Genomic DNA, 81958 nt, shown 5'->3' on the forward strand with positions numbered 1-81958 from the left:
TTATATCTGCTTCTAAGGGAGAGTAAATCATGATTGAGGTTCAAGAGGTATCCAAATCCTACGCCGGCAAGCCGGTAGTCGAGAAAGTATCGCTCAAGATCAGGCAAGGGAGCGTCACGTCCTTTATCGGTCCGAACGGAGCGGGGAAGAGCACGCTGCTCTCGATGATCAGCCGCCTGCTTCAGAAGGATAGCGGGAAGGTGCTTATTGACGGGAAGGACATCTCGGAGTGGAAAAGCACCGAGCTTGCCAAAAAAATCTCTATCCTCAAACAATCCAATACGGTGAATTTGCGTCTGACGGTAAGAGAACTGGTCAGCTTCGGCCGTTTCCCCTATTCGCAAGGGAAGCTGAAGAAGGAAGATTGGGAGAAGGTTGATGAAGCGATCGCATATATGGATCTGACGGAGCTGCAATACAGGTATTTGGACCAGCTTAGCGGCGGTCAAAACCAGCGTGCGTTCATCGCGATGGTCATCGCGCAGAATACCGAATACATTCTGCTTGACGAACCGCTTAACAATCTGGATATGAAGCATTCGGTCCAAATTATGAAAGTGCTGCGCAGGCTGGCCGAAGAGCTTGGCAAGACGGTGATCATCGTTATTCACGATATCAACTTTGCGTCCTGCTATTCCGATTACATCGTCGCTTTGAAGGACGGCAAGGTTGTGAAGGAAGGTCCTACGGAATCGATTATCGACAACGCCGTACTAGAAGATATTTATGATATGGACATTCCGATCGAGCTGGTCAACGGCAACCGAATCGGCGTCTATTTCAAATAAAGATAAATAAATAGGAGTGAACATGATGAAAAAAAGGTTTGGTCTAATCGCAATTCTGCTTGTATTCGCTATGGCTCTTGCTGCATGCGGAGGCAATAACGGCGGCAAAAACACAGGAGGCAATGCTTCCAGCTCGCCGTCGCCATCCCCGTCGGCAGAAGCTCCGGCTTCTGATATTGTCGTCAAACATCAATTGGGTGAAACAACGGTGAAGGCGAGTCCGTCGAAAGTGGTTGTATTCGACTACGGTACATTGGATACGCTGGATAAGCTGGGCGTTGAAGTTGCTTCGCTTCCGCAAGCAGGCGTTCCTTCCTACCTGGAAAAATATAAAGACTCGAAATATGTAAATGCCGGTTCGCTGAAAGAACCTGACTTCGAGACGATTCATGGCATTTCCCCTGACCTGATCATTATTTCCGGTCGTCAATCCGACGCTTATGAAGAGCTGAGCGATTTTGCTCCTACGATCTACATGGGCGTAGACACGTCGAACTATATGGAATCGTTCAAGTCCAACGTACACACGCTGGCTGAAATCTTCGGCAAGCAAGCCGAGGCTGAAGCGGCTCTGGCTGACATTGATGCTACAGTGAAAGCTGTAAACGACAAAGCAACGGCTGCAGGCAAAAACGGCCTGATCATCTTGTCGAACGAAGGCAAGATCAGCGCGTATGGCCCGGGCTCGCGCTTCGGCATCATCCATGACGTCTTTGGCGTAGCCGCAGTTGATCCATCCATTAAAGTAAGCACACATGGCGATGAAATCTCCTTCGAGTTCATCTCCGAGAAAAATCCGGATTACCTGTTCGTCGTAGACCGTAATGCAGCAATTGCCGGCGAAGCTGGCGCGAAAGAAACGGTTGAAAATGATTTGGTGAAAAACACGACAGCTTTCAAAGAAGGCAACATCGTGTATCTGGACCCTGAGTTCTGGTACCTGTCCGGCGGCGGTCTGATCTCCGTAGCCGAGATGGCGAACGAAATCAATGCAGCGATTAAATAACAATAGTTGAACATATGAGGGCTGCTTCAATAGGTTTCGTACCTAATGGAGCAGCCCTTGTTGTATCGTGCGAAATCAAATCTGTGAAGAACCAAGCAGGATAAGCTGTGTCGCTTATGATCGAATGGAGGTAATCACTTCAGGGAACACTGACATGGACATTATAACGGGAGGTTATTGGGGTCATGTCCAACCGAGGATTGACGACGGCTCTCGCAGCCGTCGGAGCGGCGCAATTATTGAAGCTGCCTTGGCATTACAGCAAAACGGGGAAATGGGATGTACGTAAGATCGTCGGCTCCGGCGGAATGCCGAGCTCTCACTCTAGCGGCGTAGCCGCACTGGCAGCCTATACCGCATCCAAGCACGGCATTCGAACACCCGAGTTCGCCATTGCTTCTATGTTAGGCATTATCGTGATGTATGATGCGATGAATATCCGCCGTCATGCGGGTGAAATCGCGATTCAAGTTAATGATCTGGATGCCGATGTAGAGAAGCTGGCGGGCCATCATCCCGGCATCTATCATAAGCGGCGCAAAGAACAGTTGAAGGAGACGCTGGGCCATCAGCCGGGAGAAGTAGCGGCCGGTGCGGTATTGGGCGTGCTGATCGGACTTGCCGGAGCGGCATTCGGTCGACAGTAATAAACGGTTAAAATAATAGTAAATCCCGACAGGACTGTCGGGATTTTTTGGTGCGCTGGCGGAAAAGATTGACGGCGGCCAATAAATTGGATACAATTTAATTAAATCATCGATATTCGGTTAGGGAGGAATAGGATATGTCCATTTACGATTTTGAAGTGAAGTCGATTCGAGGCGAGCAGCAGACGTTAGCGCCTTATGAGGGCAAAGTCATGCTTATTGTGAATACAGCGACAGGATGCGGATTTGCACCTCAGTTCAAAGGCCTGCAGAAGCTGCATGATGATTATAAGGATCAAGGCTTCGCTGTTCTTGGTTTCCCTAGCTCGCAATTCGGCAATCAGGAGAAGGGGACCGACAGCGAAGTCGCGCAAACCTGTGAATTGAACTTTGGCGTCAACTTCCCGCTCTATTCCAAGATCAATGTGAATGGCGGCGATGCGCATCCTTTATTCAAGCATCTGACCAATGAGGCTCGCGGCGTATTCGGATCAAAGGCGATCAAGTGGAATTTCACGAAGTTTTTGGTCGATCGGGATGGAAGAGTTGTGAAGCGGTACGGTTCTGCGGATGAGCCGGCCAAGATTGAAAAGGATATCGTAAACCTGCTCTCCTAGTGCTGGAAGCCCTCTGTAGTCGATAAGACGCAGAGGGCTTTCTCTGTCCGCGGGCCCGTATTCGGGCAGATTCGATATGCAATAATCGAAAGTCCGTTATGGAGACTATGAAATTCGGTCATGATATGGAGGGTGCGCAATAGGCCTTTTCGGGTGTATAATAATAAAATGGTTAAGTAGTAAGAGGATTCTGATAGGAGAGGGTGGACATGAGCGAACAGGTGAATGAGAAGGAATTGATTGCCTATATAGCGGAACGCATCAAGGTTGAGCGGAAATATATTGAACTTGTACTGCGTTACGAAAAGGCCTTTATCGGGAATGCCAAAGCGGATAAGAACGGCGAGGTAGATATCGATATCGATGATATGACGGATTATATTGTAAGCAAGCGTGATGTACAGCTAGAAGAACCTCAGGTAGAAGAAATTTTAGAATGCGAGATGGACTTTTTTATGGAGAAGGGCTTAGCCGGATACATCGATTAATCTGCCGACCAGGCATCGCAATATCGAATGGGATCGACCGGGCCGCAAGGATATGGAGGTGCGCCACCATTGGCGAGTATAAAAGAGCATAAAAAGTTATCCATGGCGGAGATTGTAAAACGATTTATTTTCATAACCATTGGCTCCGTTATGATGGGTGTAGCGTTAGAATTGTTTCTGGTTCCATTCGATATTATTGACGGGGGCATTGCGGGCGTGTCGATCATGCTGTCCGCTCTTACGCCTCTGCCGCTGAGCTTGTATTTGTTTATAATCAACGTGCCTTTTCTAATCTTGGGTTATAAGCAGCTGGGCAAAACATTCGCCATCTCGACGCTGTACGGCATTACGATTATGTCGCTGACGACGGCGATGCTGCATCATGTGGAAGCCTTCCCGGATGACAAGCTGCTTGCCGTATTGTTCGGCGGGATGATCCTGGGTGCCGGTGTAGGTCTCGTTATCCGTTATGGAGGCGCGCTGGACGGAATTGAGGTCGTCTCCATCCTGATTTCGAAGAAGCTTCGGATGGCCGTAGGTCAAGTCATTATGTTATTCAATGTCATTATCTTTCTTGTTGCGGGATTTGTATTCGAGTGGTCATCCGCCATGTATTCCATGGTCACCTACTACATAGCGATCAAAGTTATTGATATCGTCGTAGAAGGTCTTGAGGAGTCGAAGTCGGTGACGATCATTTCGAAGGAATACGAGGAAATCTCCCAATCCATCGTCGATCGCCTTGGCCGCAGCACGACGCTGCTGCAAGCGACAGGCGGATATTCCGGCGAGGATACGAAGGTTATCTATTGCGTCGTATCTCGTCTGGAGCTGGCCAAGCTGAAGGGAATCGTGCAATCCGTTGACGAAAATGCGTTTATCGCGGTTGAGCATGTATCCGATGTAATGGGCGGCAACTTCAGTAAAAACAGCATTCACTAATGATTAAGGGTTGTCTTGATCGGTCTTTCATGACCGTTCAAGGCAACCCTTATTTGTTCGTATAGGTTAGACTGCGTTAGCTGTTGTCTCTGACGGAGGCGACTTGGCTATGCCATCATCCTTCACACCGAGCAGGAACAGCAGGGCAAAGACCATGCCGCCGGCTGCGATATAGAACAGTGCGGAGTAACTGAACCAATCGATAAGCGATCCCATTAGCGGCGGAGAGGAAACGGCTGCAAGAGAGGTAGCGAGGTAATAGATGCCTGTGCGGGTCCCGATGCTGCTTTCTTTGCCAAGCGCCACAATGAAAGGATAGGCATTAATGTTGATGCAAGCCCAGAAGATACCCCCGAAGATCAGCAAAATGCGCAAAGCCAGCACGGAATCAATCAGTGTAATGAACCCGAATGTAGCGATGAGCCCAATAATTCCGACCATAATGACAAGTTTATTGCCGAATCTCTTGCCGAGCAGCCCTGCAGGGATAGCTGCTATAACGAAGGAGAGCGAGAAGAAGGCAAGCGAGAGAACTGCTTCGTCCTTGGTCATGCCGAGATGATTTTTCCCATAGAGAGAGAAGAGTGCTTCCACTCCTTGGTAGGAGAAATACCAGAAGAAGATGGCGAAAAACAGCATAACAGTTGGCCGGTTCCACTCGCCCCGGAACGAGGTTTTTTCCGACGGCTCCGCAGGCTGATAGGAAAGGGCGTCTCTCTTCTCCCGAATTACCCAGAGCAGGATAACCAGACAAAGCAAGGACAAAAGAGAAGAAGAGAGGAACGGCAGCGAGCTATGCTGCTTGTACAGATAAGCCCCGCCCGCGAAAGCGAGCACCGACCCTACTCCGCCCATAAAGTTGATAATGCCGCTTGCTTGCGACCGCTTATACGGTGGGGTAATATCCGGCATAAGCGCTACCGTAGGCGAGCGGTACAAGCTCATGGACAGATTCATCAGCATCATAAAGGCGACCAGCATGACCAGGCTGTTGTGCCATGGAATAAGCGCGCCGAATACGGCAGCGAGCGGGATGCCGATGATAAGGAACGGCATTCGCTTGCCGAACCGCGTGTCGGTGCTGTCGCTCTTGCGGCCGATAATCGGTTGCAAGAAGATGGCAAAATAATTGTCCAGCGTCATCATGAAGCCGATCAAGGCTAGACTTGAGATATACTCTTCCAGGAAAAACGGGACAAAAGCGTTGTACAACGCCCATGTAATGCTAATGCTGAAAATACCTAAGCCAAGCAGCCAAGTTTTTTTCATTCTGCGCTAGCTCCTCTCGCTTCGTCTCATCATGGCATCCAGCCGATCTGGGTAATCCGTAATGATACCAGACACTCCGCAGGCAAGCAGGCGCTCCAATTCATTCTCATCGTTAACGGTGAACGGATGATAAGCGATGCCATGCTCGGCGGCTTCCTGCACCCATTCGGGCAGGACTGCGAATTTGTAGGCATGAAGAGCGTTCGCCTGAATCGACTTGGCGTATTCCCATGGCTGATAAAGTCCTTCCATATAGAGAATACCCGTTTTGATATCCGATGCTATCTTCTTGCATAACACAAGTGAATAGTGATTGAAGCTTGATAGAATGATGCGATCGCCCAGGCCATGCTCCTGAACCATAGCGATGACTTCTGCTTCGATCCCTTTATAAGGGACAACACCGTTTTTGAGCTCCAGATTAATAACCAGTCCTGTATTCTTCACCAGCTCCAGCAGCTCGTCCAGCAGAGGGACTCGCTCGCCCGCATAAGAATCAGAGAACCAGCTGCCGGCATCTAGACCGGCCAGTTCGTTATAATCGACATCCTTGACCAGCCGGCCGTCTCCTGTTGTGCGCTTCAATGATTCGTCATGAATCAGTACGAGTCGTCCATCCTTCGTGCGCTGGACGTCTGTTTCAATACCGGTTGCGCCCAGCTCGATAGCATGGCGGAATGCGGCCATCGTATTTTCCGGGCAATAAGCGCTAGCTCCCCGATGGGCAAAGTTGATGGTGTGTTGGATAAGAGCACTTCCTCTCTGTTAGAAAGTTGGTTCCTTAAGAACCTGTAATGAATATAGCTTGCAAGTTGTTATGCCCGTGTCATCATAAGGCTAAGCGACTGCAGAGCAGCCTAATTGTACATACTAGAGGAATGCGTCTCCATTATCTGGATCGTAGCATAATCGGAACCTTTGTCATAGTACCATTTTCTGTGCGAAAAAAAAGATTTGCATACCCTATAGGGGTATGATAAGATAAAGGTGTAAGAAAAATACCCTATGGAGGTATCGTGGATGGAAGAAATCGATGAGGCTATTGCAATAGAAGGCTGTGGCCACTCCCATGGGGAAGAGCGTAAGAGCCATCATTCCGATAAAATGAAGCAAGGTTTAAACGCCAGACTCAATCGGATCGAAGGACAGATTCGCGGCATTAAGGGCATGATCGAAAAGGACACCTATTGCGACGATGTCCTGACGCAGATCGCTGCTGCACAGTCCGCTTTGGGAAGCGTGGCCAAGCTGCTGCTTGAAGGCCATATGAAGAGCTGCGTTGTCGAACGGGTTCAAGCGGGCGAACAGGAAGTGCTTGAAGAACTGCTTGTTACAATTAATAAACTAATGAAATAAGAAAGAGGGTATCCTATAATGGCAAACACAGTATTGAAAGTAGAAGGCATGAGCTGCGGACATTGCGTGAGCGCGATTGAGAAGGCGTTATCTCTTAAAGGCGCAAGCGGCAAAGTGGATTTGGCTAGCAAGAACGTTACAGTTGAATACGATGAGTCGAAGTTGAGCCTGGATGCAATTAAAGAAGCCATCGAAGACCAGGGCTACGACGTCGTCTAACTAGAGGGAGCATGCAGCATCTATGACAATAAAGAAGATGATAAGGGATCGCCAATCTTATGTGGCGGTCCTCGCTTTTATTTTGGCGGGAACGCTCGGAGCCTTCAGTGCCGATCGCGTTCAAGGAGCAGCTTATAGCAGTCACAATCAGGCGATTATTGCGTCAGATCAAGGACATGAGCATCATCACGGTACAATCGAGAAGAGCAAACAGCCCGGGCCAGATCAGGCTGAGCATCACCCTGGTCATCATAGCGACGAAGCGGAAGATCGCCAGCTATATGCGGAGTGGAGCTTTCAGCCTGGCGAAGCAGCGGCTGGACAAGCCATCGGAATTGACCTGCAGATTGCCGATGCAGAGGGAGAGCCGCTCCAGAAGTTCGAAGACAACCATGAGCGAAAGCTGCATTTGATTATCGTTAGCGAAGACCTCGGCTACTTCGATCATGTGCATCCCGAATACGCGGGCAATGGCTTATTCAGACAATATATCGTTCTTCCAGCAGGAGGAAAGTATAAGCTGTTTGCTGACTTCCAGCCTGCCGGTTATGCCCATACAACGGTGTCCACCACACTCCATGTTAGCGGGGAGTATACGCTTGAACGGTTGATTGCGGATCAGGAGCGGATCAAGTCAACGGATAAAGCTGTTGTCGAACTTGCAATAACTGAACTTGCGGCTGGACAAGAAACGGAGCTGGTCTTTGATCTTCGGCACCCAAAGACTGGCGTTCCTTTGACTGATCTTCAGCCTTATCTGGGTGCAATCGGCCACGTGGTCATCATTAGCGAGGATCTGGAGCAGTATTTGCATGTGCATCCTGTGAATGAGCGCGGAAGCGGACCGGAAGCCAGATTTGTCACCAGCTTTCCGGCTGAAGGACTGTACCGGATATGGGGGCAGTTCCAACGGGAGGGTGAAACCTTTATCGTTCCATTCACTGTCAAAGTACAATAAAGTGCATGAAATTGGACAGGGCTGTCCTGCCGGCAACGATAAGCGTCGCTGGCTGGACAGCCCTTATAATTTATATTTAACCAGTCCGCTTCCTAATAAAGCAGCACGTGACATCCCCTTGCAAATTGCAAACAACATGTAAGCCAAGCTGTGTTAGTTGTATCCCAAAACAACGGAAGCCCTACCTCTCTTCCATCCTTACGGCTCCAATGACCGCGCCAGTGTGAATCAGAATTACGTCTTTGTGAAACATGAGTCCGGAATTGTAGTCAAGAAATCAAAATTCAGAGGGTAAAATTGAATCTTACTGGGGATATATAGGGGTTAAATATAACATTCTTACTATCATATCATAATGATTTGATAATTGCAACAAGCGCATTACTTTCCTGCTATTGGTTAACCTATAGGAGGAAAAGGGGGATATGCGATATGCCAGACTGGCTGCAGATTATATTACGCACATTGGCGTCCATCGTCATTTTATTCATCCTAACGAAGGTGCTGGGCAAACGCCAAATTTCCGAGTTGTCTTTGTTCGAATATATTACGGGGATCTCTATCGGCAACATTGCCGCGTATATCTCACTGGATCTCGACAACCTCTGGTATTTGGGCATCGTGTCGTTAGTCGTATGGGTAAGCTTCTCGGTTGGCATTGAGCTTTGGACCTTGAAGAGCAGGAGGCTTCGCAATGTTGTGGACGGCAAAGGAACGGTACTGATCCATAATGGCCAGCTCTCCAAGAAAAAACTGCGAAAAGAGCGTATCACGCTGGATGAACTACTGGAGCAGCTACGGCAGAAAGATGTGTATCGCGTCGCGGATGTTGAATTTGCGGTGATGGAGCCAAGTGGAGAGTTGAATGTTCAGTTGAAGAAGGAGCATCAGCCGCTCACGCCTGCCATGCTGGGGTGGACAATGAGCAAGGAAAGCCAGCCGCTGTCTATCATTATGGACGGCCATATCCTGAAGGAAGAGCTGAAGCAATCGGGACATTCTGAGGATTGGATGAAGCATGAGCTGAAGCGCTACAAGCTGAAGCTTGAAGATGTGTTTCTTGGCCAACTGGACAGCGACGGCCAGATGACGTTCCAGACGCCTGATGGCAAGACCTACCCGGAGCCATCGCCATCTACGCCGAAAGACCGAGTCATGTCACTTACCGGGCAGCTTCAGGAAGAGATTAGACGATTAGAGCAGCTATCCCAAAGCGACAAGGATCGCAGAACGTACGAATCGGCGTTGTATCATTTGAATCAGGGCATTGATGCTATGCGGCTCAAGAAAGGTACCGAGAACTAAAGAGCGAGGGCAGGCATCCGGTTGCAAATCCGATTGCCTGCCCCTACATTCAAACAAAACGCATATATTATAGAAGAAAAAAATTATCTGCGCACTTGATTGGAGTCTGGCAGGAACTGCTGCTGCCCTGGATTGGTAATCGGCTCCGGCATCACCTTGCCGCCAGCAAAGTGGTATTTCACAACCGTATTGAAGGAATCAATCCAAGGCGTAAGCGAACGTCCGCCCCATGCTTCCTTGGCGTATTCATTGAAATAGTTCACGAATTCCATATTGGCCGAGATATGAACTTCCTGAACGCTAGGCACGTAGCCGCGTACGAGCTTAGCTATGGTTTGTTTCAGTTCTGGAGACAAGTCATGATGGTCATTGACGGAGAAATAGGAATTATACGGCGAGACTAAGACACGGCCATTGCCATAAGGACTGCCGTTGTCGGCATTGTATACGCCAGTATTGGTACCCGTGTTGTTCTGTTCCTCTGTACCGCTTGACCCCTTTGTTCCTACAGCCGTCCAGTCCAGCATCAGGGCGACGTAGGCGTTTTTGTCAGTAAGCATCACGATAGATGATGCAACCCCGTTTAACGAGCTAATCTTATTGGATAGAATGGAACTGTATTCGAAGAAGGCATTGTCATGCTGATGGGTGTTGCCCGTCATGCCACCGTAAGCCTTGGCGCCAATCATCTTGGGATCGCCAGGCTTCCGGCTGCCGTAGTCATAATCACTTTGCTGCACAAGCTGCTCGTAGTTGCAGCCCGACATCGCGGCTATGACCGCTACGGACAGAAGGATAAAGGCCATTCGTTTCATCATCGATCGCGGACCCCATTTCAGGTGAAGTTGACTTGTCTATAGTGTAGGTTCGGACGAAGTAAATATACGTTATGCGGGACATACATAATTGACCATGGGTTTGGTGCACAATGTAGGAGAGAAGGGCAAGCTGTTAATAGGCGATTCGACAGGATAAGAAGTCTTCAAACAGCAAACGCAAGAGCCCGAAAACGGCGAAAATATGCGTTTTTGACAGCTTTGAGAACAATTTGTGAACTCTCTGTGGAACATTGACAAATAGGGTTCCCAACTTTATATTTAATAAAGTGATTTAAGTTGCAGGAGTTGTCAAAACATCTGTGAAACACGCAGCAAAGCCGCTTGCCACGTGAAAATTAGGCAGCTGCGAAAACGTCAAAAGTGGGGTTGATTAATGATGAAACGGTGGCAATTTGTAAAACGGCTTGCGCCACTAATGGCCATGATGGTATTAGTGCTAGCCGCTTGCGGACGGGAAGACTTGTCCACGCTGAATCCTCAGGGTCCAGTAGCGGAAGAGCAATTCGGGCTGATGAAGACAGCAATTATCATCATGGGTCTCGTAGTTGTTGTCGTATTTGCAATTTCTTTGTACGTAATTATCCGTTTCCGCAGACGTCCTGGAGACAAGACGATTCCGAAGCAAGTGGAAGGAAGTCATAAGCTGGAGATTATTTGGACAGTCATTCCAATTATCCTGCTTATTATTCTTGGCGTGCCAACGGTGCAATCGGTCTTTAATCTAGCCAAGGACTACCGCGATGATCCAGATGCGGTTAAAGTTATCGTGACCTCGCATCAGTACTGGTGGGAATTCGAGTATCCTGAGCTTGGAATCAAGACGGCTCAAGAGCTGGTTATTCCAACAGGCAAGACGATTTCCATCGAAGCGAAGACGGCTGACGTGCTTCACTCGTTCTGGATTCCGTCTCTTGCAGGCAAAATCGATACAAACCCGGGCGGTAACGTAAACTTCATGTACTTCTCCGCGCCGAAAGAAGGCGTTTACTTGGGCAAATGCGCCGAGTTGTGCGGACCTTCCCATGGCCTAATGGACTTTAAAGTAAAATCAGTTAACCCAGATTCCTTCGATCGTTGGGCTGCTGCATTGCAAGAGCCTGTAGCGCTTCCAAGCGACCCGGCTATTGCGGCTGCATTCGAAAGCAAATGTCTGACTTGCCACGCAGTGGGCGACATGGGTGGACCTGCATTCCCTAACCTTACAGGCATCGGCAGCCGCGAGAGCGTTGGCGGCATCCTGGTGAATGTAGACGCTGATGATCAGAAGTACGATCATGAAGATACGGTATACAACAATCTCCACAAATGGATCAAGGACCCAGAAGCCGTGAAACCAGGTAATCTGATGTCCAATCAATACGATCTGACAGAAGAAGAGATTGAAGGTATTGCGAAGTATCTTTCTGAATTAACGCTTGATTACGAATAATACCATCATCAGTGATTGAAGGAGGTACCTACCTTGGCTCATGCACACGCGCATGCGGTCAAACGTTACAGCGGCATTATGGACTGGCTGACAACGGTTGACCATAAAAAAATCGGTATTTTGTATTTGATTGCAGGGGGCTTTTTCTTCCTTGTAGGCGGTCTGGAAGCCATTCTGATCCGGATTCAGCTCTGGAAGCCGCAAAACTTGTTCGTCGGAGCAGATACATACAACGAACTGCTTACCATGCACGGTACAACCATGATCTTCTTGGCAGCGATGCCATTGATATTTGCGTTAATGAATGCGGTCATTCCGCTTCAAATCGGCGCACGCGACGTTGCCTTTCCTTTCTTGAACTCGCTTGGTTTCTGGACGTTCCTCTTCGGCGGACTCCTGCTGAACGTGAGCTGGATTGTAGGCGATGTGCCTGACGCAGGCTGGACATCCTACGCTCCTCTTGCAGGAACGACTTACAGCGGTGACCATGGCGTCGATTATTATGTTCTAGGCTTGCAGATTGCAGGTATCGGTACGCTAGTCGGCGGTATCAACTTCCTTGTTACCATCATTAACATGCGTGCACCAGGCATGACGTTCATGCGTATGCCAATGTTCACATGGGCAGTCTTCATTACTTCGGCTTTGATTCTGTTCGCTTTCCCTGCTCTTACAGTAGGTCTGGCGGCACTCATGTTCGACCGACTGTTCGATGCGAATTTCTTTGATCCATCCGCAGGCGGCAACGCTGTTCTGTGGGAACATATTTTCTGGATTTTCGGGCATCCTGAGGTTTATATCCTCATCCTGCCGGCCTTCGGTATTATCTCCGAAGTTATCAGTACGTTCTCGCGTAAGCGCTTGTTCGGATACAGCTCCATGGTATTCGCTACCATCCTGATCGGCTTCCTGGGCTTCATGGTATGGGCGCATCACATGTTCACAGCGGGCCTTGGTCCGGTAGCGAACGCGCTGTTCTCCATCGCAACGATGCTGATCGCGGTGCCGACAGGTATTAAAATCTTCAACTGGCTGTTCACAATGTGGGGCGGCTCCATCAAATTTACATCGGCGAACTTGTTCGCAGTCGGCTTTATTCCGACATTCGTCATGGGCGGCGTAACAGGCGTCATGCTTGCTGCAGCGCCGGCTGACTTCCAGTACCATGACTCGTACTTTGTCGTTGCGCATTTCCACTACGTTATCGTAGGCGGCTTGGTACTTGGCTTATTCTCAGGTCTTCATTACTGGTGGCCGAAAATGTTCGGTCGCATTCTGAATGAAACGCTTGGCAAATGGACGTTCTGGATGTTCTATATCGGCTTCCACCTGACGTTCTTCGTACAGCATTTCCTTGGTCTCTTGGGTATGCCGCGACGTATTTGGCAGTACCTGGACGGCCTTGGCTTCAACGAGATGAACATGATCAGTACCATTGGCGCACTTATGATGGGTATTGGTACAGTTATGTTCTTGATCAACATCGTAGTAACTGCCGTTAAACCTAAAGGCGTAGCTAACGATCCTTGGGAAGACGGACGTACGCTGGAGTGGACGATTGCATCGCCGCCGCCAGAGTACAACTTTGCACAAACGCCGCTTGTACGCGGATATGACGCATACTGGAAAGAAAAGCAAGACGGCCATAGCGGCATGACGCCTGCTGAACCGATTGGTCCGATTCATATGCCATCACCATCGATCCTGCCGTTCTTTATGGGTCTTGGCTTGTTCATCGCAGGCTTCGGCTTCATGTATTCGCCGGATTGGGGACACTTCCTCGGAACAAGCTTGACGATGGGTCACTTTATTGGAATCGTGGGCCTTGGCATTACACTGATCTGTATGATGCTTCGTTCGGTGATTGAGGATCATGGCTTCCATATCGAGGAAGAAGAAATTCTGAAGGATCTAGGGGGGAAAGCATGAGCGCGCACACGCATGTAGAAGGCCAACTGCCTCATGAGCCGGAAAAGGCGACCCTTGAGGGACGCAATAAAGTCCTTGGCTTCTGGCTGTTCCTAGGCGGCGAGACGGTATTGTTCGGCACGCTGTTCGCAGCGTTCCTTGCCCTCCGTCATCAGGTGCTTGACGGACCGTCCGCCAATCATTTGTTCGACTTGAAGCTGGTAGCTTACGCTACCGCAATCCTGCTGACATCCAGCTTGACGAGCGTATTCGCGATTCAAGCGATGCATCAGCAGAAGGTAAAAAGCTTGATTAACTGGCTAATCGTTACCGTATTGCTCGGCGCAGGTTTCCTTGGCCTTGAAATTTACGAGTTCGTACATTATGTACATGAAGGCCATGGTTTCACAACGAGCGCATTCAGCTCCTCCTTCTATACGCTGGTTGGCTTCCACGGAGCGCACGTATTGTTCGGTATTCTGTGGATTACGCTGCTGATTATCCAGCTGTCGAGAAAAGGACTGACTGTCGTTACCGCACCGAAAGTATATGTAGCCGGTATGTATTGGCACTTTATCGACGTTGTATGGGTATTCATCTTTACGGTTGTATACCTGATGGGAAAGGTGGTTTAACGTATGGCAAGCAATCATTCCGCCACGGAGCAAAACACCAAACGTCACAAGGTAGAAGGTCCAAAGAAACATATTGTCGCTTTTATCTTCTCCATTCTGCTTACGTTCATCGCGTTTGCAACGGTAATTAGCGGCGAGATCAACAAAGACTTTATCTATATCATTCTTCTCGGAACGGCTGTTCTTCAAGTATTCGTACAGATGGCGTTCTGGATGCACATGAAAGATCGCGGTCATAAGTTCGCTTTAATCGGTATTCTGTCTGGTGTATTCGTAGTATTTACCTGCGTGATCATGGCTGAATATTGGGTTTGGTGGTAATCGAATACCGCCATATGTAACTGAACAGAGGAGGGTCCCGGTTTGGGTCCCTCTTCTTTCGTAACAAATGCTTAAGTGCATGAGAAAGGAGCCTCCTCTAGTGTTAGACTTAAACAAGTATTTCTCCTTCACTGAGTTGTGGACGCCTATGTTTCTATTTGCGATGACCGCGGTGGTCATCCTCTATTTCTATCTGATCGGGCCATGGAGGGAAAAGCGTCATCCGGGGGCAGCTCCGGCTACTGTTATGCAAAAAACGCTTTTTGTATCGGCCATCGTGCTGGTATACCTCTGCCATGGCGGTCCTTTGAATTTGCTTGGTCACTTGATGTTTACGTTCCATATGGTGAATATGTCGGTCTCTTATCTCATCGTCCCACCGATGATATTGCTAGGGATTCCAGCGTTTATCTGGCGCGCAGCGTTTTCGGCTAGCTTCTGGAGGAAGCTTCGATTTCTTATGCATCCTATCGTTACGTTAGTAGCGTTTAATATGTTGTTCTCGATCTATCATGTACCGATGGTTCATGATTATGTCATGACCAACTTCACGGTGCATCGTCTATATTATGTGATCCTCTTCATTACCGCATTCATGATGTGGTGGCAGATTGCCAGTCCCGTTGCGGAATGGAATAAGCTGACCCATGTGAAGAAGATGGCTTATGTATTCGCGAATGGTGTGTTGCTTACGCCAGCATGTGCGCTTATTATCTTCTCTCCCGCTGGTATTTTTGCGACGTACAACGATCCGCAAGTATGGGCGACGGCTATGGGCTATTGTATGCCAGGCAGCGATACCAGTCTTCTGATCGCGCAGTTCGGCGGCCCTCAATTCTTCAATACACTTGGGGTTGTAGATGATCAGCAGCTGGGCGGTATTATTATGAAGCTGGTACAGGAGCTTATGTACGGCATTATTCTCGCTTACATCTTCAAGCAATGGTTTAAGCGGGAGCATCATGCTGATGACGAATTGCCGAATCCGGGCACGCCAGGGACCAATCCCGGTACAGCCTAACGGCTAGACGGACCCACGCTTAAATTATTGAAGTTGGAGAGGATTAAAATGGACTTGAATATTCTTATGCCTACAGTCAGCACGTTCTTCATCGTGCTTAGCGCCATTCTGGTTGCGTTCGGATGGCGCCTCGCGATACAGCGGAAGCTGGAGCAGCATCAGAAGGTGATGGTGTACGCGGCTGTTGCAGCAATTTTGTTCTTTATTATTTATGCGTCCAGAACGTTCATCATCGGCAGCACGCCTTATAATGGTCCGGATGGACTGAAGCCGTATTATCTTGTATTCTTATTGTTCCATATTGTGCTTGCTACGGTTGCGGCTGTGTTCGGCATTACGACGATCACGCTGGGTTATAAGAAGAAGTTCAAGAAGCATCGCAAGTTTGGCAGATTCACCTCGATTATTTGGTTTATTACAGCTATAACCGGTGTAGCGGTATATTCGATCCTGTACGTATTGTATCCGGCAGCTGATGCCAAGCCATTATTTGAAGCTATATTCGGGTAACCGATTGAAGAAAGTCATCCTGGGAAGGGTGGCTTTTTTCTATTAAGCGCATTATTGCGGCATTTGCCTTGTTTGAGAAAGTGGGGCGTTTGAAAGCCAGAGTGAGAGGAACGCTTGTAAACGGTGTATATGTCCGAATCGTATATTTGATAGCTAGTGCTTGATGAGACAGTTTTCCAGATGGAGGGCTGTTTTTTTGCATGGAAGGGACTTTGGAAAAAGTTGTTGAAAAAATGATGCAGATGTATTGACAACAATCCGAGGTGTGCATATACTGTGTATATAGATATATACAGTATATAAACACAGCACAGTATACACAGTGATTAGCAAGTATATACGGTTGCCGAAGGGAGGCTGCCAGATGAACACATGGCAAGGAGCTTGGTGTCTGGCGAAGGAAGAATTAAGACGAATCAGGTGGAAGCACATCGTTACCCTCATCTTTATCGGATACTTGCTCATATTTCTTGTACCGATGTTCGCTGATTCGAGAGAGGATAATAGTACATTCGCATTCTGGGCCATGGATTTCATTACGGTCTCGCTGCTCCCGATGCTGGGATTAATGTCTACACAAAATTCAGGGATTTATTGGAAGATGGATTCCTTTACGAGAAAGCTGGCGGCATGGCGCACGATGCCCATAACGATTAAGCAAATCGCACTGGGACGGATCGTATTATACCTAACTAATGGCCTAATAGCTAAGATCGTATTTTTCACAAGTTACTACTTATTCGCCAGATCGCTGGGAGCAAATATGAGACTGATGGATTTTGTCTTGTACGCGTTGTTCTGGATCAGCCTATCGGTTGCAATCGGCATTATTTATCTCTACTTCGAGACAGGGTATTCGGGAATAAAGTACTTCTGGGTTTGCATGGTAATTTCGCTGCTATTGCTCGCGGGGATGGTGTTTTACTCTTACACAACTAGAGACAGTCTGGTGATTCTGAGCTATGAGATCATTCAACAAGGCGGCTGGTGGCTGCCGCTGATCGGGGTTCTGCTAGGCGCAGCATCATTCATGATCGTACGGAGAGCCATGGAGAAGAAACTGAGAACAAGGAGCTATACCAGTTAAAGGAGAAAGCGGGTGAAGCGATGCGGCTGCCTATACAGATTAATGAACAAAGTGCAGAGCCGCTCTATCATCAGATCGAAGTCCAGCTAAGGGCATTGATTGTAAGCGGCCAGCTGGAGGAAGGCACGCTGCTGCCTTCGATCCGCGAGCTGGCTCAGACGGTCAAATGCAGTGTCATTACGGTAAAACGAGTATATAGCGATCTTGAGAGCGAGGGACTGCTCCGAACAAGGCAAGGCACCGGAACTTACGTGGCGAAAGTCGGAGAACAAGAACGTGATCGGCACCGTCTCTCGGCGGTGATCGAAGCCCTTGATCAAGCCGTAACGGCGGGCAAGCGAATGCAATGTTCGGAAGAAGAATTGATAGAGCTCTTCAACGAAGTGATTCATAGACACTACGGGCAAGGAGGGGATACATCATGAGCGACTGGCAAGAGGAGCAGGCGATTCAGTTCAAGGATATTGCGCAGCGCAAGCCGAATTTCAAGATGGGGCCTATTACGCTGGATATTCCCAAGGGATTTATTACAGCTATTGTCGGTCCGAACGGCAGCGGAAAGAGTACGCTGTTCCGCATGATTCTGGATCTGGAGAAGCCGCAGGATGGAACGGTGACAGTGCTGGACCATATCATCGGCACTGGAGATGATGCTTCGATCAAGCAGCAAATTGGTTATTTGCCGGAGGAGTCGCTGCAGCATGACGACAAGCTTAAGGCATTCGAGAAAGCTAGATTCAACAGCTACTGGTATAAGAATTGGGATGTGAACCGCTATCAGGAGCTGCTGCTCGCCTTGCAGGTCAACGATAATCTGCCACTTGGGAAGATGTCGAAGGGGATGAGGCGCAAGTGCGAATTCGCGATTGCCTTGGCCCACGCGCCAGATCTGCTGCTCCTCGATGAACCATCCTCTGGGCTTGATCCACTGGCCTGGAAGTCCATGATCGAGATTCTCCACCGGTATATGGAGCCTGGCGATCGTACGATTCTCATGACCTCTCACATCGTAGAGGAAGTGAAACGGCTGGCGGATTACATCGTATTTATGGCACAGGGCCGGGTGCTTGGGGTCTATGAGAAAGATGAATTGTTCAGCAGTTGGTTTACCTTCTTCGTCTCAGGCGAAGGATTGACTAGCCAGATTGCTTCTCAGATGCCGGGTCAATGCGGAATGGAATCGGTCGGTGGCCAATCATTCCGAATTACGACCAGCGAAGCCTATCAAGCGGAGCAGTGGTGCGAGACGAAAGGCATTACAATTTTAAGCAAGCAAGCGCTGGAGCTTGATGAAATTATGAGCACATTGCTGCTGCAAGATGGAATAAGCAAACGAGTACATGAAGCGAGGGGAAAAGCGAGATGAAACCATTAGTAGTAGAACAAGTCATGAAGCAATATGGCGAGAAGACGGCGGTCAACAACATCAGCTTTGAAGTGGGCGAAGGTGAAATTTACGGTTTGCTGGGCGCGAACGGCGCAGGCAAAACAACGACCATGCGTATGGTGCTGGGCCTGATCTATCCGGATGGCGGATCGATCAAGTACAACGGCAAGCCTTACAGCAATGAGCAGCTAAGCCGCCTCGGCTATTTGCCGGAGGAGAGAGGCCTGTATCCGAAAATCCGCGTCAGCGATCAGATCATCTACTTATCCCAGCTGCGCGGCATGTCCCGCAAGGATGCCGATCAGAACTTGAAGTACTGGCTCGAGAGATTCGAGGTTCCGGAATACTACAACAAGCGCGTCGAGGAGCTGTCGAAGGGCAATCAGCAAAAAATCCAGTTCATCGCTGCTGTTAATCACCGTCCGAGCATCATCATCATGGATGAAGCGTTCAGCGGACTTGATCCGGTCAATGTCGAGCTTCTGAAGTCGACAGTGAAGGAGCTGAGAGACTCCGGTACGAGCATTCTGTTCTCGACACACCGCATGGAGCATGTCGAGGAGCTATGCCGCAACATTACAATCCTGCATCGTTCGAACACGGTGCTGAAGGGCGGCATCAAGGACATCAAGAAGCAGTATCCGCGTGAGCGTGTCATCTTGAGCACAGAGAATGACGTTACAGGTTTGGAGAACATTAGCGGCGTGACAGGCGTGAAGCTGCAGGAATACGGCTATGAGATCGGCATCCAGAATGAAGCGGTAGGCGGCGAGATTTTGCGCCATGCGATGGCCCAATCGACTGTCACCAGATTCGAGATTAAGGAACCAACTTTGAACGAAATCTTTATAAAAACGGTAGGTGATCGCCATGAATAGTTTTTGGACAGTAGTAGGGTTTACAGCGCGCAACAAATTTAAAGGCAAGGCGTTCCTTGTAACGACGCTTATTATCGGAGTCATTTTAAGTATCGGAGTTAATCTTCCTTATATCATTTCCCAGTTCGATAAGGGTGGAGATAAAACGACGAATATCGGTTACATTCAGTCTGCGAATACGGAAGCGGCTGAAGGAACGGCAACCGGCGACAGCCTGAAGGCTTTCTACGAGCAGCAAGAGAATGCGAAGCTTCAACTCATAGCTTACCCTGACAAAGGCAGCGCCGAAGAGAATGAGAAGCAGCTGAAGCAAGCGATTAAAGACAATGATATTAAAGGTTACCTGGAGTTTGGCGCGATGACGCCAAGCGGATACCCGGAGATGAGCTACAAATCCGAGAAGATGATGGAGTTCTCGCTGACTGAGAATTTGACAGGCGCACTTCAATTGATTCGCCAGGCAACGATTCTCCAAGATGCCGGACTGACGGATGAGCAAGTCGCGCAGTTGAATGCGCCGATCAAGATCGAAGCAGTGCAAATCTCCTCTGCGGAGGGCGCTGGCGGCAGAACGCCGGCAGAGCAAGGCGTGAACATGGGTCTGATCTACTTCATCATCATCTTCCTGTTCATGGCGATTATCACTTCCGGCCAGCTGATTGCGGCGGAAATTACGGCAGAGAAAAGCTCCCGCGTTATGGAGATTCTGATTACGAGCGTATCGCCGCTGAAAGGCATGTTCGGCAAAATCTTCGGTATGTTCACGGTAGTACTGAGCCAGGTATCGTTCTTCGTTATCGTTATCCTGCTCAACGTATCGCTGCCGCACAACAAAGGCGCGTTGGCAGGTCTCGACATTGATCTGACGAAGATTGATCCGCTTCTGCTTGCGTATGCGATTATCTTCTTCCTGACTGGCTTCTTCTTGTTCGCGACGCTGTATGCAGCTGTCGGCTCGATCGTAAGCCGCACAGAGGATCTGGGTCAAGCGACTATGCCAATGACGATTATCTCGCTTGCAGGCTTCTACATTGCAATCTTCAGCCTGAGCGCACCGGACAGCATGCTGGTCAAAGTAACATCGTTTATCCCGCTGTTCTCGCCATTCGTGATGATTCTGCGTCTCGGCCTGACGGATGTTCCATTCTGGGAAGCAGCCCTGTCGATCGGCTTGCTGCTGGTGACGATCTACATCGCAGTCTACGTATCGGCTAAGATTTACCGCACAGGCGTCCTGATGTACGGGAAGCGCCCAAGCTGGAAAGAGATTCGTAAGGCGATGAAAGCTTATAAAATTTAATGATGGATAAGGCTTTTTGTGAGTAACGGTTATAAATGAGATAGCTATAATTAATAAATGAGACAAATTACACTACATGTTTGAGACAAAAAACCTTGATACATCAGGAATTGTTGATGTATCAAGGTTTTCGTGTTCGTGAATATCGGGTGCCTGATTAATAAGATGTTGAGATTAGGGGTTCAATTGATGAGAGAATTGAAAAATTATAAATGAGATTTTTCGTCAAGTAGCTGAAATTGTTCTACAGCAAAGAGTTGCCAGTGTATATATTATTCCGCTTATTTGACTAGATGGGATAAAATCAGGCACAGAGAAGCCGCGACGAACCTTGATAGTCGTAAGTTTAAAATCATGAGTGACTTTGGGAAGCTGCGAGAAGAAAAATTTTTTAAGCATGCTAGCTTATGTGGCCGAACAGGAATGAATTAATATACGAGGCAGGCTGAAGGTTCAAGTAGCCAAGGGGAACAGAGTGAAATTCGGGCGATCAAAACAAAAAAATGATGATCACTTTATTCAAGTCTATACCGAATGGATGGTTAGCAATATAACCGCTGTTATGGCTATGAAGCAATTAGCGCTCCTGAATACATTGGCTATGTGAAGGTGCGTAATGGTGAGGTAATGTTCTTTAACCCAAAGGATCAAATAGTGGAGATAAGCCGAGTGAAATTTAAATACTCTGCTTTTACTCGCTCAAGCTCAGAGGAGTGCTTCGGCCCTTTCCCATAGCTGTATTGCTTTCCGTCAGGTTGCTCCAAACGATTGAGTTCACCATTGCAGTACCACTTTAGCAACGTTTTCAATTGCGTCTTATTTCGTACACCTAGCTCGTCCATGACGATCTTTACCGCGGCTCCTGCCAGCTTCATTTCGGTAGATTTCATCTTCGTTTCCACAGGGTAGCTTACTCTAGTTGCCAATGCAAAAACACCTCCAAGGTTATCTCAACATCTTACGACATGATCGATTTCACTTGAATGTGTTTTGGTTTGTCTCACGTCAGGGGGCAGTCCCGAAACTAACATACGGCTTTTAATTATTGGTTCTTGTACATCCCCGTCTATTTAGGTTTCCACGGTAGGAGGCCCTCATTCAATAGCATAAGTTCTAATATTCCCACAAATTTCACTAACTTACTCAACATTGAGCACATTCTTCCGAAAATATTAAAATTAGCAGGGATTGTACCGGAATGCATTACCATACACTTAATGTAAACCTTGTTTTAATAACATTATGATTAAGCTATCAAGGAACGTCAGCTCAATAAAATAGCGACAGTCTAGGACTATATTTTGTGTCAGTGGCTGTCGCTGTTTCATCTTCTGGGCTCAGTCTTTACGCTGGGAAGTTATCCGCCATTAAAATGAATGACAAGAATAAAGGTTATTACTTATAAATTAATATACTGGTAATTCTAACTCAACAGGTATGGTATCTCCTTTTTTGTCATATACTTTGATTTTTTTTGCTTTTCCATCAATCTGATACTCTAGGAAACCTTCAGAATTATCTTCAATTAATTTAAGGTTTGGGAATGGATCAGTTATAACATATTTATCTTTTACTTTTGAATAATGAACAATTAGCACTAATTCAGCGCCCCAATAACCGTGTATGATCAAATGATTTGGCCGTAGATTAATTTTATTGATACTTTTTGAATGATGAATAAATTGTAAAGCTAGAGTATTCATAAAGGATTTTGCATATCCATCGACAGGAGCATCTGGGTTACCTTCTACATATGTATCCATTTTCTTTGACACAAGTTCTGGTACTAACTTTATATTTAATAACATTGTTTTATTATTATCGGTATAAGTAATAAGGGGGCTTGAAAGATCTAAGACTTTAGGTTGTGAGAGTTCAAAGGTTTGAAAATAAGTTCGTATGATAGAATCAGTAGGTTTTTTATATAGTTTAAGCCTTTCGTTGACGTTAGGGGCTACTATAGTTAACAAGAACGGGATCAGTAATAGTAAGGAAAAAAGTCTTTCAATTGACAACCATTTTCTTGAAAAGAAAAACATAATAACGGATAATATTAAGCCAAACCATGGTATTATGACGAAAAATGGGTAACTTGTAACTAATATTAAACCTGAGTAGAAGTGTAGAGATATAAAATAGGCTGCAAACCATATTATTAATCCTACGAATAAAATAATTAGACACATCCGTCTATAATTCATTTGTGCGGCCTCCTATAATATTTACTTTGACTTTACTTTTTTATCGACATTCTCCCATATTATATTAATAATAGTATAAATATGATTGTTGATATTGTTTTGGGAATAACAATACTTCCGAATAACGGTAATTGTCTCGTTGTTTTTTCTTAGTATTACAAACTACATTAGAAGATGTTTCCGCTCAGGCCGTTGACGGAGATAGAATATCATGATGGCAAGGCTCGCGGATAGAAAAACAAATTGCATCAGAGTGCGGGGAATTAATGCATCTTCCGGTTTAGTCGCTAGTCCAGAAAGAGCGTGCGATATATTTGCAGGGAACATGAGGATCAGTAGAAGCGACAGCCCTCCAGCCGCCCAAGCGACAGTAGGACGCCATAGCAAACCTATAGCTCCTGCCAACTCAAGCAGACCGGTGAGCGTCACAATGAAACTAGGATATGGAAGAATAGATGGTACCATGCTAATAAGCTCTTCCCTCATCCAAACGAAATGAACCGTGCCAGTTAAAATAAACATCGCTGCAACACCGCCTCGAAGGGCAATCGGCCATGATCGCAGACGCTTCACTCCCACTTTTCCCGCAACGAGAATAGCAATAGTAACACTAATAAGAACGATTAGCGGTTCCATAAAATTACCTCCGATATTTATTCTTAGAATCATATAAACTATTTAGAAACCTTTCATCACCATTAAGTAAAGAATGACAAGCGGCAAGAAAGTAGCGGCGACGCCGTAGAAAGCCCATTGGCGGGAAGCTCGTTGATATGCCGCAGAAATCGCGCCTGCCTGTACACTATCCGCACTGAATCGGATCATTCTGAGTTGCAGCGGAAGGAGTATGGCTATCCAAATAAAACCGGAAATCGCGAATAAGAGAAGGGAAAGCGTAAGCCAGTTTAGTCCCAACAGCGAGACGCCGGAATGTCCAGCCATCATAGCGCCTGAGATAATGATGAGGATAAGGCCGGGTATTGTAAAAGAGTAATCAGCGATCATGACATTCTTGGCAGCTTGATGAATGATGGACGGATTATTGGTCAGATCGGCCCGAATTTTCCAAAAGGCTGCTGTGATGATATTTCCAACCATCAACAAAACACCGACCAGATGCAAAGTTAACCACAAATTCACGGCTCCTCACCCTTTCTCCGTTCGCCGCCATTTAGAATATCACGAATAAATTCGGATAAATCTTGGGCTTTAAAAACCGCCTGTGCTTGTGGAATGCTTGAGCGAATTCTTAATCCGAATGTCATCAGCGTGAACATGTCACCAGTTTTCTCTGCATCAACCGTTTCAGGAATGACTCCGTATTTCTGGCCCGTTTCAATCCACAACTTGGCTAAATATATGGACCGATCGTAGTAATGATTCAGTGCTTCTGCGACCATGGGGTCCTCTTCTTTTCCGAGCAAGTACAGCAACACTTTGTTCGCTATGTCATGCGGATTTTCGTAAGCAAGGATGCTTTTCTTGATTTCCTGCATCGGCTCGTCGAAATTTCGGAGGCCATGTTCAACTTCTTTCATAAAGCTTCCGTTTGTTTCCTCTAGACGTTCCTGCAGCACCCAGATAAAAATTTCATTTTTACTCTTTACATAGTGAAAGATCGCGCCCTTGGACAAACCGGACTTGATCATAATGTCCTGCATAGTGATGGAATGGCATCCTTTTTCCGCAATTAATTCCTTGGTCGTGTCCATCAGCCGTCTAATCGTCTGTTGCCTGCGCTCCTCTTGCTTCAAGGTCACCCCTCCATTGGCATGATAATAAATGTATACACAAATTATAAATACAGACCGTCGGTTTGTAAATGGACAATGTGAAAAGAAGCTACGATGGCCCACCTATAATGTATTGAACCCCAAAAGCTAGACTTTAACAGAGAGGAGAAATCATTATTTTTCGATTTGTAGGTCTGAAATACCAAGAAGCAGCAATTAAAATAAGAAATAATAAAGCATAGACAATTGAATCGCCTACCGCGCTGAGTATTAATTATATTACAATACACAATAGATCAGTACTATGTCTATTTAGAACTGCATGGGCATACTTTTGGTGGTGGGAATTTCACTTTTTACCAAGTTACAAAGGCGTGGTAAAATGGCAGTACTTAGAGGCGAATATTGTTTGATTTTAAATTTATTAAAAGGTTGGGTTAAATATAAAAGTAAATTTCCCGTCGAGTATGCAAAAGTTTATATAAAGTCGTTATTATGAGTTATGAAGGATTTTTCAAACTTAAAAACCATTTTTTATTTGAACCTTAATAAGGCCTTGTGATTATAATTTTGGATTCTGGAGGGGAATAATGATATTTTTTATTCTTCAGGGTATTATTGTTGCTACACTTTTTTTCGGAATTTTTGAAACCATCAAAAGAAAAATATGGAACTTAACTTGGGTATTTTCTTTGTTCCAAATTGGTTTTTTGATTAGTGCTGCTACCCCATTTTTACTACAACAGAAGGGATTTTCAGAAAACATAAATTATGTGAAGTCATTACCATATGTATACTCGTTTCAATATTTTCTATACTTAATTTCATTTTTGATTTTAATAAATATGGTTATAAAGAAGAAAGGTCACTAATAATTGAGGACTGACCTCCTTAACATGAGACAAATCAAAACACCTTCAAGAAAATAAAACCATGTCGTAAGATATGGAGATAACCTTGGGGGTGTTTTTGCGTTGGCAACTAGAGTGATATAATGAGATTAGCAGGGATACCCGTAAAGGAGGGTGCGGAACGAAATAATACATAAATGGATAATTAATTAAAACATTCCATTTTTAGTTTCTTTGTCCTAATGTTAATTATTATTTGCTTCACAATACTCACCGCATTTCAAACTCCAGAACTAATAAAATTTATTATTTCAATTGAGTCCATGGCCGCAATTTCCGCATTGCTAAATAAATCTGGCAACAGTGGCTTGATAACGTATTTAATATTGGCTATCTTAATGGTTGCACTTGAGCACGATTATCGGAATGGTTTGCCGAACATTACATCCTGTATACTCTGTGAAATGAGTGAAAGACCGGGAATAGGCTTGAATACAAACCTTAAAAGGTGTGAGTATCCGTCATGAAAAGTCCGGCATGGTTAAAGGGTTTTGGATATGGAATTCTTCTATCTGGTGTATTTCCGTTAATCTTCATGTTGATCGCTCAGGCTCTGGCAGGGGGGATATCTTCTCTTTGGGGAGAAAGCTGGTTTTATTTTGCAGTGCTAATTCCGTTCGTAGTAACGTCATCCATACTTGGCCATGTACTTCATAAGAAAGAAATCTCCAACAAAAATAAATGGCTTATTAGTCTTATCACTGCAATGTTCATTTCACTTTTTACTGGAACAATAGGAGCAATATTGGGTGAATATATAGTTAGAGGGAATATGGAAACGATTAATATGAAAGATACTTTATTGTGGGGTACGATCTATAGCTTTTTGTTCTTGCCCTTATCAGTCCCACTTATGAGGGTAAATATTGAACTACTAAAATATGTAGTCAAAAAGTGATGTAACTTAACCTGAATCTTGGAAAACGCGAAGAGACAAGATGAGCTTCAATCCCAAGTAGAGAGCAGCGGATCAATATCCGTTGCTCCTTTTTATTGATATTTAATGCGAGAAAACGAAAAATCTTTCTATGTCAAAAAAATGCACATCCGGGTCAAAAATATGTCCTGTCAAAGGCCGCTCTATACTGCATAGTAATAGGAAACGAAAAGAAGGAGCGGAAACAATGGAAAATAGATATGCAGTACACCCACACGATGCGCGTCGTTATGGAACAGAAGAGCTGAGAGCGAACTATTTGGTTGAAGGCTTGATGGTGGAAGGAAGCCTGCGTATGTGTTATTCCCATGAAGATCGCATGATTATGGGAGGCGCGGTGCCTACGGTGGAAGGGCTGAAGCTGGAAGCGGGCGATATGCTGAAAACAGAATATTTCCTGGAGCGCCGGGAGATCGGCATCATTAACGTTGGAGCGCCTGGCTATGTCATCGTAGACGGAGACACATATACGCTTGAGGCCAAGGATTGCCTGTACATCGGCTTGGGCCATCAAGAGGTGACCTTCCACAGCAATGATGCGAAGCAGCCTGCGCGTTATTATCTCGTATCGACGCTTGCGCACCGGTCTTGTCCGACGCGGAAGGTGGCAATTGCGGAAGCGACACCTGCCCATCTGGGATCGATTGAGCAATCCAATGAACGCACCATCTACAAATACGTTCATGCGGATGGCGTGGAAAGCTGCCAGCTCATGCTGGGCATGACGCTGCTGGAGCCGAGGAACATGTGGAATACGATGCCTGCGCATATTCATGACCGCCGCAGCGAGCTGTATTTCTACTTCGATATGCCCAAGGACGGCCTTGTATTTCATTTTATGGGAGAACCGGCAGAAACCCGCCATCTAGTTGTGCGCAATGAGCAAGCAGTCATCTCTCCGGCCTGGTCGATTCACTCCGGCGTCGGGACTAGCAGCTATACGTTCATCTGGGCGATGGCGGGGGAAAACTATACGTTCACGGACATGGATAGCGTCCCAATGGACACCTTGAAATAAGGAGGTTGCAGCTATGAGTGTAGGGAAGCAGCCATTTTCGTTAGCGGGGAAAAAAGCGATCGTCACAGGCGCGGCATCGGGGATCGGACAAGCGATCGCAATCGGTCTTGCGGAAGCGGGAGCAGAGCTGCTGCTGCTCGGACATCGCAGTAATATGGAAGATACATCGGATCGAATTGCTGAAGTTGGCGGTTCCTCGCGGGAAGTGCTAATTGACCTGAGCGATCTCGATAACTTGGATCGCAAATATCAGGAACTGGTGGGTGATGAGCCTATCGACATTCTGGTGAATAATGCCGGCATCATCTGGCGGGAGCCTGCTGCAGAGTATGACACAATTAAGTGGCATGAAGTGATTAACGTTAATTTGCATGCGGTCTTCCAGCTTAGCCAGTTGGTCGGCAAGGGCATGTTGGAGAGGGAGCAAGGCAAGATCATCAACATCGCTTCCTTGCTGTCCTTCCAGGGCGGCATTCTCGTTCCGGCCTATACGGCAAGCAAGCACGCGGTAGCCGGGCTGACGAAGGCGCTGGCCAATGAGTGGGCAAGCCGCAATGTGCAGGTGAACGCGATTGCGCCGGGCTACATTGCTACAGCTAATACGAAAGCGATTCGTGAAGATGCAGCGCGCAATCAATCAATTGTCAGCCGCATTCCGGCAGCGCGCTGGGGCGAAGCGTCTGACCTTGCAGGAGCGGCGGTATTCCTCGCTTCGAGCGCTTCGGATTACGTGAACGGGCATGTCCTCGCTGTCGATGGAGGCTGGCTGGCCCGTTAACACTGCAACAGGTTTAAACTAGAATTCCGTCTATATTTGCACATCCAGGCAGCTAAGAGAGAAACGCATAAGAGAGTAGAAGAGCAAGTTTTCAGCGATGGCTGCGGGCTTGCTCTTCTTTTGCCAATACCATTAGATACAGGGGGATGGATTCATGGAAAAGCAAGAGCGGAACGTGAGCGGCAAGCCGCAATTTTTCTGGTCGCCGGGGGATCGTGCTTTCATTGTGAAGGCGTGTCTGGAGCTGTGGCCGGAGGAAGCGGGCAGGGCCATCCGCCGGGCGGCGCTGGCTGCGGAAGGCACCTTCATCTATAACTCCCGCTGGGATATGGAGCCTTGCCAGGAGCCGGTAACGTTCCAGGGGGACATCCAGTGGGATTATGTCCGCGAAGGCGACGTGGAGTGGACGTATATGCTCAATCGGATGAGCTATATGCGTGATTTGGGACAAGCTTATTGGCTAACAGGCGAAGAGCGCTTCGCCAAGGCTTACATTCGTCTGCTCAAGGATTGGTGCGCGAACAATGGTATCAGTCGGGAAGAGATGGCGGACAGCGTGCATCGTGGCTACAATGTGAATTCGCGCTGGCGCCGTATTGACGCTTCGATTCGATTCACCAACTGGCTGAAAGGATATGCGTGTATCGCCTCTTCGTCGGAGTGGCATGCGGAGCGGATCGTGCTGGAGGGCCTGTTGAAGTCGCAGGCAGAGCTGCATGGCGAGTTTCTGCATCTGGCCTATACTGCCTTTGATGTGCAGAGCAATTGGGGATTTATTGCGGCTAACGGCTTGTACCAGATCGCCGTCATGTATCCCGAGCTGGAGAATGCCGCGAAATGGAAGAGAGCTGCGCTGGACCGAATGGAAGAGATGTCGGCTGCTCAGTTTTTGGCTGACGGCTTCCACGGCGAGCAATCGCCGCAATACCATCATGAGGTGCTGGATCATCTCTTCGAGACGGTATGGCTTGGCGAACTGAACATCGAGCCCCCTCGCCAGCGATTATACGCCGTTCTTCATGCCATGCTGGATGCTTCTATTGCGATTGCGAAGCCGAATCGCCGCCAGCCGATGCTAAGCGACAGCGATGATGTCGATGTGCGGGACAAATGGTGTCAAGGCGCGCTGTTGCTCGGGCGGCAGGACCTAAGGGCGCTCGCTTATCCGTCCCCGGACTACGACAGCCTGTGGTACTTTGGCGCCCAAGGGATCGCAGCCTATGACCGGCTGGCCGGGAAGCTGCCTGACTATACATCCACAGCCTTACAGCCTGCTGGACTGATGGTCATGCGCTCAGGCTGGGGCAGGCAGGATGATTATCTGCTCATGGACGGCGGTCATCTGGCGATGTCCGGCCATGGACATGATGATCTGCTCCATGTGGAGCTACATGCGAGGGGCAGGGATTTTCTAATCGATACCGGCCGCTATACGTACAAGGAGGGCAAGGAGCGGCAGTACTTTAAGCCATCACTTCAGCATAATACGCTGTCGGTGGACGGGCTTCCCTCAACCGAATATATCGACACATGGAGCTGGGAGAAGCCTGCTCTGCCAGTTAATGCGTTCTTCAAGGCGAGCGAGCGTTACGATTATACCGAGGCGGGCCATGACGGCTATTGGAGGTTAAGCTCTCCGGTCGCCGTACACCGACAAATTCTCTACATCAAGCCGGAGTATTGGATCATCGTCGATACGTTCCGTTCCTCTGGCAAGCATAGATACGGCGTTCATTTCCACTTTGCGGAGGATACGCCTCTTCAGGTGGACCATCAACGGGGCAGAATCGTTACCGCGCATCAGAAAGGCGGCAATCTGCTCATGCAGACCGCAGGAGCGGGAGTCCGAATCCAGCAGGAGGCTTGCTGGATTGCGCGGCACTACAACGAAAAAAATAGATCCGCCAAGATTGTGCTGGAGACGGATGAATCGGGGCCGTATACGACAGTCGTGACCCTTCTCCGTCCGTTCGACCGCCTGGAAGAAGCCGAGCTAACGATTGCACCCATTGACATTCGCGGCAAAAGCGAGCAAGTGCTGAGCGAGGCGCAGGCCATCGGATTCGAGATACGAAGCGGCAGCGGAGGGATCTCGGATTATGTGATTATTTCGCGGCAAGGACCGCAAAGCTATCGCTTCGCCGAGGTTCAATTAACCGGCGAGGTATTATGGCTCCGCCGTCAACTTGGGCATGCGGATCAACCCTTTATCGTCAAATAATGGCCAGGGATGCCATGCCGGCAGCAGGTCAAAAAAATGCACGTTTCAGTCAGAATTCTTGCCTGTGGTCAGGTTTCAGTCGGCGTAAGATGAAAACACTACTACAGATGGCAGAGGTGAACCCTGATGGAATTGAGCAAGCCAGCGGGAGCGGAAGCTCCTGCGCCAAAACGCCGCTTCTGGAACAACAGTCGCAAAGAAGCCTTATTCGGCTGGCTGTTTCTTGGCCCGGAAGCAATCGGCATTATATTGCTGTATGTGTTTCCCGTATTTTTTTCCCTGTATTTAAGCTTTAGCGAATGGAATCTGATGGGCGGATTGTCTTCGGTGAAGTTGATTGGCTTCGACAACTTTAAAGAGATGCTGTCGGATGTGAAGGTGCATAAAGCCTTGAGCAACAATCTCATCTACACGTTGATGACTGTGCCCGTCAGTATGATCCTATCGCTTATTCTGGCGGTCATCATCCATAATCGCGTCCATTTTCAGAGCTATTTTAAAGTAGCGTTTTTCATTCCTTATATCTCTTCCATCATTGCGATCGGGGCGGTATGGAGCGCGCTCTATCATCCGTCAGAAGGCCCGATTAACCGGATGCTCTTCTCCATTGGCATCGAGAATCCTCCGAAGTGGCTTGCCGACCCCGACTTTGCCTTACTGTCGATTGCCATTATCGCGGTATGGGCGATTGTCGGCTATATTATCATCATCTATCTCGCCGGCATGACGAACATACCGGAGGAGATGTATGAGGCCGCAAGCATAGACGGTGCTACGAGCTTTCAGAAGTTCTACAAAATTACACTGCCGCTGCTCGCGCCGACGACGACCTTCCTGTTCATTACGCTGCTGATCGGGTCATTCAAAGTATTCGATATCGTGGCGTTTCTCACATCGGGAGGACCCTTCAACTCATCTACGGTGCTTGTCTATCGCATCTACGAGGAGGGCTTCCAGAACTTCCGCATGGGCTACGCATCCGCCCTGTCATGGCTCCTCTTCTTGATCGTCGGGCTGTTGACGATGCTGACGTGGGTGCTGCAGAAGCGATTTGCACAAGATTAGAGAGGAGCCTGACCGATGCATACAACTAAAAGCAAACTAACCAAAATCATTACGACGGTACTTATGGGCGCCTTCTCGCTGATCTTTCTTGTGCCGCTGCTATGGATGATCTCCGCTGCCTTCAAATACGAGAAGGATGTTATGGCCTTCCCAATACAGTGGATACCGCAAGCGTGGAATGCGGTCGGCAACTTCAAGGCGGTATGGATGGGCAATGTTCCCTTCCATTTGTTCTACTTCAATTCATTGAAGCTAGCGGTTCTGATGACAGCCATTACGATGATCATCAGTTCAATGGCGGCCTTTGCCTTCACGAAGATGCAATTCCGGGGGCGCGGATTCATCTTTGCGCTGCTGCTTTCGTTCATGATTATCCCGGAGCAGGCGACGCTGGTACCTCGCTTCCTGTTGATGAAGTGGCTGGGACTGTATAATACACATACCGGACTTATTATGATGGGCATGTTCTCCATCTACTTCACCTTCCTGATGCGCCAGTTTATGGCCAGCATCCACAATGATTTTCTGGAAGCGGCCAAGATGGACGGAGCGGGTTACTTCAGAATTTTCTGGCAAATTATATTGCCGCTGTGCAAGCCGATCCTGGCGACCGTCGGCATTATCAAGTTCATCTGGACCTGGAACGACTACCAGAATCCGCTGATCTTCCTGCTGGACAAGAAGCTGTATCCCATTACGCTTGGCATTCAGCTGTTCCGCGACGACTATGCGGACAACTTCGCCGTGCTGATGATGGCTTCCTTGTCTGCGATTATACCGCTGGTCATTATCTTTATCCTGCTGCAAAAGCATGTCATTAAAGGCATCTCGCTTGGCGGCGTAAAGGGATAACGCGTCACCGGGTGATAAAGTCAAATCTTTGCACGAATAGAATCAAATTGTACACACCCCGGCAAGATCGGCGGCTATATAATCAGTCATGTAATCGCGGTAGCGCTAACAAATTTATGTTCAGGGGGAAATAACATGAAGAAGCACGCGACTTTGCTTTTAAGCATCATCCTGCTTGCCGTAACGGTGTTGGCAGGCTGCTCGTCCTCGAATGGCGGGAATAGCGGGAATACCGGCAGTGCAACTCCGAAGCCAAGCTCGGAGCCGGCGGCGCAAGAGAAGGTAACCATTCGGTATTTCAACTGGGACAATGATGTACAAGCCCAGACGACAGCCGAGTATATCAAGCAGTTTGAAGCAGAAAATCCGAATATTCGTGTCGAGTCGGTAGCGCTGGTGCCGGGGAACTCGCTGGAGACGATGAAGAAGCTCGACTTCCTGGTCGCTTCCGAGGAGCAAGTGGATCTGATCGCATTCCCGAATTCATCCGAATTGTTCGCACGTGCGCAGAACGGCGTACTCGCTCCGCTTAATGAATTTTATGCGGCAGAAGGCATGAAGCCGGAAGAAGAATATATGGTTAATCCCAAGATGAACGACAATTACTATGGTATTCAGACCAATGCAACAACAAACTTCATTGTGCTGAACAAAGATGCGCTGGATGAAGCGGGGCTTGAGGTGCCGAAGGCAGGCTGGACATGGGACGACTTCCGTGACTATGCCAAAAAGCTGACAAAGGACAACAACGGCACGAAGCAGTTCGGAGCTTACTTCCATAGCTGGCCGCTGTATATGAATCCGGCAGCGCAAGTGAATATGCGCCATCCGTTCCTGACGGAGGAAGGCGAGACAAACTTCAGCGATCCTACCTTCAAGTACTTCTTCGAGCTTCGCCGCGCGATGGAAGCGGAAGATAAGTCGGCCAAGCCGTATTCCGATGTTATTGGTGCGAAGCTGGCTTACCGCACAGAGTTCTTCGACGGCAAAGCAGCGATGATGCTGACAGGCAGCTGGATGATCTCGGAGATCGGCGATACGGAGAAATATCCGCATACGTTCAAGACGGCTATTGCGCCTGTGCCGCTGCCTTCCAAAGGAGCAGATCCATCCGTCTTTATCGGCGGCAACTTTGTATCGGTAGGCGCAAGCTCGAAGCATAAAGAAGAGTCCTACAAGTTCGCTCGTTTCATCTCTACCAATTTGGGCGAAGCGCGTATCGAGCTGCCGGGCTGGATCAAGGGAGACGCGAAGCCAATCGTGGAGCGCCTGATCGGAGAGAACAAGGAGCTGTACGATCTGGATTCGCTGATGTACACGCTGTTCACAGATGAGATCAAGCCGCTTCCTGCCTCTAATGTGGTTGTCTCATACGACAAGGAGCTGGATCAAATTTTGACCGACGGCTTCAGCAAATTCATTCTTAGCAAGCAGTCAGCAGATGAAGCGCAGCAGTGGATGGTTGACGAAGCCAATAAAGTCATTCAGAAGAACAGCAAATAACAAGGCGGCTACGCTAGCGCCCGGGAACATCCCTATCGGATGTTCCCTTTTCCCTTTCCTCTCTCTGTTCATGTCAGAGGGCGGCCAGTATAATGGATAGGCGGAAGGAGGATGGACATGTTCCAATTTTCATACTATAGACGTATCCAGCTTTCGTTCCTGATCCTGGTGCTGCTGCCGCTCATTGCGGTATCGCTGTTGTCCTATCATACGACGAAGGCCAATATTGTCGATAAGATTCACGCCTCTAATCAGGGGACGCTGAACGTTATGGCGCGCGATATTGCCAAGACGGTGGATGATCTCGTATTTGCGTCCGATTTTATGATTCAGGATGCGAATCTGCGTCCCCGGCTGAAGCATTTTATGACGATGAAGGGAATTGAGCAGTTTACGGACTATGAGCAATATATTGCGCTTAAGGACAGCTTCGGCCCCATTTCGATGAAGGCGCTGAACTCGGAGCTGCATATGTTCCTTGTCAATCCGGAAGGGTTTATCATTCCGTCTGCGGAGAGTCCCGGTGGCATGGACTATCTGGAGAGACACTGGAATCAGGTGAAAGGCAGTCTTGATATGACGTTGTCGGGACGGGTCCAGTGGCTCGGCATGGCGCATGGCGAGCGGCAAGGCGAAAATGAATATTATTATGCGGCAAGAGCGATGCGCGACTATCGCGCCGATGAATATATGGCCTCGATCGTGATCGGCATCTCCAAAGGCTACTTTGAGAAGCTGTTCAGTCAGACCAGCTCGGGCTCCTACGCCCTGCTGGACAGCGAAGGCTCGTTGATCGCAGGAGATGCTTCCCTGCTGGAAGAAGATCAAATCAGCTCCGTCCGCAGCGAGGTTGCGATATCAAGAACGAATTGGCGGCTCATTTATGATCTGCCGGAAGAAAATGTGCTCGGCCAAATTTCCAAAACCTATTTTGCCAGCGCGATGCTGATCGTGGCGTTCGTCGCTTGTTTCTATCTGCTGTCGCTGCTGATGGCCAGAGGTTTGCACCGTCCAATTCGCAAGTTGGAAGCGGTTGCACGTCAATTCGGCGAAGGCAACTATACGGTGCGCTTTCCAGTCAGGGGCAAGGACGAAATCAATGCCCTTGGCGGTACGCTGAACGATATGCTGGATCGCATCAATCAGTTAATTGCCGATATTGAGCAGGAGCAGGAGCAGAAGCGGGTGATGGAGATGCAGGCGATTTTCTCCAAGATCCGTCCGCATTTTTTGCTGAACACGCTTAATTCGATCAAATGCAGCCTAGCCGTTCACAACGACCGCGAGCACAGCATGAAGATCGATGCTCTGATGAGTCTGCTGCGTGCCTATATGAAGGTGAACGAACCTTCGTCGGTGAAGAAAGAATGCCAATTGCTGCAGCATTATATCGAGATTATGGAGATGCGCAACGACAGGCATATCGCATTCGTGACCGATATTCCTGCGGAGCTGGAGGATGTGATGCTTCCGAAGCTGCTGCTCCAGCCTTTGGCGGAAAATGCGATTGTTCACGGTTTTGCGGAGCTGGAGGAGGAAGCCTGTATCGGGGTCAAGGTTCGCCGTGATGAGGCGTCAGATTTGGTTATCATTACGTTGACCGATAACGGCGGGGGCATGCCGGACGATAAGCTTGAGATGCTGAACAGGCTGTTCGACCCGAGGGAAGCGTCCGAGCATGCATCCTATGAGCGTGTTGGCCTTATTAGCGTCTATCAGGGCTTGCAGCTCGCTTACGGCTCCCGCGCGGAGCTTAGGCTTGCCCGAAAGCAGGAGAGAGGCATGATGGCCGAAATTCGAATACCGGCGGACGGTTCAGCGATGGAAAGGGGGGTGTGACTTAAGATGTACAAAGTGATGCTCATAGACGATGATGTGCCGATGCTCAAATATTTGCGCCAGCTGATTGATTGGAAGGGGCTTGGGTTGCAGGTCTGCGGTGATACGTACTCCAGCGTCAAGGCGCTTCAGCTCTTCCAGGAGCTGCAGCCGGATATCGTCATCACCGATATCGGCCTGCCCAAGATGAACGGGCTGGAGCTGGCGGCGGAATTCAAGCGGCAAAGTCCCGAGACGCGCATAATCTTTCTGACCTGCCACGAGGATTTCTATTACGCGAAGAAGGCGCTGACGCTGAACGCTAATGATTATCTCATCAAGGATGAATTGACGTCGGAGCAGTTGGAGGCGAGTCTGCTGGGCTGTGTGCAGAGCCTCCGCTCCGCCGCCCATCTGCCAGATGAAATCTCCTATCGCGATGATCTGCTTCGCAATGCGGATGTGCTGAAGCTGTCCCTGTTCCGGCAGCTGGTGAAGGGCGGAGACACGGGAGCGCATATTGCAGCGGCGAAGCGGCTTGGCATTGCATGGCATTACCCGTCCTACATGCTGGCCCTCGGCATGCTGGAGTACGCCTCGCTGCTTCCGCGTTATGAAGCGAAGGATATCCATCTCATTCGATATTCGGTCTATAACATAGCAAGCGAAGTAGCCAAGGGCTACGAGGGTATTACGGTATTCGACGAGGAACGCGGACTGATCGCGCTGCAAAATTATAAGCCGTCCCTCACCGTCAATTATGAGCAGCGGATGCAGGCATACCTGAGAGAAGTGCAAGAGCGGTGCAGCCAATATCTCAAGGTGCAAGTACGGATGCTGTGCGGCCCGGGCAAGCTGGAAGCGTCCGCCATAGGCGCTGCCTACAAGCGGCTGCTGCGTCTGAAGGAGAGAAGCTATTATGCGCCGGGCGCGCTGCTGGCTTGGACGGGGAATAAAGAGGAGCCTTTCTTTTATCCGCTCGGCCATTTCCTGGAGCAGCAGAAGCGGGAGATCGCCGATGCCGTTCGGGAGAAGAATCGGGACAAGCTTCTGCAAAGCCTGGAGAGCGTAGCCGGGACGGCGCGCAGCCGCGGGATCGATTCCGCAGAGCTGATTCAATTCGCCGTGCAGCTGCTGCGGCTCCTGGAGCTGCAATACGCGCCGCATACGGTCAGCGAGCAATATTACGCCTGTCTGCAAGGAACAGGGACGCTGGAGGATACGCTTGGCATGCTCCGCTGGAGGCTGGAGCGGCTGCTTGACATGCGCGCGGCAGAGGATGAAGGCGTGAACAAGGAGCCGAAGCTGCAAGAAATCGATCATTACATTGCGGACCACTTGTTCGACAATATTACGTCTATCGATGCAGCCAATCATCTGTGCCTGAATTCCAGTTACTTCTCCCGCTATTTCAAGCGGCTGACGGGAGAAAACTTTACCGACTATTTGCATCGCCATAAGATGGGGGTAGCCGCCCGCATGCTGGAGCAGCGCGAGGAATCGGTAGAGATGGTGGCGCTGAAGCTGGGCTATTCGGACCGCACCTATTTCTCCAAGGTTTTCAAAAAATATATGGGCACAACGCCCCGGGAGTATCGGGACAAGTAAAGTTCCGGACTTCCGGGATTTTTTTTGTCCTTTGGCAAGCATAGAATGCAGTAGAGGTGCTGGAAACGGCATATGAATCGTGCAGGATCAAAATAGTGCACATTGGAGCAAAAATACGCCCTAGGTCGCGTGCCCCGGAAGCGGTACAATGCTGAGCAAATGCAAAGCTTGGGAGAGTGATGAGAATGCGCAAGCAGGCTATTGAGGATGCCGTGGCACGAATCAGGCGGAATATCGACGCCTTTGGCGGGAAGTTTCCCCATATCGGAAGCAATGGCGGGGCATATGAACGTATCGAAAACGATGATTGGACGAACGGTTTTTGGCCGGGTATGCTGTGGCTTTGTTATGAATATAGCGGTGATCAGGCGTTTGCCGATGCCGCCCGCAAGGTGACAGACAGCTTCCGGCTGAGGCTTGAGCATAATACGGTGCTGGATCATCACGATATCGGCTTCCTGTATTCCCTGTCGGCCAAAGCGGAATGGTTGGTGCTGGGCCACTCTGATGCCAGAGAGCTTGCTCTGCGGGCAGCGGATAAGCTGATGGAGCGTTGGCGGGATGCCGGCGGGTACATTCAAGCGTGGGGACCGGCTGGCGATGAAGCTCAAGGCGGTCGCATTATAATCGACTGCCTGCTTAATCTTCCGCTTCTCTTCTGGGCTGCCAATGAGACGGGGGAGGAGCGCTTCCGGCAAGCTGCCGTGAGGCAAGCGGATTTGACGAGGCGATACCTGGTGCGCGGCGACGACAGCTCATATCATACCTTTATATTCAATCAGGAGAGTGGCGAGCCGATTGGCGGCACGACGCATCAGGGTTACAGCAATGGCTCCACCTGGACACGGGGGCAGGCGTGGGGCGTGTACGGTTTTGCGCTGGCTTACCGATATACGGGCGACAAGGCTTATTTGGATACCTCGAAGCGGATGGCGTTATATTTTCTCCGTCGCCTGTCTGAGGATCATGTCGCTTATTGGGACTTTCATGCGCCGGTGGGACCTGATACGTACCGGGACAGCTCGGCATCCGCGATTGTCGCCTCCGGCTTGCAGGAGCTGCTGGAGCATCTGCCAGCTGGTGATCCCGATGAAGGCGAGCTTCAGGCGGGATTAACGGATTCGGTCGATTCGCTAATTGCGCGTTATTCAACGATGGACGACCCTGAGGTGGAAGGGCTGCTAAGACATGGCTCGTACTATGTCAGGGGCAATCTTGCGCCGGATGATTTCACGGTCTGGGGCGACTATTATTACTTGGAAGCGTTAATGAGGCTGGAGCGCGGCATTCGCGGATATTGGTATCCGTTGCAAGCGGCTCGGGGAGGGCAATGATGAAGGAGAGGCATGAGGACAATATCATGAACGACCGGGATGATAGGAGGACGCACGAAACAGTCGGAGCGGCATCTGCTCAGGAACATGGAGATAAGCGTATCACTTACGACCGGCATAGCTGGATAATCGGGGGGGAACGCTTGTTCATCCGCTCCGCAGCCGTCCACTATTACAGGCTGACAAGGGGCGAGTGGGCCGAGCTGCTGGACAAGGTGCTGCTGGCAGGGTGCAATACTGTGGAGACGTATATCCCCTGGAATTGGCACGAGGAAGCTCTCGGGCTTTGGAATTTCAGCGGGGACAAGGACCTGGAGCATTTCCTCACCTTATGCGCGGAGCGCAGTCTCTACGTCATTGTCCGTCCCGGTCCATATATATGCGCGGAATGGGATTTCGGCGGATTGCCTTGGTGGCTCTCGGCGGAGGAAGGCATCCAGTACCGAACGATGAATGAACGGTTTCTGAGCCATGTCGATCGCTATTGGGATGAGATCGTACCCCGGATAGCGAGGCATCAATGGCCCACGGGCGGAACCGTTATTATGGTACAGGTGGAGAATGAATTCCAGGCCTACGGGCAGCCGGACCGGGCTTACATGGAATATTTGCGGGACGGACTGCTTGCGAGAGGCATTGATGTGCCGCTGGTCACTTGCTATGGCGGGGTAGAGGGAGCAGTGGAATTCCGCAACTTCTGGTCTGGCGCGGATGAGCATGCCCGCATATTGGAGGAGCGGTACAGGGACCAGCCCAAAGGCGTCATGGAATTCTGGATCGGCTGGTTCGAGAAGTGGGGCGGAGCCAAGGCCAGCCAGAAGAGCGCGCCGCAGTTGGAGCGCGCATGTTACGAGCTGTTGCAGGCAGGATTTACGGCGATCAACTATTATATGTTTTTCGGCGGGACGAACTTCGATCATTGGGCAGGACGCACGATCGGCGAAGATACGTTCATGGTTACCTCGTACGATTACGATGCGCCGCTCGATGAATATCTGGTCCCTACTCCCAAGTATAAGGCGCTCCAGCGGTTTCATGCCTTCGTCAGCTGGATGGAGAACGTGCTGACGGAAGCGGAGAAGGTGTATTGTCCTGTTCCGCTGGGCAAGACTTTCACGGGAAGAACGCTGCGGCATGCCGATGGCATGTTGCATTTCGTGACCAATAGGGATAAAGAGAGAGCCAGCGGGCAGGCGATATTCGGAGAGCTGCCGGTATGGGCTGACTTTACGGTGGAAGGAGACGGAATGCTGCCGGTTGTTACAGGCGTGGCCGCAAGCGAGACGCAAGACGGGAAGAGAATCGTCATCGACACACTGACAAGCTTTACGACCGGTATCCGTAGTGGCCATGGCGTTCTCTATCATGAGCCGGGCCAGCGATCCTCCCTCGTTCTGAATATGGGCGGCATCGTGAATTACGAGGTGGACTGTCCGCTTCCGCTTCAAGTGAGTAAGCTGGAGGGAGGTCATCTTCACTTCAAGCTCTTCCACGGTTCTGAACCGCGAATGATTACAATTCGGAGCGGGGAAGCTGTGCTCTTGCAGCTAGAGGTGACGCATCGTGCAGCGGTAGAGGAAGCCGGCGTGCCGAATGGAGCGGCGTTGCAGCACCCAGCCCACCCGGTATTGGAAGGCTGGCATTATGCGCCGGAGAATCCGGACGATTACAGGGAAGCCGGCATTGTGGCGCAGGCTCCTCTGGACTTCAGCACCTTCGGCAAGCACAGCGGGCATTTGCTCTATGAGACGAGATTCGAAGCGGAACGGTCGGATCAGCGGACGCTGCTTCTACCGCGAATTGAAGATCCTGTCCAGGTGTTCATCAACGGCGCATATGCCGGTGGAAGCGATGAGATCGGGGCGGCTGCGGTAACCCTGCCTGTGCAGCAGGGCAGCAACCTGCTGCAGATTTGGTGCCAGAATATGGGGCGCTACAACTTTACGGCGACGCTGGGGGAGCCCAAAGGGCTTAGCGCAGCGCCTGCGCTGGATGGCCGCCGCATCTCTCTGCTGGAGGGCTGGCAGGTAGACGGAGCCGGGTGCGCCCATTCCTTGCGGCAACTGCCGGAGATAGAGGGACGGATTGGTTTATACAAAACATGGAGCAACGAGCAAGGGTATGACCGGGCGATTATCGTTGGTTATGGATTATCCAGATTGCGCCTGAATGGACATCAGGTTCCGCTTTGCTTGCAGAATGATTCGGCATGGAACCGGGATGACGCTCCCTATGGCGTTGCTGATGCCAGCAGTCTGCTGCTGGCAGGGGACAATCTGCTGGAGCTGGAGGCTGCGGGCCTAACCTCCATTCCGAAGCTGAGCCTGTATCTGTATCACAGCTCGAACATGCTGGATTCGTGGATGACGATGCCCGCCGCTCTGCCGGAGCGGAGGCGCGAATGGAGCGCTGTCGGCGATATGGAAGCGGCCATCGCCTCACTAGAACCTAACCCGCGCTGGTGGAGGGCGAGCTTCCACTGGAGCGGCAGCGATATGGCAACAGCAGGGGAAGCGGGCTTCAAGCTCAAGCTGTTCCTTGGCGGCATGACCAAAGGAACGGTCTGGGTGAACGGCTTCTGCATCGGACGATATTGGGGGATCGGGCCTCAGGAGTATTATAAAATCCCGGCTGACAAGCTGCGGGAGCATAATGAACTGCTCATCTTCGATGAGCTGGGCGCAGCTCCCCGTGAGGTTCGTCTAATCGTGATATAGCAGTCAAGCGATCACCAAGCATCGGCGCTCGTTGGAGGAAGCATAGCTTCTATCCGGCGAGCGCCTATTGTGCTTGGACAAAAAAACGCACAACAAAGTCAAAAATAGACCCTCCATTACAAAAAGAAACAAGTTATAGTGATCACATTCTTATAAATGATAGCGCTTACATTAAATGATCAGGAGGAATGTAATATGAGCGTATGGCTGCGTTATGCGACAAGTATTCTACTATCGGTTGTTTTGATTGCGGGCGTGCTTCCGCAAGCGGGTCGATCCGTTGCGGAAGCGGCGGCGGCAGATGTGCTGAATGGCGGCTTCGAGACGGTCCAGTCCGCCGGAGGCTATTGGCAAGGGTCCCAGCCAGCTTTTTGGACCCACTGGGTTCCTGTGGGATCGCCGGTGCTAGCCGTCGATTCCGCCGTCTATTATGAAGGTTCCCGTTCGCTTCGGATCAGCGCAGCGGCTTCGGCACGGGCTGATGTGCTGCAAACGGTCGAGGTTGCGCCGGGAGAGACGTATCTGCTAAGCGGGTGGATCAAGACGGAAGCGCTGCAATCCGGCTTATCGAATGGCGGTGCATTCATAAGGACGCAATACTTAAACAGCGCCAATGTGAAAATGAGCGACGGTCCGGCATCGGCACCGATCAAGGGAACGACGGGATGGACGGAGCAAACGCTGCAGCTCGTTATTCCGGCCAATGTGACGCGAGTCAAAATCGAATTGTTTTATGAAAGCGCTACTGGAACGGCTTGGTTCGACGCGGTATCCATCAGCGGCGGAGGTTCACAGCCGCCAGTCGATTCGTCCTTGTTCAGCGCAGTGCGGGAGAAGCGGCTGCTGCAATTGACCGGCAACGCGTATTACAATCCTGCGGATGCGGATATGAACGCTGCTGTTGCCGCAATGGCAAGCCGAGTAAGCAATAGCGGCGGCAGCGGACATTGGGATCGGATGAACAAGCAAAGCGTCCGCAGCTATCTATGGAGCGATCTGTCCAGTAAGACGGAATCCTCCCATGTTACGGGGGCTTATGGCCGATTGAAGGACATGGCGCTTGCCTATGCGACAGCAGGTTCGCCGCTATATGGCAATCAAGCGCTGCTGCAGGATCTGCTGGCTGCGCTGGATTGGATGTATGCGAATCGGTACAAGGAGACCGTCTCTCCTTATAAGAATTGGTGGGATTGGGAGATTGGCTCGCCGCAGCATTTGAACGATATTGTGATTTTGCTGTATGACAACCTGTCATCCGTTCAATTAGGCAATTTTAATCGGGCGATTGATCGTTTTGTTCCCGACCCGGCGCGGAGGACGGTTCAGCCGAGCCTGGTGGAGACGGGAGCCAATCTCGCGGACAAAGTGTTTGTCGTTGCGCTGCGCGGAGCTACGGGGCAATCTGCTTCCAAGCTTTCTCAAGCGAAGAACGCGCTTAGTCCCGTGTTTCGTTTTGTGACGCAAGGGGACGGCTTCTACAGGGACGGTTCATTCGTCCAACATGGATATATTGCTTATACGGGAAGCTATGGCACAGTGCTGCTGGACCGGCTGGGCGACCTGTTCGACCTGCTGCATCAATCTCCATGGATGCCGGACGACCCGGAAGCCGGCAATGTGTATCGCTGGATCGAAGATTCCTTCGAGCCTCTTATCTATAAAGGGGCCATGATGGATATGGTGCGAGGGCGTGCTATATCCCGGGAACAGTCCACGGATCATACGACGGCCCGGGGCGCCATCCGCAGCATGCTTCGGCTGGCCCATTCGGCGCCGGCAGCCGAAGGTGACCGTATAAAGTCCGTTCTGAAGAGCTGGCTTCAGCAGGATACCTCCTTCGATAATTACTATGTCGGCTTAAGCGTATACGATATTGACAAACTCAAGCGCCTGCTCAATGATTCCGCTGTTCTGCCGGAGCAGGAGGGAAGCCGGAACAAGGTGTTCGCCTCCATGGATCGCGTCGTTCATGCGCGGCCAGGCTTCGCCGTTGGCATCAGCATGTCTTCAAGCCGTATTGCCAGCTATGAATACGGCAACGGCGAGAATAAGAAGCCTTGGCATACCGGCAATGGCGTGACTTATCTGTACAATAATGATTTGACTCAATTCAGCGACGGGTACTGGGCAACGGCGGATATGCTTCGGCTGCCCGGCATTACATCGGATCATGCGACAGCTCCGCTAACAGACTGGAAATATTATTTCAGCTCCAAGCCATGGGCGGGCGGAGCTACTCTGGATGGGCTTTACGGGGCAGCAGGCATGGAACTCGATATGGAGAACAGCTCGTTGACCGGCAAGAAGTCATGGTTCTTCTTCGATAATGAAATTGTTGCGATAGGAACAGGTATTACAGGCGGAGACGGGCGTCCGGTGGAGACGATCGTGGACAACCGCAAGGTGCAGAGCGGCGGCCAGGCGCTGACGGTCAACGGAACGGTTCAACCTGTGCAGCCGGGCTGGAATACGGTATGGTCAGATGTGACCTGGGCACATCTGAGCGGCGATGGCAAAGGGGATATCGGCTACTACTTCCCGAGAGCGGCTACGCTGCAAGGAAAGCGGGAATTGCGCACGGGCTCCTGGAGCGAGGTGAACAGCGGGGGTTCCACAGCTCCGGTCACAAGGGAATATACGAGCGTAGCTTTCCCGCACGGAACAAATCCGAACATGGGTCACTATTCCTATGTGTTGCTTCCTAATGCCGACGCCGCCACCACGCAAAGCTACAGCGAATCACCCGACATTACGGTTTTGAGCAACGGCACAAGCGTCCAATCGGTTAGGGAGCATACGCTTGGCTTGACGGCGATCAACTACTGGACCTCTGCCGTAGTGGATGGAATTGCCGCGAGAGGACCGGCTTCGGCCGTTGTGAAGGAGACGGGCAACGAGCTTGTCATTGCGGTGTCCGATCCGACCCAGCGCCAATCTACAATCTCGATGGAGCTCAGCCGTGCGGGATGGACGCTTGATTCGAGCGATCCGGCCATAACGGTGCAGCAAGTATCGCCATCTATCAAATTGACTGTCAATGTGGCGGGAGCGAAAGGCCGGACGTTTACCGTCAGATTTACGAAGTAGAGGCATCTATTTAGTTGTTGTACGGTTGTCCTAGATGAATGCGACCGCTACTCGGTATTCCGCCGGGAAGCGGTCGTTCGTCTTTCCGGAGCCCATTTTTATTTTTGAAAAGGCCCTTGACAATTAACTTAATTTCATATATCTTAAATTTAAGATAAATGAAGAGGCGGAGGGAAACCATATGAAGGACAGCAGGGCAATCTGCTGCAGCTGTTTATCGTATTGTCGGGGGCCCACTAGGGGAATAGTTCATACAACAGATAAGCATGAAAATTCGGATGATGAGCGTTAGCATCACGTACTTCTCATTTTGCACGGAGGAAGACTCGCTCATAGAGGGCATGAAAATATAACTTATATCTTAAATTAAAGAATTACAACTTTAAATTAAAGGAGAATGAGACATGAATATGGATACAGGGTTGCTTATTATGAGAGTGGTTATTGGTTTGATTTTTGCCGGGCATGGCGCCCAGAAGCTTCTCGGCTGGTTCGGCGGCCCGGGGCTTAAAGGAACCGGAGGGTGGTTCGATTCCATCGGCATCAAGCCTGGTGTCGGAGCAGCAATCGTGATCGGGCTGTTCGAAGTAATCGGCGGATTGCTGCTGGCGCTCGGCCTTTGGATGCCGATCGCTGCCGCACTGATCGTTATTCCGATGATTGGAGCAATCGTCAAGGTTCACGGCAAGAACGGCTTGTGGATTACGCAGAACGGCATGGAATACAATCTGATCCTCATCGTCGTCGCTGTCGGACTCGCCTTGATTGGACCGGGAGCGTATGCTATCGGCAGCTGGTAATCCGCTAAGCACATCTTGCTCTCGCAACATAAGGGCAAAAGAATACAAACTAACATTTCCAGGAGGGAAACATCATGCAAACGATGGTATATGGACCTGCACTTCAAGCGATCGGCGCCTTCGACGGGGGCAATATTACGGAGCAGAAGCCAATCGGCTTCTCCGGAGAAGGCTCGGTAATCAAACGGGTTGGACCGCTATTCTACTGGGCTTGGGCAAAGACGGCAATAGAAGGCCGCATTCCGCTTCATCCCCATCAGGCATTCGAAATCATGACCTACGTCATCTCCGGCCAAGCCCAGCATGGCGATACGCTGGGAACACGCAGTTCCATTGGCGCCGGCGGCGTGCAGCTCATGCAGACCGGGTCGGGCGTCAGCCACGAGGAACGGTTCGTCGGTCCGAACATGGAGGGCTTCCAAATCTGGTTCGAGCCTCATATAGAGAAGGCGCTGCAGATGGAACCGACGTACAACCAATACGAGCACGATCAGTTTCCCGAGGAGTCGGGAGACGGCTACTTGAAGAAAACGATTATAGGCGACGGCTCGCCCATCTCCCTTACGGTCGACGCACAAATGTGGGACGTCGTCATCGATGCCGGCAGGCCGTACAGGCATCCGGTATCAAGCGGCCGGGCGCTGACGGCGCTCGCCATTCGCGGAGGCGGCACATGGTCCGATGGCGACGGCAGCGCCTCGACTCCCTTCAAGCCAAGAGACTTCATTGTGGCGCGTGCCGATAATGATCATGATGTCATCATCGAAGCCGATGAAGACATGCCGCTCCGGCTCATTCTGATTGATGTGCCGCCGACGGTTGATTATCCGCTGTATCCGAAGCGCTGATGGAGGTGCGATTGCACGAAAGGAAAGCCCGGAAGATATCGATTCGCGATCGATCTCTTCCGGGCTTTTTGCTGTACACATGGTTATAGTGGTTTCACTTAAAGAAACACAACTTTCTGAAATAAAAAAAACAGGGTTTTCGAAACGGCGGCATGCCCAGTTTCTTTCTGACGAGATTATTATGCCTCATATTTTTATAAAATCGACTGTACAAATGCATCACCTCGTATAAGCAGAGATCAAGTATCTATGGCCGCTTTGCTTTTTAATTTCGATCGGAACCATTCATCATGGTATTGATTTAATGCTTCCCAAGCATGACTTGGCATGCAATTTGAATTATACACAAAATTATGACTGTCAGTCAACTTTCAGCTCGGCGGTTCGTCTTAAAGAAAAGCCGATGTCGTGATACAATGAGTGGCAAGGGAGGCTGTATGTGTGAATCGGGAAGAGAAGAAGCGCATAACAGAAGAAAACATTATTGATGCGGCTTATCAATTGTTTTCCAGCAAAGGATATGACCTAACAACCGTAGCTGATATTACCGAATTAGCTGGTGTAGCAAAGGGCACCTTTTTTAATTACTTTCGTACGAAAGACGAAGTATTAGTCCGCATTCAAAAAGCGTTGTTTTTTAGCGAAATTACCCAAATCAGCGAGCGGGCAGAAGCTCCCTTTACGCCAAAGATTTTGTCTCTGGTAAAAGAATTAGGAGACTCGTTTAATGGCAACCGGACTCTGGTGAGGGTATCCCTTCAGCAGCTCCTGTCCGCCGGCTCGGCCGGAACGATTCAAGGCAGCATGAAGACAAAGATAGATGCTCTGACGGTTATTTTCCAAAAAGCCCAGCAAGCAGGGGAGCTGACCGGTGACATTCCAGCTGAAGAGATGGCGCAGACGGCGCTGAAATTATATAAAGGCACCTTAATGGATTGGTGTACTAGCGGAGTTGAAGGGAAACTCGGAGATCAATTGATGGTGGCGTTTCGCATTTTTACAAGGGGAATCCAGAAATAACGAAGAAATGAAAACGGTGATATGCCGTTTTTGGCCAGCGAACCATCATAAAAAGCTTAACCGGACATTGTGTGCCTGGTTAAGCTTTTTTTATTTGTAGAAAAAACAGATGGTTGTCGTGTCTGTTTGTCCAAGCCATTCTTGAACTTGCTGCATCTTCTATTATTGTACAACCCTTAATTTAGATTTTTGAAGGAGGCGGTTTATGAATGGCGACAGTTGACGTAGTTAGTATATTCACAAGAGGCGCTAGGTCAAGTGATACGGCTGAGCTGCGTCTGGCAAGGGTGGCGAATGATATTGCAAGAGCGACAGCGGTATGGAGCACAGGTTTTTTCCCTGGCGTAAGCTGCAATATCAATTTCAACAACTTGCAGATTATTTTCCGAGATGACGTGACGCTGGTTGCGAACACTGTACCGGGGATTAGCGATCCCAGAATCGTCAATCTGATCTCGCAGACGAAAGCGGCGACGAATAATGCGGTAGCAATTTACGTCGTCTATGTGAGCGGGCCAACCTTAAGCTCAGGAGCGATCGGCAATGCTGGTCCGCAGTTTGACAATTTTGTCAGCACAACAAATTTCCGTATTGTAGGTAATTGTGTCATGAGTGACGATGCAATTGATACCTACGCTTTGGCGCATGAAGCGGGACATGTTCTGTTTGGCCGATTCCTGAATAATAACTCGGACAGCTTTACGATTAACGATCCTTCCAACCCTGGAGAAGCGCATAACAACGTCCCGAATAATGTCATGTTCCCATTTATCCCTGCAAGCAACCCGTTCATCAATGCTGCGCAATGCAACGTGGCGAGCCAAAGCCGAGTCATCCGCGAGAATGCCGGCGCAACCCCGGTGGCAGCTATGGCTGAGGCCAATGCCTTCTCTCCCATCGCGAACAATGCTGCAGCTGCGGGTTCTTCATCGAAAAAAGGCGGATGCTGTTCGTGCTGTGATCAAGAACATCACCCCGGCTATATCTGTGTGCCTATTCCGAAGCGTGTGAGAAAATTGAATGAACATGTGTTCAAGCTGCTGAAGAAGGCTGGCCCGGATAAACTGAATACGAAGTTTAATTATATCTGCAAAGATAAGATGATCGTCCTTAAACACAGGTAAAAGATTGAATCGATCTCAGATCAAAGCCGGCGTACATCCAGGAGAAGCCGGTCCATCGAAATCCTGCTACTGAGTTTGGCCCTACGAACACGGGGAAAAACCAGAATTGCTGGCCGTGATGCATCCAGATATACGTAAATCGGAACATGCAGCGGCGAATTCCGCCCGGATCGACAGCTAGCAAGGATGCGGATTGCTGCTGTGGAACAAATGAAGGCGGCGGCGAGGTTGGCGCCATTTGCTGACCGCCTGGAGGACCGGGAGTTGGTCCAGTGCCTGGCGGCGGTCCTGGAGGTCCCCCGGGTGGCCCAAAGGGTGGGCCGAACGGAAAATATGACATGAAATCACTCCATTTTCATCAAAATGAACGTACGAGGAAAGCTTGAGAAGTCAGCACTTGTGGTGCTGATTTTTTTTGTATTCTATGCCGATGCCCGCCTACAGGTGATGCAATCAGCAGGCAATCTTAGCCCAACTTGTCGGGAGTATGAACCAATATGAGGTAACTCATCTACATACGCTGCATGGGAGCCAATCCTATTTCAAACTTGCTATTCCTCATTTCGTGTCTTATAATCGTAATAATTACGATTAAGGAGAGTGCAATGACATGAAGTATGAACAAACCACCCTTGGCAATCCCAATAAGCTCCCGGTAACGGTATTAAGCGGTTATCTCGGTTCTGGCAAAACGACGGTGCTTAACCATGTGCTGAACAACAGGGAGGGCTTGCGCGTAGCCGTGATCGTCAATGATTTGAGCGAGGTGAACATAGACGCCGATTTGGTGCGGGGCGGGAGCGGGCTCAGCCGGACGGAAGAGAAGCTGGTGGAGATGTCCAACGGCTGCATCTGCTGTACGCTGCGCGATGATTTGCTGCAAGAGGTTGAGCGGCTGGCGAAGGAGGGGCGGTTCGATTACATATTGATCGAATCTACCGGGGTAGGCGAACCGGTGCCCGTCGCGCAAACGTTCACTTACGTTGATGAAGAATTGGGCATCGATCTCTCGCAATTTTGCCAGCTCGATTGCATGGTGACAGTCGTGGACGCCTACCGCTTCTGGCATGATTTCTCCTCGGGTCAATCACTGCTGGACCGCAATGAGGCGGTAGGGGAAGGGGATACGCGCGATGTGGTCGATCTGCTGATGGATCAGATCGAATTTTGTGATGTGCTGCTGCTTAACAAATGTGATCTGGTGGAGGAAGAGGAGCTTGCCGAGCTGGAAGGAGTCTTGCGCAAGCTGCAGCCTAGAGCGCGTATCATCCGTACAGAGCAGGGACGCGTGAAGCCGTCCGATATTTTGCATACGGGCTTGTTCAACTTTGAAGAGGCCAGCGTCTCAGCGGGCTGGATGAAGGAGCTGTCGAAGCCCGTCCATACCCCGGAGACGGAGGAATACGGTATCTCATCCTTTGTCTATGAGCGCGCAAGACCGTTCCATCCCGTTCGGCTTATGAGCTGGATGGAGGACTGGTCGCCTGAAGTGGTCCGGGCAAAAGGAATCGTGTGGCTGGCTACACGCAGCGAGCTGGCCCAAAGCCTCAGCCAAGCGGGGCCATCCGTTCAATTCGGCCCGTCCGGTTACTGGGTAGCCGCGCTTCCGGCAGCGGAACAGAAAGCCATCCTGCTGGAGGAGCCTGATCTGGCGAGACAATGGCATCCGGATTATGGGGACCGAATCAACAAGCTTGTTTTTATCGGCATCAGTATGGACAGGGAAGGTATTACGGCAGGACTTGATGATTGTCTGCTGACCGATCAGGAGTTGGAGATGGATTGGCGGACATTCGCCGATCCCATGCCGAATGCAATGTGACTCTTTAAGGAAGCAATAGAGAGAGTACCATTATTAGTTACGTGACAGCTAAAGGTTAATCCGTGTCTCACGGGTTAGCCTTTAGCTGTGTTGTCGGATACTGCGGATTCCCCCTCCATTCATTCCTGACTGGCTTAATTTGCTTCATGAAGGGCAGGGGTCCTATGAATATTATGGGTGCTTAATATGAAAAATAGGGTCAATCCTGAATGTGTAACGGAAAGCAGATATTCCATCCTTATCGTCGAGTATGATTCACATCCAGAAAGGAGTGTTCCCGCTGATTGATCTCATCGACATCGAGAAGGTATACCGGACCGGCAAGAAATCATCCTTTATCGCCCTGCGCGGCATTAACTTGAAGGTGGAAAAGGGAGAAATATTCGGTGTAATCGGCCGGTCTGGAGCGGGGAAAAGCACACTCCTTCGCAGCGTGAACCTGCTGGAGCGGCCAACCGGGGGCACGGTTATTGTAGGCGGGGACAAGTTAACGGCGTTAGGAGAAAGGGAGCTGCAGGAGAAAAGGAAGCGGATCGGGATGATCTTTCAGCACTTTAATCTGCTTACGACCGCGACCGTGCGGGATAACATCGCGTTCCCGCTGCGGATCGCCAGGCTCAGCGCGAACCGGATCAAGACGCGTGTCGATGAACTGCTGGAGCTGGTCGGTCTGACTGCCTATCAGCATCATTATCCGAGGCAGCTGTCCGGCGGACAGAAGCAGCGCGTCGGCATAGCCAGAGCGCTGGCCAACGATCCTGAGGTGCTGCTCTGCGATGAGGCGACCTCGGCGCTTGATCCGCAGACGACGGACAGCATATTGACGCTGTTGAAAGAGATCAATCGCAAGATGGGCATCACCATTCTGCTCATTACGCATGAAATGGGGGTCATTCGCTCCGTATGCGATCGCGTCGCCGTAATGGAGCATGGCCGAATTGTGGAGAGCGGCACGGTACTGGACGTTTTTCTTAATCCGCAGGACAAAATCACGAGAGAGTTCGTCAGTGAAGTGTCCGATACATTCGGGAGCGAAGCGATTGACGCTTATCGCGCGCAAGGGAGAATGGTGCGTATTCACTTCCGGGGAGATCAGACCTATGAGCCTGTCCTGTATGAGACCGTACGGCGTACGGAAGCGACATTCGCCATCCTGCAAGGCACCGTATCCAAGATGAAGGATGTTCCGTATGGGCAGTTGATTGTAGAGCTAAGGGGCAGCGATGCCGAGGTCGATCGCATTATTGAAGAGTTGGGCCAGCAGGGACTAGGGGTGAGCAGACTATGACAGGCAAGGTGGCCACAATGGCTGGTTCGAACCCGTTTTCTTTTTTCTCGGATGTCCGATGGGACGACGTCTTCAAAGCTTCGAATGAAACCATGTATATGCTCGTATTCTCTTTGTTGTTCACAGTTATATTGGGGCTACTGCTGGGCATTGTGCTGTTCCTGTTCTCTGAAGGCCAACTGCTGCAGAATAGGGCGTTGTACGGCATACTGTCGGTTATCGTGAACGTGCTGCGCTCCGTTCCGTTTGTCATCCTGATGATTCTGATCATGCCGGTTACGAAAATAATCGTGGGCACGTCTATTGGCGTGAAGGGAGCGATACCGCCGCTGGTCGTAGCAGCCGCTCCATTCTTCGCCCGGCTGGTGGAAACCTCCTTGCGTGAGGTTGACAAGGGAGTCGTCGAGGCGGCGACTGCCATGGGAGCCTCGAAGGGCATGATTGTGCTGCATGTGCTGCTTCGGGAGGCTCGAACGGGGTTGATTGCGGCGATTACGATAACGGCTGTTACGCTTGTCTCCTATACCGCGATGTCTGGCGTAATTGGCGGCGGCGGGCTAGGCGATCTTGCCTTGCGCTTCGGCTACCAGCGCTTCCGTCTGGATGTCATGATCGTAACTGTCGTTTTACTGCTTATTCTGGTTCAAATCTTGCAAACGGTGGGCGATATGCTGGTCCGGACGTTCAGCCGAAGGTAACGATCCAACCATTCCATAAGAAATAGGTGAAGGTACACATGAGAAACGATTCGATTAAAATGCTGATTCTATGTCTGCTGGCTCTGATGCTGGCAGCTTGCGGCAACAATGGAGCGAACAACGGAACGGGCGGCGCTTCGCCGTCCCCCGGCACGGAAGGCGGCCAGCCGCAAGGAGAGAGCGTCAAGCTCAAGGTTGGCGTCTCGCCGGTGCCGCATGCCGCCATCTTGAACCATTTGATCCCCGTGCTCAAGGAGCAGGGCGTCACGCTGGAGGTCGTGGAATTCAACGACTATATTCAGCCCAATGTGCAATTGTACGAGAAGCAGCTAGACGCGAATTTCTTTCAGCATGAGCCTTATCTTGTTCAATTCAATAAGGATCGCGGCTATGATCTGGTGAAGGCAGCCGGCGTTCATATTGAGCCCTTCGGCGTCTACTCACATAAAATCAAATCGATCGATGAACTGAAGGACGGGGCCAAAATCGCCATTCCGAATGATCCGACCAACGGCGGCCGCTCGCTCATCCTGCTGGCGCAGCATGGCTTGATTGAGCTGGATGAGAGCGCCGGCGTCGAAGCGACGGTATCGGATATTAAGAACAATCCGCGCGGCTTCAAGTTTGTGGAGCTGGAAGCAGCTACGCTGCCGCGGGTGCTGGATGAGGTGGACATCGCGGCGATCAATACCAACTTCGCGCTGGAAGCTGACCTTAATCCGACGCAGGATGCGCTTTTTATCGAGGACAAGGACTCCCCTTATGTCAATATATTGGCCGTCCGGGCGGACAATAAGGACAGTGACGCCATACAGAAGCTAGTTAAGGCTTTGAAATCGCCGGATGTGGAAACCTTTATTAGCGATACCTACAAAGGAGCAGTTATCCCGGCATTCGACTAACCTACCCGATTATGTACAGATCGCCATCTCGTTCGCTTCATGCGGCAGAAGATGGCGATCTTTTGCTGCTGCTGATTTTCTTTGATTTCAGATAGAGGAATGGTTAAGATAGAGAAATAGACCAGCTCGGGCATGAGGAGCGATAACAACGACGGGGTGATAGCTTTGTCTTATTCTTTTGATGAGTTGATTGATCGTAAAAATTCGCGTTCCTACAAGTGGGATCAAGTAGGCCCACTATTCGGAGATAAGGATATTTTGCCACTATGGGTGGCTGATATGGACTTTCCAAGCCCTCCAGCTGTAAGAGAGGTTCTGCACAAGCGGGTAGAGCTTGGAGCATACGGTTATGCGATCCGTACGGATGATTATTTTGACGCCATTATGAGCTGGTTCCAGCGCAGACATCATTGGAAGATCGAGAAAAACTGGATTGTCGACAGCCCAAGTGTCGTCACGACGCTGAGCCTGGCTGTCGAGCAGTTCACTGCGCCTGGCGATAAAGTCGTTATACAGACGCCAGTCTACTATCCATTCTACGATGTCGTCGAGAGCAACGAGCGCGTCTTGGCCCTTAATCCGCTAATCAATCGGGACGGCCGCTACGAGATGGACTTGGAGCATCTGGAGTCTCTGTTCCGCGACGGCGCGAAGCTGCTGCTATTCTGCAACCCTCACAATCCGGGCGGGCGAGTATGGAGCCGGGACGAGCTGCTGGCACTGGGCGAGCTCTGTCTTCGTTATGGCGTTATTGTCGTCTCGGACGAGATTCATTGCGATCTGATCTTCCCCGGCCATGAGCATGTGCCGTTCGCGACGCTGTCGGATGAGCTTGCAGACATTACGATTACGTGCCTGGCTGCGACCAAAACCTTTAATCTGCCGGGCCTTCATACCTCCTTTATGGTCGTGCAGAACAGCGGGATGAGAGCGCGCCTTGATAAGCGGATCAAGACGCTGAGTATTCATATGGCGCAGCACTTCGCGCAGGATGCGGTTGTGGCGGCTTATAATGAAGGCGAGGCATGGCTGGAAGATTTGCTTGTCTACGTGAAGGGCAATCTAGATTATGCGCTCGCTTATCTGGAGGAGCATCTGCCGCAAGTGAAGCCAATGAAGCCAGACGGCACTTATCTGTTGTGGCTGGATTGCCGTGCGCTTGGCCTTGACAAGAACGGCCTCAAGCAGCTGATGCATAAGAAAGCAAAAGTTGCGTTCAACGAAGGCTCTATGTTCGGCGTAGAGGGCGAAGGCTGGCTGCGCGTTAATCTGGCTTGTCCGCGGTTTATTGTGGAGCAGGCGCTGCGCCAGTTCTGCGAGGCTGCCAAGCAATAGTTATGAGCGCGGTATATGGTTCATAGTAGGAGGAGGCTGTTCGAATGTTGTTCATTCTCTCGATCCTGTTATTGCCTTAAGGGCTTGTAATGCTCATTCAGCCGCAATGGATATGGGCCATTTCCGAGGCGTGGAAGTCCAATGATGCGACCGAGCCTTCCGCTCTCTACTTACTCTCCACTCGATTCGGCGGCGCCATAAGCACGCTGGCGGCGTTAGGCGGCATTATTGCGAGTTTTTTCTTATAAAGATAAGAGCGGCATCCATTGGATGCCGCTCTTTCTATTTGCTCAACCCTTATCCTGATATGCTAAAAGCATTCTTCCGCCTGACTGAAAGCTTCTCGCGATAAGGATACGAGAAGCTGTAATGGCTCCCTGTTACGGCTCGAAGCCCTCTTGGCTAACGAGCCATTCGCCATCCCGGAATTCCTGGCGGATGCGCTCGATTACAAGCTGCAAAGCCTCCGGATGGTACCATTCCGATAAGCCATGCTTACGATATAGAGCTTCCAGACCCAGCCGCTGCGTCCGCTTGCCGCCGCTGCCATCGCCGTTGAAGTAGTCGTCGATGCATACGCGCCTGGTCGCTTGGCGAAGCAGGCGAGGAAAGCTCTCGCTGCTAGGAAGAAGCGGGGCGATTGCCGCTTGCGTGGCAATGCCTGCTTCGCTTAACGAAGCCAGCACCCGCAGTCGCGCGGCAATAGGAGGAGCCGACGGAGAGAACAGCTTGCGCATATCCTCGCGGTCCGTCTCGATCGTCATGCTGACGCGCACCCGATCTCCCAGCCGCTTCAGCAAGTCGATATCGCGCGTGACCAGCGGGCTGCGCGTCTGTACGAGCAGAAAGTCCGGCGGTTCCTGGGCCATCGTCTCCAGCAGCGACCTTGTGACCCTCTCTCCATATTCGGCGGGCTGATAGGGATCTGTGCTCGATGACATGAAGATGGTGACAGGGCCCCTTTTCTTCGCCGTGCGAAGCTGGCGCCGAAGCACCTCCGCCGCGCCTTGCTTGACGTCGACCCATGTCCCCCATTCCTGCTGACGGAAGAGAGAGACGGGCATGCCTCTGACGTAGCAATAGGAACAAGCGAACGCGCAGCCCGCATACGGGTTAAGCGAATGGGTGTAGCCGGAGAGGAAGCCTGTCCCTTTGTTCAGTACGGTTTTTGGTTGTTTATAATAAAGCCCGGTTCGCATGTTCATGCTCCAGCTCCAATAGTTTGGTTTTCATCGGGAGGCCGCCGCGGTAACCTGTGAGCGCGCCGTTTTTGCCCACGACACGATGGCATGGGACGGTGATCAGCACGGGATTGGCTCCAATCGCGCTTCCGACCGCCCGTACCGCTGCGGGCTTGCCGATCGCTTGTGCAATATCCGAATAGGAGACTGTAGCGCCGTATGGTATGGCCTGTAGCGCCTCCCAGATGGCTTGCTGGAAGGGCGTTCCCTTGACATCATGCGGGAACGAAAACGATAGGCGCTCTCCGTCCCAATATTGCTTAAGCTGGTTCATATACACCTTAAGCTTGTCGTCATCTCGCACCCAATGTGACGCCTCGTAGCGGGAAGATTCGCGCCGGATCAAATCCTCTAGTGATTCTCCGATTGCTCCTACGCAGCATAGCCCGTTCTCGGTAGCCCCAATCGGCACACTCCAGCTGCCGTGCTCAAGCAGCGCTCCGTAAACGGTTTGTTCGCGAGTTCGCGTCAGTGTTGCCATCCTCATATCCCTCCTATATGCTGCCGCTGCCTGAATACGGCAGGCGTCAATCCGTTTGTTTTCTTGAACAAGGTAATAAAGTAAGGCGTATTGCGAATGCCGACGAGCTCGCCTATGCGGGATACCGGGCTGTCCGTTTCGGCTAGCAGTCTTGCAGCATGCTGCATCCGAATTTGCTGAATATAAGCAAGTGGCGTCATACCCGTTGTTCTCTTGAACGTGCGATGCAGATGATAGGAACTGCCGTGGCAAATCTCGCCCAGCGTCGCAAGATCAAGCTCCTCCATATAATGCCGGTCCACATATGCGGCAATTTGAGCTGACCATTCCTCGTCAGGCAGACGTTCGCCAGCAGGCTTGCAGCGTTTGCAAGGCCGGTAGCCGGCAGAGACGGCGTCTGCTGAAGTGGGGAAGACCTCCGCGTTGCTTCGCTTCGGGGGTCTGGATTTGCAGGAAGGTCTGCAATAGATGCCCGTTGTTCGCACCGCATAATAGAACCGCCCGTCATAGGAGCCGTCATTCACACAGATGGCGGTCCATTGCTCCTCGGAGATGATGCCGGGTCGTCTTTTATGAGCATGAGCTGCCAGACTAGTCGTTAATCGATCATTTGGCTCTTTCGCCATCCGTCTCACTCCTTCTGCTCCTAGTATAGCGGAAAGACGGAACGAATGTACGCTGTATAAGATGGAAAAGCAAGATTGTGAAATTGCAGACGGCGAGGAAGGAGAAAGGATGCGGCCCATCGGCCGCGATGATTGGACGAGACGCTTGTGACTGGAAGCTTCAGGTATTACACGAGAGGATGATGTGGCAGAAGCGCAAAGGTGGGGAGCGGGTTAGTCTTTGCGGATAACCAAATAAATAATGAAGCCTACAACGGGGAACACAATCGTGCCGACAAGAACGAGTAAAGCGTATTCATTGTTTTTGCCCAACCGTCTTGCATCGCGATAGGCCCATACGCTGGAGGCGATATTCAGAAGAAACAGCATGAACATAATAAGCAGCATAAGCAAACCAAGTAGTCCGAATCCGGACATAGGGCATACCTCCTTACAGAACGAACAACATGTTCCAAATTCATCGATATATGACTTTACATACGATTGCCGGACCTGTTTCGTTTCGATAATACGAAAAAGCCCTGCCGGTGAACCCGAAGGTTCACTGGCAGGGCAGCTTGTCCTATTAATGAGCGGCTGCGTCGTCGTCGTTCGTCATGCGAAGCACTTCGAAGAGCTTGAACAGCAGGCTAAGCACGATCGCTACGATTGTCGCCAGCGACATGCCGCTGAAGGATACGTCACCGAACGTAAGCTTCACGCCGCTCAGGCCGATGACCAGAACGACAGTTGTAAGGAACAGATTGGTCGGTTTGCTGTAGTCGACCTTCGATTCCACCAGCATCCGCAAGCCGGAGGCTGCGATAACGCCGAAGAGCAACAGCGATACGCCGCCCATAACCGGGGTAGGAATACCGGATACAAGCGCGGAGAACTTGCCGGAGAACGACAGGACGATGGCGATCACCGCTGCGCCGCCGATGACGAAAGTAGAGTAGACTCTCGTGATCGCCAGTACGCCGATATTCTCGCCGTAGGTTGTATTCGGCGTGGAGCCGACAAAGCCGGACAGAATGGTGGAGATCCCGTTGCCGAGCATTGAACGATGCAAGCCGGGGTCTTTGGTCAGATCCTTGCCCACAATATTGCCTGTTACGATCAAGTGGCCGATATGCTCAGCGATAACAACCAGCGCGACCGGAGCGATCGCTATAATCGCCGACCAGTGAAACTCAGGGAATGTAAAGGTCGGGCTGGTGAAGACGGAAGCATCGGCCACATTGTCGAAGTTGGTTTCCTTCATGAAGTAAGCCAGTACGTAGCCGAAGATGATGCCGAACAGGATCGGGATAATTCTCATGAAACCGCGGAATAGCACCGAACCGAGAACCGTAACAGCTAGTGTTGCTGTCGATATGATGACGAGATTGGGATTCATCACCCAAGTAAGAGGATCATCCTTATCGCCAGGAATATAACCGGCCATTTTAGCTGCAACTGGCACAAGCTCAAGACCGATAATCGCGACGATCGCGCCCATAGCCGCAGGAGGGAAGACAACGTTCAGCCATTCCGTGCCGGCCACTTGAATAATGAAGGCCAGAACGGTGAAGATAACGCCTGCCGCGATGAAGCCGCCAAGCGCTGCCGCATAGCCGCCGCCTGCCGCTTCACTGGCGATAATCGCGCCGCCAGGTCCGAGGAAGGCGAAGCTGGAACCCAGATAAGCCGGGATCTTGCCTTTTGTAACGAGAATGTACAGCAGGGTGCCGATACCGTTCATCAGCAAGCAGATGGCGGGATCGATCTTAAAAATGTTGGGTACGAGTACCGTCGAGCCGAACATCGCGAATAGATGCTGCAGACTGAGCAGAAGGCTTGGGACGGCTGGCGGTCTTTCGTGGACGCCGATCGTTTTACTCATAGATCATTCTCCTTGAAGTTTTAATGAAATTCGACAAATTCCTTTGATGATTCTACAGACTTCCTTAGTAATTGGCAAGCGTTTTCTGCACACTTGCGGAGATTTATCCGATTAAAGCGCTAAATGCCCGTATTCAGCGAAAAGAACGCAATTGGAGCGACGATGCCATGATATTGCCTCTTTAACGTTGCACTTTATGAACAGCAAAAACAACAGGCAGCCGAGGGCTGCCTGTTGTGCAATCATACTAAAATTGTTCAATCGTTTGGTAGAGAACCTTCTATATAGAAGGAATTAATTTGATGCCAGCAAATTGTACAGCACTTGAGCGACTTGCGCTCTTGTCGTATTCGCTTTTGGCAACAGCTGGCCGTCGCTGCCGGATACGACTCCGCTAGCCACAAACGTCTCGAACGCTTTCTGAGCGTACGCTGCGATTTGATCCGCATCGCTGAAGTCCGCCGTGGAAGCATTCGATTGCTTCGCCGGCACTTCCTTCAGAACCTCAAGCGCACGGTACAGCAGCGTGAACAGATCCTGACGTGTGATCAGGTCGTTCGGCTTGAACTGATTGTCGCCTGTGCCTGTCGTAATGCCCAGGCGCTTCGCGGCAGCCAGGTAGCCGGTGTAATACGTGTTGCCGGCGTCGGAGAAGTTGGCTGCATTCGCAGCATCCGCTTCAATTCCGTATGCTTTCAGCAACAGGACGATGAATTGTCCTCGTGTAATGGCTGCTCCTGGATTGTATTCGCCGTTCCCCGAGCCGTTCGTCACGTCTCTGGCAGCGAGGAAAGTGACGGCATTACCATACCAAGCGCCTGCGGGGACATCGGTGAATGTCACTTTGTTGTAACCGATAATGTATTGCGAGAAGTGAGTTGTCGTGAATTCTACAGCTCCCGCAGCAGCGGAATATTGACCGCGCACCGTATGCAGCTCGCCTTCATCTGTGACATGGTAGACGATAATGGCTTGCGCATCCTCGCCAGCTTGCAGACGGTAAGGGATGCTGACCCACACTTCGCTTCCGCCGAATTCCGATACGGATGTTTCGCCGGCGAATACGCTCAGGTCATAGACCGGTCTGTCGCCGAGCACTTGCTTGCCATCCTCTGTGAGCGAGGACTTGGCGATAATAAAGCTGATGTCGCCCGTATCCTTCGACTCGCCGATCGCTTTCAAGGCTGCGGAATCGAACACAATGGAGGCTAACCCTACATTTACCTTCAGCTCCACATTGGAGCCGGCAATCAGCTTGTTGTAGTCCTCGCGTGTCAGCGTCACTTGCGTCGTGCCTTCAGCAGAGTCGGCTTTCACATTCAGCTCTACAGCAGTCGGCTTGCCCGCCGCCGCATCCTGCTTCGCAACCTCAATCAGCTTCGCAGCTTCCTCTTCGCTTACAACCGCAACCGTGATCCCGGTTGTTGCATCCTTGCTTGCAGGGAGCGTCACGGCAACAGGCTTGCCATTGCTGCCCGATTGTTCAGGTGTTGTAGTTGGCTCCGGAGATGGAGTTGAAGGACCTGGGTCTCCGCTTCCCGGGGAGCCCGAGTTCGCTCTCACAATGACATCCACCGTTTGTCCGGCTGCATAATAATGTTCTGTAGGCTCTGTAGCGCCTGCATTATAACCTGTTTTTGCCCTGTAGCGGACTTGGTAGGTTCCAGCCGCCAGACCTGTGATGGATGTGCCTTCTACAGGCAGGTAAGCATCGGAACCGTTCGCTTTGTATTCCAGCGCTTCGGATACGCCTTTAATTTGGCCATTTTTGGCGCTGGACGAAGAAGCATTGACCGTAGTCAGATCAGTCGGTACCGACTCTTGTCTGGTAGACAGCAGATTCAGCGCTTTGTTGAAACGGTCGCGGTTGCCGCTTGTATGGCCTTCTTCAATGTTAGTCCAAGTGTACATCAGTTCAACATGTCCGTAGATTGGAGCGGAAGTGCCAGTAGAGTCGACATTGTCTTTGTTATACGTGAATACATAAGGTACTTGCAGGCGCTTCGCATAGACTCTGCCCTCGCCTTCGCCGGACCAGATCAGATAGCTGCCGCTAGGCGTCTCTGGCGGTGCAGCGGGATTGCCGTTCGCATGCTTGCTGTTCGCTGTCGTGATGTTCGTCAAATACTGATTGACCAGATCGACATAGATACGGGCATTGGGATGATTCACGTCGCGCACATGAAGCTCAGCGCTCTTGAATTCTTTTGTGACCGGGTCAAAGCCGTTGTCCAGTCTTGTATCCCATGTATAGACCGTCTGAATGCCTTCGTCAATCGCCCATTGGTTAATCAGATCGATGACCGGCTGCGTGTTCGGGCACCAAGGACCGCCGTACAGGATGGCATAGTCGCCGGAGCTCTCTTGCAGCTTTTTCAGCTCGTCATACGTGACAGTCTGGAATACAACGCGGCTGCCTGTGAAGACCGTTCGGCCCGCCGCTGCATTGTAAGTGGATCTGAAATAGCTTTCGTTATCGATCAGGGAGTGGATGGCTGCCTTCTTGCCGTCCGTTTCCTTGGAGATCGGATCGAATACCTCGCGTACCTTTGCCTTATAGGCTTCCACCTTGGCAGGATCGATCTTGCCATCGGTCTGGAAGTCTGCCTCGGTCAGAAGCTCCTGCAAGTCCGATACGATCGGGGCTGCTCCATCGCCGTTGGTCCGGTTATAGACGAACAGATAAGGTGATTCGATACGGTCGGCCTCGCCAGATTGGGCGCCGACGGTATAGGAGATTTTGGCCGCGCCTTCAAGCTCAAGGTTCGTCAAATGCTGGTTCACCAGCTCCACATAACGCTTGCGGTATGTATCCGGGCTGCTGCTGTCCGCAATATCGGCGGAAGCCGTGTCCCCGTCCAATCTCGTATCGAAGTTGTAGATTGCTTTAACGCCGTATTCTTTCGCTACATCATTGATGTAACCAATGACGGATTGCGTGTGATCGCTCCACGCGCCACCGAACAGAACGACGTATGTACCGTCTGAATTGAACAAGTTCCACAGCTGGTGGTAAGTCAAGGTTTCGAATACGTTCGACTTGCCAGCCAGCTCGCTGTATGAGTCGGAGAAATAGGAGGTATAAGTGCCGTACTTGGCGACTTTCGCAGGAGCGTTGTCCGCTGCGCTGGCAGGGCCGGCGGAGACCGCCGGCAGCACCAGAGTGAGCGCCAATAACAACGTTAGTATTGTTTTAAAGCTGCGCTTTTGCATAGTTGTATCTCTCCTCTGATTGTAATGGGATTAGCATTCTTCTTCCGAGCTGCTATCGCCGCCAGTTGATGGCGCTGGCGCAGGTGTGGCAGGCGCCGGCGTCGTCGGCTTCGAAGGAGCTGCCGGAGCCGAGCCCGAAGAGGAAGAACCGGAAGACGACGATTCCGAAGAACTATTCGTTTTAGCAGGCTCCTGCTTTGCAACTGTCACTGGTTTGGACGAATTGGAATTGTTGACGAAATTAATTGATTTGCTTGGGCTGGATTCAACGGCCGGTGCTGGCGCGGCTTTCGGCTCAGTCGTAGCAGCAGGCGCAGGCGATTTGCTCTCTTTCGCTGGAATTGTCGCAGCAGAAGCTTCCTTCTGCGGTGCCGCAGATGGCTGAGGCTCGGTTTTTGCCGTCTCTACTGCCGTCTTATTGTCTGCCGGAGCTGGAGCGGATGTCTTCGCTGCTCCGTTATTCGATTCTTGCTTTGGCGCTTCTACAGCTGTCTTTGCGGCAGGCGCTGCCGGAGCATCAACTGCAAGAGGAGCTTCTTCTTCCGTTGTTTCTTCAACCTGTGCCACTGTTTCGACAGCAGCGTCGTTTACAGCCGTTTCCGTTGCAACCGCTTGAGACGGTTCGTTCACTGGCGCAACCGGCTCCTCAGCAGCCGGAGCTTCCGACTCGTTGGCAGCGGCAGCGACAATCTCTTGCGTACCCGGATCATTATGGGAAGACTCCTCTTGAGCCTTGTTGGCGGATACGGCTGCATACGTAAGCACGGTGAACGCGGCGACAGATGCGAGCAGTGTAATGGACAGTTTGTTTACCTTTGGTTTTTTCATGATTGGTAGACCTTCCTTTCGCGATGGCTCCATGCTAGGAGCTTGTTTGTAGTCGTTGCTTGCCAATTGCTGTACGAGAGGGATACAGTCCGCCCTAGACCCTCCTTTATTATGAATTCGGACAAAAAAAGAAGACCCAACAAGAGCAAAAACTCGCTCTCATTGAATCTCTGGTTATCCAGTCGATTAATTTGATCGTTCGCAGTCCCTATAAAAGTGGCTGTTCCTACTGTATCTGGCTTTAGTGTATGCGGACCGATACACGATGTCAATGATTATTTTAATTTTTCCTATAGTTTTTGTCGGAATTAAAGAAAAACATCATTTCCCATAACATTCCATAAAATTATTTTTCGTAAAACGGATTGACAATGTCATTTATTGTTTGTAAATTGAATACGATATTCCGATAAAAATTATAGGATTAGGAGGGTTTAATCGGATGGATAAAATAGATAACAACTTGTTACTAGCCATCGAAACGAATTGGTACAGCTTTGTCGTTTCCGTTTTTGTGTTTGCGCTGTTGTTTTTCCTTGCCCGGAAGCGGGTTGGATTCGGTACCCGGGTATTGATTGCTTTAGGGATCGGAGTTATTACAGGCATCGTATTCCAAAGCCTCGAATCATTCGAGATCAAAGGCATTACGACCTTCGGCAGCATCTATGTTAACTTGATCAAAATGCTCGTTATTCCGCTCGTATTCGTACTGGTGCTGAACAGCATCGCGTCGCTGAAGAGTCTGGACTATTTGCGGAAAATCGGCTTTAAGACGTTCGCTTGGTTCCTTGGAACAACGGGAATCGCTTCGATTATCGGTCTACTGGTCGCGCTTGCCTTCAATCCGGGCAAAGGCTTGCATCTGGATATTCCGGCTGAATTTGCCGCACGCGAAATTCCGACCTTCTCGCAGGTTATTCTGGAGCTGGTGCCTTCCAATCCGATTAATGAAGCGGCGCAAGGCAAGGTTGTACCTGTCCTGATCTTCGCGATCTTCATTGCCATTGCCATTATTAAAGTAGGCTCCAAAAACGAAGAAACGGTGAAGCCGGTTCGCGATCTGATCCATTCGCTGACTCAGATCCTTCACCAGGTCGTCAAATTCGTCATTCGCCTTACGCCATACGGCGTATTCGCCCTAATCGCAGGCATGACTGCCCGCTATGGCTGGGAGACGCTGACGGAGCTTGGCAGTGTCATCATATCCTCCTATGTGGCTCTGATTTTGCATTTTGTGCTTATCTTCGGCGGTCTTGTCTTGCTGGTAGCCAGAGTGAACCCGCTGAAGTTCTTCCGCAAAATCTATCCGATGATCGCAGTCGCCTTCTCAACGCGAAGCAGCTATGCTACGCTTCCGATTAACCTCGAAGTCATTACAAAGCGGCTGCATGTCTCTCCTCGGATTGCGAGCTTCGTCGCTCCGCTGGGCGCGTCGGTCAACTTCAACGGCTGCGGCGGGGTATGGCCTGCTATCGTCGCCGTCTTCTCGGCGCAGCTGTTCGGCATCACATTGTCCCTGACGGATTACATTATTCTAGTGCTGGTCAGCATCATTTCGTCCATCGGTGTGGCAGGCGTGCCGGGTCCGGCTGTTATCTCGACGACGGTCGTATTGACGGCGCTTGGTCTGCCGCTTGAAGGCATTGCGATAGTAGCTGGCGTCGAAGCGCTGATCGATATGGGCCGCACAGCGGTCAATGCGACAGGCACAACGGTTACGTCGCTCCTTGTAGCCAATTCTGAAGGCGAGTTCGACCGCGAAGCGTTCAATCGCAATGATGATGAGGAGATTGTTGTGAACGCAGTATAAGGATGGATGGTTTATGCAAGTAGCGGGAGCCCCAAGCCATATGGCTTGGGGCTCTTATTTATTTTCATAAGGGTAAGAAGCGGGACCCAACGCCCCCAAATTCAGGTAAAAAGTCGGTAGACCGCGGAGGGTCAATACCTATAATGGAAATAAGATACCAACATGATGCCTGCAAGAAGCGTAGGGTTGCCGGCAGAATACAGGAGGCGAGACTTTGGGAAGATCATTTGCGAATCTGCATATGAAGTCGGACAGCTTGGAGAAGTCGATTGAAGCATTCAGAGCGTTAGCGACACAGAACCCTGACTTGTTAGGGTTATCGGATGAGGATCAGAGGGACACGGACATAACGGGGACACACCATGAATCCGATAAGGACAAGCTTGTCCTGTATATAAGCGAAAACAACGAAAAGTGGGTCAGTGTTCTCCATGACTATTTTGTATGGGGGACGGTGAAGCGTATCGGCAAATCGCTGTCCAGGCTTGTCGCAGAGCCAGTCATGACGGTCGGATTTATTCATGATGAGATTTTCGAGCTGTCCATATTCCAGGATGGAGAGATTCAGGCCGAACGAATTTTTTGCGAAGAGTGGACCAGAAGCGAGTATGGACTTCAGGAAGAGCGGCTTCATGATGACCATCTGCGGGAAGCACTGGATATCCCTCAGGAAGAGATGGATGAGCTCGCAAGCATGACGAGTCCGGCACAAGCGGTAGACAAGCTAACCGAGCTCACAGGTCTATCGATATGGAGCGACTGGGAGTGGGTTCCGCATGAAGCGGAGCTAAGGGACCGATTTGCTAAGCATGAGATTTCTTTGGCAGATTAGGATGCGTTCTATCATATAACCTTGCCTCGAATGGAGACTAACAATAGTGGTGGCGGTGAAGCAGGAATGGTCAAGGATGTCTGGGCTGGCATTTTAGAGCACATCGAAGCGGTGTCGCAACCGATCTGCGACACGATGAACCCGCCTGCCTCGGAGGAAGAAATCAATCAACGAAGACGTCATTGCCCAGTCGTTTGAGGAGTTCTCGAATGTAATCCTAAAAGCGTCTGGAGGACAAGCGTTATTCCGTTGACGATGATGTGATTTTGTTTTAGGACCTCTATTTTGTATGAAATTAAAGCTACTTTTCCATAGCTCGAACAAATAAAGGAGTTACGTCAGCTGATGCGGCGTAACTCCTTTGCTTATAGTCCCTCGAATGGCTCTGAGGCCTTCGTTAATCCCATCTCCGGTACAGGAATGGAATCGGATGAAAGGGCTGATCCAGCGGTGCATAGCAGCTCTCGGATTCGCCGGAGATCGGTCGGTTCGGATAATGATAGGTCTGGTTCTGGTTCGCTTGCTGATAAGGGGCAGGAGCCATCTGTGACATATTCATGCCGCCGTGATTCATCATCGGCTGCATCTGAGTCGGATGCTGCTTGGAACAGGAAGCGGGAGGTCCGATGATGACGGTGTCTGTAATTGGAGCGAGCGTATCCTTCACCTTGGCCTCATCCAGACAATAGGTATGCGCCAGCACATGGGCAGGCGTAAGCCGTAAGATATCCGAGCCGAAGATGACCTCCGGCACCGGAGCGTCGAAGATGGCCAGCAGATGGGTGTTGTCCTGATTGGCCACCTCATAATGCCACCAGCCTTGCGGCACATTAGCGACTTGGCCAGGCGCGATCGTGAAGTTCAGCAGCTCTTTCGTAAAAGGATTGATGAGCGATACGACTGCCCCGCCGGCAATACAGTACACGAGTTCGGTCGCGTTCTGATGAATATGAGGTTCGACCACATTGTCTTTGCTTAGGAAGATATCCAGCAGAGATGCATTGCCTAGCGTATTCAATTGATTGATCGACAGCGTATTAATGATGTTCTGGGCATCTTTTTTGAAAAAAGGATTGTCGGACAGTGTATAAGTAAATTGGGTGTTCGGCGATGTGAAGTCCATGTAGGAATCAGCCATGCGTGTAGTTCCTGCCTTTCAGTAGAGAGTTTTGACAGGATCAGTGTATGTTCGCGCCCAGATGAATGTGATAGATGCCTATACATATGCGGAATCTGAAGCATACGAATGGGTGCTGCATGTCCGCAATCAGACGCATCCCGCGTATCAGAAGATTGCATGGGCAGCTTGCGGCCCAAACGAAGGACTCACAGCACTCGGGACAGCTTGCGGTATTCCGTGGCGGATATACCCTCATGCTTGCGGAACAGACGGCTGAAGTAGTGAATGCCGGAATAGCCCAATTGCTCGCTGATTTGCTCCACGGACAGATCGGTTTCCCGAAGCAGGCGGCGCGCCTCACGGTGGCGGACGTTATGCAGAAATTCATTGGGCGGCAAGCCGGCCATCTGCTTGAACAGCTTGGCGGCATGATCGAGACTGAGATTCATCCGTTCGGCAATGCCCGCATTCGACCATGGCTCGGCAGGCTTACGCTCCATTTCGTCGATAATCTCCATCAGCTTGCCGCTGTATTGTGTAGCGAGCGAGCGGGAGCGGGACTGCTGCAGCCGGAGCAGATGTGTCAGGATGTTCAGCATTAAAGCCTTGCAGGCCAGCTCATAGCCCATAGGCCGAAGCGTAAATTCCTGTACCAATTGCTCCAATAGCTGCACACAGGCCAATGTTGGCGTATAGACGGGCTGCAGCGATAACGGCTGGAATCCGTCAGCGACGGCCTCATGCGCAAAGCGGTGATGCTGAACATGATCTTCGCTCACGATCATATCCGCTTCCGTCTGGATATCCAATTCGTCGAAGAAATCAAAGTGAATGCCCAAAAATCGCGTATCCGGACTGGATACCGCCTCATTCCGGTGGTAGACGCCTGCCGGCAGCACGATCAGCTGCCCGGCGGACAGCTCATGACGCTGGCCCTGCATCGTAGTGGCCGCTTCGCCTTGGCTTACATAGAGCAGCTCGAAGTCATAGATGCGCCTCTCGGGAAGGTAGCCGGTGGACATCCGCTGGAACTGGGCGTAATGGATGCGCGGCGACCATTCCTTCACCGGGGCATGGCGCCGCAGCGGAAAACTGCTCTCCTCCATGTCGTTCTCCTCCTCTAAATTATCTGCAATCAATTGAACGGATTTGTGCAAATAATAACTTTTCCCGCTAAATATTAATGGTTATTAAGGGGTTATTATAAAGGTATTATGGCATGAATAACCGTTCATCTCAACTGAACGGAATCCGACAAAGAGGAAGGGGCACTACGGATGAAAAAAGGAATTAACATTTGGTCGTTCCGTGCTGACCGCACCATTTTGGAATGCGCCCGGATTGCGAAGAAAGCCGGCTTTGACGGTCTGGAGCTGTCGTTGAATGGGACTGGAGAGCTGGGGCTTGAAGCGACTGACAAGGATGTCCTTGCCATCAAGTCGATGCTGGAGGATGAAGGACTGGAGATCGCGGGACTTGCGACGGGACTGTATTGGGATTACGCCATGACGAGCGAGGATGAGAGCAAGCGCCAGAAGGCTATCGATATTTGCAAAAAACAATTGGAGCTGGCTGCGGCTTTTGGCGTGGATGCCATTCTGGTTATCCCGGGCGCAGTAGGTGTTGATTTTATTCCAGGCTCTGAGGTTGTGTCCTATGACCGTGCTTATGATCGGGCGTCGGAGGCGATTGGCAAGCTGGCATCGCATGCGGAAGCAGCAGGCGTATCGATCGCCATCGAGAATGTGTGGAACAAGTTCCTGCTCTCGCCGCTGGAGCTTCGCGGTTTCATCGACGCGCATAACTCCCCGTTTGTCGGCTCCTACTTTGATGTGGGGAACGTCGTACACAGCGGCTACCCGGAGCAATGGATTCGGATATTGGGCCACCGGATCAAGAAGGTTCATTTCAAGGACTACAGAAGACAGGCCGGCGGCTTGCACGGGTTTGTAGACCTGCTGGCTGGCGATGTCGATTATCCTGCAGTTGTTCAGGCATTAACGGATATCGGCTATGAGGGCTATGCGACGGCTGAGATGATCCCGCCTTATACGCATCACACGGATCAAATCATCTTTAATACTTCCAAAGCAATGGATGCCATTCTGGGCCGCAGCTAATTAAAGCCAGCCCCTAACCTACATGATGAGGAGAGATGAGGATGCTTAGAGTAGGACTTATCGGATTTGGTTTTATGGGACGGATGCACTTTGACAATTACGTGCGGCTTATGAACGAAGGAGCAGAGGTGCAACTGGTTGCCGTATGCGATACTCGTATTGAAGAGCTGAAGAACGCATCTGCATGGGGCAACATTGCAACGGCCCAAGAGGTGTACGATCTGTCGCCTTACAAGTTGTATGAGAGTATTGAGGAGATGCTGGAGAAGGAAGAGCTGGATGTCGTCAACATTACACTGCCGACACCTCTTCATGCCGATCTGACGATTTCGTTGCTTCAGCGGGGCATTCATGTCTTGTGCGAGAAGCCGATCGCCCGCACGTCGGAGGAAGCGCATCGGATGGCCGAGGCGGCCAAGCAGACGGGCAAGACGTTAATGATTGGACAATGCCTCCGCTTCTGGCCGGCTTACGAGTATGCCAAGCAATGCGTGACCGATGGGCGTTACGGAAACGTGTTGTCCGGCAGCTTCTTCCGCGGCAGCGGGACGCCGCAGGGCTGGTTCCTGGACGGGGAGCTGAGCGGCGGCTGCATGCTGGATATGCATATTCATGATACGGATATGATCAACTGGCTGTTCGGCAAGCCGGATGGGGTATCCTCCATCGCGCGAAATGTCATTCCCGGCAGCGCCTACGACAGCGTCTCGACCAACTATATCTATGCGGACGGCAAGGTGCTGAACGCGCAGGCTGACTGGTCGCTTCAAGGCGACTTCGGCTTCGCCATGTCCTACCGCATCAACTTCGAGGGCGGCAATCTGATATTCGAGCGGGATCAGCTTCGCGTCAATCCGAACGATCAGCCCGGCTTCATCGCGGAGCTGCCGGCGGATATGGGCTATTACAGGGAGATGAAGTACTTCCTGGAAGCTGTGACGAAGGGGCAGCCGGTACAGGTGTGCACGCCGGAGAGCGCAGCGGCATCGCTCGAGATTATAGAGGCTGAGATTCGCTCGGCCGACAATCGCGGAGTGTTGGAGAAGGTTTAGCGGACCGAATAGCGGCAGAGCCGTTTTGATATTGCGCATGAGGGGTATTCCGCCTGCAGATCGCCTGCAGAGCGGAATGCCCTTTCTTCCATATACAGGATGTTTCCGGTTGTCTTATTTGCAATTGCAGTCTCATTCATACTAAGATGGATTCATCCGAAGTGAAGGGCGGCGCTTGCCGTTCCTATAGAGGGAGATTCGTTATGAAGCCAATACAATTCGAACAGTTCAAGAAGATGAAGAATGAAGTTACACGGTTTATGATGATGTATCAGTTCGCGCTAAATGAGCTGGAGACCAAGATAGAGATATTAAAGGAAGAATTTCAATTTCTGCATGACTACAATCCGATCGAACATACCAAATCAAGAGTAAAATCGCTTGAGAGTATCATGAGAAAAATTAGCCGCAAAGGCATTCCGTTCGTGCTGGAGGATATCAAGCATCAAATCAAAGATATCGCAGGACTTCGCATTACTTGTTCATTCATTAAGGATATCTATCATATTCGCGATATGCTGACGAACCAATTCGGTCTCCGCGTCAATGAGGAGAAGGACTATATCGAGAATCCGAAGCCTAACGGGTATCGGAGTCTTCATCTTCTAGTGGAGGTCCCGGTCTTTATGTCGGACGGGCAGGAGAGCGTCTGCGTAGAAATTCAAATTCGTACCATTGCGATGGACTTCTGGGCGAGTCTGGAGCATAAAATATTTTACAAATACAATCAGTCCGTTCCATCCAGCCTCCTTCAGGAGTTGAAGGAAGCATCTGACTCCGCCAATCGGCTTGATCTGCAGATGGAGCGCCTGCACCGGGAAATCTCCGTCATTAAGGAAACGCAGGGCGAGGACGGTGCGGAGGAACTGACGCAATTGCTTATTGGCAACCAGCAGTTCAAGCTGCCTTCCGCGCTGTTTGAGCTTGGAAGAGAAGGGAATTAACCCCTCTTTTACTTCCCGTTGCTGTTCCAATCTCCACTCTATGATTCTCCTATTGGACATGAATATTAATTTCTAGTAGGATAATAGACAAGTAAAAAGCACAGCGACGATGAAATAGGGGTTGAGACTTATGCTGCAGCTAGGAACCAAGGTTGTCATAGTGGCTGACCATTTCGAACAAAAGCTTCCCATTGGGGAGTATGGCTATATAATCGCGTACGACCGCAATGCAGACAATGTGTTTGACTATGTGGTGCGGGTACCGAAGGCGAATCGCAACTTTCTCGTTCCGGATGAGGACGTGGAGCTGGAAGAGGTGCTGATTCAATTGGAAGTAGACCGCATTGAGCGAGAGACTCTTATTGACTATGCGCTTGCCACGCATAACGAAGAACTGTTCAAGCGGATTATGAAGGGCGATGAGGAAGAAGCGGAGGAAGAGCATGCGGGCAAGGAGCCCATCAGCCGCGAGGACTTCATCCGCCAGGTTAACCTGAAGGCGTGGATTTAGTGATAAGACCGGATCGGCGCAGTGGTTCATAACCCTGTTGCGCCCCGCGTCTGGCAACGGTTCGCGCAGGCGGAAGGACGGAGCTTGGGACTTGGGTCCCCTCCGTCTTTTTTGTTTTGAATGGGCCTGCATCAATCCGTACCCTATCATTGCTGATCGGCGCATATGTAGGCTATAATAAAAAGAATGACTTTTGCAGAGGAGAGTACCCTGATGAGCATAACATTAAAGGATGTTGAGCATGTCGCCAATCTGGCCCGTCTGGATTTGAGCGATGTGGAGAAAGCTCAGTTCACCGAGCAGCTCAACGCGATATTGAAATATGCAGAGAAGCTGAACGAGCTGGATACAGACGGAGTTGAGCCGACCAGCCACGTGCTGCCGATTACGAATGTCATGCGCGACGACGTGAAGAAAGAATCGCTTCCGATCGAGAAGGTGCTGCTTAACGCGCCTGACGAGGAAGACGGTCAATTCAAAGTGCCGGCGGTGCTTGAATAAATTACGGGTTTATTTGAAGGGAGGAGCTACTGTTGGCACTGTTTGACCTACGCCTGCAGGATGTACATAACAAGCTAAGCAACAAAGAGCTGTCCGTAACGGAGCTCGTAGACGCGTCATACGCGAGAATCAAGGAAACCGATGAATCCATCAAGGCTTTCCTTACCTTGAATGAAGACGGCGCCCGCTCGCAAGCGCATGAAATGGACAAGCGTCTGCAAGAAGGCGGCGACAAAGGCCTGCTGTTCGGCCTTCCGGCCGGCATTAAGGACAATATCGTAACGGAAGGCTTGCTGACCACTTGCGCAAGCCAATTCCTGAGCAATTATAATCCGATCTACAGCGCGACAAGCGCGCGCAAGCTGAAGGACGCGGATGCGATCACGATCGGCAAGCTGAACATGGACGAATTCGCTATGGGCGGCTCGAACGAGAACTCCAGCTACTATCCGACGCGCAATCCGTGGAATACCGACTACGTGCCGGGCGGCTCCAGCGGCGGCTCTGCGGCGTCCGTAGCGGCAGGACAAGTCTACTTCTCGCTCGGCTCTGACACAGGCGGTTCCATTCGCCAGCCGGCCGCTTATTGCGGCATTGTAGGCCTCAAGCCGACATACGGCCTCGTGTCGCGGTTTGGCCTGGTCGCCTTCGCATCTTCGCTGGATCAGATCGGCCCGCTGACGAAGAATGTCGAGGACGCAGCTTATGTGCTCCAATCGATTGCAGGCTATGACGCCAGCGATTCCACATCCGCGAAGGTCGACATTCCGGATTACACGTCTGCCCTGACAGGTGACGTGAAGGGGCTGCGCATTGGTGTTCCGAAGGAATACCTTGGCGCAGGTATCGATCCGCGCGTGAAGGAAGCGGTTATGAATGCGCTGAAAGTCTACGAATCGCTAGGGGCAACCTGGGAGGAAGTGTCGCTTCCGCATACCGACTATGCGATCGCGACGTACTATTTGCTTGCTTCTTCCGAAGCTTCTTCCAACCTGGCTCGCTTCGACGGCGTTCGTTATGGCGTCCGCGCAGACAATCCGGACAACCTGATCGACTTGTACCGCAAGTCGCGCAGCCAAGGCTTCGGACCGGAAGTGAAGCGCCGCATTATGCTCGGCACCTATGCGCTTAGCTCCGGCTATTACGACGCTTATTACTTGAAGGCGCAAAAGGTGCGCACGCTGATCAAAGGCGACTTCGACAACATCTTCAAACAATACGACCTGATCATCGGACCTACGGCTCCGACTCCAGCTTTCCGCATCGGCGAGCAAGTCGGCGATCCGCTAACGATGTATCTGAACGATATATGTACGATTCCAGTCAGCCTGGCCGGCATTCCGGCGATCAGCGTTCCGTGCGGAACGGCTGACGGCCTGCCGATCGGCCTGCAAATTATCGGCAAGGCATTCGACGAATCGACGGTGCTTCGCGCCGCGCATGCCTTCGAGGCTCATACCGACCATCACAAGCTGCGCCCGCAGCTGTAATTATCGCGTACAAGTAGGACGCTTAGGAAAGGAACGATAAGAATGTCTGTAGCGAACAAATACGAGACGGTCGTCGGGCTGGAAGTGCACGTCGAGCTGCATACGAACAGCAAGATCTTTTGCGGCTGCTCTACTTCCTTCGGCGCACCGCCCAATACCCATACCTGCCCGGTATGCCTAGGTCATCCCGGCGTATTGCCGGTGCTGAACCACCAGGCTGTGGAATACGCGATGAAAGCTGCGATGGCGCTGAACTGCACCATTGCCGACGTCAGCAAATTCGACCGTAAAAACTATTTCTACCCGGATTCACCGAAGGCGTACCAAATCTCGCAATACGATCAGCCGATCGGCGAGAATGGCTGGTTAGATATCGAAGTGAACGGCGAGACGAAGCGCATCGGCATTACGCGCCTTCATCTGGAGGAAGACGCGGGCAAGCTGACGCACGTAGACGGCGGGTACGCATCGCTGGTCGACTTCAACCGGGTCGGCACGCCGCTTGTCGAGATCGTATCGGAGCCGGATATCCGCACGCCAGAGGAAGCAAAGGCATATCTGGAGAAGCTGAAGGCCATTATGCTGTATTGCGATGTGTCTGATGTGAAGATGGAAGAGGGCAGCCTGCGCTGCGACGCGAACATCAGCCTTCGTCCATACGGTCAAGAGAAGTTCGGCACGCGCGCCGAGCTGAAGAACATGAACTCATTCCGCGGCGTACAGCGCGGACTGGAATATGAGCAGTTCCGTCAGGCAGAGATTCTGGACGCGGGCGGGGAAGTCGTACAGGAGACGCGCCGGTTCGACGACGCAGCGGGCAAGTCGTTCTCGATGCGCGGCAAGGAAGAAGCGCATGATTACCGCTACTTCCCGGACCCGGATCTGGTCAGATTGCATATTAGCGAAGAGTGGAAGGAGAGCGTCCGCGCTTCCATCCCGGAGCTTCCTGATGCGCGCAAAGCCCGCTATACGGCGGATTACGGCTTGCCGGCCTACGATGCCGAGGTCATCACCGCATCGAAGAAGCTGGCTGACTTCTTCGAGGAGAGCCTCTCTTACACGAAGGATGCGAAAGCCGTCTCGAACTGGATTATGGGAGACTTGCTGGGCTATCTGAATGCGAACGGCCTTGAATTGTCCGATGTCAAGATTACCGGACAAGGACTAGGCGAGATGATCGGCTTGCTGGAGAAAGGCACCATCAGCGGCAAAATCGCCAAAACCGTATTCAAAGCCATGCTGGAGAGCGGCAAGCTGCCGCAGCAGATCGTAGAGGAGCAAGGCCTCGTTCAAATTAGCGATGAAGGTGCGATTCTAGCCATTGTCGATGCAATCATCGAGAAGAATCCGCAATCTGTCGAAGATTTCCGTGCTGGCAAGGAGAAGGCAATTGGCTTCCTTGTCGGACAGATTATGAAGGAAACGAAGGGCAAAGCGAATCCGGCACTTGTCAACAAGCTGCTGCTTGAGCGTCTTCAATAACGATTGACCTCGTATCCTGTAAGGCGCGATTCATCATGTAGAGATGAGTCGCGCCTTTTGCCGCATATTATGATTAGGTAGGCAGGGATAGGGTGCTAAGATTATAAGATGAGAGGTCAAGATCGACGATGATGACATTGAGCGCATTGCATAATCCATGGTTTATTGATGAAGTGGACATATTGATCCGTTTATCATTAGCATTGCTGCTTGGCGGCCTGATTGGATTGGAGCGGGAGCAATCGAATCACGCTGCAGGCCTGCGTACGAATATTTTGGTTTGTCTGGGCGCTTGCTTGCTGATGCTCTTGTCCATATACGGGTTTTCGGATTTCGTAGAAGAACCGAATGTACGGGTCGACCCCGCTCGTCTGGCAGCGGCAGTCATTACAGGTGTCGGCTTCTTGGGCGCTGGCACCATCTTGTTCACTGGCAAGTCGATAACAGGACTGACCACTGCGGCATCGCTTTGGGTGGTTGCAGCGATTGGTCTTGCAGTAGGCGCCGGGTTTTATTTTGCATCCGCAAGCGTCACGGTCATGGCTCTACTTACGCTATGGCTGTTTAACAAATTGGAGAAGCGGTATATTAAAGCTAAAAAGGAACATCTCATCAGCGTCCATGCCGCGGACTTGTCTGCAGTGATGAACAAGCTCAATCACATTTTGGATCACCGCAAAGTGACGATCAAAAAAATGTATATGGAAGACGTTGCGGATAGCGACAAGCGGAAGGGCAGCGATGAGCCTCTGACCAAGCTTGTGCTGCATATTATCATGCCGCAGCGCAAGAACGAGAAGCTGATGCAATTAATGGACGAACTGAAGAAACTGGAGGGCATACGTTGGGTAAGCTCGGAATAAAACGGCGGGCCGGAAGGCTGCTTTCCATCCTGCTTGCTTTTGCGCTGCCAGGTCTCGGCCATGTTCGGAATGGGCAGTATGCCAGAGGCTTTCTTCTGCTGGCTGCTCTGCTGCTCGACTATGTCGCGATCTTCCGTTTGGCGGATTCCGACGGAGGCAGGCATCTTCTGCTCATTGTATATTTGGTGTTGCTGTTGCCTGTGTTCTATTTCATTAGCGTCTTTGAGGTGCTGCAATTTGATCACGAGCACAAGAAGGAAGATCCCCCGCTAAGGCTTAGGGATGGCATATGGCTGACGCTTGCAGGCGCGTTCATGCTGATTCTGCTGAAGCCGCCTGCCATTATGCTGCCTTGGATGAATGAGCTGGCGGAGTGGTCGGTCGGACCGCTGCTTATGCTCGTCTCGCTCTTATGGCTGCGCGCAACAAGGAAGGGAGAAGGCATTATGTTCAGGCTGGGGCGGATAACGGCATGCATCATCCTGCTGGTTCTTGGCGCTTTGCTGCTATGGGACCATATTCGGGGCCGCAATGACATTGCGCTGCTGAGGGATTGGTGGCCGCTTGTATTTGTGTTCCTCGGCATGGAGATTATCTTGTACAGCACGCTGCTGAAACGGAAAGCAGCGGGTCTCCGGCTGGATACCGCGGGCATAGCCGCCTCTCTTGTCATTGTAGTCACAGCCTATGCGGTGACGCAGTATGCGGATTTTCCGGTGAAGTGGCTCGATCAGTTCAATGTGGATTTGAATGGCAGGAAGGAATATGCGGAGGAGAACGGCTTCCGTTTTGACAAAAATGTGATGAAGGTGCCCTTCGACGATAGCGTGGAATCGCTGCGGATTGAGAATGCCAATGGTGATATTCATGTCCGTATGGGCGAAGTAGATGAAATCGAGATCTATACGACCGTATGGGTTGATCTGACCGACGAGGCTGAGGCCAAGGCTGTTGCGGAGCAGTCCCTCATTCATGCCGTCCCTGGTGCGGAGACGGTGTTAGAAGGGAAGGGGCAAGCCTACGGAGCGAACGGCAATCGGTTGCCGAAGATGAACGTAGAGATCATTATACCGAAGCTGGACGAGCCGCAGGAAGATATCATGGGGCCGCCAACTCCACCCCCGGAGGAGCTCGATGACGGGCAAACTGAAGGCGCCCAAGAGGCTGAAGGTGACAGCGCATCAGAAAGCTCACTTGTACCAGAAGATTCCGGCACGCCTTTAGCGGAGAATTCGCTTGATCATACCGTAGAACCGCAAGAGGCGGATACGCCGGTTGAGTCGGGCGATACTGCGCTTGAAGACGGTTTGGCGAGCGATTCCGGCACTTCGCAAGACGATGCGGATCAAGATCAGGTGCAAGACGGTCCGGTGCCGGGTATCGACACAGATAACTCTATAGGTTCGGAAGAACAGAGAGCGCCTGGTGCGCGAGAATTGAAGGTGAACATTAACAGCGGCAATGGTTCGGTTACAGTCATGGATGTGTATGCGAAGGGCGGCGTGCTTGTTCGGAGCGCGAGCGGTCTCGTGCAGTTGACCGCCATCCATGGTGATATTTCGGTGGAGGGCATTAACGCCAGTCTCGAAGCGTATTCCATTCAAGGGCAGAGCAGTCTCGTGACGAAGAACGGGAGCATCAAAGTCGAATCTGCGACTGATGATGTCTTCGCAAGCACGATGAACGGCAATCTGGAGTTGAGTGATATCTATGGCGATCTGGACACCGAGACGAAAAACGGCGGTATTCGGATCTCGAACGCTGCAATGGACATTAAAGCGAACACCTTGAACGGCAACGTGGAGATCGACAGTCCTATCGTTGGCGGCAACTGGGATCTGGACAGCTCCGTGGGAGAGATCAATCTTCGCGTTCCTTACAGCGGCAGCTATACGGTGTACGGATCGGTAACTTTCGGCAATCTTACGACCGATCTTCCGCTGGTCCAGACGCGCAAAACGCTGCGCGGTGTCATTGGAGACGGTGATTATCGCATTCATATTAATGCGACGAACAGCATATCGATACATGGTCAGGGACTTTAGGCGAACGGCGCATTCATTGACAAATTTGCGAACGTGAACGTACAATAGTAATAACTACTATATAGAAAGGCGTGAGGGGAATGGCGGCCAGCGTTCAATTGGCACTAGAGCAACTGAAGATGAATGGCGTCCGGATGACCCCGCAACGTCACGCCATATTAAGCTATCTAATGGATTCCAAGTCTCATCCTACAGCAGATGAGATCTATAAGGCGCTCTCACCGGCATTTCCGAGCATGAGCGTAGCGACCATATACAACAATCTCAGGTTGTTTGTAGAAGCTGGCTTAGTGCGTGAACTTACGTATGGCGACGATTCAAGCCGGTTCGATGCGGATTTATCCGATCATTATCACGCCATCTGCAAGAGCTGCGGACAAATTGTCGACTTTGGTTACCCGCCGCTGCTTGAAGTGGAGAAGGCTGCTTCGAGAGAGACGGGTTTTACGGTACAGGGTCATCGGATGGAAATATACGGATTGTGTACTTCCTGCAACACAACCGCGAAATAAAACGTATATAAACTAGATAAGTCTTTACACATAACGTGCCGGAAGCGATCATACGCTACACTGCACGTTTTTGTTTGAGAGGAGACTTGATTCAATACGTGGATTGGAGAGTGAGAGATTGGAGACGAATGTAGGGCGCGCAACCCGCAAGAGACGAAGAGGCGGCTGCGGTCTAATGCTTGTATTGTTTTTTGCGGCGGCCATTATTACCTTCGGGTGGTTCGGATATATGAAGTTCATCCCAAGCAATGAACATCAAGCACCAAGCTATAGCTCGGCGAACCCGATTGTCGTATCCGGTAAGGATACGGGGTACGGGGCTGTCATAGACGACGGGGGAGTGAAGCTTCCGCTTCCGCTGCTTGAGACGTTGCTCGGAGAGGACAAGCCGATTCATTATGAAGAAGAGTCCAAGACGCTTGTCATGACTACAGCAGACAAGGTGCTGCGATTGAAGACGGATGCCTTGACCGGGATTATGAATCAAAGCGACTACAAGTTAACGATAGCTGCGGAAGTCGTGGATAATACCGTGTATATTCCTACGGAGCCGCTTGAGGAATTGTTCGGCATTCATGCCGAATATGACGAGGCCAGCTCGATCATTACGATCGTTCGGGAAGCCGAAGCCATTCAACTGGCGGAAGCTACGTCGAAGGATGGCTCGGCCATTCGAGTTGCTCCTTCTATTAGAGAGCCGTATTTGTTCAAGGTTCCTCAAGGAGATACAGTACGCATATGGGAAGAAGCCGACGGATGGATGCTTGTTCAGAACACAGCAGGTCATGTCGGGTATATGAACAAAAAGGATCTGAGACTAACGAAGATCGATCAGATTCCGGAGCGTGAGAAGCCAAAAGCCTTTATCCCATGGAAGGTCATGGGCAGCAAAATTAATCTGACATGGGAAGCAGTCTATAACCGGAAGACGGATACGTCCAAGATTGGGGACATGCCGGGTGTCAATGTCGTCAGTCCAACCTGGTTCGAGCTGAAGGACGCCAAAGGCACCATTGAAGGAAAAGCGGACCCGGCTTACGTGAAGTGGGCGCATAATCGTGGTTATCAGGTGTGGGGACTTTTCAGCAACGGCTTTGAGCCGAAGCAGACGACCGAAGCGCTGTCGACTGTTGAGACCCGATTCTCTATGATCCAACAGCTGCTCGCCTTCGCCGAAATCTACAACCTGCAAGGGATTAACATTGACTTTGAGAACGTCTATACGAAGGATAAGGAAAATCTGGTGCAATTCGTGAAGGAAATGACGCCGCTGCTTCATGAGCAGGGACTCGTCGTCTCCATCGATGTGACGCCGAAGTCGAACAGCGAGATGTGGTCGGTCTTCCTGGATCGTCCCGCACTTGGCAAGGTCGTCGATTATATGATGGTCATGGCCTACGATGAGCATTGGGCTTCCAGCCCGAAAGCCGGCTCCGTCGCTTCGCTGCCTTGGGTAGAGAAATCCATGACCCGTATTCTGGAGGAAGACGGCGTGCCAGCAAGCAAGCTTATCCTGAGCATGCCGTTATATACGAGAATTTGGACAGAGCAGAAGGATGAGTCCGGGGCTGTGAAGGTTTCTTCGAAAGCTGTAGGGATGGAGACGGTGAAATCCATCATTAGCGAGAAGAAGCTGAAGCCGGTACTGGACGAAGCTGCTGGACAGCATTATGTGGAATATCAGGAAGAAGGCGCGCTTAAGCGGATCTGGATCGAAGATGAGCTCTCCATGAAGTCGAGAGTGGAGATTGCGCGAAAATATGATTTGGCTGGAGTTGCCACTTGGCAGCGTTCATTCCAGACGCCTTCCATTTGGGGAGCTATTGATGAGGCTTTGACCAAGATGCCATAATGACGTTCTTCCTAATAAAACAAGACCTCCGGGCGTTATCGCTCGGAGGTCTCGTTATGTATACGGATGAGTTACGCTTTGATGTCTTCCACCTTCAGATCAGTCGCTTGGGACGGGTCCAGCGTAAGGATCGTACGGCAGAACATGCAACGATCGGTTTTGCCCAGCATCTTGGTCTGTCTTCCGCATTCCGGGCATTGCAGCATGGTGGCGCTTGTCGACATCATGCCGGCCCAGAAGTAGATGGCCACGCTTATAAGCAGCGCTATCATGCCGAATACCATGAAGATTCCCGCAATGATTTTGCCTGCTTGTCCCCAGAGGACAATACCTGCGGTACCCAGTATCATAATCCCCATGCCGACTAGCGTAAAGACAAGTCCCCAAAGGCGGAATTCATTGATTTTTGCCGATTTAAAAAAGATCTTTTTCATTATTCATACCCTTCCTGTGACTATTGGCTTACGAAAATAAGACTCAATTTCTACGACGGAAAGCAGGAAAGTGCATCCGGTTTGTCGAAAAGGAATAAATCTGTAGATTATTATTATAGCCTAATCTACTTCGATTAGCTATACGGAGGAACCCAGTGGAGCATATCAGAGAGCATGTAATAGACACCTTTCGGGAACTGCCTGGATTGTTGGCCATATCTGTCATCAAAAACCCGTACTCCTATAACCCGCTTATTGATGGTTTAGATATGCTAGTGCTTCTCGTGACCGAGCGATCTGTCGACGTGGAATCCGCGGAGCATGTTCAACTGGACGATGAACGAGCGCTTATTCGATTGGTACATCGTGATGAGCTGGATAAGTGGATTACAGGCGGCGAGAATCGCAATATTATTGAATGGTTAGTGCGGGGGGAGATATGGTTGGATCGCGACGGTTATCTGGCAGGCGTTCGTGAACGGTTGCTTCTGTTCCCTGAATCCATGCGCGAGCAAAAGCAATTCATTGAATTTACGGGATTTCTGAGAACGTATTTGCAGGCAAAACAGGATCTATTGGATGGCAATATGCTTGATGCGTACAGTCATGTGCTGACGGCTCTTCATCATTGGGCGCATATTGTACTTATAGAAGAAGGAAGACATCCGGAGCTTACCGTATGGAAGCAGCTTAGACGGGTACATCCCGGCGTGTACAAGTTATATGAAGAGTTGACGGCAAGTCCGGAGACGCTGGAGCAGCGGGTGCAGCTCGTTATGCTGGCGTGCGAGTTCTCCGTTATGAGCAAGATGAAAGTATGCTGTTCGATCTTATTGGATATTATGAATAGCCGCGAGGAGCCTTGGAGTATCGGGGAGCTGCAAAGCCATCCGTCGATCAGTCCTTTGCAAATCGAGTTATCCCTGGTCATTCACAAGTTAGTCAAGCGTGCTTACATTAGAGAAGTTGCTGTTATGCAGGAGCCCAAAGAGTCTGGAGCCCTTGAGCTAAGATATATGGTTACCGCCACATCGTAGACGGGTTAAGGGGAGACGTACTGAGCGGAATAAGCTTGGTGCGTCTCTTTACATGAGGCATGCAAAAAATATGTCATTTGGTGTTGACGAGCTCTAGAGATCTGTGATACATTAGAACTCGCCGCTTTTGCGAGTGAAACAAATCGACAGCAGACAAGATTAAAAAAAATGTCGAAAGTCGAAAAAAAGTACTTGCAATAAGATAGGCACCTGTGATATATTATAAAAGTCGCCGCTGAGAGAAACGGCTGACACGCAAGAAAATGAAAGACATAAGATTGTTCTTTGAAAACTGAACAACGAGCGAAAATGCCCTGTCATTAATGACAGAAAAGCAACAACGTAATGAGCATTTCAAACTAACTTTTATGGAGAGTTTGATCCTGGCTCAGGACGAACGCTGGCGGCGTGCCTAATACATGCAAGTCGAGCGGACCTAACGTTTCTTCGGAAACGTGGGGTTAGCGGCGGACGGGTGAGTAACACGTAGGTAACCTGCCTGTAAGACTGGGATAACATTCGGAAACGAATGCTAATACCGGATACGCGAGTTGGTCGCATGACCGATTC

Annotated in this window: 77 protein-coding genes and 1 rRNA gene (1 of these 78 only partly in view); 59 read left to right on the top strand and 19 right to left on the bottom strand. The window is 50.7% G+C overall.

Annotated elements, in window-relative coordinates:
- The 7 genes from AC0YNW_RS25735 to AC0YNW_RS25765 form a co-directional block, all read left to right on the top strand.
- Positions 1 to 33, top strand: the 3' end of a protein-coding gene (locus AC0YNW_RS25735; RefSeq protein WP_475834344.1) for an iron chelate uptake ABC transporter family permease subunit. Its footprint begins 912 nt before the window's first position; only the last 33 of its 945 coding nucleotides appear in the window; the start codon falls outside the window, past its left edge; its stop codon occupies positions 31 to 33.
- The gene (locus tag AC0YNW_RS25740; RefSeq protein ID WP_475834345.1) at positions 30 to 788 is read left to right on the top strand and encodes an iron ABC transporter ATP-binding protein; all 759 of its coding nucleotides are present in this window, start codon (positions 30 to 32) and stop codon (positions 786 to 788) included. The genes AC0YNW_RS25735 and AC0YNW_RS25740 overlap by 4 nt, the downstream gene beginning before the upstream one ends.
- Positions 789 to 813: 25 nt before the next feature.
- Positions 814 to 1794 (top strand): siderophore ABC transporter substrate-binding protein, encoded by a 981-nt coding sequence (locus AC0YNW_RS25745; protein WP_475834402.1) that lies wholly within the window; start codon positions 814 to 816, stop codon positions 1792 to 1794.
- A 185-nt stretch (positions 1795 to 1979) separates the two neighbouring features.
- Positions 1980 to 2441, top strand: coding sequence for a divergent PAP2 family protein (locus AC0YNW_RS25750; RefSeq protein ID WP_475834346.1), 462 nt, complete (start codon positions 1980 to 1982; stop codon positions 2439 to 2441).
- A gap of 137 nt (positions 2442 to 2578) precedes the next feature.
- Complete coding sequence (locus tag AC0YNW_RS25755; protein WP_387479786.1) at positions 2579 to 3058, top strand: glutathione peroxidase; 480 nt, start codon at positions 2579 to 2581, stop codon at positions 3056 to 3058.
- 209 nt (positions 3059 to 3267) lie between these two features.
- Positions 3268 to 3546, top strand: a complete 279-nt coding sequence (locus tag AC0YNW_RS25760) for a hypothetical protein (RefSeq protein ID WP_475834347.1) — start codon at positions 3268 to 3270, stop codon at positions 3544 to 3546.
- Positions 3547 to 3573: 27 nt separating this feature from the next.
- Entirely contained in the window at positions 3574 to 4488 is a 915-nt protein-coding gene (locus AC0YNW_RS25765; protein ID WP_475834348.1) for a YitT family protein, read from the top strand.
- 66 nt (positions 4489 to 4554) lie between these two features.
- Here AC0YNW_RS25765 and AC0YNW_RS25770 read toward each other — a convergent pair whose 3' ends face one another.
- Positions 4555 to 5757 (bottom strand): MFS transporter, encoded by a 1203-nt coding sequence (locus AC0YNW_RS25770; protein WP_475834349.1) that lies wholly within the window; start codon positions 5755 to 5757, stop codon positions 4555 to 4557.
- Between the two features lie 6 nt (positions 5758 to 5763).
- A complete protein-coding gene (locus AC0YNW_RS25775) occupies positions 5764 to 6504 on the bottom strand; it encodes a glycerophosphodiester phosphodiesterase (protein WP_475834403.1) in 741 nt (246 codons plus the stop codon).
- Positions 6505 to 6777: 273 nt separating this feature from the next.
- Between AC0YNW_RS25775 and AC0YNW_RS25780 the strand changes: the two genes are divergently transcribed.
- The 4 genes from AC0YNW_RS25780 to AC0YNW_RS25795 all read left to right on the top strand — a co-directional run bounded on the left by AC0YNW_RS25780 (position 6778) and on the right by AC0YNW_RS25795 (position 9595).
- A complete protein-coding gene (locus AC0YNW_RS25780) occupies positions 6778 to 7113 on the top strand; it encodes a metal-sensitive transcriptional regulator (RefSeq protein WP_387479782.1) in 336 nt (111 codons plus the stop codon).
- An 18-nt stretch (positions 7114 to 7131) separates the two neighbouring features.
- Positions 7132 to 7332 carry a copper ion binding protein gene (locus AC0YNW_RS25785; RefSeq protein ID WP_475834350.1) on the top strand — a complete coding sequence of 67 codons (201 nt, stop codon included), beginning with the start codon at positions 7132 to 7134 and terminating at the stop codon, positions 7330 to 7332.
- A gap of 22 nt (positions 7333 to 7354) precedes the next feature.
- Positions 7355 to 8290 (top strand): hypothetical protein, encoded by a 936-nt coding sequence (locus AC0YNW_RS25790; protein WP_475834351.1) that lies wholly within the window; start codon positions 7355 to 7357, stop codon positions 8288 to 8290.
- Positions 8291 to 8722: 432 nt separating this feature from the next.
- On the top strand, positions 8723 to 9595 hold the full coding sequence (locus AC0YNW_RS25795) for a DUF421 domain-containing protein (protein ID WP_475834352.1): 873 nt from the start codon (positions 8723 to 8725) through the stop codon (positions 9593 to 9595).
- An 83-nt stretch (positions 9596 to 9678) separates the two neighbouring features.
- On the opposite strand, the gene AC0YNW_RS25800 is transcribed toward AC0YNW_RS25795, so the two are convergent.
- Complete coding sequence (locus AC0YNW_RS25800; protein ID WP_475834353.1) at positions 9679 to 10413, bottom strand: hypothetical protein; 735 nt, start codon at positions 10411 to 10413, stop codon at positions 9679 to 9681.
- A gap of 394 nt (positions 10414 to 10807) precedes the next feature.
- Here AC0YNW_RS25800 and coxB point away from each other — a divergent pair, with 394 nt between their 5' ends.
- From coxB to AC0YNW_RS25855, 11 genes are all read left to right on the top strand, one after another.
- Positions 10808 to 11863 (top strand): cytochrome c oxidase subunit II, encoded by a 1056-nt coding sequence (gene coxB / locus AC0YNW_RS25805; protein ID WP_387479777.1) that lies wholly within the window; start codon positions 10808 to 10810, stop codon positions 11861 to 11863.
- Between the two features lie 78 nt (positions 11864 to 11941).
- Complete coding sequence (gene ctaD / locus AC0YNW_RS25810; RefSeq protein WP_475834404.1) at positions 11942 to 13792, top strand: cytochrome c oxidase subunit I; 1851 nt, start codon at positions 11942 to 11944, stop codon at positions 13790 to 13792.
- Positions 13789 to 14406, top strand: coding sequence for a cytochrome (ubi)quinol oxidase subunit III (locus AC0YNW_RS25815; protein ID WP_475834354.1), 618 nt, complete (start codon positions 13789 to 13791; stop codon positions 14404 to 14406). The genes ctaD and AC0YNW_RS25815 overlap by 4 nt, the downstream gene beginning before the upstream one ends.
- A 3-nt stretch (positions 14407 to 14409) precedes the next feature.
- A complete protein-coding gene (locus AC0YNW_RS25820; protein ID WP_475834355.1) occupies positions 14410 to 14727 on the top strand; it encodes a cytochrome C oxidase subunit IV family protein in 318 nt (105 codons plus the stop codon).
- 100 nt (positions 14728 to 14827) lie between these two features.
- The gene (gene ctaG, locus AC0YNW_RS25825; protein WP_475834356.1) at positions 14828 to 15748 is read left to right on the top strand and encodes a cytochrome c oxidase assembly factor CtaG; all 921 of its coding nucleotides are present in this window, start codon (positions 14828 to 14830) and stop codon (positions 15746 to 15748) included.
- A 48-nt stretch (positions 15749 to 15796) separates the two neighbouring features.
- Positions 15797 to 16258 carry a DUF420 domain-containing protein gene (locus AC0YNW_RS25830; protein WP_387479773.1) on the top strand — a complete coding sequence of 154 codons (462 nt, stop codon included), beginning with the start codon at positions 15797 to 15799 and terminating at the stop codon, positions 16256 to 16258.
- A 364-nt stretch (positions 16259 to 16622) separates the two neighbouring features.
- Complete coding sequence (locus tag AC0YNW_RS25835; RefSeq protein WP_475834357.1) at positions 16623 to 17345, top strand: hypothetical protein; 723 nt, start codon at positions 16623 to 16625, stop codon at positions 17343 to 17345.
- A gap of 20 nt (positions 17346 to 17365) precedes the next feature.
- Positions 17366 to 17770, top strand: a complete 405-nt coding sequence (locus tag AC0YNW_RS25840) for a GntR family transcriptional regulator (RefSeq protein ID WP_475834358.1) — start codon at positions 17366 to 17368, stop codon at positions 17768 to 17770.
- Complete coding sequence (locus tag AC0YNW_RS25845; protein ID WP_475834359.1) at positions 17767 to 18711, top strand: ABC transporter ATP-binding protein; 945 nt, start codon at positions 17767 to 17769, stop codon at positions 18709 to 18711. The genes AC0YNW_RS25840 and AC0YNW_RS25845 overlap by 4 nt, the downstream gene beginning before the upstream one ends.
- Positions 18708 to 19610: an ABC transporter ATP-binding protein gene (locus AC0YNW_RS25850; protein WP_475834360.1), complete on the top strand. Its 903-nt coding sequence runs from the start codon at positions 18708 to 18710 to the stop codon at positions 19608 to 19610. The genes AC0YNW_RS25845 and AC0YNW_RS25850 overlap by 4 nt, the downstream gene beginning before the upstream one ends.
- Positions 19603 to 20910: an ABC transporter permease gene (locus tag AC0YNW_RS25855; protein WP_387479768.1), complete on the top strand. Its 1308-nt coding sequence runs from the start codon at positions 19603 to 19605 to the stop codon at positions 20908 to 20910. The genes AC0YNW_RS25850 and AC0YNW_RS25855 overlap by 8 nt, the downstream gene beginning before the upstream one ends.
- A gap of 647 nt (positions 20911 to 21557) precedes the next feature.
- On the opposite strand, the gene AC0YNW_RS25860 is transcribed toward AC0YNW_RS25855, so the two are convergent.
- From AC0YNW_RS25860 to AC0YNW_RS25880, 5 genes are all read right to left on the bottom strand, one after another.
- Entirely contained in the window at positions 21558 to 21836 is a 279-nt protein-coding gene (locus AC0YNW_RS25860; protein ID WP_475834361.1) for a hypothetical protein, read from the bottom strand.
- A gap of 480 nt (positions 21837 to 22316) precedes the next feature.
- Complete coding sequence (locus AC0YNW_RS25865; RefSeq protein WP_475834362.1) at positions 22317 to 23111, bottom strand: hypothetical protein; 795 nt, start codon at positions 23109 to 23111, stop codon at positions 22317 to 22319.
- Between the two features lie 162 nt (positions 23112 to 23273).
- Positions 23274 to 23747, bottom strand: a complete 474-nt coding sequence (locus AC0YNW_RS25870) for a DoxX family protein (protein WP_475834363.1) — start codon at positions 23745 to 23747, stop codon at positions 23274 to 23276.
- Between the two features lie 42 nt (positions 23748 to 23789).
- Positions 23790 to 24251, bottom strand: a complete 462-nt coding sequence (locus AC0YNW_RS25875; RefSeq protein WP_475834364.1) for a DUF2269 family protein — start codon at positions 24249 to 24251, stop codon at positions 23790 to 23792.
- On the bottom strand, positions 24248 to 24865 hold the full coding sequence (locus AC0YNW_RS25880) for a TetR/AcrR family transcriptional regulator (RefSeq protein WP_475834365.1): 618 nt from the start codon (positions 24863 to 24865) through the stop codon (positions 24248 to 24250). The genes AC0YNW_RS25875 and AC0YNW_RS25880 overlap by 4 nt, the downstream gene beginning before the upstream one ends.
- 1353 nt (positions 24866 to 26218) lie before the next feature.
- On the opposite strand from AC0YNW_RS25880, the gene AC0YNW_RS25885 reads away from it, so the two are divergent.
- From AC0YNW_RS25885 to AC0YNW_RS25960, 16 genes are all read left to right on the top strand, one after another.
- Positions 26219 to 26653 (top strand): hypothetical protein, encoded by a 435-nt coding sequence (locus AC0YNW_RS25885; RefSeq protein WP_475834366.1) that lies wholly within the window; start codon positions 26219 to 26221, stop codon positions 26651 to 26653.
- 226 nt (positions 26654 to 26879) lie between these two features.
- Complete coding sequence (gene kduI, locus AC0YNW_RS25890) at positions 26880 to 27710, top strand: 5-dehydro-4-deoxy-D-glucuronate isomerase (protein WP_475834367.1); 831 nt, start codon at positions 26880 to 26882, stop codon at positions 27708 to 27710.
- Positions 27711 to 27723: 13 nt separating this feature from the next.
- On the top strand, positions 27724 to 28488 hold the full coding sequence (gene kduD, locus AC0YNW_RS25895; protein ID WP_475834368.1) for a 2-dehydro-3-deoxy-D-gluconate 5-dehydrogenase KduD: 765 nt from the start codon (positions 27724 to 27726) through the stop codon (positions 28486 to 28488).
- A 154-nt stretch (positions 28489 to 28642) separates the two neighbouring features.
- Complete coding sequence (locus AC0YNW_RS25900; protein WP_475834369.1) at positions 28643 to 30709, top strand: alginate lyase family protein; 2067 nt, start codon at positions 28643 to 28645, stop codon at positions 30707 to 30709.
- A 126-nt stretch (positions 30710 to 30835) separates the two neighbouring features.
- Complete coding sequence (locus tag AC0YNW_RS25905; protein ID WP_387479763.1) at positions 30836 to 31774, top strand: carbohydrate ABC transporter permease; 939 nt, start codon at positions 30836 to 30838, stop codon at positions 31772 to 31774.
- A gap of 15 nt (positions 31775 to 31789) precedes the next feature.
- Positions 31790 to 32626 carry a carbohydrate ABC transporter permease gene (locus AC0YNW_RS25910; protein WP_475834370.1) on the top strand — a complete coding sequence of 279 codons (837 nt, stop codon included), beginning with the start codon at positions 31790 to 31792 and terminating at the stop codon, positions 32624 to 32626.
- A 135-nt stretch (positions 32627 to 32761) separates the two neighbouring features.
- Positions 32762 to 34129 carry an ABC transporter substrate-binding protein gene (locus tag AC0YNW_RS25915; protein ID WP_387479761.1) on the top strand — a complete coding sequence of 456 codons (1368 nt, stop codon included), beginning with the start codon at positions 32762 to 32764 and terminating at the stop codon, positions 34127 to 34129.
- Between the two features lie 117 nt (positions 34130 to 34246).
- Positions 34247 to 35968, top strand: a complete 1722-nt coding sequence (locus tag AC0YNW_RS25920; protein ID WP_475834371.1) for a cache domain-containing sensor histidine kinase — start codon at positions 34247 to 34249, stop codon at positions 35966 to 35968.
- Positions 35969 to 35974: 6 nt separating this feature from the next.
- The gene (locus AC0YNW_RS25925; RefSeq protein ID WP_475834372.1) at positions 35975 to 37555 is read left to right on the top strand and encodes a response regulator transcription factor; all 1581 of its coding nucleotides are present in this window, start codon (positions 35975 to 35977) and stop codon (positions 37553 to 37555) included.
- 185 nt (positions 37556 to 37740) lie between these two features.
- Positions 37741 to 38889 carry a glycoside hydrolase family 88 protein gene (locus AC0YNW_RS25930; RefSeq protein WP_475834373.1) on the top strand — a complete coding sequence of 383 codons (1149 nt, stop codon included), beginning with the start codon at positions 37741 to 37743 and terminating at the stop codon, positions 38887 to 38889.
- A complete protein-coding gene (locus tag AC0YNW_RS25935; protein WP_475834374.1) occupies positions 38886 to 41606 on the top strand; it encodes a beta-galactosidase in 2721 nt (906 codons plus the stop codon). Before AC0YNW_RS25930 ends, AC0YNW_RS25935 begins: the two co-directional genes overlap by 4 nt.
- Before the next feature lie 195 nt (positions 41607 to 41801).
- Positions 41802 to 44693 (top strand): polysaccharide lyase family 8 super-sandwich domain-containing protein, encoded by a 2892-nt coding sequence (locus tag AC0YNW_RS25940; RefSeq protein ID WP_475834375.1) that lies wholly within the window; start codon positions 41802 to 41804, stop codon positions 44691 to 44693.
- 404 nt (positions 44694 to 45097) lie between these two features.
- A complete protein-coding gene (locus AC0YNW_RS25945; protein ID WP_475834376.1) occupies positions 45098 to 45493 on the top strand; it encodes a DoxX family protein in 396 nt (131 codons plus the stop codon).
- Between the two features lie 74 nt (positions 45494 to 45567).
- A complete protein-coding gene (locus tag AC0YNW_RS25950; protein WP_475834377.1) occupies positions 45568 to 46341 on the top strand; it encodes a pirin family protein in 774 nt (257 codons plus the stop codon).
- A 441-nt stretch (positions 46342 to 46782) separates the two neighbouring features.
- Positions 46783 to 47361, top strand: a complete 579-nt coding sequence (locus AC0YNW_RS25955) for a TetR/AcrR family transcriptional regulator (RefSeq protein ID WP_475834378.1) — start codon at positions 46783 to 46785, stop codon at positions 47359 to 47361.
- 209 nt (positions 47362 to 47570) lie between these two features.
- Complete coding sequence (locus tag AC0YNW_RS25960) at positions 47571 to 48485, top strand: hypothetical protein (protein ID WP_475834379.1); 915 nt, start codon at positions 47571 to 47573, stop codon at positions 48483 to 48485.
- Here AC0YNW_RS25960 and AC0YNW_RS25965 read toward each other — a convergent pair.
- Positions 48472 to 48825 carry a collagen-like protein gene (locus AC0YNW_RS25965; RefSeq protein WP_475834380.1) on the bottom strand — a complete coding sequence of 118 codons (354 nt, stop codon included), beginning with the start codon at positions 48823 to 48825 and terminating at the stop codon, positions 48472 to 48474. The two genes, AC0YNW_RS25960 and AC0YNW_RS25965, sit on opposite strands and share 14 nt — an antisense overlap.
- Positions 48826 to 49095: 270 nt before the next feature.
- Here AC0YNW_RS25965 and AC0YNW_RS25970 point away from each other — a divergent pair, with 270 nt between their 5' ends.
- The 6 genes from AC0YNW_RS25970 (at position 49096) to AC0YNW_RS25995 (ending at position 54778) form a co-directional block, all read left to right on the top strand.
- A complete protein-coding gene (locus AC0YNW_RS25970; RefSeq protein ID WP_475834381.1) occupies positions 49096 to 50307 on the top strand; it encodes a GTP-binding protein in 1212 nt (403 codons plus the stop codon).
- Between the two features lie 280 nt (positions 50308 to 50587).
- Positions 50588 to 51595, top strand: a complete 1008-nt coding sequence (locus AC0YNW_RS25975; protein ID WP_475834405.1) for a methionine ABC transporter ATP-binding protein — start codon at positions 50588 to 50590, stop codon at positions 51593 to 51595.
- 92 nt (positions 51596 to 51687) lie between these two features.
- A complete protein-coding gene (locus AC0YNW_RS25980; protein WP_387479880.1) occupies positions 51688 to 52293 on the top strand; it encodes a methionine ABC transporter permease in 606 nt (201 codons plus the stop codon).
- 38 nt (positions 52294 to 52331) lie between these two features.
- Positions 52332 to 53195 carry a MetQ/NlpA family ABC transporter substrate-binding protein gene (locus AC0YNW_RS25985; RefSeq protein ID WP_475834382.1) on the top strand — a complete coding sequence of 288 codons (864 nt, stop codon included), beginning with the start codon at positions 52332 to 52334 and terminating at the stop codon, positions 53193 to 53195.
- 165 nt (positions 53196 to 53360) lie between these two features.
- Positions 53361 to 54530: a MalY/PatB family protein gene (locus AC0YNW_RS25990; protein WP_475834383.1), complete on the top strand. Its 1170-nt coding sequence runs from the start codon at positions 53361 to 53363 to the stop codon at positions 54528 to 54530.
- Positions 54531 to 54619: 89 nt separating this feature from the next.
- Positions 54620 to 54778, top strand: a complete 159-nt coding sequence (locus tag AC0YNW_RS25995; protein WP_475834384.1) for a DUF6199 family natural product biosynthesis protein — start codon at positions 54620 to 54622, stop codon at positions 54776 to 54778.
- 132 nt (positions 54779 to 54910) lie between these two features.
- On the opposite strand, the gene AC0YNW_RS26000 is transcribed toward AC0YNW_RS25995, so the two are convergent.
- From AC0YNW_RS26000 to AC0YNW_RS26030, 7 genes are all read right to left on the bottom strand, one after another.
- Positions 54911 to 55729, bottom strand: coding sequence for an SPL family radical SAM protein (locus AC0YNW_RS26000; RefSeq protein WP_475834406.1), 819 nt, complete (start codon positions 55727 to 55729; stop codon positions 54911 to 54913).
- A complete protein-coding gene (locus tag AC0YNW_RS26005; RefSeq protein ID WP_475834407.1) occupies positions 55707 to 56243 on the bottom strand; it encodes a methylated-DNA--[protein]-cysteine S-methyltransferase in 537 nt (178 codons plus the stop codon). The genes AC0YNW_RS26000 and AC0YNW_RS26005 overlap by 23 nt, the downstream gene beginning before the upstream one ends.
- Before the next feature lie 11 nt (positions 56244 to 56254).
- Positions 56255 to 56878, bottom strand: a complete 624-nt coding sequence (locus AC0YNW_RS26010; protein WP_475834385.1) for a bifunctional transcriptional activator/DNA repair enzyme AdaA — start codon at positions 56876 to 56878, stop codon at positions 56255 to 56257.
- A 213-nt stretch (positions 56879 to 57091) separates the two neighbouring features.
- On the bottom strand, positions 57092 to 57295 hold the full coding sequence (locus tag AC0YNW_RS26015) for a PLDc N-terminal domain-containing protein (protein WP_387479746.1): 204 nt from the start codon (positions 57293 to 57295) through the stop codon (positions 57092 to 57094).
- A gap of 148 nt (positions 57296 to 57443) precedes the next feature.
- Positions 57444 to 58742 carry a uracil permease gene (uraA, locus tag AC0YNW_RS26020; RefSeq protein WP_387479745.1) on the bottom strand — a complete coding sequence of 433 codons (1299 nt, stop codon included), beginning with the start codon at positions 58740 to 58742 and terminating at the stop codon, positions 57444 to 57446.
- 294 nt (positions 58743 to 59036) lie between these two features.
- Positions 59037 to 61955: an S-layer homology domain-containing protein gene (locus AC0YNW_RS26025; RefSeq protein ID WP_475834386.1), complete on the bottom strand. Its 2919-nt coding sequence runs from the start codon at positions 61953 to 61955 to the stop codon at positions 59037 to 59039.
- Between the two features lie 30 nt (positions 61956 to 61985).
- Positions 61986 to 62783 carry a hypothetical protein gene (locus tag AC0YNW_RS26030; RefSeq protein WP_475834387.1) on the bottom strand — a complete coding sequence of 266 codons (798 nt, stop codon included), beginning with the start codon at positions 62781 to 62783 and terminating at the stop codon, positions 61986 to 61988.
- Between the two features lie 442 nt (positions 62784 to 63225).
- On the opposite strand from AC0YNW_RS26030, the gene AC0YNW_RS26035 reads away from it, so the two are divergent.
- Both AC0YNW_RS26035 and AC0YNW_RS26040 read left to right on the top strand, forming a co-directional pair.
- Positions 63226 to 64593, top strand: a complete 1368-nt coding sequence (locus tag AC0YNW_RS26035) for a dicarboxylate/amino acid:cation symporter (RefSeq protein ID WP_387479742.1) — start codon at positions 63226 to 63228, stop codon at positions 64591 to 64593.
- Positions 64594 to 64807: 214 nt separating this feature from the next.
- Complete coding sequence (locus AC0YNW_RS26040) at positions 64808 to 65425, top strand: hypothetical protein (RefSeq protein WP_475834388.1); 618 nt, start codon at positions 64808 to 64810, stop codon at positions 65423 to 65425.
- Positions 65426 to 65822: 397 nt separating this feature from the next.
- Here the strand turns inward: AC0YNW_RS26040 and AC0YNW_RS26045 are convergent, their stop codons facing one another.
- Both AC0YNW_RS26045 and AC0YNW_RS26050 read right to left on the bottom strand, forming a co-directional pair.
- Positions 65823 to 66563, bottom strand: a complete 741-nt coding sequence (locus AC0YNW_RS26045; protein ID WP_475834389.1) for a cupin domain-containing protein — start codon at positions 66561 to 66563, stop codon at positions 65823 to 65825.
- Between the two features lie 188 nt (positions 66564 to 66751).
- Positions 66752 to 67651: an AraC family transcriptional regulator gene (locus tag AC0YNW_RS26050; RefSeq protein WP_475834390.1), complete on the bottom strand. Its 900-nt coding sequence runs from the start codon at positions 67649 to 67651 to the stop codon at positions 66752 to 66754.
- A 171-nt stretch (positions 67652 to 67822) separates the two neighbouring features.
- Here AC0YNW_RS26050 and AC0YNW_RS26055 point away from each other — a divergent pair, with 171 nt between their 5' ends.
- The 11 genes from AC0YNW_RS26055 to AC0YNW_RS26105 all read left to right on the top strand — a co-directional run bounded on the left by AC0YNW_RS26055 (position 67823) and on the right by AC0YNW_RS26105 (position 79917).
- Complete coding sequence (locus AC0YNW_RS26055) at positions 67823 to 68665, top strand: sugar phosphate isomerase/epimerase family protein (RefSeq protein WP_475834391.1); 843 nt, start codon at positions 67823 to 67825, stop codon at positions 68663 to 68665.
- Between the two features lie 41 nt (positions 68666 to 68706).
- The gene (locus AC0YNW_RS26060; protein WP_475834392.1) at positions 68707 to 69717 is read left to right on the top strand and encodes a Gfo/Idh/MocA family protein; all 1011 of its coding nucleotides are present in this window, start codon (positions 68707 to 68709) and stop codon (positions 69715 to 69717) included.
- A 203-nt stretch (positions 69718 to 69920) separates the two neighbouring features.
- Complete coding sequence (locus AC0YNW_RS26065) at positions 69921 to 70661, top strand: GTP pyrophosphokinase (RefSeq protein WP_475834393.1); 741 nt, start codon at positions 69921 to 69923, stop codon at positions 70659 to 70661.
- A 130-nt stretch (positions 70662 to 70791) separates the two neighbouring features.
- Positions 70792 to 71172, top strand: a complete 381-nt coding sequence (locus AC0YNW_RS26070) for an ATPase (protein WP_475834394.1) — start codon at positions 70792 to 70794, stop codon at positions 71170 to 71172.
- Positions 71173 to 71385: 213 nt separating this feature from the next.
- Positions 71386 to 71673 (top strand): Asp-tRNA(Asn)/Glu-tRNA(Gln) amidotransferase subunit GatC, encoded by a 288-nt coding sequence (gene gatC, locus AC0YNW_RS26075; protein ID WP_475834395.1) that lies wholly within the window; start codon positions 71386 to 71388, stop codon positions 71671 to 71673.
- A 32-nt stretch (positions 71674 to 71705) separates the two neighbouring features.
- Positions 71706 to 73163 (top strand): Asp-tRNA(Asn)/Glu-tRNA(Gln) amidotransferase subunit GatA, encoded by a 1458-nt coding sequence (gene gatA, locus AC0YNW_RS26080; RefSeq protein ID WP_475834396.1) that lies wholly within the window; start codon positions 71706 to 71708, stop codon positions 73161 to 73163.
- A 42-nt stretch (positions 73164 to 73205) separates the two neighbouring features.
- Complete coding sequence (gatB, locus tag AC0YNW_RS26085; protein WP_475834397.1) at positions 73206 to 74645, top strand: Asp-tRNA(Asn)/Glu-tRNA(Gln) amidotransferase subunit GatB; 1440 nt, start codon at positions 73206 to 73208, stop codon at positions 74643 to 74645.
- Between the two features lie 146 nt (positions 74646 to 74791).
- A complete protein-coding gene (locus AC0YNW_RS26090) occupies positions 74792 to 75508 on the top strand; it encodes an MgtC/SapB family protein (protein WP_387479877.1) in 717 nt (238 codons plus the stop codon).
- Positions 75490 to 77553 carry a DUF4097 family beta strand repeat-containing protein gene (locus tag AC0YNW_RS26095; protein WP_475834398.1) on the top strand — a complete coding sequence of 688 codons (2064 nt, stop codon included), beginning with the start codon at positions 75490 to 75492 and terminating at the stop codon, positions 77551 to 77553. Before AC0YNW_RS26090 ends, AC0YNW_RS26095 begins: the two co-directional genes overlap by 19 nt.
- 80 nt (positions 77554 to 77633) lie before the next feature.
- On the top strand, positions 77634 to 78065 hold the full coding sequence (gene perR / locus AC0YNW_RS26100; protein ID WP_387479729.1) for a peroxide-responsive transcriptional repressor PerR: 432 nt from the start codon (positions 77634 to 77636) through the stop codon (positions 78063 to 78065).
- 118 nt (positions 78066 to 78183) lie between these two features.
- Entirely contained in the window at positions 78184 to 79917 is a 1734-nt protein-coding gene (locus AC0YNW_RS26105; protein ID WP_387479728.1) for a glycosyl hydrolase family 18 protein, read from the top strand.
- Between the two features lie 71 nt (positions 79918 to 79988).
- Here AC0YNW_RS26105 and AC0YNW_RS26110 read toward each other — a convergent pair whose 3' ends face one another.
- Positions 79989 to 80342, bottom strand: a complete 354-nt coding sequence (locus AC0YNW_RS26110; protein WP_387479876.1) for a YgzB family protein — start codon at positions 80340 to 80342, stop codon at positions 79989 to 79991.
- A 164-nt stretch (positions 80343 to 80506) separates the two neighbouring features.
- Between AC0YNW_RS26110 and AC0YNW_RS26115 the strand changes: the two genes are divergently transcribed.
- The gene (locus AC0YNW_RS26115; protein WP_475834399.1) at positions 80507 to 81388 is read left to right on the top strand and encodes a nucleotidyltransferase-like protein; all 882 of its coding nucleotides are present in this window, start codon (positions 80507 to 80509) and stop codon (positions 81386 to 81388) included.
- Positions 81389 to 81753: 365 nt separating this feature from the next.
- Positions 81754 to 81958, top strand: a 16S ribosomal RNA gene (locus AC0YNW_RS26120); the annotation flags it as partial.

This window comes from Paenibacillus sp. J31R120, from assembly GCF_056269225.1.

Coding starts and splice junctions, on each gene's coding strand:
- AC0YNW_RS25740 (WP_475834345.1), top strand. CDS start 30: ATGATTGAGGTTCAAGAGGTATCCAAATCCTACGCCGGCAAGCCGGTA.
- AC0YNW_RS25745 (WP_475834402.1), top strand. CDS start 814: ATGAAAAAAAGGTTTGGTCTAATCGCAATTCTGCTTGTATTCGCTATG.
- AC0YNW_RS25750 (WP_475834346.1), top strand. CDS start 1,980: ATGTCCAACCGAGGATTGACGACGGCTCTCGCAGCCGTCGGAGCGGCG.
- AC0YNW_RS25755 (WP_387479786.1), top strand. CDS start 2,579: ATGTCCATTTACGATTTTGAAGTGAAGTCGATTCGAGGCGAGCAGCAG.
- AC0YNW_RS25760 (WP_475834347.1), top strand. CDS start 3,268: ATGAGCGAACAGGTGAATGAGAAGGAATTGATTGCCTATATAGCGGAA.
- AC0YNW_RS25765 (WP_475834348.1), top strand. CDS start 3,574: ATGGGATCGACCGGGCCGCAAGGATATGGAGGTGCGCCACCATTGGCG.
- AC0YNW_RS25770 (WP_475834349.1), bottom strand. CDS start 5,757: ATGAAAAAAACTTGGCTGCTTGGCTTAGGTATTTTCAGCATTAGCATT.
- AC0YNW_RS25780 (WP_387479782.1), top strand. CDS start 6,778: ATGGAAGAAATCGATGAGGCTATTGCAATAGAAGGCTGTGGCCACTCC.
- AC0YNW_RS25785 (WP_475834350.1), top strand. CDS start 7,132: ATGGCAAACACAGTATTGAAAGTAGAAGGCATGAGCTGCGGACATTGC.
- AC0YNW_RS25790 (WP_475834351.1), top strand. CDS start 7,355: ATGACAATAAAGAAGATGATAAGGGATCGCCAATCTTATGTGGCGGTC.
- AC0YNW_RS25795 (WP_475834352.1), top strand. CDS start 8,723: ATGCCAGACTGGCTGCAGATTATATTACGCACATTGGCGTCCATCGTC.
- AC0YNW_RS25800 (WP_475834353.1), bottom strand. CDS start 10,413: ATGATGAAACGAATGGCCTTTATCCTTCTGTCCGTAGCGGTCATAGCC.
- coxB (WP_387479777.1), top strand. CDS start 10,808: ATGATGAAACGGTGGCAATTTGTAAAACGGCTTGCGCCACTAATGGCC.
- ctaD (WP_475834404.1), top strand. CDS start 11,942: ATGGACTGGCTGACAACGGTTGACCATAAAAAAATCGGTATTTTGTAT.
- AC0YNW_RS25815 (WP_475834354.1), top strand. CDS start 13,789: ATGAGCGCGCACACGCATGTAGAAGGCCAACTGCCTCATGAGCCGGAA.
- AC0YNW_RS25820 (WP_475834355.1), top strand. CDS start 14,410: ATGGCAAGCAATCATTCCGCCACGGAGCAAAACACCAAACGTCACAAG.
- AC0YNW_RS25830 (WP_387479773.1), top strand. CDS start 15,797: ATGGACTTGAATATTCTTATGCCTACAGTCAGCACGTTCTTCATCGTG.
- AC0YNW_RS25835 (WP_475834357.1), top strand. CDS start 16,623: ATGAACACATGGCAAGGAGCTTGGTGTCTGGCGAAGGAAGAATTAAGA.
- AC0YNW_RS25840 (WP_475834358.1), top strand. CDS start 17,366: ATGCGGCTGCCTATACAGATTAATGAACAAAGTGCAGAGCCGCTCTAT.
- AC0YNW_RS25845 (WP_475834359.1), top strand. CDS start 17,767: ATGAGCGACTGGCAAGAGGAGCAGGCGATTCAGTTCAAGGATATTGCG.
- AC0YNW_RS25850 (WP_475834360.1), top strand. CDS start 18,708: ATGAAACCATTAGTAGTAGAACAAGTCATGAAGCAATATGGCGAGAAG.
- AC0YNW_RS25855 (WP_387479768.1), top strand. CDS start 19,603: ATGAATAGTTTTTGGACAGTAGTAGGGTTTACAGCGCGCAACAAATTT.
- AC0YNW_RS25865 (WP_475834362.1), bottom strand. CDS start 23,111: ATGAATTATAGACGGATGTGTCTAATTATTTTATTCGTAGGATTAATA.
- AC0YNW_RS25870 (WP_475834363.1), bottom strand. CDS start 23,747: ATGGAACCGCTAATCGTTCTTATTAGTGTTACTATTGCTATTCTCGTT.
- AC0YNW_RS25885 (WP_475834366.1), top strand. CDS start 26,219: ATGAAAAGTCCGGCATGGTTAAAGGGTTTTGGATATGGAATTCTTCTA.
- kduI (WP_475834367.1), top strand. CDS start 26,880: ATGGAAAATAGATATGCAGTACACCCACACGATGCGCGTCGTTATGGA.
- kduD (WP_475834368.1), top strand. CDS start 27,724: ATGAGTGTAGGGAAGCAGCCATTTTCGTTAGCGGGGAAAAAAGCGATC.
- AC0YNW_RS25900 (WP_475834369.1), top strand. CDS start 28,643: ATGGAAAAGCAAGAGCGGAACGTGAGCGGCAAGCCGCAATTTTTCTGG.
- AC0YNW_RS25905 (WP_387479763.1), top strand. CDS start 30,836: ATGGAATTGAGCAAGCCAGCGGGAGCGGAAGCTCCTGCGCCAAAACGC.
- AC0YNW_RS25910 (WP_475834370.1), top strand. CDS start 31,790: ATGCATACAACTAAAAGCAAACTAACCAAAATCATTACGACGGTACTT.
- AC0YNW_RS25915 (WP_387479761.1), top strand. CDS start 32,762: ATGAAGAAGCACGCGACTTTGCTTTTAAGCATCATCCTGCTTGCCGTA.
- AC0YNW_RS25920 (WP_475834371.1), top strand. CDS start 34,247: ATGTTCCAATTTTCATACTATAGACGTATCCAGCTTTCGTTCCTGATC.
- AC0YNW_RS25925 (WP_475834372.1), top strand. CDS start 35,975: ATGTACAAAGTGATGCTCATAGACGATGATGTGCCGATGCTCAAATAT.
- AC0YNW_RS25930 (WP_475834373.1), top strand. CDS start 37,741: ATGCGCAAGCAGGCTATTGAGGATGCCGTGGCACGAATCAGGCGGAAT.
- AC0YNW_RS25935 (WP_475834374.1), top strand. CDS start 38,886: ATGATGAAGGAGAGGCATGAGGACAATATCATGAACGACCGGGATGAT.
- AC0YNW_RS25940 (WP_475834375.1), top strand. CDS start 41,802: ATGAGCGTATGGCTGCGTTATGCGACAAGTATTCTACTATCGGTTGTT.
- AC0YNW_RS25945 (WP_475834376.1), top strand. CDS start 45,098: ATGAATATGGATACAGGGTTGCTTATTATGAGAGTGGTTATTGGTTTG.
- AC0YNW_RS25950 (WP_475834377.1), top strand. CDS start 45,568: ATGCAAACGATGGTATATGGACCTGCACTTCAAGCGATCGGCGCCTTC.
- AC0YNW_RS25960 (WP_475834379.1), top strand. CDS start 47,571: ATGGCGACAGTTGACGTAGTTAGTATATTCACAAGAGGCGCTAGGTCA.
- AC0YNW_RS25965 (WP_475834380.1), bottom strand. CDS start 48,825: ATGTCATATTTTCCGTTCGGCCCACCCTTTGGGCCACCCGGGGGACCT.
- AC0YNW_RS25970 (WP_475834381.1), top strand. CDS start 49,096: ATGAAGTATGAACAAACCACCCTTGGCAATCCCAATAAGCTCCCGGTA.
- AC0YNW_RS25980 (WP_387479880.1), top strand. CDS start 51,688: ATGTATATGCTCGTATTCTCTTTGTTGTTCACAGTTATATTGGGGCTA.
- AC0YNW_RS25985 (WP_475834382.1), top strand. CDS start 52,332: ATGAGAAACGATTCGATTAAAATGCTGATTCTATGTCTGCTGGCTCTG.
- AC0YNW_RS25995 (WP_475834384.1), top strand. CDS start 54,620: ATGCTCATTCAGCCGCAATGGATATGGGCCATTTCCGAGGCGTGGAAG.
- AC0YNW_RS26000 (WP_475834406.1), bottom strand. CDS start 55,729: ATGCGAACCGGGCTTTATTATAAACAACCAAAAACCGTACTGAACAAA.
- AC0YNW_RS26010 (WP_475834385.1), bottom strand. CDS start 56,878: ATGGCGAAAGAGCCAAATGATCGATTAACGACTAGTCTGGCAGCTCAT.
- AC0YNW_RS26015 (WP_387479746.1), bottom strand. CDS start 57,295: ATGTCCGGATTCGGACTACTTGGTTTGCTTATGCTGCTTATTATGTTC.
- uraA (WP_387479745.1), bottom strand. CDS start 58,742: ATGAGTAAAACGATCGGCGTCCACGAAAGACCGCCAGCCGTCCCAAGC.
- AC0YNW_RS26025 (WP_475834386.1), bottom strand. CDS start 61,955: ATGCAAAAGCGCAGCTTTAAAACAATACTAACGTTGTTATTGGCGCTC.
- AC0YNW_RS26030 (WP_475834387.1), bottom strand. CDS start 62,783: ATGAAAAAACCAAAGGTAAACAAACTGTCCATTACACTGCTCGCATCT.
- AC0YNW_RS26035 (WP_387479742.1), top strand. CDS start 63,226: ATGGATAAAATAGATAACAACTTGTTACTAGCCATCGAAACGAATTGG.
- AC0YNW_RS26045 (WP_475834389.1), bottom strand. CDS start 66,563: ATGGCTGATTCCTACATGGACTTCACATCGCCGAACACCCAATTTACT.
- AC0YNW_RS26050 (WP_475834390.1), bottom strand. CDS start 67,651: ATGGAGGAGAGCAGTTTTCCGCTGCGGCGCCATGCCCCGGTGAAGGAA.
- AC0YNW_RS26055 (WP_475834391.1), top strand. CDS start 67,823: ATGAAAAAAGGAATTAACATTTGGTCGTTCCGTGCTGACCGCACCATT.
- AC0YNW_RS26060 (WP_475834392.1), top strand. CDS start 68,707: ATGCTTAGAGTAGGACTTATCGGATTTGGTTTTATGGGACGGATGCAC.
- AC0YNW_RS26065 (WP_475834393.1), top strand. CDS start 69,921: ATGAAGCCAATACAATTCGAACAGTTCAAGAAGATGAAGAATGAAGTT.
- AC0YNW_RS26070 (WP_475834394.1), top strand. CDS start 70,792: ATGCTGCAGCTAGGAACCAAGGTTGTCATAGTGGCTGACCATTTCGAA.
- gatC (WP_475834395.1), top strand. CDS start 71,386: ATGAGCATAACATTAAAGGATGTTGAGCATGTCGCCAATCTGGCCCGT.
- gatB (WP_475834397.1), top strand. CDS start 73,206: ATGTCTGTAGCGAACAAATACGAGACGGTCGTCGGGCTGGAAGTGCAC.
- perR (WP_387479729.1), top strand. CDS start 77,634: ATGGCGGCCAGCGTTCAATTGGCACTAGAGCAACTGAAGATGAATGGC.